General features: G+C 70.7%; 90 protein-coding genes, 1 pseudogene and 2 riboswitches (1 of these 93 running past the window's edge). Of the genes and pseudogenes, 50 read left to right on the forward strand and 41 right to left on the reverse strand.

Going from position 1 to position 98129, the window contains the following annotated elements; genetic code table 11:
• Both ABTX24_RS05550 and ABTX24_RS05555 read right to left on the reverse strand, forming a co-directional pair.
• Positions 1-74, reverse strand: partial view of an NADP-dependent oxidoreductase gene (locus ABTX24_RS05550; RefSeq protein ID WP_350837982.1) — the beginning only. 919 nt of this gene lie to the left of the window's left edge; the window shows 74 of its 993 coding nt (coding positions 1-74); it begins with the start codon at positions 72-74; its stop codon lies beyond the left edge, outside the window.
• Positions 71-679 carry a TetR/AcrR family transcriptional regulator gene (locus tag ABTX24_RS05555; protein WP_350837984.1) on the reverse strand — a complete coding sequence of 203 codons (609 nt, stop codon included), beginning with the start codon at positions 677-679 and terminating at the stop codon, positions 71-73. The genes ABTX24_RS05550 and ABTX24_RS05555 overlap by 4 nt, the downstream gene beginning before the upstream one ends.
• A gap of 89 nt (positions 680-768) precedes the next feature.
• Here ABTX24_RS05555 and ABTX24_RS05560 point away from each other — a divergent pair, with 89 nt between their 5' ends.
• The 10 genes from ABTX24_RS05560 to ABTX24_RS05605 all read left to right on the forward strand — a co-directional run bounded on the left by ABTX24_RS05560 (position 769) and on the right by ABTX24_RS05605 (position 11868).
• Complete coding sequence (locus ABTX24_RS05560) at positions 769-2016, forward strand: NADH:flavin oxidoreductase/NADH oxidase family protein (protein WP_350837986.1); 1248 nt, start codon at positions 769-771, stop codon at positions 2014-2016.
• Positions 2013-2906, forward strand: coding sequence for an SDR family NAD(P)-dependent oxidoreductase (locus ABTX24_RS05565; protein WP_160027906.1), 894 nt, complete (start codon positions 2013-2015; stop codon positions 2904-2906). The genes ABTX24_RS05560 and ABTX24_RS05565 overlap by 4 nt, the downstream gene beginning before the upstream one ends.
• Positions 2903-3760: an alpha/beta fold hydrolase gene (locus ABTX24_RS05570; protein WP_160027908.1), complete on the forward strand. Its 858-nt coding sequence runs from the start codon at positions 2903-2905 to the stop codon at positions 3758-3760. The genes ABTX24_RS05565 and ABTX24_RS05570 overlap by 4 nt, the downstream gene beginning before the upstream one ends.
• A 7-nt stretch (positions 3761-3767) precedes the next feature.
• Entirely contained in the window at positions 3768-4511 is a 744-nt protein-coding gene (locus ABTX24_RS05575) for a hypothetical protein (protein ID WP_350837990.1), read from the forward strand.
• Positions 4512-4683: 172 nt separating this feature from the next.
• Positions 4684-6309 (forward strand): AMP-binding protein, encoded by a 1626-nt coding sequence (locus ABTX24_RS05580; RefSeq protein WP_201451254.1) that lies wholly within the window; start codon positions 4684-4686, stop codon positions 6307-6309.
• The gene (locus tag ABTX24_RS05585; protein WP_160027910.1) at positions 6306-7103 is read left to right on the forward strand and encodes an enoyl-CoA hydratase/isomerase family protein; all 798 of its coding nucleotides are present in this window, start codon (positions 6306-6308) and stop codon (positions 7101-7103) included. Before ABTX24_RS05580 ends, ABTX24_RS05585 begins: the two co-directional genes overlap by 4 nt.
• Positions 7096-7857, forward strand: coding sequence for an SDR family oxidoreductase (locus ABTX24_RS05590; protein ID WP_350837992.1), 762 nt, complete (start codon positions 7096-7098; stop codon positions 7855-7857). The genes ABTX24_RS05585 and ABTX24_RS05590 overlap by 8 nt, the downstream gene beginning before the upstream one ends.
• Before the next feature lie 11 nt (positions 7858-7868).
• Positions 7869-9080, forward strand: a complete 1212-nt coding sequence (locus ABTX24_RS05595) for an acetyl-CoA C-acetyltransferase (RefSeq protein WP_350837994.1) — start codon at positions 7869-7871, stop codon at positions 9078-9080.
• A gap of 30 nt (positions 9081-9110) precedes the next feature.
• On the forward strand, positions 9111-10118 hold the full coding sequence (locus tag ABTX24_RS05600; protein WP_350837996.1) for an NADPH:quinone oxidoreductase family protein: 1008 nt from the start codon (positions 9111-9113) through the stop codon (positions 10116-10118).
• A 19-nt stretch (positions 10119-10137) separates the two neighbouring features.
• The gene (locus ABTX24_RS05605; RefSeq protein WP_350837998.1) at positions 10138-11868 is read left to right on the forward strand and encodes a CocE/NonD family hydrolase; all 1731 of its coding nucleotides are present in this window, start codon (positions 10138-10140) and stop codon (positions 11866-11868) included.
• Positions 11869-11908: 40 nt separating this feature from the next.
• On the opposite strand, the gene ABTX24_RS05610 is transcribed toward ABTX24_RS05605, so the two are convergent.
• The gene (locus tag ABTX24_RS05610) at positions 11909-12535 is read right to left on the reverse strand and encodes a TetR/AcrR family transcriptional regulator (protein WP_350838000.1); all 627 of its coding nucleotides are present in this window, start codon (positions 12533-12535) and stop codon (positions 11909-11911) included.
• A 120-nt stretch (positions 12536-12655) separates the two neighbouring features.
• On the opposite strand from ABTX24_RS05610, the gene ABTX24_RS05615 reads away from it, so the two are divergent.
• From ABTX24_RS05615 to ABTX24_RS05625, 3 genes are read left to right on the forward strand one after another with little or no spacing between them, the layout of a single operon-like run.
• Complete coding sequence (locus tag ABTX24_RS05615) at positions 12656-13471, forward strand: oxidoreductase (RefSeq protein WP_350838002.1); 816 nt, start codon at positions 12656-12658, stop codon at positions 13469-13471.
• A gap of 4 nt (positions 13472-13475) precedes the next feature.
• On the forward strand, positions 13476-14066 hold the full coding sequence (locus tag ABTX24_RS05620; protein ID WP_350838004.1) for a TetR/AcrR family transcriptional regulator: 591 nt from the start codon (positions 13476-13478) through the stop codon (positions 14064-14066).
• The gene (locus ABTX24_RS05625; protein ID WP_350838006.1) at positions 14063-14968 is read left to right on the forward strand and encodes an alpha/beta hydrolase; all 906 of its coding nucleotides are present in this window, start codon (positions 14063-14065) and stop codon (positions 14966-14968) included. Before ABTX24_RS05620 ends, ABTX24_RS05625 begins: the two co-directional genes overlap by 4 nt.
• 7 nt (positions 14969-14975) lie before the next feature.
• On the opposite strand, the gene ABTX24_RS05630 is transcribed toward ABTX24_RS05625, so the two are convergent.
• The gene (locus ABTX24_RS05630) at positions 14976-15647 is read right to left on the reverse strand and encodes a TetR/AcrR family transcriptional regulator (RefSeq protein WP_350838008.1); all 672 of its coding nucleotides are present in this window, start codon (positions 15645-15647) and stop codon (positions 14976-14978) included.
• 23 nt (positions 15648-15670) lie between these two features.
• Entirely contained in the window at positions 15671-17269 is a 1599-nt protein-coding gene (locus tag ABTX24_RS05635; protein WP_350838010.1) for a GMC oxidoreductase, read from the reverse strand.
• A gap of 99 nt (positions 17270-17368) precedes the next feature.
• Here ABTX24_RS05635 and ABTX24_RS05640 point away from each other — a divergent pair, with 99 nt between their 5' ends.
• Genes ABTX24_RS05640 through ABTX24_RS05655 form a run of 4 tightly spaced genes read left to right on the forward strand, consistent with a single transcriptional unit; the run spans position 17369 to position 22072 of the window.
• Complete coding sequence (locus tag ABTX24_RS05640; RefSeq protein ID WP_350838012.1) at positions 17369-18343, forward strand: enoyl-CoA hydratase/isomerase family protein; 975 nt, start codon at positions 17369-17371, stop codon at positions 18341-18343.
• On the forward strand, positions 18340-19236 hold the full coding sequence (locus ABTX24_RS05645; RefSeq protein ID WP_350838014.1) for an alpha/beta hydrolase: 897 nt from the start codon (positions 18340-18342) through the stop codon (positions 19234-19236). Before ABTX24_RS05640 ends, ABTX24_RS05645 begins: the two co-directional genes overlap by 4 nt.
• Positions 19237-19239: 3 nt before the next feature.
• Positions 19240-20721: a class I adenylate-forming enzyme family protein gene (locus tag ABTX24_RS05650; protein WP_350838016.1), complete on the forward strand. Its 1482-nt coding sequence runs from the start codon at positions 19240-19242 to the stop codon at positions 20719-20721.
• Positions 20722-20779: 58 nt separating this feature from the next.
• Positions 20780-22072: a hemolysin family protein gene (locus ABTX24_RS05655; RefSeq protein ID WP_350838018.1), complete on the forward strand. Its 1293-nt coding sequence runs from the start codon at positions 20780-20782 to the stop codon at positions 22070-22072.
• On the opposite strand, the gene ABTX24_RS05660 is transcribed toward ABTX24_RS05655, so the two are convergent.
• Together ABTX24_RS05660 and kdgD (ABTX24_RS05665) are read right to left on the reverse strand one after the other, a co-directional pair.
• Positions 22023-22997, reverse strand: coding sequence for a 2-hydroxyacid dehydrogenase (locus ABTX24_RS05660; RefSeq protein ID WP_350838020.1), 975 nt, complete (start codon positions 22995-22997; stop codon positions 22023-22025). The genes ABTX24_RS05655 and ABTX24_RS05660 overlap by 50 nt on opposite strands.
• A gap of 26 nt (positions 22998-23023) precedes the next feature.
• Positions 23024-23938 carry a 5-dehydro-4-deoxyglucarate dehydratase gene (gene kdgD / locus ABTX24_RS05665; protein WP_350838022.1) on the reverse strand — a complete coding sequence of 305 codons (915 nt, stop codon included), beginning with the start codon at positions 23936-23938 and terminating at the stop codon, positions 23024-23026.
• 212 nt (positions 23939-24150) lie between these two features.
• Here kdgD (ABTX24_RS05665) and ABTX24_RS05670 point away from each other — a divergent pair, with 212 nt between their 5' ends.
• From ABTX24_RS05670 to ABTX24_RS05695, 6 genes are read left to right on the forward strand one after another with little or no spacing between them, the layout of a single operon-like run.
• A complete protein-coding gene (locus ABTX24_RS05670) occupies positions 24151-25704 on the forward strand; it encodes an ABC transporter substrate-binding protein (protein ID WP_160027950.1) in 1554 nt (517 codons plus the stop codon).
• 31 nt (positions 25705-25735) lie between these two features.
• Positions 25736-26665 carry an ABC transporter permease gene (locus ABTX24_RS05675; protein WP_350838024.1) on the forward strand — a complete coding sequence of 310 codons (930 nt, stop codon included), beginning with the start codon at positions 25736-25738 and terminating at the stop codon, positions 26663-26665.
• Between the two features lie 13 nt (positions 26666-26678).
• Positions 26679-27605: an ABC transporter permease gene (locus ABTX24_RS05680; RefSeq protein WP_350838026.1), complete on the forward strand. Its 927-nt coding sequence runs from the start codon at positions 26679-26681 to the stop codon at positions 27603-27605.
• Positions 27606-27649: 44 nt separating this feature from the next.
• Positions 27650-28609: an ABC transporter ATP-binding protein gene (locus ABTX24_RS05685; protein WP_350838110.1), complete on the forward strand. Its 960-nt coding sequence runs from the start codon at positions 27650-27652 to the stop codon at positions 28607-28609.
• Entirely contained in the window at positions 28606-29619 is a 1014-nt protein-coding gene (locus tag ABTX24_RS05690; protein WP_350838028.1) for an ABC transporter ATP-binding protein, read from the forward strand. Before ABTX24_RS05685 ends, ABTX24_RS05690 begins: the two co-directional genes overlap by 4 nt.
• Positions 29619-30344, forward strand: coding sequence for a sulfite exporter TauE/SafE family protein (locus tag ABTX24_RS05695; RefSeq protein WP_350713053.1), 726 nt, complete (start codon positions 29619-29621; stop codon positions 30342-30344). The genes ABTX24_RS05690 and ABTX24_RS05695 overlap by 1 nt, the downstream gene beginning before the upstream one ends.
• On the opposite strand, the gene ABTX24_RS05700 is transcribed toward ABTX24_RS05695, so the two are convergent.
• The 4 genes from ABTX24_RS05700 to ABTX24_RS05715 all read right to left on the reverse strand — a co-directional run bounded on the left by ABTX24_RS05700 (position 30341) and on the right by ABTX24_RS05715 (position 35151).
• Positions 30341-31348 (reverse strand): 2-hydroxyacid dehydrogenase, encoded by a 1008-nt coding sequence (locus tag ABTX24_RS05700; RefSeq protein ID WP_350838030.1) that lies wholly within the window; start codon positions 31346-31348, stop codon positions 30341-30343. The two genes, ABTX24_RS05695 and ABTX24_RS05700, sit on opposite strands and share 4 nt — an antisense overlap.
• Before the next feature lie 201 nt (positions 31349-31549).
• On the reverse strand, positions 31550-32362 hold the full coding sequence (locus tag ABTX24_RS05705) for an IclR family transcriptional regulator (RefSeq protein WP_160027960.1): 813 nt from the start codon (positions 32360-32362) through the stop codon (positions 31550-31552).
• 21 nt (positions 32363-32383) lie between these two features.
• A complete protein-coding gene (locus ABTX24_RS05710; RefSeq protein ID WP_160027962.1) occupies positions 32384-33322 on the reverse strand; it encodes an alpha/beta fold hydrolase in 939 nt (312 codons plus the stop codon).
• A 113-nt stretch (positions 33323-33435) separates the two neighbouring features.
• On the reverse strand, positions 33436-35151 hold the full coding sequence (locus ABTX24_RS05715) for an MSCRAMM family protein (RefSeq protein WP_350838033.1): 1716 nt from the start codon (positions 35149-35151) through the stop codon (positions 33436-33438).
• Positions 35152-35516: 365 nt separating this feature from the next.
• On the opposite strand from ABTX24_RS05715, the gene ABTX24_RS05720 reads away from it, so the two are divergent.
• The gene (locus tag ABTX24_RS05720) at positions 35517-35903 is read left to right on the forward strand and encodes a hypothetical protein (protein ID WP_160027966.1); all 387 of its coding nucleotides are present in this window, start codon (positions 35517-35519) and stop codon (positions 35901-35903) included.
• A gap of 21 nt (positions 35904-35924) precedes the next feature.
• On the opposite strand, the gene ABTX24_RS05725 is transcribed toward ABTX24_RS05720, so the two are convergent.
• The 11 genes from ABTX24_RS05725 to ABTX24_RS05775 all read right to left on the reverse strand — a co-directional run bounded on the left by ABTX24_RS05725 (position 35925) and on the right by ABTX24_RS05775 (position 47093).
• The gene (locus tag ABTX24_RS05725; RefSeq protein ID WP_350838035.1) at positions 35925-37250 is read right to left on the reverse strand and encodes an MFS transporter; all 1326 of its coding nucleotides are present in this window, start codon (positions 37248-37250) and stop codon (positions 35925-35927) included.
• Between the two features lie 197 nt (positions 37251-37447).
• Positions 37448-37900, reverse strand: coding sequence for a MaoC family dehydratase (locus ABTX24_RS05730; protein WP_160027968.1), 453 nt, complete (start codon positions 37898-37900; stop codon positions 37448-37450).
• The gene (locus ABTX24_RS05735) at positions 37900-39123 is read right to left on the reverse strand and encodes an acetyl-CoA C-acetyltransferase (RefSeq protein WP_350838037.1); all 1224 of its coding nucleotides are present in this window, start codon (positions 39121-39123) and stop codon (positions 37900-37902) included. Before ABTX24_RS05735 ends, ABTX24_RS05730 begins: the two co-directional genes overlap by 1 nt.
• Positions 39120-40019 (reverse strand): HTD2 family dehydratase, encoded by a 900-nt coding sequence (locus ABTX24_RS05740; RefSeq protein ID WP_350838039.1) that lies wholly within the window; start codon positions 40017-40019, stop codon positions 39120-39122. The genes ABTX24_RS05735 and ABTX24_RS05740 overlap by 4 nt, the downstream gene beginning before the upstream one ends.
• Positions 40016-40753: a 3-oxoacyl-ACP reductase FabG gene (gene fabG, locus ABTX24_RS05745; protein ID WP_350838041.1), complete on the reverse strand. Its 738-nt coding sequence runs from the start codon at positions 40751-40753 to the stop codon at positions 40016-40018. Before fabG ends, ABTX24_RS05740 begins: the two co-directional genes overlap by 4 nt.
• Before the next feature lies 1 nt (position 40754).
• Positions 40755-41915 carry an acyl-CoA dehydrogenase family protein gene (locus ABTX24_RS05750; protein ID WP_350838043.1) on the reverse strand — a complete coding sequence of 387 codons (1161 nt, stop codon included), beginning with the start codon at positions 41913-41915 and terminating at the stop codon, positions 40755-40757.
• Positions 41912-42745 (reverse strand): HpcH/HpaI aldolase/citrate lyase family protein, encoded by an 834-nt coding sequence (locus tag ABTX24_RS05755; RefSeq protein ID WP_350838045.1) that lies wholly within the window; start codon positions 42743-42745, stop codon positions 41912-41914. The genes ABTX24_RS05750 and ABTX24_RS05755 overlap by 4 nt, the downstream gene beginning before the upstream one ends.
• A complete protein-coding gene (locus ABTX24_RS05760) occupies positions 42742-44004 on the reverse strand; it encodes a CoA transferase (protein WP_350838047.1) in 1263 nt (420 codons plus the stop codon). The genes ABTX24_RS05755 and ABTX24_RS05760 overlap by 4 nt, the downstream gene beginning before the upstream one ends.
• Entirely contained in the window at positions 43991-45370 is a 1380-nt protein-coding gene (locus ABTX24_RS05765) for an MFS transporter (RefSeq protein ID WP_350838048.1), read from the reverse strand. The genes ABTX24_RS05760 and ABTX24_RS05765 overlap by 14 nt, the downstream gene beginning before the upstream one ends.
• Positions 45367-46152, reverse strand: coding sequence for a CoA-transferase subunit beta (locus ABTX24_RS05770; protein WP_350838050.1), 786 nt, complete (start codon positions 46150-46152; stop codon positions 45367-45369). The genes ABTX24_RS05765 and ABTX24_RS05770 overlap by 4 nt, the downstream gene beginning before the upstream one ends.
• Positions 46149-47093 (reverse strand): CoA transferase subunit A, encoded by a 945-nt coding sequence (locus tag ABTX24_RS05775; protein WP_350838052.1) that lies wholly within the window; start codon positions 47091-47093, stop codon positions 46149-46151. The genes ABTX24_RS05770 and ABTX24_RS05775 overlap by 4 nt, the downstream gene beginning before the upstream one ends.
• Positions 47094-47256: 163 nt before the next feature.
• Here ABTX24_RS05775 and ABTX24_RS05780 point away from each other — a divergent pair, with 163 nt between their 5' ends.
• Positions 47257-48171 (forward strand): acyl-CoA thioesterase, encoded by a 915-nt coding sequence (locus ABTX24_RS05780; protein ID WP_350838054.1) that lies wholly within the window; start codon positions 47257-47259, stop codon positions 48169-48171.
• Here ABTX24_RS05780 and ABTX24_RS05785 read toward each other — a convergent pair.
• Complete coding sequence (locus ABTX24_RS05785; protein WP_350838056.1) at positions 48143-49054, reverse strand: LysR family transcriptional regulator; 912 nt, start codon at positions 49052-49054, stop codon at positions 48143-48145. The two genes, ABTX24_RS05780 and ABTX24_RS05785, sit on opposite strands and share 29 nt — an antisense overlap.
• Before the next feature lie 84 nt (positions 49055-49138).
• Between ABTX24_RS05785 and ABTX24_RS05790 the strand changes: the two genes are divergently transcribed.
• From ABTX24_RS05790 to ABTX24_RS05805, 4 genes are read left to right on the forward strand one after another with little or no spacing between them, the layout of a single operon-like run.
• Positions 49139-50359 carry a CaiB/BaiF CoA transferase family protein gene (locus tag ABTX24_RS05790; protein WP_350838057.1) on the forward strand — a complete coding sequence of 407 codons (1221 nt, stop codon included), beginning with the start codon at positions 49139-49141 and terminating at the stop codon, positions 50357-50359.
• A 35-nt stretch (positions 50360-50394) separates the two neighbouring features.
• Positions 50395-51543, forward strand: coding sequence for an acyl-CoA dehydrogenase family protein (locus tag ABTX24_RS05795; protein ID WP_350838059.1), 1149 nt, complete (start codon positions 50395-50397; stop codon positions 51541-51543).
• Entirely contained in the window at positions 51540-52319 is a 780-nt protein-coding gene (locus ABTX24_RS05800) for an enoyl-CoA hydratase/isomerase family protein (protein WP_160027994.1), read from the forward strand. The genes ABTX24_RS05795 and ABTX24_RS05800 overlap by 4 nt, the downstream gene beginning before the upstream one ends.
• A gap of 53 nt (positions 52320-52372) precedes the next feature.
• A complete protein-coding gene (locus tag ABTX24_RS05805) occupies positions 52373-53692 on the forward strand; it encodes a TIGR01777 family oxidoreductase (RefSeq protein WP_160027996.1) in 1320 nt (439 codons plus the stop codon).
• Positions 53693-53695: 3 nt separating this feature from the next.
• Here ABTX24_RS05805 and ABTX24_RS05810 read toward each other — a convergent pair whose 3' ends face one another.
• Both ABTX24_RS05810 and ABTX24_RS05815 read right to left on the reverse strand, forming a co-directional pair.
• On the reverse strand, positions 53696-54820 hold the full coding sequence (locus ABTX24_RS05810; RefSeq protein WP_160027998.1) for a glycosyltransferase: 1125 nt from the start codon (positions 54818-54820) through the stop codon (positions 53696-53698).
• A gap of 70 nt (positions 54821-54890) precedes the next feature.
• A complete protein-coding gene (locus ABTX24_RS05815; RefSeq protein ID WP_160028000.1) occupies positions 54891-55835 on the reverse strand; it encodes an SDR family oxidoreductase in 945 nt (314 codons plus the stop codon).
• A gap of 132 nt (positions 55836-55967) precedes the next feature.
• Here ABTX24_RS05815 and ABTX24_RS05820 point away from each other — a divergent pair, with 132 nt between their 5' ends.
• The 5 genes from ABTX24_RS05820 to araA all read left to right on the forward strand — a co-directional run bounded on the left by ABTX24_RS05820 (position 55968) and on the right by araA (position 61761).
• Complete coding sequence (locus tag ABTX24_RS05820) at positions 55968-56603, forward strand: endonuclease (protein ID WP_350838062.1); 636 nt, start codon at positions 55968-55970, stop codon at positions 56601-56603.
• A gap of 42 nt (positions 56604-56645) precedes the next feature.
• Complete coding sequence (locus tag ABTX24_RS05825) at positions 56646-57677, forward strand: LacI family DNA-binding transcriptional regulator (protein ID WP_350838064.1); 1032 nt, start codon at positions 56646-56648, stop codon at positions 57675-57677.
• A gap of 199 nt (positions 57678-57876) precedes the next feature.
• Complete coding sequence (locus tag ABTX24_RS05830; RefSeq protein ID WP_350838066.1) at positions 57877-59502, forward strand: xylulokinase; 1626 nt, start codon at positions 57877-57879, stop codon at positions 59500-59502.
• On the forward strand, positions 59502-60191 hold the full coding sequence (locus ABTX24_RS05835; protein ID WP_160028008.1) for an L-ribulose-5-phosphate 4-epimerase: 690 nt from the start codon (positions 59502-59504) through the stop codon (positions 60189-60191). The genes ABTX24_RS05830 and ABTX24_RS05835 overlap by 1 nt, the downstream gene beginning before the upstream one ends.
• 43 nt (positions 60192-60234) lie before the next feature.
• Positions 60235-61761, forward strand: coding sequence for an L-arabinose isomerase (araA, locus tag ABTX24_RS05840; RefSeq protein ID WP_160028010.1), 1527 nt, complete (start codon positions 60235-60237; stop codon positions 61759-61761).
• Here the strand turns inward: araA and ABTX24_RS05845 are convergent.
• From ABTX24_RS05845 to ABTX24_RS05855, 3 genes are all read right to left on the reverse strand, one after another.
• Positions 61749-62729: an NAD-dependent epimerase/dehydratase family protein gene (locus tag ABTX24_RS05845; protein WP_350838068.1), complete on the reverse strand. Its 981-nt coding sequence runs from the start codon at positions 62727-62729 to the stop codon at positions 61749-61751. The genes araA and ABTX24_RS05845 overlap by 13 nt on opposite strands.
• A 74-nt stretch (positions 62730-62803) precedes the next feature.
• Positions 62804-64204 carry an FAD-binding oxidoreductase gene (locus tag ABTX24_RS05850; protein WP_350838070.1) on the reverse strand — a complete coding sequence of 467 codons (1401 nt, stop codon included), beginning with the start codon at positions 64202-64204 and terminating at the stop codon, positions 62804-62806.
• A 32-nt stretch (positions 64205-64236) separates the two neighbouring features.
• Entirely contained in the window at positions 64237-65484 is a 1248-nt protein-coding gene (locus ABTX24_RS05855; RefSeq protein WP_160028016.1) for an alpha-hydroxy acid oxidase, read from the reverse strand.
• Positions 65485-65560: 76 nt separating this feature from the next.
• Between ABTX24_RS05855 and ABTX24_RS05860 the strand changes: the two genes are divergently transcribed.
• Entirely contained in the window at positions 65561-66682 is a 1122-nt protein-coding gene (locus ABTX24_RS05860) for an L-talarate/galactarate dehydratase (protein ID WP_160028018.1), read from the forward strand.
• Entirely contained in the window at positions 66679-67362 is a 684-nt protein-coding gene (locus tag ABTX24_RS05865; RefSeq protein WP_350838071.1) for a FadR/GntR family transcriptional regulator, read from the forward strand. Before ABTX24_RS05860 ends, ABTX24_RS05865 begins: the two co-directional genes overlap by 4 nt.
• A gap of 102 nt (positions 67363-67464) precedes the next feature.
• Here the strand turns inward: ABTX24_RS05865 and ABTX24_RS05870 are convergent, their stop codons facing one another.
• From ABTX24_RS05870 to ABTX24_RS05915, 10 genes are all read right to left on the reverse strand, one after another.
• On the reverse strand, positions 67465-68289 hold the full coding sequence (locus ABTX24_RS05870) for an NAD-dependent epimerase/dehydratase family protein (RefSeq protein ID WP_350838073.1): 825 nt from the start codon (positions 68287-68289) through the stop codon (positions 67465-67467).
• Positions 68286-69338 (reverse strand): TRAP transporter substrate-binding protein, encoded by a 1053-nt coding sequence (locus ABTX24_RS05875; RefSeq protein ID WP_350838075.1) that lies wholly within the window; start codon positions 69336-69338, stop codon positions 68286-68288. The genes ABTX24_RS05870 and ABTX24_RS05875 overlap by 4 nt, the downstream gene beginning before the upstream one ends.
• 24 nt (positions 69339-69362) lie before the next feature.
• Positions 69363-70658 carry a TRAP transporter large permease gene (locus ABTX24_RS05880; RefSeq protein WP_160028024.1) on the reverse strand — a complete coding sequence of 432 codons (1296 nt, stop codon included), beginning with the start codon at positions 70656-70658 and terminating at the stop codon, positions 69363-69365.
• Between the two features lie 26 nt (positions 70659-70684).
• Positions 70685-71194: a TRAP transporter small permease gene (locus ABTX24_RS05885; RefSeq protein WP_350838077.1), complete on the reverse strand. Its 510-nt coding sequence runs from the start codon at positions 71192-71194 to the stop codon at positions 70685-70687.
• Position 71195: 1 nt separating this feature from the next.
• On the reverse strand, positions 71196-72386 hold the full coding sequence (locus ABTX24_RS05890; protein ID WP_350838079.1) for a hypothetical protein: 1191 nt from the start codon (positions 72384-72386) through the stop codon (positions 71196-71198).
• Between the two features lie 139 nt (positions 72387-72525).
• Positions 72526-73785 carry a glucarate dehydratase family protein gene (locus ABTX24_RS05895; protein ID WP_350838081.1) on the reverse strand — a complete coding sequence of 420 codons (1260 nt, stop codon included), beginning with the start codon at positions 73783-73785 and terminating at the stop codon, positions 72526-72528.
• Positions 73782-74177, reverse strand: a complete 396-nt coding sequence (locus ABTX24_RS05900; protein ID WP_160028030.1) for a universal stress protein — start codon at positions 74175-74177, stop codon at positions 73782-73784. Before ABTX24_RS05900 ends, ABTX24_RS05895 begins: the two co-directional genes overlap by 4 nt.
• A gap of 12 nt (positions 74178-74189) precedes the next feature.
• The gene (locus ABTX24_RS05905; protein WP_350838083.1) at positions 74190-75728 is read right to left on the reverse strand and encodes a tripartite tricarboxylate transporter permease; all 1539 of its coding nucleotides are present in this window, start codon (positions 75726-75728) and stop codon (positions 74190-74192) included.
• A 12-nt stretch (positions 75729-75740) separates the two neighbouring features.
• Positions 75741-76271: a tripartite tricarboxylate transporter TctB family protein gene (locus ABTX24_RS05910; RefSeq protein WP_350838085.1), complete on the reverse strand. Its 531-nt coding sequence runs from the start codon at positions 76269-76271 to the stop codon at positions 75741-75743.
• Between the two features lie 53 nt (positions 76272-76324).
• On the reverse strand, positions 76325-77320 hold the full coding sequence (locus ABTX24_RS05915) for a Bug family tripartite tricarboxylate transporter substrate binding protein (protein ID WP_350838087.1): 996 nt from the start codon (positions 77318-77320) through the stop codon (positions 76325-76327).
• A 154-nt stretch (positions 77321-77474) separates the two neighbouring features.
• Here ABTX24_RS05915 and ABTX24_RS05920 point away from each other — a divergent pair, with 154 nt between their 5' ends.
• Complete coding sequence (locus ABTX24_RS05920; RefSeq protein ID WP_160028038.1) at positions 77475-78386, forward strand: LysR substrate-binding domain-containing protein; 912 nt, start codon at positions 77475-77477, stop codon at positions 78384-78386.
• Positions 78387-78793: 407 nt separating this feature from the next.
• Here ABTX24_RS05920 and ABTX24_RS05925 read toward each other — a convergent pair whose 3' ends face one another.
• On the reverse strand, positions 78794-80065 hold the full coding sequence (locus ABTX24_RS05925) for an HNH endonuclease signature motif containing protein (protein ID WP_350838089.1): 1272 nt from the start codon (positions 80063-80065) through the stop codon (positions 78794-78796).
• A 509-nt stretch (positions 80066-80574) separates the two neighbouring features.
• Here ABTX24_RS05925 and kdgD (ABTX24_RS05930) point away from each other — a divergent pair.
• The 5 genes from kdgD (ABTX24_RS05930) to ABTX24_RS05950 are packed head-to-tail and all read left to right on the forward strand — an operon-like array spanning position 80575 to position 86034.
• Positions 80575-81489 (forward strand): 5-dehydro-4-deoxyglucarate dehydratase, encoded by a 915-nt coding sequence (gene kdgD, locus ABTX24_RS05930; protein WP_160028042.1) that lies wholly within the window; start codon positions 80575-80577, stop codon positions 81487-81489.
• 42 nt (positions 81490-81531) lie between these two features.
• The gene (locus ABTX24_RS05935; protein WP_350838091.1) at positions 81532-83025 is read left to right on the forward strand and encodes an aldehyde dehydrogenase (NADP(+)); all 1494 of its coding nucleotides are present in this window, start codon (positions 81532-81534) and stop codon (positions 83023-83025) included.
• Entirely contained in the window at positions 83022-84347 is a 1326-nt protein-coding gene (locus ABTX24_RS05940; RefSeq protein ID WP_350838093.1) for an enolase C-terminal domain-like protein, read from the forward strand. The genes ABTX24_RS05935 and ABTX24_RS05940 overlap by 4 nt, the downstream gene beginning before the upstream one ends.
• Before the next feature lie 7 nt (positions 84348-84354).
• Positions 84355-85149, forward strand: a complete 795-nt coding sequence (locus tag ABTX24_RS05945; protein ID WP_350838095.1) for a sulfite exporter TauE/SafE family protein — start codon at positions 84355-84357, stop codon at positions 85147-85149.
• A 60-nt stretch (positions 85150-85209) separates the two neighbouring features.
• Entirely contained in the window at positions 85210-86034 is an 825-nt protein-coding gene (locus tag ABTX24_RS05950) for an ion transporter (RefSeq protein WP_160028050.1), read from the forward strand.
• Here the strand turns inward: ABTX24_RS05950 and ABTX24_RS05955 are convergent.
• Positions 86020-87186 (reverse strand): ABC transporter substrate-binding protein, encoded by a 1167-nt coding sequence (locus ABTX24_RS05955; RefSeq protein ID WP_350838097.1) that lies wholly within the window; start codon positions 87184-87186, stop codon positions 86020-86022. The two genes, ABTX24_RS05950 and ABTX24_RS05955, sit on opposite strands and share 15 nt — an antisense overlap.
• Before the next feature lie 104 nt (positions 87187-87290).
• Positions 87291-87494: riboswitch (cobalamin riboswitch) on the forward strand.
• 56 nt (positions 87495-87550) lie between these two features.
• Here ABTX24_RS05955 and ABTX24_RS05960 point away from each other — a divergent pair.
• The 5 genes and pseudogenes from ABTX24_RS05960 to bluB all read left to right on the forward strand — a co-directional run.
• Positions 87551-87739, forward strand: a pseudogene (locus ABTX24_RS05960) (ferredoxin-like domain-containing protein); the annotation flags it as partial.
• Positions 87740-88429: 690 nt separating this feature from the next.
• Positions 88430-89038, forward strand: a complete 609-nt coding sequence (locus ABTX24_RS05965; protein ID WP_502890947.1) for a precorrin-8X methylmutase — start codon at positions 88430-88432, stop codon at positions 89036-89038.
• Positions 89035-90594, forward strand: coding sequence for a precorrin-3B C(17)-methyltransferase (gene cobJ / locus ABTX24_RS05970; protein ID WP_350838099.1), 1560 nt, complete (start codon positions 89035-89037; stop codon positions 90592-90594). The genes ABTX24_RS05965 and cobJ overlap by 4 nt, the downstream gene beginning before the upstream one ends.
• Positions 90591-91376, forward strand: coding sequence for a precorrin-4 C(11)-methyltransferase (gene cobM, locus ABTX24_RS05975; RefSeq protein WP_350838101.1), 786 nt, complete (start codon positions 90591-90593; stop codon positions 91374-91376). Before cobJ ends, cobM begins: the two co-directional genes overlap by 4 nt.
• The gene (bluB, locus tag ABTX24_RS05980) at positions 91376-92002 is read left to right on the forward strand and encodes a 5,6-dimethylbenzimidazole synthase (protein ID WP_350712985.1); all 627 of its coding nucleotides are present in this window, start codon (positions 91376-91378) and stop codon (positions 92000-92002) included. Before cobM ends, bluB begins: the two co-directional genes overlap by 1 nt.
• 499 nt (positions 92003-92501) lie before the next feature.
• Here the strand turns inward: bluB and cbiE are convergent, their stop codons facing one another.
• A complete protein-coding gene (cbiE, locus tag ABTX24_RS05985) occupies positions 92502-93722 on the reverse strand; it encodes a precorrin-6y C5,15-methyltransferase (decarboxylating) subunit CbiE (protein ID WP_350838102.1) in 1221 nt (406 codons plus the stop codon).
• Between the two features lie 16 nt (positions 93723-93738).
• Positions 93739-93879: riboswitch (cobalamin riboswitch) on the forward strand.
• Between the two features lie 25 nt (positions 93880-93904).
• Here cbiE and ABTX24_RS05990 point away from each other — a divergent pair.
• The 3 genes from ABTX24_RS05990 to ABTX24_RS06000 form a co-directional block, all read left to right on the forward strand.
• Positions 93905-96010 carry a magnesium chelatase subunit D family protein gene (locus ABTX24_RS05990; protein ID WP_350838104.1) on the forward strand — a complete coding sequence of 702 codons (2106 nt, stop codon included), beginning with the start codon at positions 93905-93907 and terminating at the stop codon, positions 96008-96010.
• Positions 96010-96624, forward strand: coding sequence for a cob(I)yrinic acid a,c-diamide adenosyltransferase (gene cobO, locus ABTX24_RS05995; protein ID WP_160028064.1), 615 nt, complete (start codon positions 96010-96012; stop codon positions 96622-96624). Before ABTX24_RS05990 ends, cobO begins: the two co-directional genes overlap by 1 nt.
• Positions 96618-98129: cobyrinic acid a,c-diamide synthase CobB (locus ABTX24_RS06000; protein WP_350838106.1), on the forward strand; the 1512-nt coding region annotated here is incomplete at its 3' end. The genes cobO and ABTX24_RS06000, both read left to right, overlap by 7 nt.

Here is a 98129-nt window from a genome sequence, read left to right on the forward strand (position 1 = left end):
CCGACCGTCGGCGGCGGGACGTCGGCCGCCTCGAGCCCGTCCGGACCGTAGCGGGTGACGACGAAGGCCTTCATGGTGACTCCTGGGTGGGTGTTCCTGCGGGACGAGCTCCCGCAATGGTCATGGCTTGGGTGTAGGCCGCGGCGAGGATGCGGTCGGACAGCTCGGTGTCGGTGACGGCACGAGCCAGCTGCAGCGCACCGACCAGGAGCGTGAACATGCCGATCGCACGCTCGTCGGTCTGCTGGCCGCCGCCCTCTTCGAGGTGGCGCGAGATCGCCTCGATCATCGAGCGGGCGCCCTCGGTGTAGGCGTCTCGGGTCGTCGCGTCGCAGCGACCGATCTCGTCCAGGAGGGCAGCCGACGGGCAGCCCTCGGCGGGATCGTCGCGGTGTGCGGCAGAGAGATACTCGCGGAGGAAGGCCTCGACGGACGCGAGGCCGGTGGGAAGCGCGTCGACGACGGCGACCTGGTCGGCGAGCTGCTGGGTCACGACCGAGGCGACCAGGTCTTCCTTCGAGGTGAAGTGACCGTAGAAGGCTCCGTTGGTCAGTCCGGCGTCGGCAACCAGCGTCGCGATGCCCGAGCCGTCGATGCCGTCGCTCTTGAAGCGGCGTCCGGCGGTCTCGATCATCCGGCGCCGCGTCGCTTCCTTGTGCTCCGGGCTGTATCTCGCCATGAGGTGAATCTCCTTCCAGGGGTTGTCACTACCTTAGCATTATGATCATACTATTACGAACGTACTGCAATCCTCGAACTGGAGCATCCATGGCCTCGCTTGCTGATCCGCTCGACCTTCCGTCCGGCGTACGCCTGCCCAACCGCATCGCCAAGGCGGCGTTGAGCGAAGCGCTGGGCGATGCGGACAACTCGCCCGACGAGCGCATCGTCACCCTCTACCGCCGGTGGGCGCAGGGCGGCTACGGCCTGCTGGTCACCGGCAACATCATGGTCGACCGCCGGCACCTGGGGGAGCCGGGCAACATCGTGATCGAGGACGACCGCGCCCTGCCGCAGCTGACCGCGTGGACCAAGGCCGCGCACGACGGCGGCGCCGCGATCTTCGCCCAGGTCAACCATCCGGGCCGTCAGTCCAACCTGATGGACCTCGGTCACCAGCCGGTGGCGCCGAGCCCCGTGCCGCTCGCGCTTCCCGGCGCGGCCGTTCCCCGTGAGCTCACCGGTGCGGAGATCGAGGAGATCATCGAACGCTTCGCCGTCGCGGCCAAGGTCTGTGAGGAAGCCGGCTTCGACGGCGTACAGATCCACGCGGCGCACGGCTACCTCACCACCCAGTTCCTCTCGCCGCTGACCAACCTGCGCGAGGACGAGTGGGGCGGCGACCCCGAGCGACGCATGCGCTTCCTGATCGAGGTCGTCCGCCGCGTACGTGCCCGGGTGGGTCCCGGGTTCGCAGTGTCGGTCAAGCTCAACTCCGCCGACTTCCAGCGTGGCGGGTTCACCGAGGACGACTCGCGCGCCGTCGTCGAGGCGCTCGCGCTCGAGGACGTGGACCTGATCGAGGTCAGCGGCGGCAACTACGAGTCACCGGCGATGTCCGGGACGGCCGCTTCCTCGACCCGGGCGCGTGAGGCGTACTTCCTCGACTACGCCCGGTCCGTCCGCGAGGCGGCCGGGGACGTACCGCTCGCGGTGACCGGCGGTTTCCGTTCCCGCTCCGGGATGCAGGACGCGCTCACCGCCGGGGACTGCGACCTCGTCGGCATCGGCCGCCCGACGGTGACGACCACCGACTCCGCCGATGCGATCCTCCGGGGACGCGCAGCGGAGCTGAACACCCACGAGATCGGCGCCGGCATGCGAGGTCTGCTCGGCCGGTTCGCGGATCTGAAGGCCCTCGACGGAGTCCTCAATCTCGCCTGGAACACCGACCAGATGCACCGGCTGGCCCGCGGGCAGGAGCCGGATCTCGACCGTGGTGTGCTGCGCACCGCCGTAGCCATGGTGCGCCGCAACGGCCGGGTGTCGTTCGCGTCGCGCCGGGGCCTGAAATGAGCCGCCTCACGTACGACCTCGCCGACAAGGTCGTCCTGATCACCGGTGGCAACGGCGGGATCGGCGCCGCCACCGTCCGCACCCTGCTCGACCGGGGAGCCCGGGTGGCGGTGGCCGACATCGATCCGACGACGCCCGTGCGAGCCGGCGCGCTGCATGCGACCGACTCGTTCGGCTGCGTCGCCGACGTCCGCGACCCTGCCTCGCTCGAGGCGGCGGTCAGCCAGACCGTCGACCGATTCGGCCGGGTCGACGTCGTGATCGCCAACGCCGGGCTCTTCGCGAAGGCGGCCACGCTGCGCAACACGCCCACCGCGGACCTCGAGGCCACCCTCGCCGTCAACGTGACGGGTGTCGTGAACACGGTCTCGGCCGCGTTGCCCCAGGTGATCGCTCGGCGGGGCCAGGTCGTCCTGATCAGCTCCGTGTTCGCCTTCCTCAACGGCATGGGCGCCATCCCGTACGCCATGAGCAAGGCGGCCGTCGAGCAGCTCGGACGCGGCTTGCGCGTCGAGCTCGCCGACCACGGTGTCTCGGTCCTGACGGCGTACTTCTCGCTGGTGCAGACCGACATGATCGCCCGCGGCGTCGACGAGGACCCGGTGGTCATGGACCTGCTCGGCGCGCTCCCCAAGGCGATGCTGAAGCGGATCACCCCGGCCCAGGCCGCGGCCGGTATCGCCGATGGGCTCGAGGCGCGCGCGGCCCGTGTCATGCGGCCGAACCTGTGGCGTCCGGTCTCCGCCTGGCGCGGCTTCCTGGGGCCCACGCTCGACTCCCGCTTCGCCCGCGACCGCCGCATCCTCGACGTCCTCGCCCGTCTCGACGCCCGACTCTCCACACCTCCCGTCGCCGTCCCGGCGGCACCTTCACGAAGGAACAAGCGATGACCACCACCTGGAAGACCACACCCAACAAGACGATCGACGTCGGCGGCACCTCGTTCGCCTACCGCGAGCTCGGCAAGCCCGGCGGCGTACCGGTGGTGTTCCTGCATCACTTCACCGCCGTCCTCGACGACTGGGACCCGCGCGTCCTCGACGGCGTCGCCTCCCAGCACCATGTGATCGCCTTCGACAACCGCGGCGTCGGCGCGACCGGCGGCCGGGTGCCGAACGACATCGAGGAGATGGGTGCCGACGCCATCGCCTTCATCCGTGCGCTCGGCCACGAGGAGGTCGACCTGATCGGCTTCTCGCTCGGCGGTGCCGTCGCCCAGATGGTCGCCCTCCAGGCGCCCGACCTCGTACGTCGCATGGTGGTCGCCGGCAGCGGCCCCCGCGGTGGCGGCGGCATCTGGAAGATGCCGTTCATCGTCGGCGGCGCCTACACCAAGGCGTTCCTGTCCCGGAAGGACCCGCGTCACTTCCTCTTCTTCCCGCGCACCGCCGAGGGCAAGAGGGCGGCCAACGCCTACTTCGACCGGCTCGCGGAGCGTACGTCGGGTCGGGACAAGCCGATCTCCGCGCAGGCGGGCCTGGCCCAGCTGCGCGCGATCACCAGCGCCGGCATGCATCCCGCCGACGACCTGGAGCAGATCAAGATCCCGGTCTTCGTCGCCAACGGTGACAAGGACCTGATGGTCGCCAGCGAGCACTCCAAGGACATGGCGGCCCGGCTGCCCGACTCCCGACTGCGGATCTACCCGGCCTCCGGCCACGGCGGGGTGTTCCAGTACCACCACGAGTTCGTCCCCGAGGTCTTGGACTTCCTCGGCTCGAAGACCGAGTCCGCGGCGTCCTGAGGCAGCGATGAGCCGACCGGACTTCCTGACCGTCGATGCCTTCCTACGGCCGCCCAGCGGGCGGATCAGATGGCGGCGCGACCTCAGGCGCACGATCGACGCCGGCGTCGCCGGCCTGCGTGGGGTCACGGTGAACTACGCCAACAACGGCACGCACTCCCTCGCGCCGAACCTCCTGCCGGGCGGCTGTGCGCTCGTCGCCGCGTGGGAGTCGGCGGAGGCGGCCGAGGCCGCCTTCGCCGGCCCGCTGCGCTGCGCCATCGATGGCCCTGGACGGTTCAGCCTCGACAGCGAGATCGTGCGGGTGAGGATCGACTCCGAGTCCGAGCGTGATCACTGGCACGGCTGGAAGCCCACCGCCGAAGGGGCGGAGCCGCTCGTCGACAACGAGCCCATGGTCGCGGTCGTCCACGGCATCCTCCGGCACGGCCGGCTCGTCGAGTTCATGCGCAACAACCTGCACGCGGCGAGCCGCGCCGCCCACCACCCCGGGCACCGCGGCAGCATCGACATCTCGGCGCAGCTGCCGTACGAGCACACCTCGATCAGCCTCTGGAAGACCTACGCCCTGGCCCGCGACTTCGCCTACAAGAAGGGCGGACATGCCAGCGCCATGAGCCATGCGCTGAAGCAGAAGACCCATCGCGTCGGTGTCTTCCTGCAGGCCCGCCCGCTGGCCTGCACCGGGGTGCTGGGCATCGACAAGCCGCCCTACCCGCAGCTTCCTGAAGCACGGCGCCCGGAAGCCTAGCCACACTCCGGCCGTGGGGTACGCAGACTCGTTGCTGCGTACCCCTTGTGCATTTGCGATGCTGTGACTACTGTCACGGTACAAACGTTTCCTGATTTGTACCCAGGTCGAGCCGCACGCCTCCGGGCGGGGCGCGGGCGAGACGAGGGCGTCGCCGTTCCAAGGAGTAGTCGTGAGCCAGAATCTTGATGGCCGGGTCGGAGAGATTCTCCGCGCATTCGCGTCACCGACCGCCAGTGCGCCAGAGCTGATGTGCGACCGCCATCCGCGCGATGCGGTCGCGTTCAGGTTCATCGATGCAGGGCTGGACGAGGTGTCGTTGACCTATGGCGAGCTGGCCGACCGGTCGCGACGGATCGCTTCGGTGCTGAGCGAGCACGGGGTGCGCGCTGGTGACCGGGTGGCGACGCTGATGGGCAAGGACGTCGATCTTCCCGCGGTGATGTTGGGCATCTGGCGCCTGGGTGCGGTCTACATGCCGCTGTTCACGGCCTTCGCCGCATCAGCGGTCGCCGACCGCCTGGACCAGGGCGGCGTACGCGTGGTGGTCACCGACGGCGACCAGTTCGGCAAGCTGCCCGAGGGCCGGGTCAGGCTGATGGCCGGGCTCGACGCCGGTGCCGAGCCTCCTGCGGGTGGCGTCAACCTGGCGGCAGCGGTGGCGGCCGCGCCGCTGTGGGAGGAGCCGGCGCCGACTGGGCCTGAGGTGGAGCTGACGCACATGTTCACCTCGGGCACGACGGGCAAGCCCAAGACGGTCATCCACCCGCTCGCGTACGTGGCGGGTTGGCAGGCCTATCTCGAGATCGGTCTCGGGGTCGAGGAGGGCGCGGTCTACTGGAACGCCGCTGATCCGGGCTGGGCCTATGGCCTGTACGCCGGGGTGGTCGCGCCGATGTGCGTGGGTGTTCCGAACATCGTGAGCACGGCGAAGTTCGATGCCGAGACCACCTGGCGGATCCTGGAGACGTACGAGGTGACCGATCTGGCGGCGGCGCCCACGATCTTCCGGGGTCTGCGCGGTGCGAAGACGCGGGCGGAGCTTCCGGCGCTGAGGCGGCTCTCCAGCGCCGGTGAGCCGCTGACCCCGGATGTCTTCGCCTGGGCTCAGCAGCAGTGGGGGCTGGAGATCCACGACCACTTCGGGCAGACCGAGCTGGGCATGCCCGCCGGCTTCGCCCACCACCCCCAGGCCGCTACGCGGGTCGAGCCGGCGGCGATGGGCCGCAGCTTCCCCGGGTGGTCCCTGACCGCGCTCAGGCTGGACGAGGACGTACCTGCCGAGCCCGGCGAGGTCGGGCGGCTGGCGGTGCGGATCGCGGAGAGTCCGTTCTTCACCTTCACCGGGTACGGCCAGGATCGTGGTCACCGCGGTGACCGGTTCAGCGCCGATGGTGAGTTCTACCTCAGCGGTGACCTGATCACGATCGATGACAGTGGTCTGATCCACTTCTCCTCCCGCGACGACGACGTGATCCTGATGGCCGGCTACCGGATCGGCCCGTTCGACGTCGAGAGCGCGCTGGGCACGCACCCGGCCGTGACCGAGTGCGCGGTCGTGGCCGCGCCGGACGAGATGCGGGGCGAGGTCATCAAGGCGTACGTCGTGCTCACCTCGGGGTTCGAGGGCACCGACGCTCTGGTGAAGGAGCTCCAGGACTGGGTGAAGAAGGAGTACGCCGCCCACGCCTACCCCCGCCAGATCGAGTTCGTGGCGGACCTGCCCAAGACGCCGAGCGGCAAGGTGCAGCGCGCGGTGCTGCGCAAGCGGCTTGCCGAGGTCGGGGGCGCCCGGTGACCGACGTCCTTCTGACGAGTCGGACCGGAGATGTCGAGACCTGGACGCTGAACCGGCCCGAGTCCCGCAATGCTCTGGACCCGTCGCTGGTGAGTGCGCTGTCTCGCCAGCTCTCCCGGGCAGAGGACGACGGGGTCCGGGTCGTGATCCTCACCGGTGCGGGGGAGGGTTTCTGTGCCGGAGCCGACCTGGCGTACCTGCTCGAATGTGCCCAGAGCGGAGAGTCGCCTCGGCCGCACCTGCGCGAGATCTGCGACCTCACGCTCGCGATGGAGGCCAGCCCGATCGTCTTCATCGCCGCCCTGCACGGGTTCGCGGTCGCGGGTGGTCTCGAGATCGCGCTGGCGTGCGACCTGGTCATCGCCGCCGCCGGCACCCGGATCGGCGATGGGCACGTGAAGAACAACCTGATCGCCGGGGGAGGAGCCAGCGTGAGGATGCCCCCGAAGCTCGGCGCCGGCACCGCCGCGTGGCTGGCGCTGACGGGCGAGCTCATGCCCGCAGAGGACCTCGCGCGCAGGACGGGGTGGCTGCACGAGGTCGTCGCCCCCGACGCACTGCTCGACACCGCCCACACCATGGCCACCGTCCTGACGAGCCGCCCGGCCGGTGCCCAGCACCGCTACAAGCGACTCATCGTCAACGACCCCACCGCGACCGCGGCCGCACTGACGCAGGAGCTCGACATGTTCGAAGAACACTGGAACGGCTCCGACGTGGCCACCGACCTCATCCGTTTCCTCGGCCGCTCCACACCGCGGTCGACCTCCAAGAAGGAGCGAACCGTTGCCTGAGCGGTTCACAGACCAGACCGTCCTCGTCACCGGCGGAGCCCAGGGGCTCGGCCTGGCGATGGTCCACCGATTCGCCGCCGAAGGCGCCCGGGTCCATCTCGCCGACGTCAACGCGGACGCCGTCCAGGAGGCAGCCGGAAAGGTCGCCGCGGACGCGCCGCTCCCACCGGTGCCGCACGTCGTCGACGTCACCGACCCCGCGGCCGTCACGGCCTGGATCGACGGCGTCGCCGAGACCGACGGGCGCGTCGACGTCTTGGTCAACAACGCCGGGATCATCCGCGACAACCGCGTCGAGAAGATCTCCGTCGAGGACTGGCACGCGGTCATCGACGTCAGCCTGACCGGCTCCTTCCTCTGCATCCAAGCGGCCATGCCGCACATGAAGAGCCGCAACTATGGCCGGATCATCTCGTTCTCCTCGATGAGCTGGCGGGGCAACTTCGGCCAGGCCAACTACGTCGCGGCCAAGGCCGGCATCGTCGGCCTCACCCGCACCATCGCCCTCGAGGGCGCCCGGCACGGGATCACCGCCAACGCGATCGCGCCCGGTCTGATCCAGACCCCGATGCTCGCCTCGATGAACGGCCCCGCACGCGAGCTGCTGATCGGCAAGGTCCCGGTCAAGCACCCCGGCGTTCCCGAAGACATCGCCGCAGCCGCTGCCTTCCTGGGATCGCCGGAGGCCCGCTACATCACCGGCGTCGTGCTCGACGTCGATGGCGGCATCGGGATCGGATCCTCGATCCGATGAACACTCCCCGAATGTCAACAGGGCCGACCGTCATCGTCGCGGGCGCCCGTACGCCGATCGGGAAGCTCCTCGGTGGCCTGCGATCCCTCACGGCCACCGACCTCGGGGGCATCGCCATCAAGGGCGCCCTGGAGAAGGCAGGCGTCTCGCCGGAACAGGTCGACTACCTGATCATGGGCCACGTCCTCCAAGCCGGCGCCGGCCAGAACCCGGCACGGAGCGCCGGGCTCGAGGCCGGGATCCCGGGCAACGTCCCCTCGATCACCATCAACAAGGTCTGCCTCTCCGGTCTCAACGCCATCGCGACCGCCGACCAGATGATCCGCGCCGGTGAGGCCGAGATCATCGTCGCCGGTGGCATGGAGTCGATGACCAACGCTCCGCGGCTGCTGCCGGGAAGCCGAGAAGGCGCCAAGTACGGCGACATGACCCTCGTCGACCACATGGCCTACGACGGGCTCTACGACCAGACCACCGCGCAGGCGATGGGCGCCCTGACCGAGGCCGTCAACGCCGATCGCGACCTGGCCGTCACCCGAGAAGAGCAGGACGCCTTCGCAGCTCGCTCCCACCAGCGTGCCGCCACGGCACGGAAGAACGGCCTCTTCGACGACGAGATCGTCCCGGTCACCATCGCGCAGCGCAAGGGCGACCCGATCGTCGTGACCGCCGACGAGGGCGTACGCGACGACACCACGACCCAGACGCTCGCTAAGCTTCGCCCGTCCTTCTCAAACACCGGGACCATCACCGCCGGATCCGCCTCGCCGATCTCCGACGGTGCCGCCGCCGTCGTGGTGATGGCCAAGTCCAAGGCCGAGGAGCTCGGCCTGGACTGGCTCGCCGAGATCGGTGCCCACGGCATGGTCGCCGGCCCCGACTCCACGCTCCAGCTGCAACCGGCCAACGCGACCGCCAAGGCCCTGGAGAAGGACGGCCTCACGGTGGAAGACCTCGACCTGGTCGAGTTCAACGAGGCCTTTGCCGCCGTCGGCATCGAGTCCATGCGCGCCCTCGACCTGCCGGAGGAGAAGGTCAACGTCAACGGCGGCGCGATCGCGATCGGCCACCCACTCGGCTGCTCCGGCACCCGCATCGTGCTCCACCTCGCCCTCGAGCTCCGACGCCGCGGCGGCGGCCTCGGAGCGGCCGCACTGTGCGGCGGCGGTGGCCAAGGAGACGCGCTGATCCTGCGGGTGCCTCGAAGGTCCTCGGGCGAATGAACCCCACATCCCGATCCCGAGGAGGCTCCCGTGCGAGCAGCAGTCATCACCGCCTTCAACGGCCCTGATGGCGTCGTGATCCGTGACCAGCCCGAACCGGAACCGGTGGCCGGGCGGGTGCGGATCGACGTCCACTCCGCCGGCGTGGTCTTCCCCGACGTACTGCAGACCCGCGGCGGATACCAGCTGCGTCCGGAGCTGCCGTTCACGCCGGGTTGGGAGGTCGCCGGCGTGGTCCGCGAGGACTCTGGCGGGTTCCGCGCCGGCGACCGGGTCGCCGCGATGCCGGTCATCGGAGGCTTCGCCGAGACCGTCGCGGTGAGCTCGGAGATGGTCTTCCCTCTGCCCGACGAAGTCACGTTCGACAAGGGAGCGGCACTGCCACTCAACTACCTGACCGGCCACTTCGCACTCAGGCGCCGTGCCCGCCTCCTCGCCGGCGAGACCGTCCTGGTGCAAGGAGCCGCCGGTGGCGTGGGTACGGCAGCGTGCCAGCTGGCCGCTGCGTACGGCGCCCGGGTCATCGCGGTGGTCTCGACACCGGAGAAGGGTGAGATCGCGCGTGCCGCCGGCGCCCACGACGTCGTTCCGGTAGCGGGGTTTCGTGATCAGGTCTCCCGGCTCACCGACGGCCGCGGCGTCGATGTCGTCGTCGATCCCGTCGGCGGAGACCGCTTCACCGACTCGCTGCGCACGCTCGCGCCCGAGGGTCGTCTGATCGTGATCGGCTTCACCGGTCGCGAGATCCCGACCGTCAAGGTCAACCGGCTCCTGCTCACCAACACCACCGTCATGGGCGCGGCCTCCGAGGAGTTCTGGCATCTCGACCCGGGATACGCGGCCCAGCAGTGGAACGAGCTGATGCCACTGATCCGGTCCGGCGCCATCGACCCACCGATCGGCGAGATCTTCGGCCTCGAGGAGACCGCCTCCGCGCTCCGCGCCTTGGACGAACGCCGAGCGATCGGCCGACTGATCGTGCGCGTACGAGAACCCAGCCCATCCCTACCCCTCGGGCCACATCAAGTAGTTCGATGAAGTCTCAAAGGAGAATCCGATGAAGCATGTCTACGAGCGCAACGTCCCGATGAAGACCCGGGATGGAGTGATCCTGTACGCCGATGTCTGGCGACCGATGGAGGGGCAGGCGCCCACCCTGCTGATGCGTACGCCCTACAACAAGGAACACACCCTCATGGGCGGCGGGCTCAACAGCCCGATCCCATCCGTGGTTGCCTTCCTGAACGCCGGCTATGCGGTGGTCTGGCAGGACGCCCGAGGCACTTACACCTCCGAGGGGTCCTTCACCCCGAAGGTCAACGAGATCGAGGACGGCCAGGACGCCGCCGCCTGGATCCTCGAGCAGGGCTGGAGCGACGGGACCATCGGAATGTACGGCGCCTCCTACATGGGCATGACCCAATGGGCACTCGCCACCACCGACACCCCGGGCCTGGGGGCAATCGCGCCCACGGCGGCATCGCTGAACTGGTACAAGGGCCTGTGGTACTCGCAGGGCGGAGCTTTGTCGTTGAGCCTGGTGACGTGGTGGAACTCCATGATGTACGCCGCCGAAGAACAGCGGTCTCTGCAGAGCGGCGAAACCTCCGACCCCTCGAAGCTGATGCGCCTCGGGGCGGCCCTGATCGACCCGCTGTCCGTCAACGACGCCACGCCGGTCGCCGACCTGCCCGTGCATGGCAAGGGCCGCTGGTTCGACGACTGGCTCGCTCACCCCGACCACGACGAGTACTGGGCAGCACAAGACTGGTCAGGGTCGGCCGGCTCGGTGACTGTCCCGTCGCTCAACATCGCCGGGTGGTACGACCTCTACGTCGCCGAGAGCGTGGCCGACTACGTGCGCGTCCGCACCGAGGGTGGCTCGCCACGAGCACGCGAGGAGTCCCGGCTGCTGGTCGGTCCCTGGGACCACGGCGGTATGACTGGACAGTACCCCGACCGCTACTTCGGTCTCATGGCTGCCGCTGAGCTCACAGAGCCCCACGTCGCCTTCTTCGACGAGACACTGAGGGGGCGCGGTCCCGAAACCCCAGCACCCCGAGTACGTCTGTTCGTCATGGGCATCGACCAGTGGCGCGACGAGGAGGACTTCCCGCTGCCCGACACCCAGTACGTCGACTATCACCTGCGCAGCGACGGCTCGGCCAACACGAGCAACGGCGACGGCACTCTCACCCGAGAGGTGCCGAGCGCGGAGGGGAGCGACGGGTTCCGATACGACCCGCGGGACCCGGTCTCGACTGCGGGTGGCGCGTTGCTGCCGTCGCTGCCGGGGTTGGTCGGTCCGGTCGACCAGAGCGCAGTCGACGGTCGCGACGACGTCCTGTGCTACACCGGCCCGGTCCTGACCGAGCCGGTCGAGGTCACCGGCTTCGTCGAGCTCAAGGTGTTCGTCTCCTCGTCGGCCGTGGACACGGACATCACCGCCAAGCTCGTCGACGTCTTCCCCGACGGCCGCGCGATCAACCTGTGCGACGGCATCCTGCGGTTGCGCTACCGCAACAGCCTCTCCGAGCCGGAGCTCATGGTGCCCGGGGAGGTCTACGAGGTGACCGTGCCGATGTCGGTGACCTCCAACGTGTTCCTGCCCGGTCACCGGATCCGTCTGGACATCTCCAGCAGCAACTTCCCCCACTACGACCGCAACTCCAACACCGGTGGAGTGATCTCCTCCCAGGCTCTGGAGGACATGGTGGTCGCGGACAACACCGTTCACCACGGTGGCGCACGGCCCAGCCGCCTAGTGCTGCCGATCATCGAGCGCTGAGCACGGTCCTGTGCGCCTGCCCGCGGGCAGGAGCACAGGGCTACTCCGACTGGTACTGGAGGCCGTCCAGCAGGATGTCGCCGATCTCGGCGAACGCCTGGCCGGCGCTCAGACCGGTACGCCGCAGCAGGCGCCCCGAGCGGACTCCGTCGATCGCGAGCACCACGAGCTCGGAGGCCAGGGCCGCGTCGACGCCGCGGAACTGGCCGGCGCGTACGCCGTCGTCGATCATCTCGTGCACTCGGCGTGCGGCGGCCGCGGAGTTCAAGGCATAGATGTCCGCCGCCGCGCGGTAGGTGACCATGTCGTCGTAGAAGGCGGCCGAGTGCCGCCCCATCTCCCGGCCGACGCCGTGGAGGTAGACCTTGATCTTGCGGCGGTGGTCGCTCTCGGCCGCGGTCTCCTCCTCGATCCGCTCCGTCGCGGACTCGAAGAACCGCTTGACCACCAGCGAGACGAGGTCGTTCTTGGAGCCGCCGACGCCGTACAGCGTCGACTTCGAGCAGCGCAGCCGCGTGGCCAGCTCGTCCATGCTGAGCTTGGCGAAGCCCTCCTCGAGCAGGATCGCCTCGATCTGAGCCAGGAGATCAGAGCGACGCTGCTCGTCGACCTTGCGCCGCCCAGCAGGACGCTCGAGGGCCTCAGGGGGCAGATAGTCGTGGCTCACACCGCCATTGTGCCGTCAGCCGCGCGCCCAGTCGGGCACAGGCCCAGATGTTTGGGAATACGATCGTCATCCCACGTGCTATTGTCGTATGAACGTAATCCCAAACGTCAGGAACCCATGATGACAACAACTCCGCAGGTCGCGCTCGTGACGGGCGCATCCTCAGGCATCGGCAAGGCCACCGCGATCGCGCTGGTCGCGGCGGGCTTCCAGGTGATCGGCACCAGCCGCAACACCGCGCGACTCACCGCGCCCACGGGGGTGACGTACCTCGACCTCGACGTGACCAGCGATGACTCGGTCGCCTCGGCGGTCGAGCAGGTCATCGACCGGTTCGGGCGTATCGACGTCCTCGTCAACAACGCCGGAGTCGGGTCGACGGGTGCGGGCGAGGAGTTCTCGATCGGCCAGACGCAGGACATCTTCGACATCAACGTCTACGGCGTCATGCGGATGACCAAGGCGGTCCTGCCGCACATGCGCGCTCAGCGCACCGGGCGCATCATCAACATCTCCTCGCTCAGCGGCTTCGTCCCCAGCCCGTTCATGACCGTCTACGTGGCGACCAAGCACGCGGTCGAGGGCTACTCCCAGTCGCTGGACCACGAGGTGCGCGAGTACGGCGTCCGGGTCCTGCTCGTCGAGCCCGGCCCGATCAACACCCCGTTCGCAGGCCACAGCGTCGAGGCGGACACCCCCATGCCGCTCTACGCGGCGGGACGGCGCAACTACGACGAGCTGATCACGAAGAACCTCAGCAGCGGCGACGACCCCGCGGTCGTCGCCAAGGTGATCGTCGGGGCGGCCACCGACCGCAACCCGAAGCTGCGGCGTACGGCCGGCTCGACCGCCCGGACCATCAACGCGGTGCACCGCATCGCCCCGGCGCGCAGCTTCGACCGCGTCATCCGCAAGTTCAACCGGATGCCGAGCTGAGACGATGGTGCGCTACACGGAAGAACACAAGCAGGAGACCCGGCAGCGGATCATCGCGACCGCCGGTCGACGGCTCAAGCGTGACGGCATCGACGGCTCCGGGGTCGCGACGCTGATGAAGGACGCGGGCCTGACCAACGGCGCGTTCTACCGCCACTTCGAGTCCAAGGACAGCCTCGTCACGGAGGCGATCACCGACCAGCTGCACACGCTGCACGCCAACATCGTCGAGCAGGCGGAGCCGGGCAAGGCCGGCCTGGAGCAGATCGTGCGCTGGTACCTGTCGGCCGAGCATCGGGACAACCCGGTCGACGGCTGCCCCAACGCCGCCCTCCTCGACGAGATCGCGCGCAGTGAGGAGGCGACCAGGCAGGCGTACACAGAAGGCGTGCTGGTCGTCATCGACGGCCTCGCGGCGCGGATGGCACCCGACGACCCGCCCTCGGCCCGCGTGAAGGCGCTCAGTCTCCTCGGCCTGATGGCCGGGACGCTCCAGCTCTCTCGTGCGCTGGCCGACCGGCAGCTCGCCGACGACCTCCTCGAGCAGGGCCTCCGCAATGCGTTGTCCCTGGTGGACGCCGAGGTCGGCCGATGACCCGCGAGCAGACCTTCCATCCGCAGCTGCGGGTCGCGCGGTTCCTTCCGCGCACGATCATCACGGCTCGTACGCTTCCGACGCTCCGTCGCCTCACCAAGCTCTCCGCGCGTACCCGGCGGCCCGACGCGCAGGTCGTCGCCGTGGACGACAACGTGTCCGTGCACGTCTTCCGGCCGGCAACGGCTCGGCCTCGGATGCCGGCGCTGCTGTGGATCCATGGCGGCGGAATGGTGCTCGGCGACGCGGGGCAGGACCGCGCGTTCTGCCGCCGGGTCGCCGACGAGCTGGACGTCGTGGTCGTCTCGGTCGAATACCGGCTCGCTCCCGAGCACCCGTTCCCGACCCCGCTGGAGGACTGCTACACCGCGCTGCAGTGGCTCGCGAGCCAGCCCGACGTCGACCCGACACGCATCGCCGTCGGCGGGCAGAGCGCCGGCGGCGGCCTGGCCGCCGCACTGACGCTGTTGGCGCAGGAACGCGGCGACATCTGTCCGGTCCTGCAGCTGATGTCCTACCCGATGCTGGATGACAGGACGACGACCCGCACCGACATCGACCCGCGCCGCCTACGCATCTGGAGCCCGGCCAGCAACCGGTTCGGCTGGAGTGCCTACCTCGGCGCACCGGGCGGCGAGGTCTCCCCGCTGGCAGCGCCGTCCCGCTACGAGGACCTCTCCGGGCTGCCGCCCGCATGGATCGGCGTCGGCACCAACGACCTCTTCCATGACGAGGACGTCGCCTACTCCCGGCGCCTGCAGGAGGCCGGAGTCGACTGCACCCTTCACGTGGTCCCGGGTGCGTACCACAACTTCGACTCCATCGAAGCCAAGCCTCCCGTCTCCCGAGCCTTCGTCAAGGCCCAGATCGCGGCACTGGACGAAGCGCTCAACGGAGTCTGAAGGAGGGTCAGAGGCATGGGTGCCAGGCTCGCCGGAGCGCCGTCTCGTGCGAGGCGAGGGCCGCGGCGGGGTCGGCGCCGAGACCGACACAGAACGTGACGCCCATCGGGACCAGCACCTCTCGAACCGGGTCGGCGAACTCGACGAAGTGGTTGGCCAGGTCGAGGGTGATGTAGCCGTGGACGTAGCTCCACATGGCTCCGGCGGCGGCCCTCGGGTTGTCGATGGTGAGGTCGCCGGTGGTGCTCAACCGGGTGGTCGCCTCGACAACATGCGCGTAGGCGGCGTTGAACGCGGGGGAGTGGCCGGCTCGCCGCTCGCCCTTGGGGGTGGGTCGGTAGGTCGCCCGGGTGGAGAGGCCGAACATGGCGTCGTACAGGTGTGGGTTCGCCTGTGCGTAGGACAGCGTGGTCAGTGCCATCGTGAACAGGTCGGCGATGGGGTCCTCGCCGGCACCGATCTGAGCGAACGCCTCGCCCAGCTGGTCGAAGCCGTGGTCCACCACGGCACCGAGCAGCTCAGGTACGCCGCCGAAGTAGTTGTAGACGACCATGCTCGACATGCCGGCCTTCGCGGCGACCGTCCTGGCCTTGATGGCCGAGGGGCCCTCCTCGGCGAGCATCGTGACGGCGGCGGCGATGAGTCGCTCCGGGATCCCGTTGGAGGGGCCGTCCGTCACCGTGGGATTCCTCGACATGGCTGTCATCGTCCCAAACCGGCGGCTGGGATGTGTGACATGGCGTGCTCTGCCAGCGCCGTGATCGTCAGCGCCGGGTTCACACCGGGGTTGGCCGGAAGGGCGGCGGCGTCGCAGACGACCATGTTCCGGTAGCCGAACACCTGCAGGTCGGCGTCGACGACTCCGGTCGCCGGGCTCGTGCCGACCACGGCGCCGCCGAGCACGTGGGCGGTCATCGGCCGGTTGCCGAACACCTCGAAGACGCTGCTCTGCGCGACGCCTCCGGTGCGTTGGGCCAGCCACGTCGCGACTCGGTGCCCTGCCTCGATGTACGTCGGCGCGGGCCGTCCGGCGTCGCGCCCGGTGGTGAGCCGGTATCCCCGCCCCAACAGTCGCCTCCTCGCGACGAACCGGATCGCGTTGTCCCGCGGCTGCATGACCAACATCATCAAGGTCCGTGCCGACCAGCCCGATCGCATCGTCGAGAGCCAGCGCCGTGGGTGGCGCACCACGGTGCGGAGCCAGGCCGACAGGCGACGTACGCCCCGGCCCTCGCCCACCAGGAGTGTGAACATCAGGCGCATGAAGTCGCCTCGCGGCCCGTAGGTGAGGAACTCGATCTGGGTGTCGCCGTCGAGGACCACCCGGCTGCTCGCGGTGACGTCGCGCCAGGTGCCGATGTCCTCGGGGAGCAGGACGGAGAGCACGGCCTCGCTGTTCGTACGCGCGAGGTGGCCCAGGCGATCGCTGAGCGCGGGAAGTGCTCCGCGGTGCTTGCAGTCCGCGAGGAGGGCGTTGGTGCCCACCGCGCCGGCGGCGAACACGACCCCGCGCGTAGTGATGCTCGTGCGGCGGCCGCCCCGGCCTCCGGAACCGCGGATGGTGATCCGATAGCCGTCGCTCCCATCGGCCGCGCCGAGCGGAGTCACGTCGACCACCTCGCGCTCCGCGAACACCTGGGCACCGTGCTTCTCGGCGAACCAGAGGTAGTTCTTGGTGAGCCGGTTGGCGGCGCCGGTGCGGCACCCGGTCATGCACTGCCCGCATCGGGTGCAGCCGGTGCGGTCCGGGCCCTCGCCGCCGAAGTAGGGATCCGGAACCGTGACGCCCGGCTCGCCGAAGAAGACCCCGACCGGCGCCGCGGAGAAGCTGCCGCCGAACCGCTCGGCGACCTCGCGGGTCAGGTCGCTCGTCACCGACTCCCACGGCGTCGTGCGTGCCCCGAGCATCCGCTCCGCGGTGGCGTAGTGAGGCTCGAGGACCTCCTCCCAGCGGGCCGGTCCCGGCCACTGGGGGTCGGCGAAGAAGTCCTCGTGCGGGCGGAACAGGACGCCGCCGTACACGAGGCTGCCGCCACCGACCCCGGTCTGGGTGGAGCTGAACACGTGGCGGAAGAGCACGTTGCGCATGATCCCGCGCAGCCCGACCGCCGGTGCCCAGACGAAGCGGCGGCGATCGGATGCCGATGCGGGCAGCTCGTCGTCGGCGTACGCGCGGCCGCGCTCGAGGACGGCGACCCGGTGACCCTTCTCGGCCAGTCGCAGGGCGGCGACGCTCCCGCCGAAGCCCGACCCGACGACGACCCAGTCATGGTCCAGCGGGGGATGGGTGGTGCTGTTCACGGCGGCTCCTCGGGGTTGTGGCATCAGAATAACTTCGTTATCGTCGTGAGGACAAGGGTCGCACGAACACCCTCACCGCACTGGCAACGGAGACCGGTCATGACAGAAGAAGTACGAGGCAACCTCGAGATCGAGGACCGTGGCGCGGTGCTGGTCGCGCGCGTCGACGGCGGCCCGCTGGGACTGTTCGGCAACGACATCGCCGAGCAGCTCGACGCGCTCGTCGACCGCGCGGACGGCGATCCGGCGATCCAAGCGGTCGTGTTCACCGGCACCCACCCGGACCGCTTCGTCTCGCACGCCGAGGTGCGCTGGCTGCAGGAGGGCGGGGCCACCGTCCCGTCGGTCGGCGTCCGGGGCGCCTCCGCCCTCGCCCACACGGCGCGCGGTGTGAACCGGGCCGGCGGGCTGAAGGCAGCGCTCGGCAAGACGCCGCTGTGGCCGGCGGTCCAGCTGGAGCGGGTGCACCAGACGTTCCTGAAGATGAACCGCAGCGGCGTCGTCTTCGTCGCGGCCCTGAACGGGTCGGCGCTCGGTCTCGGAGCGGAGTTCAGCTGGGCCAACGACCTGCGGGTCATGGCCGAGGGGGACTACGTCCTCGGTCAGCCGGAGGTCCTGCTCGGGATCATGCCCGGCGGAGGCGGCAGCCAGCGGCTCCCGCGCCTGGTGGGCAACCACAAGGCGCTGCTGGCGATCCTGTCTGGTGAGCCGTTCACCCCGGGCCGGGCCCTGGAGATCGGCGCGGTGGATGAGGTGGTGGCGCCCGATCGGCTGCTCGACCGAGCGATCGAGCTGGCCGAGCACCTGGGGTCGCGGCCGAAGGCGTCGCGGGCGGCGATCAAGCGATCGGTCTACTTCGGCGGCTCGGCGAGCCTGGAGGAGGGGCTGCACATCGAGCGCGCCGAGTTCCTCGCCACCGCCCTCTCCGACATCGGCCAGGAGCTGATGCTCGACTACATGGCCAACACAGAGGCCGCCGGTGAGCTGCCGCTGTACCAGCCCGGAGTCTTCGAGGAAGTGCTCCGAGCCGGTACGACGCGTGGTGCGGGCGCCGCGAAGGAGAGTGCCCGATGACCACCACAGTCAGCCGCCACGACGTCAGCTTCGAATCGGCCGGGGACACCTGTGCGGCCTGGCTCTTCCTCCCCGACGGCGTCACCAACCCTCCGGTCGTGATCCTCGGGCACGGTCTGGGCGCCACCCGGGAGATGCGCCTGGACGCGTTCGCCGAGCGATTCGCCCAGGCCGGGATCGCGGCACTGGCCTTCACCTATCGCCACTTCGGTGACTCCACCGGCCAGCCCCGGCAGCTGCTGTCGATCAAGCGCCAGCTGGCCGACTGGGACGCCGCCATCGCGCACGTCACAGGGCGCTCCGACGTGGACGGCACGCGCGTCGCGGTCTGGGGGAGCTCGTTCGGCGGCGGTCATGCCATCGTCGTCGCCTCGCGCCATCCGGAGCTGCGAGCGGCGGTGTCCCAGTGCCCGTTCACCGACGGTCTCGCGTCGGCTCGGGCTCTAGGCCCGGTCGGCACGATGCGGCTGCTGCCCACCGTCGCTCGCGACCTCGTCGCCGCGACCCTGCGTCGAGACCCGGTGCTCATCACGCTCGCCGGAGCGCCGGGGGAGAAGGCGCTGATGACCGCCCCGGACGCACTGCCGGGCTACCTCGCTCTCGTCCCGGATGGAGCCGGCTTCGTCAACGAGGTGACCGCTCGCGTCGCCCCCACCATCACCCGGCACCGTCCGGGCAAGGTCGCCAAGGACGTACGGATGCCGATCCTCTTCTGCATCTGCGACCACGACTCCGTCACGCCGCCCGAGGAGACGCTCGCCTACGCGCGCACGGCGCCTCGCGGCGAGATCAAGCGGTACGACGCCGGCCACTTCGACATCTACCTCGGCGACGCGTTCGAGACCGTCGTCGCCGACCAGACCGAGTTCCTCACCCGTCACCTGAAGGCCTGATCCATGACGTTCTCCACCATCATCGACCGGCGCGCCACCGACAACCCGGCCGGTCCGGCCATCGCCGACTCGTCCCAGCGGCTCAGCAACGCCGAGCTCCTCGACCTGGTCCGTGCCGGCGCGGCACATCTCGCCGAGCTCGGCATCGGCGCCGGGGACGTCGTCGCGCTCAAGCTCACCAACCGCGTCGAGTTCGTCGTACTGCTCTTCGCAGCGTGGCGGCTGGGAGCGACCATCACACCGGTCAACCCGGCCCTGACCGACGCCGAGGTCGCCCGGCAGCTCGACGACTCGGGCGCGAGGCTGCACGTCGTCGAAGACGGCGCCCACCCGGTCGGTGACGTACCCGCCCTCTCGGTCTCCGACCTGCGTCGGGAGCCGATACAGGAGGAGTCCGTGCCGCCGGTCGTGGACAGTGCGCTCCTGGCCCTGCTCATCTACACCTCGGGCACCACCGGCGTACCCAAGGGGGTGATGCTCGACCACGCCAACCTGGATGCCATGACGGCGATGGGGCGCGATGCGCTCGAGGTCGGTCCCGAGGACCGCTGCCTACTCATCCTGCCGCTCTTCCACGTCAACGGCATCGTCGTCAGCATCCTCACCCCGCTCCTCGTCGGTGCCAGCGTCGTCATCGCCGACCGGTTCAGCCCGCACCCGTTCTTCGACACCGTCGAGAAGGAGCGCCCGACGTTCTTCTCCGCGGTGCCCACGATCTACAGCATGCTCGCCGCGCTGCCCGATGACGTACGGCCCGACACCAGCTCGGTCAGGTTCGCGGTCTGCGGTGCCGCCCCGGCATCGGCTGACCTGCTCGCCCGGTTCGAGGACCGCTTCGGCTTCCCGCTCATCGAGGGCTACGGACTCTCCGAAGCCACCTGTGGCTCGACCATCAACCCGGTCGGCGGCCCGCGCAAGGCAGGAACCGTCGGGCTGCCGTTCCCCGGCCAGGAGCTGCGTATCCTCGGCGCTGACGGCAAGCCGGTGCCGCCGGGCGAGACCGGCGAGGTCAGCGTCCGCGGAGCCAACGTCATGCGCGGATACCTGGGCCGTCCGGACGACACCGACGCGGTGATCAGCGACGGCTGGCTCTCCACCGGCGACCTCGGCCGCGTCGACGAGGACGGCTACCTCACCATCGTCGGCCGGTCCAAGGAGATGATCATCCGAGGTGGCGAGAACATCTACCCGAAGGAGATCGAGGACGTCCTCGCCGGCGACCCGACCGTCCTCGAGGTCGCGGTGATCGGTCTGCCCGACGAGAAGTGGGGCGAGGTCGTCGTCGCCTTCGTCCAGGCCCGCCCGGGCGCGACGGTCGACGTCACGGCCCTGATGGCGAGGTGCCGGGAGCAGCTCAGCGGCTACAAGCGACCCACCGCGATCCATGTGCTGGACGCTCTGCCGAAGAACACGGTGGGCAAGCTCGACAAGCGGGCACTTCGAAACCATCGCAGGAGAGACGCGCCTGTAGATTCATCGGTGTGAAGAGGCCTCGAAGTTCCTACCGCTCACCTGGATTCCGATCGGATGGTGAGCGGGCCTGATGGACAGCCAGACATTCCTCAGCCTCGGGCTGGTGCTGGTGTTCGTACTGGTCGGCGGCGTGTTCGCCGCGACCGAGCTGGCGCTGGTGTCGCTGCGGGAGAGCCAGCTGACCGCGCTCGAGCGCAAGGGCCCACGTGGCGCACGGGTGGCCGAGGTGGCCCGCGACCCCAACCGCTTCCTGGCCGCAGTGCAGATCGGCGTCACCGTCGCGGGCTTCCTCTCCGCGGCCTACGGCGGGTCGGCGATCGCTCCCGACGTCGCGCCCTACCTTGAGCGTCTCGGCCTGACCGAGGCACTGGCCGAGACCACGGCGCTGATCGTGCTGACCCTGTTCATCGCCTACCTCTCCCTGGTGCTGGGCGAGCTGGTGCCCAAGCGGCTGGCGCTGCAGAAGGCCGCCGGCATCTCGCTGGCCGTCGCGCCCGTGCTGGACAGGTTCGCCACCGTGATGCGGCCGGTGATCTGGCTGCTCTCGGTCTCCACCGATGCCGTCGTACGGCTGCTCGGCGGTGACCCCAAGGCCTCGGCCGAGCAGGTCTCGGAGGAGGAGCTGCGCGAGATGGTCTCCACCAACACGGACCTCGAGGAGGAGGAGCGCCGGATCCTCCGTGACGTCTTCGCCACCACCGAGACGACGCTGAGGGAGGTGATGCGTCCGCGCGGCGACGTCACCTTCATGCCTGCCTCGATGCCGCTTCCCGCGGCTGCCGAGACCGTGCGTGACCTGCCCTACTCCCGCTATCCGGTGACCGGGGAGGGTTTCGACGACATCCTCGGGTTCCTGCACGTACGCGACCTGCTCGGTGTCGTCGCCACCGACCAGCGCACGATCCGCGACGTCGCTCGTCCGGTGCTCTCGCTGCCCGGGAGCAAGCGGGTGATCCCGTCGGTTGCCACGATGCGCGAGGGCGGCACCCACCTGGCGATGGTGGTCGACGAGTACGGCGGCACCGACGGCATCGTGACCCTCGAGGACCTCGTCGAGGAGATGATCGGCGACATCCGCGACGAGTACGACCACGGCGAGGCCCGCATCCGAGACCACGGTGACCTATCCCGGATCGACGGCGCGATGACGATCGAGGACTTCGCCGACACCACCGGCATCGAGCTCGAGGACGGCGCCTACGAGACCGTCGCGGGCTACCTCATCGCTCGGCTGGGGCACATCCCGCAGGTCGGGGAGGTGCTGGCGCTCCGGGACGGCACCCTGGAGGTGACCGCCCGGAACGGCAACCGCATCACCGAGATCGCGCTGCGCCCCGAGACGTCACCTCCGGAACCGGAGTGAGGACGGTGCCGTCGGCGAGCCAGCGGTCGAGGTTGTCGAGGGTCAGCTGCTCCATGGCGGCACGCGTCTCGACGGTGCCGCTCGCCAGGTGCGGGAGGAGCACCACGTTGTCGAGGTCCATCAGCTCCGCGGGGACCGTGGGCTCCTCGGTGTAGACGTCGAGGCCGGCGCCGGCGATGCCACCGTCGAGGAGCAGCTCGACCAGCGCGTCCTGGTCGACCACGGAGCCACGCGCGATGTTGATCAGGTAGCCCTCGGGCCCGAGCGCCTCGAGCACCTTGCGGTCGACGAGGTGCTGCGTACCGCTGCCGCCGGAGGTGGCGAGGACCAGGATGTCGACGTCGGCGGCGAGCTGCGCGGGGGAGGCGGCGTAGGTGTAGGGCGAGCCGGGGACCTCGCTGCGGGAGTGGTAGGAGATCGGGCAGCCGAAGGCCTCGAAGCGGGTCGCGATGGCCTGGCCGATCCGGCCCAGACCCAGGATCCCGACCCGCTTGCCCGAGACATTGCGGGTCAGCGGGAAGTTGCCGGCCTGCGGCCAGTCGCCGCGGCGTACGAACCGGTCGGCCGCGCTGAGCTGGCGCAGGGTGTCGATGGCGAGGCCGATCGCGGTGTCGGCCACGCAGTCGGTCAGCACGTCGGGGGTGTTGGAGACCAGCACGCCACGTGCAGCCGCGGTCTCGACGTCGGTGGTGTCGTAGCCGACCCCGAAGTTGATCACGGCGCCGAGTGCGGGCAGCTGGGCCATCAGCTCGGCCGGTACGCCGGTACGCCCGGTGGTCACCACGGCGCCGATCGAGGGCCCGTGCTCGGCGAGGAAGGCGGCGCGGCTGTCGTCGTCGGGCAGCACCAGGGCGTCGTAGCGGTCGGTGAGGGTCTCGGCCAGCGACGGCTTGAGCGGTCCTACCTGGAGGATGCGGCGGGTCACGGTTGCTCCTGTCGGTCGAGTGGCTGTCAGATGACGGTCTTGACGAGTGCGGTCAGCTCCGCCAGCTCGTGCTCGGTGAGGTCGGTCAGCGGGGGACGTACGGGACCGGCCGGACGGCCGGCGGCGGTGAGACCGGCCTTGACGATCGAGACGCCATAGCCGGCTCCGCGGTCGCGGATCGCGATATAGGGGACCACGAAGTCGCGGAGCCGGGCGAGCACGTCGTCGCGATCGCGGTTGCGTACGGCCGTGTAGAACTCGACCGCCCACTGCGGCGCGAAGTTGAAGATCGCCGAGGAGTAGGTGCTGACGCCGAGCTCCAGATAGGGCAGGGCGTACGTCTCGGCAGTGGGCAGGCCTCCGACGTAGAGCAGGCGGTCGCCGAGGCGCGCGTTGAGCGTGGCGAGCAGGTCGATGTCGCAGACGCCGTCCTTGAAGCCGATGAGGTTCGGGAACTCCTCGGCGAGACGGACGACGGTGTCGGCGTCGTAGCGGGCGTTGGCGCGGTGGTAGACGATCACGCCGAGCGAGGTCGCCGAGCAGACGCGGGCGACGTGTTCGTACAGGCCACGACCCGGCAGCTCGGTGAGGTAGGGCGGCAGCAGCAGGATGCCGTCGGCGCCGTCCGCCTCGGCCCGCTGCGCCATCGCGACGGCCTGGGAGGTGCCGTAGCCGGCCGCGCCCATCACCGGGGTGCCGTCTCCGACCTCCTCGACGGTTGCTCGCAGGACCCGGGACACCTCGTCGTGGGTCAGTGAGAAGAACTCACCGGTGCCGCCGGCGGCGAAGAGGCCGGCGACCTCGAAGCCGTCGAGGTGCTGCAGATGGGCGCGGTAGCCGTCCTCGTCGAAGGCGTAGTCGGCGGTCGCGTGCGTCACCGGGAACGACAGCAGGCCGGCGCCGAGGGCGTCACGGAGCTCGGTGGGGGAGTAGCGGCCCATGGGGTCTCCTCAAGGGGTTCGACGACGTCGGAGATCCCGAGGCTAGGTAGCGGAAGCGATACGCGTCCAACATCGTGACGGCATCGTTCGATGCCCTATGGGCATTGCCTGACGTGCTTGACGTCACACAAAACTCGCTCGTACGGTTCATCCACGAATGACAACGACGTCCACATATGTAGATGTCGCCGATCGACTGGAGGAACAGTCGCATGAACTTTCGTCCCTCGCTGCGGTCCCGTTTCGGACTTGCAAGCGCCTCGCTCATGGCTGTCTCGCTCACCCTCTCGGCGTGTGGCGTCGCCAACTCCGACAGTGCCGGCGCGGCCGGAGACACGGTCCGGATCGTGCTCCCGCAGGAGCCGCCGACCCTCGAACCCTGCGATGCCAACCTGACCTCGACGGGCGTCGTGGTGCGCTCCAACATCACCGAGCCGCTGGTCGAGCGCGACCCTGCCTCCGGTGAGCTGCAGCCGCTGCTCGCCACCGAGTGGGAGCAGACCGAGCCGACCACATGGACCTTCACCCTCCGCGAGGGCGTGAAGTTCTCCGACGGCTCCGCGTTCGACGCCGAGGCCGCCGCGCACTCCATCGACCGCGCGGTCAACGGCACCTTCGGCTGCAACGTCGAGGGGTACGTCTTCGGTGACGACGACCTCCAGGTCAAGGCCGCCGACGCCACCCACCTCGAGGTGACCACCGCCGAAGCCGACCCGATCCTGCCGCTGCGCCTCTCCTTCATCGAGGTCGTGCCCGCATCGACCAGCGACACCGCCAAGGTGCGCGAGCCGATCGGCACCGGTCCCTACAAGATCGAGGACTGGCAGAACGGCACCAAGCTGACCCTCGCGGTCAACGACACCTACTGGGGCGACGCCCCCGCCTTCAAGAAGGCGGAGTACCAGTGGCGTGAGGAGGGCAGCGTACGCGCCGCCATGATCACCAACAACGAGGCCGACATCGCCACCGGGCTCGCGCCCGAGGACCTCTCCGGGGACGCCGCGGTCCGCTACCCGAACAACGAGACGACCGCGCTGCGGTCGACCGGGACGTACGCTCCGCTCGACGACATCCGGGTGCGCCAGGCGATCAACTACGCGATCGACCGCGAGTCGATCGTCGACAGCCTCTTCGAGGGCTACGCGGACGTCGCTTCCCAGCTGGTGCCCGAGGGCGTCGTGGGCCACAACCCGGATCTGGAGGCGTGGCCCTACGACCCGGAGAAGGCCAAGTCCCTCATCGCCGAGGCGAAGGCCGACGGAGTGCCGACCGACACCAAGATCCGGCTGATCTCTCGCAACGGCCTCTTCCCCAAGGTCGGCGAGACCGTCGAGGTCGTCCAGAAGGCGCTCGAGGACATCGGTCTCAACGTCTCGATCGAGATGATGGACACTGCCGCGTCGGTCGAGTACCAGTCCCGTCCGTTCCCGAAGAACACCGGGCCGTACATCATCCTCGTCCAGCACGGCAACCAGGCCGGTGACGCCCAGTTCTCCGTCGACCAGTACATGCTCAGCGACGGCGCCCAGTCGACGTTCGGCACCCCGGAGTTCGACGCCCAGATCGAGGCCGCCGACAAGGCCGAGGGCGATGACCGCCAGGCCGCTTTCGCCGGCATCTTCGCCGACGAGCCGGAGAAGGTCTCGCAGTTCGCCTACATCGCGCACATGACCGGGATCATCGGCGAGTCGGAGAACGTCGAGTACGAGCCCAACTCGGCGACCGGCGACGAGATGCGCGTGACCGAGATGAAGCCGGCCAAGTGATCCCGGCCGCGACTCACCCAGGAGGTCATCCATGGTGACGTTCCTCCGCAAGCGAGCCCTCACCTCGCTGCTGCCGCTCGTCGTGGTGCTGCTCGGGGTGTTCTTCCTCGCCCGCCTCACCGGCGACCCGGCCAGCCTGTACCTGCCGGAGAACGCCACCGAGGCCCAGAAGGAGACCTTCCGCGCGGTCAACGGCCTCGATCTGCCGGTCTGGCAGCAGCTGATCGACTACCTCCAAGGCATCCTCCGCCTCGACTTCGGCACGTCGCTGAGCACGGGTGAGTCCGCGGCCGCGATGGCGTTGCGGGCCTTCCCTGCGACGCTTCAGCTGGCGATCACCACGATGCTCATCGCGGTCGTCCTCGCCGTCGTGATCGGCTCGTGGGCTGCGTACCGTCCGAACTCGCTGGCGGACCGGTTCGCGTCGTTCCTGTCGATGACGGCCGCGAGCGTGCCCGACTTCTGGCTCGCCATCATGGGGGTCTGGGTCTTCGCGGTGATGCTCGGGGTGCTGCCGACCTCGGGTGTCGACGCCGGGTTGCTCTCCTGGGTCCTGCCGATCGCGACCCTGCTGCTGCGCCCCGTCGGCGTGCTCACCCAGGTGGTGCGCGGTGCGATGGTGGCGGCCCTGTCCGCGCCGTACGTCCGGCTGGCGCGCAGCAAGGGTGCCGACAGCCGTCGGGTCGTCGCGCACCACGCCCTGCGAAACGCCGCCGCCCCGGCGCTGACCGTGGCCGGCGACCTGGCCGTCGGGCTGGTCAACGGTGCCGTGGTCGTCGAGTCGATCTTCGGGTGGCCCGGCATCGGCAAGCTGATGATCGACTCGATCACCGGCCGCGACTTCGCCATCCTGCAGGCGGCCGTGCTGCTCACCGCGGTGACGATCTTCCTGCTCAACATCGCCATCGACATCTGCTACGCCCTGCTCGACGCCCGTGTGCGCGACAAGGCGATGGTGTGAGAGAGGAGAACTGATGAGCACCAGCTACTGGCGGATGCTGCTGCGCGACAAGGTCGCGACCGTGGCCGCCGTGATCCTCTGCTTCATCCTGCTCGTGGCCGTCTTCGGGCCGGTCCTGCTCGGCAGCGAGGCCAACGCCCAGGACCTGACCCGAGGCAACAAGGCGCCGCTCGAGCTCGACGGCTGGCTCTACGTACTGGGCACCGACTCGCTCGGGCGCAGCGTCCTGGCCCGGATCGTCGTCGCGACCCGGACGACCCTCGGGGTCGCCATCCCGGCGGTGCTGATCTCGCTGGTCGTGGGCTCGGTGATCGGCATGTGGGCCGGCTACCACCGCGGCTGGCGCGAGACCCTCGTGATGCGGGTCGCCGATGTGATCCTGAGCTTCCCGTCGCTGCTGATGGCGGTCGTCGTCCTGTACGTCTACTCGCCCAGCCCGCGCAACATCGTCATCGTGCTGGCGATCACCCGCATCCCGATCTATCTGCGCACCGCGCGGGCCGAGTCGGCCGAGCTGCAGAGCCGGGTCTTCGTCGACGCGGCCCGTACGTTCGGGGCGGGGAGCTTCAGCATCATCCGCCGTCACGTCTTCCCGATCGTGCTGCCGACGCTGCTGACGGTTGCCACGCTCGACTTCTGCTACGTCATGCTCGCCGAGTCGTCGCTGAGCTTCCTCGGCATCGGTATCCAGGCACCCGACGTCAGCTGGGGTCTGATGGTCGCCCAGGGGCAGAACTATCTGCAGACCGCATGGTGGCTCTCCTTCTTCCCCGGCCTGGCCATCGTGATCGCGACGGTGTCCGCCGCGGTGCTCGCCGCCTGGGTGCGGCTGGCCACCGATCCCGCTCAGCGGTGGCGGCTCACCGTCCCGCGGCGGCAGCGTCGCCGCGCGACCGTCGCCCCGACCGTCACTCAGGCCGTTACGGAGGACGCCCAGTGAACAGCACCCTGACCGAGAAGGCCGTCGCCCTCGACGTCGACGGCATGAGCGTCGACATCCGTACGCCCCGTGGTGTCGTCCGAGCCGTCGACAAGGTGACCTTCCAGGCACGCCGGGGCGAGACCCTCGCGCTGCTCGGGGAGTCGGGCTGCGGCAAGTCGATGACCGCCACCGCGGTCGTCGGCCTGCTGGAGCCGGTCGCCGACGTGACCGAGGGTGCCGTCCGCATCACCGGTGGCGGTGGCACCACCGACCTGCGGACGGCCTCGGCGCGGCGCCGGCGCGACATCGCCGGCAAGGAGCTGGCGATCGTCTTCCAGGACGCCCTCACCGCGCTCAACCCCGTCTACACCGTGGGCACCCAGCTGGCCGAGCCGTTCCGGATCCACCGTGGCCTGTCCAAGAAGGCAGCCCGCAAGGAGGCCATCGAGCTGATGCGCCGGGTCGGCATCCCCGAGCCGGAGACCCGGGTCGACTCCTACCCGCACCAGTTCTCCGGCGGCATGCGCCAGCGGCTGCTGATCGCGATCGGCGTGGCGCTGTCGCCGGCGGTGCTGCTCGCCGACGAGCCGACCACCGCGCTCGACGTCACGGTCCAGGCCCAGATCATGAGCCTGCTCAAGGACCTGCGAGAGGAGCGGGACATGGCGGTCGTGCTGATCACCCACGACCTCGCCCTGGTCTTCGAGCAGGCGGACCGGGTCGTGGTGATGTACGCCGGCAACGTGGTCGAGCAGGGCCTGGTCGAGGAGGTCTTCGGTGCTCCGAAGCACCCTTACACCGCGGGTCTGCTGGAGTCTGTGCCCGTGCACGCCGAGCGTGGTGCGGAGCTCAAGTCGATCGGCGGCTCGCCGCCGGAGCTGGCCGCGATCCCGGCCGGCTGCGTCTACCAGGACCGCTGCCCGATCGCCCGAGACCGCTGCCGCGAGGAGCGGCCCGCGGCCCGCGAGGTCGCCCCCGGCCACCTGTCCGCCTGCCACTTCCCCGACGAGGTGAACCGATGACTGACGCACCCCTCCTCGAGGTCCGCGACCTCACCAAGATCTTCCCGGTACGCCACGCCGGAAAGCGCAAGGAGCTGCGAGCGCTCGACGGTGTCACCCTCGACCTGCACCGGGGCGAGACCCTCGGCCTGGTGGGTGAGTCCGGCTGCGGCAAGTCCACGCTGGCCCGCACGCTGCTCATGCTGGAGACACCCGACGGTGGCTCCGTACGCTTCGACGGGGTCGACCCGACCACGACCAAGGGCGCCGACCTGCTGGCGTTCCGCCGCCGGGTGCAGATGGTGTTCCAGGACCCGTTCGCCTCGCTCAACGCCAGGATGTCGGCGGGCGACATCGTGAGCGAGCCATGGCGTACCCACACCGGTCTGCACAAGACCTCGCGTGAGCGGGCGGCTCGGGTGCGCGAGCTGCTGGACCTCGTCGGGCTGCGACCCGGCGACGCCGGGAAGTATCCGCAGGAGTTCTCCGGCGGCCAGCGGCAGCGTCTCGGCATCGCCCGCGCGCTCGCGCTCAACCCCGACGTGATCGTCTGCGACGAGCCGGTCTCCGCGCTCGACCTGTCGGTGCAGGCACAGGTGCTGAACCTGCTCAACGACCTGCAGCAGGAGCTCGGCGTGGCGTACCTGTTCATCTCGCACGACCTCTCGGTGGTGCGGCACGTCGCCGACCGGGTCGTGGTGATGTACCTCGGCCGGATCGTCGAGCAGGGCGAGACCGAGTCGACCTTCGAGCGGCCTCAGCATCCCTACACCGGGGCGCTCCTGTCGGCGGCGCCCTCGCTCGACCACGAGCGTCGGCGCGAGCAGATCATCCTGTCCGGCGAGATCCCCTCGCCGCTCAACCCGCCGTCCGGCTGCCGGTTCCGGACCCGCTGCTGGAAGGCGACCGACGAGTGCGCCACCGCGCTCCCGCCGCTCGCCATCGACCCGGTCGACGGCGGTCACACCGCGGAGTGCTTCCACCCGTTGGGGGCTGAGGAGCAGGAGCTGGCCGCGGCACAGGCGGGCTGATGGGGCTCTCGCTCGGGTCCTTCGCGCTCGTCGCCGTCGCGGTCGTCCTGGCCTCGGCCCTGCAGGCGTCCATCGGCTTCGGCATGGGGATGCTCGCCGCGCCCGTCGTCGCGCTGGTCGACCCGGCGCTGCTGCCCGGCACGCTGGTGATGCTCGCGTTCGTGGTGACGATCATGGTCGTCGTCTCCGAGCGGCAGCACATCGATCTGGGTGGCACCGGCTGGGCGCTGTTCGGCCGGGTGCCCGGGACGATCGCGGGCGCGCTGCTGGTCGCGGCGCTGCCCGAGCGGGGTCTCGCCCTGATGCTGGCCGCTGTGGTGCTGACCGGGGTAGCGCTCAACTCGCTGGGCTGGCAGCCGCGGCCGGTGCGCCGCAATCTCGTGGCCGCGGGGGCGGCCTCGGGACTGCTCGGCACTGCCACCTCGATCGGCGGTCCGCCGATGGCGCTGGTGTGGCAGCAGAAGGAGGGCGCCGGGCTTCGCAGCTCGATGAGCACGTTCTTCCTCGTCGGCTCGGCCCTGTCGTTCCTCGCCCTGGCCGCCACCGGGTCCGTCGACCAGCGCACCCTGCTGGTCACCGCCGCTCTCGTGCCCGCCCCGTTCCTGGGGTGGGGCCTGTCGCTGCTGCTCAACCGGGTGATGTCGCCGGTGCGGCTGCGGCGTACGGCGATCGCGGTGTCGATCTTCGGCGCCGTCATGCTGGTGGCCGACCAGCTCCTCGGCTAGCTCCTCGCCACCGGGTTGCGCAGCGGCCGGCCCTCGGCGAGCGCGTCGATGTTGTCGGTGATGTCCTGCGCGCGGCCGGCGAACACCTCGGCGGTGTGCCCCGACTGGTGCGGGGTCAGCACGACGTTCGGCAGCTTCGCGAAGTCGAGGTGCGAGGGCGGGGGAGCGTCGGGGTCGCGGGGGTTGCGCCACCACACGTCGATGCCGGCCCCGGCGATCGTGCCGGCGGTGAGCGCGTCGTGGAGCGCCTGCTCGTCGACCACGGCGCCGCGGGCGACGTTGACCAGCACGGCGCTGGGCCGCATCGCGGCGACGGCGTCGGCGTCGATGAGCCCGCGGGTCGCGTCGCTCAGCGGCACGGTCACGACGACCACGTCGGAGGCGGCCAGCAGCTCGTGCAGGGCCGAGTCGGGCCCGACCCAGTCCAGCTCGACGCCCGGCGGCAGCGGGGCGTCGGGGTTGCGGCGTACGGCCCGGACCTTCATCCCCATCGCCGACCCGAGCCGGGCGACGCTGGAGCCGATCTCGCCGAAGCCGACGATGCCCAGGGTGCGGCCGGCCAGCACACCGCCGAAGGGGTAGTCGTCGGAGACGATCGCGTTGCTCCACACGCCGCGGCGCATGTCGGCCTCGGACCGCAGGACGCCGCGCAGCAGCATCATCGACACCATCACCACGTGCTCGGCGATGGAGCGGCCGTGGTGGTAGGTGTTGGCCAGACGTACGTCACCTGGCAGCGCGTCGAGCGGGATCCTGTCCACGCCGGCACCGGTCACGTGCACCAGCCGGAGCCGGGGCATCGCGGCCAGCAGTTCAGCCGTCGTCGAGGAGCAGACCAGCACCTCGGCCGTCGCGGCGGCCTCGGCGAGCCGAGGGTCGTCACCCCACGCGAACGTCCACGTGTGCGGCGAGGTGCCCTTCCGGGTCAGTACGTCGGTGAACCGGGCCATGATCGGCTCGGTCACCAGCACGTTCAGTGGCGTGGTGGGAGAGGTGGAGGGCACGTCTGCGATTGTGTCATGCGTCTACATCTGTGGACAAGAGTCTCGTATGTGTGGACAGCGATGCCGGGAGGCGGTGCAGGAGTACCCGGTTAACCGGGTATTCCTGCACTTCTCGGGCATTGCAACGCCAGAGAAGTGCAGGAATTGCCAGAGAAGTCCAAGCTGGCGCCGGCCGCGGACGCTCTCGGGATTGGTCGCGGCTCAGGCCCACGTGAGGGAGTTGCGGATCGGGCCGACGACGCGGACGATCCGGTCCGCTGCCTGGCGCAGCGCGGCGATGACCTCGGCCTCCCGCTCGGGGGTGAGCCGGGCGATCGGGATGGAGGCGCTGATCGCGTCGGTGACCGGCTCGTCGTAGTGCAGGGCGACGGCGATGCAGCGCAGGCCGAGGGTGTTCTCCTCGTTGTCGATCGCGTAGCCGCGCCGGCGGGTCGCCTCGAGCTCGGCGGCCAGTGCGCCCCGGTCGGTGAACGTGTGCGGCGTGAGCGGTGCGAGCTCGGCCGGCAGATGGTCGGCGACCTCGTCCTCGGGCTGCGCGGCCAGGACCGCTTTGCCCAGCGACGTGGAGTAGGCCGGGAGCCTGCGGCCGACGCGGCTGTAGGGGCGGAGGTACTGCGACGACTCGCGGGTGGCGAGGTAGACCACGTCGGTGCCGTCGAGACGCCCGAAGTGGAAGGTCTCGTCGAGCTGCTCGCGGAGCTCGACGAGGAACGGGGTCACCTGGGGCAGGTAGGGGTCGGTGTCGAGGTAGCTGGTGCCGGCCAGCAGGGCCCGGATGCCGATGCCGTAGAGCGTGCCGGTCGCATCGCTGCGTACCCAGCCGTGCTTGGCGAGCGTACGGAGCAGGGCGTGCAGGCTGCTGCGGGGAACCCCGAGCGCCTCGCTCAGCTCGCGCAGCCGCACCGGGCGGTTCTGGCGCGCGGCGAGGAACTCGAGGATCTCCACCGTGCGGGCGGCGGACTTCACCTCGCGAACCCCTCCGGTGGCGGCATCGGGCGCGGCAGCGTCGTTCATGTCCGCAGGGTAATGCGCGGGTCAGATGCCCGTCCACGTATGAAGATCGTCTTCGGGTTCGGGGCCGTTGCGCAGCCGCGTCTGCCATCCGTGCTGATCCCAGATCGCCGGCTTGGTGCTCCGGATGAACTGTTCGACGGCCATCACGAAGCGCCCCGGGTCGGAGCGGAACGGGAAGTGGCCGGCGCCCTCGAACACCTCGAGCATGGCCTGCGGCATCGCCGCCTGCGCCTGCTCGGCGTGGCGGTAGGGGATGACGCCGTCGCGGTCGCCCCAGATCATCAGCAGCGGAATGTTCGAGGCCAGGTAGGAGCGATCGAGCATCGTGACGACCTGGCCGCGCCAGTCGACCACGGCGCGCAGGGTCCGGGCGAACGCCTGACGGGACTGGTTGTCCGGGAACGCGTCGACGATCCTGGTCAGATCCGGCGCATCGACGCCGAGATCGTGATCGAAGCGACGTAGCAGGCCGAGGGAGGCGGACAGCCCGATCCGCGAGATCGGCAGCCGCAGCAGCTTGAGCAGCTCTGGCGCCATCGGCAGGGTCGCGAGTCGCAGCCAGGTCGAGACACCGCGTCCGGAGCCGCCGTTGGAGACCAGCACGATCCGCTCGACGAGCTGCGGGTACTGGTAGGCCAGCTGCATCGCCACACCGCCGCCGAGCGAATGGCCGACGAGGGTGACCCGCTCCACGTCCAGCACGGAGAGCAGGTCGCGCATGCCGTTGGCGAACCCACCGATCGAGTAGTCGGCGCGGGGCTTGTCGGAGTCGCCGTGACCGAGCAGGTCGGGCGCGATGACCAGATGGTTCTGGGCGAACATCGGCAGGACGTCCTCCCACGTCCGCGAGCTGTCACCGATCCCGTGGATGAGCATGATCGCGGAGCCGTCACCGCCGATGCGGAACGCGCGCCTGTATCCGTGGATCACCCGAGACTGTTGCTCGATCACCCGCGTCATGATTGCACGCTAGTCGCCATGGGTTTCGGTGATGTTGCCGCTGCGCCGGCGGGGTGCCCGACGGGGCCGCCCGGTGAACCGGGCGGCCCCGCGGTCGGGGTGGATGTGGGGGATCAGGGATCGATCACGATGGTGCAGGTGACCGTCCGGGGTGACGGGTCGATCGCGATGCCCTCATGGGTGATCGTGTCGTCCCAACCGGTGGCGGTGCCGGTGTCCGGCGCGACGCCGGTGTTCTCGCAGGTCATCGACGTCAGGCTGGTCTCGCCCGAACCGCCGTCACGGAAGTTGACCTGGATGTCGGCGAGCGGCGCGTTGGTGAACGTCGCGACCGCCGCACCTGTCGGCTGGTTGTCGGTGCAGTTCGTCCCGCTGACGACGGTGACGGTCTGTGCGCCGCCGGGGGCGTCGGCGTAGCCGGGAGGCGGCGACGTCTCGGTCACGTCGTAGTCCCCGAGGGAGAGGCCCGATACGCAGACCTCGCCGACATCGGGATCCTGGTCGCCGGTGCCGTTGTCGGTGACGCTGGTGCCGTCGTAGGAGAAGACCGCTCCGGGGTTGGTGACCGCTCCGCCCTTCGTGCTGTTCTTCAGGATCTTCAGCGCTCCGAGCTGGAGCTCGTTGGTGTAGGTGCAGTCGAGTACGTCGGTGTCCTCGTTGATCGCGAAGGTCACCGTCGCGCCGGTGATGCTCGGCGTGACTCCGGTGCTGGCATCGCAGTTCACGCTGACGAAGCTCCAGTCGGACGGGATCACGTCCTCGACGACCGTGTAGCCGGAGCCGAAGAGCACGGTCTTGCCGTAGTCCTTCACCCCGTCATCTCGAAGCGTGAACGTGTTCGCGGAGGTGGGGTCGGTGCTGAACGCCTTGGTGTAGCCGAAGTCGGTGGCGTTGGGGTCCTCGTCCGGGAGCGTCTGCTTGCGGATGATCACCTGGCCACAGTTCTGCAGGTTGATGCCGACGGGTGCCACGAAGTCCTTCAGCTGCGAGGTGAAGGAGTCCGAGGAGCGGCTCTTCAGCATCGCGCTGCCGAACGATGTGCACTTGTTGGGCTGGAACAGGAGCCGCAGGTCGAGCTGAGCCTCACCGAAGGTCCGCGCCTGCTTCGAGCCGGAGGCGATCAGCCCATCGGAGTCCGCGGCCGGGATGGTCGAGGAGTTGATGGTGCCGGCCGCGCACGGAGCGCCACCACAGATGGCGGACGGGACGTCCAGGTCGGTGGTGGGACCCCAGGCCGTGCCGGTCCATCGGCGTGCGGAGATGTCCGCGCGGGAGCCGCCCTGATCGATGGCGTACTCGATGAGCAGGTCGCCGGCGGTGCGGACGACGTTGGGCCCGGAGGCGCACTTGGTGCTGGACTGGTTGAACTCGAAGTCCATCAGCGTGGTGCCGCTCGGGTCGCTCACCCGGCTCCAGGCGAGGTTCAGGAAGCCGGGGTGCGTTCCGGTGCCGGCTTCCCGGTAGACGTGGAAGCTCAGCAGGTCGCTCTTGTTCGGCGGGATCGAGTCGGTCACCTCACCGGGACAGGAGGTGTCCTCCTTGACACCTCCGGCGTAGGAGTTGTCGCCGGTGCCGTTGACCTTGTCGGTGGCCCGGGTCTCGGTGACGTTGGCCCAGTCGAGCGAGGGGGCCGGGTCGTCGACCTTGAGGTTGGCGTCGACGTCGATCTCGAAGTTGCTGCCGGCGAGGCTGGCCTCGGGATGAGACGCAGCGGCACCGGAGGCGACGAGCGTCGTGGCGACGAGGGCGGTGGCGCTCAGCGCCGCCAACCTCTTGAAGAGCCTCGGCTTGGTGGCGCGAGGCATGAGCGGGCTCGGTGTCGAGCGCATGGCGTGTCCCCTTTCAGAGACCTCGCGGTCGCTGTCAACGTGGGAGGGCGGGGCCCGCTTCCCAGATGCGGGGCTCCGTCGGCGCGCGCGGCTGCGGCCTGGACGGATGGTGTCTTCCGCGGGGGAGGGGCATCGGCTGGGGGTTCGATGCTCATTCCTCGTTACTCGATCGTTATCCCGCTCGGGGTACTTGCGCATGCCGAAGATCGGGTATCCGGGTGCTCGGGCTCCCGGAGGGATCTGGTCCTCTCCCATGGCCCTTACCTGCCCGTTACCGAACCTCAACGGCTCGGTCATCCCGGCCTCGGACTATGGATACCGAGGACCTTCCCCCACCTGTTCCCGACCATGTGAAGGAGCCGGAGATGGCAGCTGAGGCGACACGTCCCGCGGGACACGTCGACGTCCCGAACAGATTCCACCGCGAGAGCCGCATGGCCCGGTTCATCCGGTGGGCCGACGACTACACGCTGTGGGCGTTCAACCCGCCCGACGCGCTGGCGACGGGTGGATCGCCGACCCGCCGGGCCATCGCCGATCTGCCGGACGACCCGGCCGCGACGCTCCGTGACCTCGAGAACCAGCGCTGCCAGGTCGACCGGCATCTCGCGGATCTGAACGACGAGAGCGCGCGGGCCGTACGGCTGTTGCGGCGGCGCGGCTGGTCGTTCGGCCGGATCGCGGCGGAGACCGGGATCAGCAACCAGCGCGTCGCCCAGCTCGCACGTAGCTCGCTGGGCGCCGCCAGGTGACGATCCGGTAGTGACCGTGTCTCAGCGTCCCGCGGTCACCGTCGTGGCATCGTCGGTGGTCTCGCTCTCGGCGGCGCCCCGGCCGAGCAGCGCACGGGAGCACACCAGCGAGATCACGGTGGTCACGACCCCGAAGGCGACAGGTACGACGATGCTGCCGGATGTGTCGAGCAGCCACTGCAGGATCATCGGCGTGGTCCCGCACAGCGCACCGGAGAGGCCGTACGTCACCGAGATGCCGGTGTAGCGGACCCGGGCCGGGAAGGCCTGGGCGAGCATGCCCGCCATGACCGCGTAGAACATCACGTCGGGGATCGTGGCCATCACCGCGCCGATCATCGCGAGCGTCCAGTTCCCGGTGCTCATCAGCACGAACATCAGCGCGAGCGCGGGAATCTCGAGGGCGAGCAGGACGGTGACCAGGGTGCGCGGGTTCCAGCGGGTGGCGAGCACCGCGCCGAACGGCTGCACGAAGAACTGCACGACGCTGGCGATCAGGATGATGGTGAGGAAGGAGTCCTTCTCGAAGCCGAGGTACGTGGTGGCCCAGGAGAGCGCGAAGGTGTCGCGGGCGTAGACGACCACGAAGACGCACAGGATGCCGAAGACGCCGAGGGTCAGCTCACGGGAGTTGCTGCGGAACAGCTCGATCACCGGGACCCGGACGACCTCGTTGCGCTCCTGGAGGTCCTTCATCGCCGGGGACTCCTCGAGGCTGAGCCTGATCACGAGCCCGACCACGACCAGCGCGGCCGACGCCAGGAACGGCAGTCGCCAGGCCCATTCGAGAAGGGCGTCGTCGGGGAGCAGGCCGGTGACGGCGAGGAAGCTGAGCGTGGCCAGGATCCGGCCGGCGGGGGAGCCCTGCTGGGCGAAGGCGCCGAACAGGAAGCCACGGTCGGGACGGGTGTGCTCGGTCGCGATCAGCACCGCGCCGCCCCACTCGCCGCCCACCGCGAGGCCCTGCAGCAGCCGGAGCACGATCAGCAGCACCGGCGCGGCGGCGCCGATGGCCGCGTGCGTCGGCAGCAGGCCGACGCCGACCGTGGTGACACCCATCAGCAGCAACGTCAGGATCAAGGAGCGCTTGCGGCCGATCCGGTCACCGAGGTGGCCGAAGACCACGCCGCCGAGCGGCCGGGTCAGGAAGCCCACGGCGAACGTCGCGAAGGAGAGCAGGGTCGCGACCGCGGGCTCGGCGTTGCTGAAGAACAGTGGCCCGAAGACCAGAGCGGACGCGGTGCCGTAGATGTAGAAGTCGTACCACTCGATGGTGGTGCCGACGAAGGCGGCGATGCCCGCCTTGCGGGCCATCCGTTCGTCGGGGACGCGCGTTGACTGGGTCATGGGGACTGCTCCTCCGGGGGTTGTGTGTCGTCACGCACCGGAATGCTGTGTGACCGCGTTCACACTAGAAACCCGCGCCATTGCACGTCCAACACCAAATCTAGATGGCATTGATATCACTCGTGAGCCCAATGACGCTCCGGGCATGCCAAGGCCGCCGATCTCCCGGCGGGAAGATCGGCGGCACTCGTGAGGCGTCAGGGCAGGACCAGCGTGATGCTCTCCGCGACGCAGACCGGTCGCTCGGTGCCCTCGGCCTCGACGGTCCAGGCGACCAGCACCTGGGTCCCGGCCGGGACCGGCCGGACCTCCTTGATCCGCGGCGTGGCCCGGATCTTCGTGCCGACCTTGACGGGGGCGGGGAACCGCACCTTCTCGAGGCCGTAGTTGAGCCGAGCGGAGCCGGTATCGATCGTGTAGAGCTCGGCGGCGAAGGCCGGCAGCATCGACAGCGTGAGGTAGCCGTGCGCGATGGTGCCGCCGAAGGACGAGGTGGTGGCCCGCTCGACGTCGACGTGGATCCACTGCTGGTCGCCGCTGAGCTCCGCGAACCGGTCCACGCGTTCCTGGGTGATCTGCACCCAGTCCGTGGTGCCGAGCTCTTCGCCGACCGCTGTCTCGATCGCCGCGATCGAGGTGAACGTACGCATCAGACCACCCGCTCGAAGACGGCGGCGAGGCCCTGGCCGCCGCCGATGCACATGGTCTCGAGGCCATAGCGGGCCTCGCGGTGGTGCAGCTCGCGGGCGAGCGTGCCGAGCATCCGTACACCGGTTGCGCCGACCGGGTGGCCCAGCGAAATGCCGGAGCCGTGGACGTTGGTGCGCTCGAGGTCCTCGTCGGTGAACTTCCACTCGCGCATCACCGCCAGCGCCTGGGCGGCGAAGGCCTCGTTGAGCTCGATCACGTCGATGTCGGCCAGGGTCAGACCGGCCTTGGCGAGGGCCGCCTCCGTGGCGGGGACGGGGCCGATGCCCATCACGTCAGGACGTACGCCGGCGGCGGCCCAGGACACGAGCCGGACCAGCGGTCGCAGGCCGAGGCTCTCGGCGAGCTCGGCGGTCGTGACCAGACACATGGCGGCGGCGTCGTTCTGGCCGCTGGCGTTGCCGGCGGTGACGGTCGCCTCGGGGTCGGAGGAGCCGAGGATCGGCCGCAGCTTCGCGAGCGACTCCATCGTGGTGTCGGCGCGGGGGTGCTCGTCGGTGTCGACGACGACGTCGCCCTTCCGCGAGGGCACGGTGACCGGCACGATCTCCTCGGCGAAGACGCCGCTCTGCTGGGCGGCGACCGCGCGCTGGTGGGAGCTGGCGGCGAGCCGGTCCTGCTCCTCGCGGCCGATGGCGTACTCCCGGCGCAGGTTCTCGGCGGTCTCGAGCATGCCGCCGGGCACCGGGTGGAACCGGCCGCCCGGGGTCTGGCGGCCACGGGTGAGGCCGTCGTGGATCTGCACGCCGGTGCGCGCCCCGCCCCAGCGCATGTCGAGGGAGTAGAAGGCGACGTTGCTCATCGACTCCGCGCCGCCTGCGACCACGATCCCGCTGGTTCCGGAGGCCACCTGCATCACCGCGTTGGCGACGGCCTGCAGCCCGGAGCCGCAGCGTCGGTCGACCTGCTGACCGCCGACCGTGACCGGGAGCCCGGCGTCGAGCCCGACCACGCGGCCGATCGCCGGTGCCTCGGCGTTGGGGTAGCAGTGGCCGAGGATGACGTCGTCGATCCGCTCCGGGTCGATGCCGGTGCGGGTGAGCAGGCCCTGCAGCGCGGTGACACCGAGGTCGACCGGGCTCAGGTCCTTGAAGACGCCGCCGTAGCGGCCGATCGGGGTGCGGACGGGGTCGCAGATGACCACGTCGCGGGCGGTGTCACTCATGGTTGGTGCCTTTCAGGGGTGAGGGTGGCCAGCTCTGCGGTCAGGCCGGCCAGCGCGGTGCCGTCGGGGCGCCGCAGCGCGACCTCGACAGAGTCGGGCGGGGTGTCGGGAGCGGGGCGGTCGACCAGGACCTGGGCAGGGTCGCCGCAGAAGAGGGGAGCGGTGTTGCGGTGCGTCAGGCGGCGTACGGCGCGGTCGGGGTGGGCCAGCCGAAGGGCCTCGGCGAGCACCAGGGTCGACAGCGGGCCGTGCACGACCAGCCCGGGATAGCCCTCGATCCGGGTGGCGTAGGGCCAGTCGTAGTGGATCCGGTGCGGGTTGGCCGTCGCCGCGCTGAACCGCATGAGCAGGGTCGGGTCGGTGACGAACCGCCAGCCGTCGTCCTCGGCCACCAGCGGCGGGCCGGCCGGCGCGATCGCCGAGGCTGGTTCGGGATCCGGGAACGACGTGGGCGTCGGCGCTGCGTCGCGGTAGATCAGGTCCTGCCGCTCCTCGAGGAGGAGGTCGTCGCGCTCGGCGTCGACCAGGTGGGTGAGCACCTTGACGATCGCCAACCGGCCGCTGCGGCCGTCCTTCTCCTCGACGGAGACGACCTCGGACTCACGGACGGCCTCGGTGCCGACGCGGAGGTCGCCGTGGAACGTCACCTCGCCGCCGGCGAACATCCGCCGGGGCAGGTCGATCGGCGGCAGGAAGTCACCGCGGCGCGGATGGCCGTCGACTCCGATCACCGACGACGCCGGCCACCGCGGGAGCGCGACCCAGTGCCACAGCGGCGGGAGTACGTCCCCGGCGGCCGGCACCCGAGCACCGCTGTCGAGGAGCGCGCCGAGGGCGGCGACCGGACCCGCGTCCAGGGTCTCGGTCGACCTCACCCGGTGCGGCCGCCAGCTCACATGTACCTTCCGCCGGTCACCTCGGCGACCGTGCCGGTCATGTAGGAGGAGAGCGAGGAGGCGTAGAAGAGCGCTACGTTCGCGATCTCGGCCGGCTCACCGGCGCGACCCATCGGGATCTCGGCCATCTTCTCGTCCCAGATCCGCTGCGGCATCGCCTCGGTCATCGCCGAGCGGATCAGCCCCGGCTGGATCGCGTTGACGCGGACCCCGTGGTGGGCCATCTCCTTGGCCGCGGCCTTGGTCAACCCGACGATGCCGGCCTTCGCGGCCGAGTAGTTGGTCTGCCCGACCATGCCGACCTTGCCGGAGATCGAGGAGATGTTCACGATCGCGCCGGACTTCTGCTCGCGCATCCGGGCGGCGGCGAGCCGGGTGCCGTGCCAGCAGCCCTTGAGGTGCACCGCGATGACCTGGTCGAACTGGTCCTCGGTCATCTTCCGCATCGTCGCGTCGCGGGTGATGCCGGCGTTGTTGACGACGATGTCGAGCGAGCCGTACGTCGAGACCGCGGTCTCCAGCGCGCGCTCGACGTCCTCGCCGTTCACCACGTCGCAGGCCACGCCGGTGGCGACGTCCGGGCCCAGCTCCTTGGCTGCAGCCTCGGCCGCGGCGCCGTCGAGATCGGCGATCACCACCCGTGCCCCCTCCGCCACGAAGCGCTCCGCCACCGCGCGTCCGATGCCCTGCGCCCCGCCGGTGATCACCGCGGTCTTGTTGTCGAGAAGTGCCATGTCAGTTGGTTCCCTTCCGGTTGCGCGCCACCAGCTGGGCGGCGATCACGTTGCGCTGGATCTCGTTGGTGCCCTCGCCGACGATCATCAGCGGGGCGTCGCGGAAGTAGCGCTCCACGTCGTACTCCTTGGAGTAGCCGTAGCCGCCGTGCACCCGCACCGCGTCGAGGGCGACCTGCATGGCCGCCTCCGAGGCGAAGAGCTTGGCCATCCCGGCCTCCATGTCGGCGCGGTCGCCGGCGTCGAGGCGCTCGGCCGCGTCGAGGGTCATCAGCCGGGCGGCTCGCATCTTGGTGCCCATCTCGGCGAGCAGGTTGCCGACCGACTGGTGCTTCCAGATGGGCTTGCCGAAGCTCTCCCGGGTCTGGGCGTAGGAGAGCGCGTCGTCGAGCGCGGCCTGGCCTACCCCGACGGCGCGGGCGGCGACCTGGATCCGGCCGACCTCGAGGCCGCGCATCATGTGTCCCCAGCCGAGGTGGGGTGTGCCGCCGAGCACCGCGGTCGCCGGCACCCGCATCCTGTCGAAGGTGAGCTCGCAGGCCTCGACCCCGCGGTAGCCGAGCTTGGGGATCTTGCCCGAGACGGTGAGCCCGTCGCCGGGCTCGACCAGCACCACGCTCATGCCCCGGTGTGCTGGCGAGGCGGAGCGGTCGGTGACGCAGAGCAGCCCGATCAGGCCGGCGTGCTGGGCGTTGGAGATCCAGGTCTTCGAGCCGGTGATGACCAGCTCGTCGCCGTCGGTGTCGGCGAAGGTACGCATCCCCTGCAGGTCGCTGCCGCCGGACGGCTCCGTGAGCGCCATCGTGGCGCGCAGGCTGCCGTCGGCCATCCTCGGCAGGTGGTCCTGCTGTTGCTGTGGAGTGCCGAAGTGGCGGACCAGGTAGCTGATCACCGAGTGTCCGCCGATCGCGCCGGCCAGGCTCATCCAGCCGCGGGCGAGCTCCTCGGTGACCCGTGCGGAACAGGCCGTGCTCACGTCGACGCCGCCGTGCTCGGCCGGCACCAGGAGGCCGAAGAAGCCGAGCTTCTTCATCTCCTCGATGAGCTCCTCGGGGTAGATGTCGTCCGCCTCGAACTCGCGGACCCGGGGGCGTACGCGCTCGTCGACGAAGTCGGCGACGAGCCGGACCATGTCCTGCTCGTCGGGGGTCAGGCTGCTCATCTGGCTGCTCCTGGGGTGGGTCGGTTGAGGGAGACGATGCGGCGGGCGCGGGCGACGACGGGGGCGTCGACCATCCGGCCGTCGACGAGGGCGACGCCGTCCTCGGTCGCGGCGGCCAGGACGCGCTCGGCCCAGGCGACCTCGTCGGGGCTGGGTGCCAGGGCCGCGGCGGTGGGGGCCACCTGGCCGGGGTGGATGCAGAGCTTGCCGGCGAACCCGAGGGCCGCGGCCGTGGTGACGTCGGCGGTCAGCCGCTCGTGATCGTGTACGTCGCCGGTGACGCCATCGATCGGCCCGGCCAGGCCGCCGACGGCCGAGGCGAGCACCAGGGCGCCCCGCGCGGGCGCGAGGGCGGGTGCGTGGTCGGGATCGACGCCGAGCTCGGCGGCCAGGTCGTAGCTGCCGAAGGCCAGACGTACGACTCCGGGGGAGCGGGCCAGGTCGATGGCTCGCGCGACGCCGAGCGCGGTCTCGACCAGCGCCACGACGGCGGAGCCCTCGGGGAGCGCGGCCAGGACGGCCGCCACGGTCTCGGGGCTGTCGGCCTTCGGCAGCACCACGGTTGTCGGACTGTCGAGGGCTGCCAGCGCGGCGATGTCGGCGTCGTGCCAGGCGGAACCGGCGGCGTTGACCCGGACGGCGACGGTGACCTCGGCCCGGGGGAGCCAGTCGATGACGTGGTCGCGGGCCGCGTCCTTGGACGCCGGGGCGACCGCGTCCTCGAGGTCGAGGACGACCACATCGGGGCCGGCGGCAGCGGCCTTGGCGAACCGCTCCGGACGGTCCCCGGGGACGAACAGCCAGGTGCGCGCGGTCTCTGCGGAGCTCATCGGGCCACCACTTCCCGGGTGCCGATGACGCCGCGGCTGACGAGGTCGTCGAGCCGTTCGGTGGCCAGGCCGAGGGCGTCGGCGAGCACCTCGCCGGTGTCCTGCCCGACGGTGGGCGCGGGAAGGGGCGCGCTCCGGTGTCCGTCGATGGTGACCGGAGCGCCCGGGGCGAGCAGCTCGCCGACGCCGGGCTGGGTGATCGCCGAGAACAGCGGGTGCTCGCGCAGCAGCCGAGCGTCGTCGGCGGCGAGGTCGCGGAAGCTGCGGTACGGCGACCACAGGATCCGGGTCGTCGACAGCGCCCTCGTCACGTACGCCGTGTCGTGCTGTTCGAACCAAGCGGCGATCAGTCCGCCGAGCACGGTGCGGTGCCGGAACCGCGCGCCCTCGTCGGAGAAGTCGGCATCGAGTGCGCGGGCCAGCGCGGCCACCGCCTCGGCGAGGCCGGTGATGCCCAGCAGGTCCGACCACTGCCGCGGGGTGAGGGCCACCAGCATGAAGCGGTCGCCGTCCGCGGTGGTGAAGTCGCGGCCGAAGGTGCCGTAGACGTGGTTGCCGATCGAGCCCCGTTCGCCTGCCGGCCGCAGCTGCGCCTCGGCGAGATAGCCGAGGTTTCCGGCAGCCGCGAGGGCGACGTCCTCCAGCGCGACCCGCACCTCGGCGCCCTCGCCGGTGACCGCGCGCCGGCGCTCGGCGGCGAGCAGACCGGTCGCGAGGTGGAGCCCCGCCGCGAGATCCCACGCCGGCACCACGCCGTTCACCGGCGCCGCATGCTCCTCCGGGCCGGTCACCAGCGGGAAGCCGGTGCCGGCCTGCACGGTGTAGTCGACAGCCGTCCCGCCGTCGTGGCGCCCGGTGAGGAGCACGTGGATGACGTCGTCGCGGCGGGCGCGCAGCGCGGCGTACCCGAGCTCCGACCAGCGCTCGGTGTTGGTGACCACGATGCCGCCCGACGGGCCGCCCGAGACGACCAGGTCCGCGACCAGCGCCCGCCCCTCCGGGTGGGTGCAGTCGACGGCGATGGCCTTCTTGCCGGGGTTGAGCCCGTTCCAGTAGAGGCTGGCACCGTCGTCGCTGAGCGGCCAGCGGGTCCGGTCCGGTGCACCTTCGAGCGGCTCGACGCGGATCACCTCCGCGCCGAGCTGCGCCAGGGTGGTGCCGCACAGCGGCGTGGCGACGAAGCTGGACACCTCGACCACCCGCAGGCCGGCGAGCGGAGCCGTCGGAGCAGGGTCGGGAACGGGGTCAGCGATGGTCATGGAACACCCTTTCTGCGGAGGGCTCGGAGGACGGGGTCGTGGGACCGGCCATCGCCCAGGTCAGGGCGACAGCGGCGACCGGGACGCCGTAGACGAGGGAGAGGTTTCCGGTCGGGTAGGCGATCGCGACCCAGGAGTAGCCGACGGCGAGGCCGGTGAAGCGGAGCATGTTGTGGAGCCCGAGCGCGACACCGTCGGCGGCGGCCGGCGAGGTCATCAGACCGAGCGCGGAGGTCGCCTGGACGACGCCGATGGCCGCGCCGGTCAGCGCGAGAGCGGCCACGGTGAGCGCGACGACCGTGTCGTGCCCGGAGGCGGTCGCAGCCAGGGGCAGGGCGAGCAGGCCGAGCGCGAGGAGCACCAGCCCGCCGCGCAGCGTGCGCCGGGCGGTGAACCGCTCGGTGACCCGGGAGGAGAGCGGCGCCGCGAGCGTCATCGCCAGAGCCAGCGCGAGCATGGTGATGCCGATGTGTCCCGGGCCCAGGCCGAGGTCGCGGCCCAGGTGCAGGGGAGTGGCGACGATCGCCACGCCGAGGCAGCCCATCACGGTGCCGGCGGCCATCGTGCTCGCGACGAACCTCCGCTCGGTGAGGAGGCCGGGCGGGACGAAGGGTCCGGCGCTGGTGCGCCCGAGCTGGGTGTGCACGGCCAGAGCGAGCACACCCACGGCTGCCATCCCCGCGGCCACCGCGATCTCGCCGTGCTGCCCGAGCCAGCTGATGGCGCCGACGAGCGCGCCGATCCCGACCAGGAGGGTGGCCATCCCGCTGACGTGGAGCGGAGCGTACGACGCGGGCACGTCGGGCACGACGGTCAGGCACAGCACCAGCAGCACGGCGCTGAGCGAGGCGTGGGTGAGGAACACCCAGCGCCAGCCGAGGGTGTCGGCGACCAGCCCGCCGAGGGGCGGCCCGAGCGCCTGGCCGACGCCGATCGCGGCCGCCCAGGCGGCCATCACCCGGGCCCGGTTGCCGGCCCAGTGCCGGCCGAGCACCTGCTGGATCGCGGGCGGTACCGCCGAGCAGGCGACGCCCTGCAGAGCGCGCATCACGACCAGGAACCCGAGCCCCTGGCTGAACGCCGCGCCCGCCTGTGCGGCCACCATCAGCAGCAGCGACCCGGCGAGCACCCGCCGGGAGCCGAACCGCTGGCACATCCAGCCCGAGACCGGGGCGAAGACGACCATCGCCAGGGTGAAGGCGCTGACCGCGAAGACGATCCCTCGCGGCGAGGCCCCGATCGCGTGGGCGATCACGTTGATCGGCGCGCTGATGATGGTGCTCGACAGGGTGCCGAGCGTGGAGCACGCGAGCAGGGCGAGGTACGCCGACCGGCGCGGTTCGTACGTGAGGGTGGACGCGCTCATCGGAGGTAGAGCCGCACCGTGTCGATCTCGTCGCGGAGCAGCCGGACCTCCTCGACGGTCGGCCGTGCGGTCTCGCGTACGTCATCGGCGACGGCGATGTCCCACCCGGTGGCGGCGCGGACGTCGTCGATGGTGAGGCCGGGGTGGACCTCGCTGATCTCGAGCTCGCCGAGCTTGTCGGGTCGGCGCAGCACGGCCATCGGGGTGATCACGGTCGAGACTCCGTGGCCGCGAGGCACCATCCGGGGGTCCTCCTCGTAGGCGCGCACCGGGCTCGGCGAGGTGCAGAAGTCGAGCTGCGCCGGAAGGGCGCCGGGGTCGTGGCGGCGCAGCACGACGATGCACTCGCCGGCGTTCGGCATGATCTCCGCGGCGCCTCCGGCACCCGGGAGCCGGACGGTGGGCTTGTCCCAGTCGCCGATGAAGCTGGTGTTGAGGCTGCCCCAGCGGTCGACCTGGGCGGCACCGAGGAAGCCGACGTCGACATGGCCGCGCTGCAGCACGTAGCCGAAGAGCGCGGGCATGCTCAGCACCGCCGCGGCGCCGGAGACCAGCACCGAGTCGGCGATGCCCTCCGCCAGGCCCTCCGGCTGCGCGCCACAGACACCGGACTCGTAGACCAGCTCGACGTCGGGGTTCACGGTGCGGCGGGCCAGGTCGACGGCGAGGGTCGGCAGCCCGACGCCCGCGAAGACCCGGTGCTTGCCGACGAGCTGGCGGGCGGCGACCGCGGCGAGGAACTCGGTGCTGGCCGGAGCCACGTCCGAGAGCGGCGCACTCATGAGACCTCCTGGGCGGCCACCCGGCGGCGGCCGAAGTCGACGGGCTGCGCGGGGCGAGGAGCGACGCCGAGCCCGCCCCAGCGCTCTGCTCCGAGCTTGGCGAGATAGGCCTCCCGGTCGGGAACGCCGTGCACCCACTCCTCGAGCCAGCGGAGCACGGCCTCACGGTCGCGGCTGATCGGCGTCCACTCCCGGTAGAAGGCGTTGTCGCGGTCGTAGTGGCCCTGGGTGTAGGAGGGATGGGCGCCGCCGGGGCACTCCGCCACGGCGGTGACCGCATGGGACGGCAGCACGGTGCGGTTCGGATCGGAGCGGACCACGTCCTCGGAGACGATCTCCTCGACGGTCACGATCACGGTCTCGGCCGCGTACGCCGCCTCCTGCTGGGCCCCGACGATGCCCCACATCTGCACGTTGCCGGAGCGGTCGGCGCGCTGGGCGTGGACGATCGTCACGTCCGGGCGCAGCGGCGGCACGACGTAGATGTCGGGTCCGCCGTAGGGATCGGAGACCTTGCGGATCAGCGGGTTCAGCTTCGGGAGGTCGCTGCCGGCGTACGAGCGGAGCGGGAAGAACGGCAGCCCGGCGGCACCGGCCTGGTAGCGGCAGACCATGCCGTAGTGGCTGTACTCCTCGACCTCGAGCGGCTTCGGGTCGGCGTTCTCGACCCGCCGCCGGACCTCGTGCAGGGAGCCCGCCGAGCCGCTGGCGAAGAACGAGGCCACGAGCTTGGAGACGCAGCCGGCGGCGATCATCTGGTCGGCCAGCAGATCGGGGGTCATCCGGCAGAACGTCAGGTCCCGACGGCCCTGGCGGATGATCTCGTGGCCGGCGGCGAACGGGATCAGGTGGCCGAAGCCCTCGAGTGCGACCGTCATGCCGTCCCGTACGTGGGCGGCCACCGCCGAGCTGAGATCGGTGACCTTGTCGGGCGCGGCCATGGGTGCTCCTCGAGGGCGGACGGGGGTGGGTCAGTGGTCCCAGCCTGCCGCCAGCCGCATGCCGAACTCCAATACTTCTTCCGCCGCTCACTGTTGACGGATGCGTATGAATAGTTCGAGACAGATATCGAAAGTGATGACAAACGACGGCACAATGAGCCGGGTGGAACCTGCCTCTCCTGCTGCTGACACCCGTGCTGCCGTGACCCTCGACGAGCTGCTCGAGCTGCTCGACATGACCTGCGCCGACGACCCGTCGGCCCGGGTCAGCCACTGGGTGGGGAAGCCGCAGGAGCACCCCGCCGACCGCATTTTCGGCGGCCTCCTCCTCGCCCAGGCGCTGGTCGCGGCCGGCCGCGTCGTCCAGGCCGACCAGCGGGTCGTCAGCCTGCAGGCCGACTTCGTCGGCGGGGTGCCCACGGACCGGCCGTTGCACTGGGAGGTCAGCGTCGTCTCCGACGCGCCGTCGCTGGCGACCCGGCGCAGCCGGCTGCTCGACGAGGCGGGGGAGGAGCTCTTCGGCGCGGTGACCCGATGGGCGACCGTACGTGCCGACCTGCCGTCCTACAGTGCCGCCCGGCCGTGGCCGGCTCCCGACCCGGAGACGCTACCGGATCTGGCCGACCGGTTCGGCTCGGACGAGCGGATCCCGCCGTGGTGGCGACTGGAGCGTCCGGTCCATTTCCGGCACGCGGTGGCACCGCCGTATGTCGCTGCCGCCGAGCCCGGCGACCGGCAGACCACCTTCCTCCGGTCGACCGGTCCGCTGCCGGACGACCCGGTCGTGCAGGCCGCGATGGTCGCCTATGTCACCGACATGAGCGTGCTCGAGCCGTCGTTCCTGGCGCTCGGATCAGCACGACACGTACCCGGCGCCAGGATCCTCAGCCTGACGCACGCGCTGACCTTCCATGCCGCGTCAGACCTGACCGACTGGCACCAGTTCGACTGCCGGGTGGCGTCGATCGCGCATGGACGAGCCCATGGCGTCGGTGACCTGTTCGACGCCGCCGGGCGTCACGTGGCGACTGCATCGCAGGTGGGGCTGGTCAAGACTCCGGCGGCAGTTCGGGAGTAGGCAGCGCCTCCTCCGAGGCACGCAGCACCGCGTGCAGCGCGGGGCTCCGGTCCTCCTGCCGCCAGGCGAGCTGCTGGAACGTGGGGCGCTCGCACTCGGTGATCCGGACCACCTCGATGCCGGTCTGCACGACGTTGGCGATCGCGGTGTCGAGCGTGAACGTGATGCCGACACCGGCCGCCACCAGTGCGACCGCGGTCCAGCTGTCTGGTGCGGTCTGCACGATGTTCGGCACGAAACCGGTCTGGGACGCCGTCTCGATGAAGGCGTCGCGCACGCTGGAGCCCGGGTCGGCGGGCAGCGCCACGAACGGCTCGTCCCGGCACTCGGCCATGCTGACCTCGCCGCGGCCGGCGAGCCGGTGACCGGCGGGAACGGCGAGGACGTAGTGCTCGACCGCGATCACGCGGTGCGCCAGACCCTGCGGCTCGATCCGCCACCGGGCGATGGCCAGGTCGAGCTCGCCGTCCTGCAGGGAGCGCAGCGCCTCGTAGTTGTACGTCGTGCTCTGCAGCATCAGCTCGATCCCGGGATGCTGCTCGCGGACGATGCGGCCGAGCTGGCCCACGAGTACGTGGGAGGAAGGGCCGGCGAACCCGATCCGGACCCGGCCGGTCTCGCCGCGACCGGCCGAGCGAACGGCTCGGCGCGCGGTGCGCAGACCCTCGAGCACCTCCTGGGCGGGCCGGACCAGCGCCTCACCGGCCGACGTCAGCCGCACGCTCCGGGTGGTGCGGTCGAACAGCTGGGCGCCGAGGTCGCGCTCGAGCTGCTTGATGGTGCGGCTCAGCGGCGGCTGGGCGATGTGCAGCCGCTCCGCCGCCCGGCCGAAGTGGAGCTCCTCGGCGACGGCCAGGAAGGCCTCGAGATGGTGCAGGTCCATAGGGACAACTCTTGCATCAGTGGGAACAATCCTCCAATGATTAGGTATTGGACGAGCATAAGAAGTCGCGGGATGCTTTTCTGCATGACCACCGACCTGCTGCCGCTGGAGGGCATCACCGTGGTCGCCCTCGAGCAGGCCGTCGCGGCCCCGCTCGCCACCCGTCACCTCGCGGACCTCGGCGCCCGCGTGATCAAGCTCGAGCGGGTGGGCGAGGGTGACTTCGCCCGCAACTACGACCACGCGGTGCACGGCCTCGCCTCGCACTTCGTCTGGCTCAACCGGGGCAAGGAGTCGGTGGCGCTCGACCTCAAGTCGCCCGACGGTGCCGAGCTCGCGCGCCGGCTGGTCGCCCGCGCCGACGTGTTCCTGCAGAACGCCGCGCCCGGAGCGGCCGAGCGGCTCGGGCTCGGCGCCGACGAGCTGGCCGAACGGCACCCGCGGCTCGTCGTGGCGGGCATCTCCGGCTACGGCACCGGCGGCCCGCTGCGCGACCGCAAGGCGTACGACATGCTGATCCAGGCCGAGTCCGGGCTGATCTCCGTCACCGGCACCCCGGAGACGGCGACCAAGACCGGCGTCCCCAGCTCCGACATCGCCGCCGGCCTCTACACGAGCCAGGCGATCGTCGCGGCCCTGTTCCGCCGAGAGCGCACCGGCATGGGCGGCATCGTCGACGTGTCGATGTTCGACGCGACCGTCGAGTGGCTCGGGCACCCGATGTACATGCAGATGTACGGCGGCCGCCAGGTGCCGCGGATGGGGCTCAGCCACGCCTCGATCGCACCGTACGACGCCTACCCGACAGCCGACGGGGAGATCCTGATCGGCGTCCAGAACGACCGTGGCTGGCGCGCGCTGGTCACCGACGTCTTCGACCGGCCCGATCTCGCCGACCACCCCCGGCTGGCCACCAACCCGCTGCGGGTCGCCCACCGCGAGGAGTGCGACGCGGTCGTGGCCGAGCACACCCGCCGCTTCGCCACCGCCGACCTCGACGCCCGGCTCGCCGCCGCCGGCGTCCCGGCTGCCCAGATCAACGACATGTCCGGCCTGGTCGAGCACCCGCAGCTCGCCGGTCGCGACCGGTGGCGCGAGGTCGCCACTCCAGCCGGGCCGGTCCGCGGCGTACTGCCGCCGATGACGTTCCGCGACGTCGAGCTGCCGATGGGCGCGATCCCCGAGCTCGGTGCCCACACCGATGCCGTGCTCGCCGAGCTCGGTCTCGATGCCGGCGCGATCGACCGGCTGGCCGCCGGCGGCGTGGTCGGCCGGCCCACCGACGTACCCGTTCCCACGCCTTGATCCCCTCGACCCGTCCGCACGAAGGAGCAGCACCCATGGAGCCCGACGAGTTCACGTCGATCCTCGACGCCGTCCGCGCGTTCGTCCGCAAGGAGGTCGTCACGGCCGAGGACGAGATCGAGGAGACCGACCAGATCCCCGACCGGCTCCGGCAGCAGGCCGCGGCCATGGGGCTGTTCGGCTATGCCATCCCGGAGGGGTACGGCGGTCTCGGGTTCACCATGTCGGAGGAGGTCCGGCTGGCGATGGAGCTCGGCTGGACCACGCCGTCGTTCCGCTCGATGTTCGGCACCAACAACGGCATCGCCGGCCAGGTGCTGGTCAACTGCGGCACCGAGCGGCAGAAGCAGCAGTACCTGCCCGGGCTGGCCAGCGGTGAGCTGGTGGCCTCGTTCGCGCTCACCGAGCCGGAGGCCGGCTCCGACCCGAGCGGCCTGCGCACGCGCGCGGTCCGTGAGGGCGACGCGTACGTCATCAACGGGCAGAAGCGCTTCATCACCAACGCGATCTGGGCCGACCTGCTGATGGTGTTCGCCCGCACCGGAGACCTCGACGAGGGCGCGAAGAACATCTCGGTGTTCGTGGTGCCGACCGACACCCCGGGCGTCACCATCGGTCCGAAGGATCACAAGATGGGCCAGCGCGGCGCGGTGACGTCGGAGATCTTCCTCGACGGCGTCCGGGTGCCCGCGGAGAACCTGGTCGGCGAGGTCGAGGGCGAGGGCTTCTCCGCGGCGATGCGATCGCTGGCCAAGGGCCGGCTGCACATCGCCGCCCTGACGGTGGGTCTGGCGGACCGGCTGATCGAGGAGAGCCTGCGCCATGCCACGACCAACAGCCAGGGTGGCCAGAAGCTGGCCGAGTTCCAGCTGATCCAGGCGATGCTCGCCGAGAGCCGGACCGAGGCGTACGCCGGTCGCGCGATGGTGCTCGAGGCCGCCCGCAGCTGGGACGACGGCAGCGACCGGCGTACGGCGCCGTCGCTGTGCAAGCTGTTCTGCACCGAGGCGGTTGACCGGATCGCCGACCGCGCGGTCCAGATCCACGGTGGCCTCGGCTACATGCGCGAGGTGCCGGTCGAGCGGTTCTACCGCGACGCGCGGCTGTTCCGGCTCTACGAGGGCACCAGCGAGATCCAGAAGCTGATCATCGCCAAACAGATGGTGAAGGAGTTCCACGGGTGAGCGATCCTCAGCGCGCCGGGGCGGTCCGCGTCGAGGACCGCGGCCACGTCCGGATCCTCACCCTCGACCGCCCCGAGCGCCGTAACGCGCTCGACCTCGCTGACCGGCTGGATCTGCTCACCGCGCTCCGGGCCGCCGACCACGAGGCGCGCGCCGTCGTCCTGACCGGCGCGGGCTCGGTGTTCTCCGCGGGTGGCGACATCCGGTCGATGTCGCAGGACCGCGACGTTGCCCGGCAGCGGCTCGACGTCGTCAACGCCGTCGTACGTCAGCTGGTCACCGGCGACCGGCCGGTCATCGCCGCGGTCGAGGGTGGCGCGTACGGGCTCGGCCTCGCGCTGGCAGCCGCCTGCGACCTGGTGGTCGCCGGCCGCTCGGCCACCTTCTCGACGTCCTTCGGGAAGATCGGGCTCGGCCCCGACACCGGGCTCGCCTACACGCTCCCGCGGCGCGTCGGGCAGGGGAGAGCGCGCGAGCTTCTCCTGACCGTACGCACCTTCGACGCGGTCGAGGCCGAGCGGATCGGAGCGGTCGAGGCCGTCGTCGACGACGGCACCGCCCTCGACCATGCGGTCGAGCTGGCCTCGCGGCTGTCCGAGCTCTCGGGGCCCATGGTCGCCGGCACCCGGCGCATCCTCACCCAGCCCGACCAGAGCCTCGACGGCGTACTCGCGGCCGAGGCCGACCTCCAGGTCGAGCTGCTCACCGGCCGGCAGTTCGCCGAGGGCAGGGCCGCATTCATCGAACGCCGGAGGCCGGACTTCATCAGCGCGTGAGGCCGGACGGCGTGCCGGTTGTACGTCCGGCCGATCCGCGCGAGGCTGCTGGCATGACGTCCCCGCTGGTCCGGGTCCACACGCTGACGACGCGCGTCGAGGCGCCGGTCGAGGAGGTCTTCGGATGGCATCGGCGCCCGGGAGCGATCCGCCGGCTGACGCCGCCGTGGACGCCGGGGGACGTGCGGGTCGAGGCGACCGACCTCGCCGACGGGACCGCGGTGATCTCGCTCGGCCGCGGGGTGGACTGGGTGGCCCGTCACGATCCTGAGGCCTACGACCCTCCGCACCTGTTCACCGAGCGGCTCGCCTCGCTGCGGCCGCTGACATGGACCCACAGGCACGAGTTCGTCGCCGACGGCGACGGCACCCTGGTCACCGACCGGGTGGAGACGAACGTGCTCGGGCGGATGGTGGACCGGATGCTCGGCTACCGTCACGACCAGCTGGTCGCCGACCTCGCCGCCCACCGCAGGGCGTACGCAGCGGGCAGGTCGCTCACCATCGCGGTCACCGGCTGGAGCGGGACCGTCGGGCGCGCCCTGGTCCCGTTCCTCACCACCGGCGGCCACCGGGTGATCCGGCTGGTTCGGCACCCGCCGGCAGGGGAGGGAGAGCGCCACTGGGATCCGTCGGCGCCCGGCTCGGACGTGCTCGACGGGGTGGACGCGGTCGTCCATCTGGCCGGTGCGTCCATCGCGGGCCGCTTCACCGCGGCGCACAAGGCGGCCATCCGCGACTCCCGGATCGAGCCGACCCGACGGCTCGCCGAGGCAGCGGCACGAAGTGGCGTACGCACCTTCGTCAGCGCCTCCGCGATCGGGTTCTACGGCGCCGACCGAGGCGACGAGGTCCTCACCGAGACCTCGGACCGGGGTAAGGGCTTCCTCGCCGACGTGGTCGCCGACTGGGAGGCGGCGAGCCGGGTGGGCGGGCTACGGGTGGTCCAGGTCCGGACCGGGATCGTGCAGACGCCCGCAGGGGGAGCGCTGAGGCTTCAGCGACCGCTGTTCGCGGCCGGTCTGGGTGGCCGGCTCGGGAGCGGTGAGCAGTGGGTGAGTTGGGTCGGCATCGACGACCTGGTCGACGTCTACCACCGCGCGGTCCTCGACGAGACGCTCGTCGGCCCGGTCAACGCGGTCGCCCCCGAGCCGGTCACCGGCCGGGTCTACGCCCAGACCCTCGCGCACGTGCTCCACCGGCCCGCGCTCCTGCCCACGCCGGTCCTCGGCCCCCGGCTCCTGCTCGGCAGGGAGGGCGCCGACGAGATGGCGCTGGCGAGCCAGCGGGTCGAGCCGGCCGCTCTCGGGAGCGAGCACCAGTTCCGTCACCCGACGCTGGAGGCGGCGCTACGTCACGTACTCGGTCGTTGAGGGTCAGGCCATGCCGCTCAGCAGCAGTTCCGCGGCCGCGGCCGCCCCGTCGCCCCGGGCGTCAGCGGCCATCGCGGTCGCCCGCGCTCGGACCTCCGGCGCCAACGCCGGGCCGAGAGCGGCGGTGAGGGACTCGAACGTCGGTGCGGCGCCGCCGTGGGCGACCCCGATGCCGAGCGCGGCCACCCGCCCGGCCCAGTAGGTCTGATCGCCGGCCTGCGGCACCACCAGTTGCGGCGCGCCGGCCCGGTATGCCGTCGTCGTGGTGCCCGCGCCGCCGTGGTGGACGATGGCGGCGACCCGGCCGAAGAGCCGCTGGTGGTTGACCTCGCCGACGACGAAGCAGTCGTCACGGCCGTCGATGACGTCCAGCCCAGCCCATCCGCGCCCGATGACCACGCGACGGCCGTGCGCGCGGATGGCCTCGATCGCGACCCGCACGTTCTCCTCGCCGACTGTGCGCATGCTGCCGAAACCGACGTACACCGGCTCCTGCCCCGCGTCGAGGAAGCCCAGCAGGTCGGCCGGGAGCGGACGGTCGTCATCGAGCATCCAGGCGCCGGTCTGCACGACGTCGAGTCTGGAGGTCCCGTGCCATGGACCCAGGGTGGGATCGGCCGCGAGTAGGGGACGAGTGGTGAACATGAACTCGGTGACATCGCTGACCGGCGGCAGCCCGATCGAGTCACGGTGGGCGTCGACCGGCTCCTTGAACAGGTCGTTGAAGCCGCGCCCGTCCAGGCCGTCGACGACGTCCGGGCAGAAGAGGGCGTAGTGATAGGGGATGCCCCGCGCCTCGGCGATCGAGGGTGCGACGAACTGCGACATCGCGGTCGCAACGACCGCGTCGCAGCCCGCAGCGGCCCCGGCCACGGTGTCGTACTGCGCCGTGATGAAGTCGGTCACTCGCTGGTGACGCTCCTCGGACGTCGGCGGCCGCTCCCAGGACCGCCACGGCTTGAGGAACGGCACGTACGGCACGCTCTCCCGCGCCAGCAGGTCGACGAACTCCTCGTCCGGCGGCGCGCACATCCGCACTTCTGCGCCCCTCCGCTGTAGCTGCACCGCGAGCGCCACCATCGGCTCGACGTCTCCTCGCGACCCGTAGGTCGACAACAGCACACGCATCCATGGCTCCGTTCCAAGGGCATCGGGCCAGGCCCGAGAGACGACGGCAGCATAGGCTCCTGCGCCCGGGTCAGGAGGTCGGGAGCGCGGTCCGGGTGAGGCTCTCGGAGATCTCCCACAGACGGGTGGCGTCCTCGGCGCTGAGCAGCGGCCGGTAGAGCGCCTGCTCGGCGGGGGCGCCACCGAGGTGCCCAGGGCCGCTGGGGCCGTACAGCCGGCCGCCGGTCGCCTCGGGGGAGGTGGCGGCCAGCAGCGCGGGAAGGGCGGCGGTCTCGGGTGTGCCGAGGAGGATTCCTCGGGCCGAGAGCCAGCGGATCATGCGCACGGAGAGGGTGTCCGTCGTGCGGCCGATCTCGGGGCGAGCGGCCAGCAGGTTGGTCGGTGCGACGCCGGGGTGGGAGAGGTTGCTGGTGATGCCCCAGCCGTTGGCCCGGCTGCGCCGGTCCAGCTCGAGCCCGAAGAGGCCGACGGCGATCTTGGACTGGCTGTAGGCCTTCATGTCCTCGTAGCTCTGCTCCGAGTTGGGGTCCTCCCAGTTGACCGCGCCGCGCCTCGCCGCCACGCTGACCTGGGACGTCACCCGGGCCCGCCCGGCTCGCAGCAGCGGCAGGATCCCAGCGACGAGGGCGAAGTGGCCGAGATGGTTGGTGCCGAACTGGAGCTCGAACCCGTCGGCGGTGGTCTGCTGCTCCGGCGGTGTCATCACGCCGGCGTTGTTGATCATCACGTGGAACGGCTGGTCCTCGCCCAGCAGCGTCTCGGAGAGCGCCGCCACCGATGACAGCGAGGACAGGTCGAGGTCGCGCAGCGAGATCTGGGCCTCCGGGACGTGTCCGCGGATCGTGGCCAGCGCCTTCTCGCCCTTGCTGGCGTTGCGTACGGGCATCACGACCTCGGCCCCGGCTGCCGCCAGCCGGGTGGCCATCACCAGGCCCATGCCGTCGCTGGCCCCGGTGACCAGGGCTCGCTTGCCGGACAGGTCGGGGATCGTGATGTCGATGGATCGACGTGGCATCGGTCTGCTCCTGGAGAGAGGATCTGGGGTCGGACCCATCCTCGGTCGGCCACCAGGTTCTATCCAGGGTCTGCCGATCCCAGCCTGGAACGTCAGCGCATGTGCCCGGCTCGCGCCGGGTACGTCGACAGGGTGAGCAAACGGGACCGCGACCTGGTGCGGCGTCTGCTGGACGCCGGCGGCACGACATACGCCGAGGAGGCCGGCATCCGGCTCCGGGACAAGCCGTCGCCGCTCTATCGCCTCCTGGTCCTGGCGATGCTCTCCTCGACCCGGATCTCGACCGACATCGCGGTCGCTGCGGCGCGCGAGCTGTCGGCCGCAGGATGGCGTACGCCGCACCGGCTGCTCGACTCGACCTGGCAGCAGCGGGTGGATGCCCTCGGCCGCGCCCACTACCGCCGCTACGACGAGAGCACCGCGACCAAGCTCGAAGAGCAGGCGCAGTGGCTGCTGGAGACCTGTCGTGGCGACCTGCGCCGGCTCCGCCCGACCTCGCGCGACGGCGCCGACGCCCTGATCGACGCACTCACCGAGTCGCCCCGTATCGGCCCGGTGGGTGCCCGGATCTTCTGCCGTGAGGTGCAGGACGTGTGGCCCGAGCTGTCGCCCTTCCTCGACGGCCCGCTCCTCGACCAGGCCCGTGACCTCGGCCTGCCCGACGACCCGGACGAGCTCGCGTCGCTGGTCCCCGACGGACGCTGTGCCCCGCTCGCGGCGGCCCTCACCCGAGCACGTCACGGACTTCCCGATCTCGAGGAGACCTGAGGCAGTCCCACCGCCCGCGGTGATCCCGCCTAGGATCACCGCATGGTCAACGGGGAGTCGAAGAACGCGCCGAGCATGGCAGATGTCGCGGCCCGGGCAGGGGTCTCGCACCAGACCGTGTCCCGGGTCGTCAACGGCTCCGACGCCGTACGTGGCGACACCCGCGACCGGGTGCTGGCGGCGATCGAGGAGCTGGGCTACCGGCGCAACAAGTCGGCACGCGCTCTGGTCACGCGGAAGTCGGGACGCCTGGGCCTGCTCTACACCCAGCCGCACCTCTACGGGCCGGGCACGCTGGCCGCCTCGGTGCACCAGGCCGGTCAGAAGGCCGGCTACGACGTCATCCTGAGCCCCGTGCCGCACCTGGAGGCGACCTCGGCGGAGCGGGCGATCGAGGCGCTCCTCGACGACGCGGTCGAGGCCGTGCTCCTCGGCGTCTCGCACCAGTCGTTCGAGGATCTGGTCGCTCAGCTCACGGAGACGGTCGAGGTCGTGATGATCCACAGCGACCCGCCGGCGGGGGTGCGCTCGGTGGGTATCGACCAGCACGCCGGAGCCGTGCTGGCCACGCAGTATCTGCTCGACATCGGCCACCGCAACATCGCCCACGTGGCCGGTCCGGTCGGCTGGATCGACGCCCGGCAGCGCCGGGAGGGATGGATGGCCGCGCTCCGGGACAGTGACGTGCAACCCGGGCCCGAGATCTTCGGCGACTGGTCGAGCAAGAGCGGCTACGAGGCCGGGGCCGAGATCGCCCGGGACCCGTCGGTCACCGCGGTCTTCGCCGCCAACGACTCGATGGCGCTCGGCGTGATCCGGGCGCTGCACGAGGCCGGCCTCCGGGTCCCGCAGGACGTGAGCGTCGTCGGCTTCGACGACGTCCCGGACGCCGCGTACCTCTGGCCGCCGCTGACCACCGTCCGGCAGGACTTCGCCTCCCTGGGCGAGCTCGCCGTCGAGGTCGCCACCAAGGCCATCGCCGACGGCACCGTCGAGGTGCCGCCGCTGCTGCAGCCCGAGCTGGTCGTACGCTCCTCGGCCGCCCCGCTGTCCCCTCGCCGAGACGTCGGCTAGGTCGGCCGAGACGTCAGCTAGGTCGGCCGAGTTGGCACGCCGTTGCCCACTCGGCCGACGGCAGTGACGTTTCGGCCGACCGGAGTGACGCTTCGGCAAGAGCTCTACGGGGAACCCAGCGGTAACCTGCCTGTCATATGTTAGCGTTCACATCGCCTCGAAACCCCACCCCGAGCCGACGGGCAGAAACGGAGCCGTGATGACGCAGCGAGCAGGCCACCTGCCTGACCTCAAAGAGACCTCGCTCGGCATCGAGCTGGGCTCCACCACCATCAAGGCGTGCCTGATCGGGCCCGATCACGCGACTGTCGCCACCGGGTCCCATCTGTGGGAGAACGAGCTCGTCGACGGCCTGTGGACCTACTCGCTCGAGGCGGTCTGGGCGGGCGTACAGGGCGCGGTCGCCGCCCTCGGTGACGAGGTCGAGCGCCGCTACGGCACCCGCCCGACCACGTTCGGGTCGATCGGCGTCTCGGCGATGATGCACGGCTACCTCGCCTTCGACGATGCCGGCGAGCTGCTGGTGCCGTTCCGTACGTGGCGCAACACCAACACCGCAGTCGCCGCCGCCGAGCTGTCGGAAATCTTCGGCACCAACATCCCGTTGCGCTGGTCGGTCGCCCACCTCTACCAGGCGATCCTCGACGACGAGCCCCACCTGCCCGAGATCGCCTCGCTCACCACGCTCGCTGGATACGTCCACCGGGCGCTGACCGGCGAGCACGTGCTCGGTGTCGGCGACGCCTCCGGCGTCTTCCCGATCGACCCGGCCACCGGGACCTACGACCAGCGGATGCTCGAGCAGCTCGGTCACCTCGCCGCCGCCAAGCGCCCCGGTCTGCGGGTCGAGGGGCTGCTCCCGCAGGTCCTCCCGGCAGGCGCTGCCGCCGGCCGGCTCACCCCCGACGGCGCCGCGCTGATCGACCCGACCGGCACGCTCCAGCCCGGGATCCCGCTGTGTCCGCCGGAGGGCGACGCCGGCACCGGGATGGTCGCCACCAACTCCGTCGCCAAGCGCACCGGCAATGTCAGCGCCGGCACCTCGATCTTCGCGATGGTCGTCCTCGAGGCGCCGCTGGCCACCGTCCACCACGCCATCGACATCGTCACCACTCCGGCCGGCGACCCGGTCGCGATGGTGCACTGCAACAACGGCGCCAGCGAGCTCGACGCCTGGGCCGGGGTCTTTGGTGAGTTCGCCGCCGCGCTCGGTCACCCCTGCGAGCCCGACGCCGTCTTCGGCGCCCTGCTCACCGCCGCGCTCAAGGGCTCGCCCGACGGCGGTGGCCTGCTGGCCTACAACTACCTGGCCGGTGAGCCGATCACCGGCCTCGACGAGGGGCGTCCGCTGTTCGTACGCACCCCCGGCAGCCGTCTCGACCTCGCCGGGTTCGCCCGCGCCCAGGTCTACGGCGTCTTCGGCACCCTCGCCCTCGGCATGCGCGTACTCGCCGACCAGGGTGTACAGATCGACGCGATGTTCGCCCACGGCGGCCTGTTCCGCACCGCGGGCGTCGCGCAGCGGTTGCTCGCCGCCGCCATCGGCGCCCCGGTCGCGGTCGGCCGCACCGCCGGTGAGGGTGGTGCCTGGGGGATCGCCGTCCTGGCGGCGTACGCCCGGGCCGCCGAGGCCGAGGGCGACCTCAGCCTGAGCACCTATCTCGCCGAGCGCGTCTTCGGCGACATCGACCTCGAGGTCGTCGAGCCGGACGCCGCCGACCTCGCCGGGTTCCGGACCTACCTCGAACGCTACGAGGCCGGCCTGGACATCGAGCGCGCCGCCGTGGTCTCGCTCGCCCCCAACGCAGCAGAAGGAGACCAGTGATGACGGGCGTACCCGCCGCTCTTCGCGCCGCCGTCGACGCCGCCAAGGAGCGCGTCGCGGCGCTGCACGCCGAGCTGCCCCGCTGGGAGCTGGTCGTGTGGACCGCCGGCAACGTCTCCGAGCGCGTACCGAACCCCGACGGCGAGGACCTGCTGGTCATCAAGCCCTCCGGGGTCGCCTACGAGGACATCACCGCCGAGGCGATGGTCGTGTGCGACCTGGCGGGCAACCTCGTCGAGGGCGAGCGGTCGCCGTCCTCGGACACGGCCGCCCATGCGTACGTCTATGCCAACATGCCCGAGGTAGGTGGAGTGGTCCACACCCACTCCACCTACGCCACCGCCTGGGCCGCCCGCGGGGAGGAGATCCCCTGCGTGCTCACGATGATGGCCGACGAGTTCGGCGGACCGGTCCCGGTCGGCCCGTTCGCGATCATCGGCGACGACTCGATCGGGCGCGGCATCGTGGAGACGCTGCGCGAGTCGCGCAGCCCCGCGGTGCTGATGCGGAACCACGGTCCCTTCACCATCGGCAAGGACGGCCGCTCCGCGGTCAAGGCCGCAGTGATGTGCGAGGAGGTCGCCCGCACGGTGCACATCGCGCGCCAGCTCGGCCAGCCGCTGCCGATCGACCAGGGCCACATCGACTCGCTCTACGACCGCTACCAGAACGTCTACGGCCAGCACTGAGCTGCCCGCCCCCCCCCGAATCTCAGCACTGGAAGGACCCCACATGAGCAAGCCCGCAGCGTTGAAACCCTATGGCGACCGCGAGGTCTGGTTCTTCACCGGCAGCCAGGACCTCTACGGCGAGGAGACCCTCCGCCAGGTGGCCGAGCAGTCCCAGGAGGTCGCTCGCGCCCTTGACGCCTCCGGCGACGTACCGGCGAAGGTCGTGTGGAAGCCCGTCCTGAAGGACTCCGCGGCGATCCGCCGCGCGATGCTCGAGGCCAACTCCGACGACAACGTCCTCGGCGTCATCACCTGGATGCACACCTTCAGCCCGGCCAAGATGTGGATCGCCGGACTGGACGCCCTCCAGAAGCCGCTGCTCCACCTGCACACCCAGGCCAACGTCGAGCTCCCCTGGTCGGAGATCGACATGGACTTCATGAACCTCAACCAGGCCGCGCACGGCGACCGTGAGTACGCCTACATCGCCACCCGCCTCGGCGTCGCCCGCACCACCGTCGTCGGTCACGTCTCCAACCCGGCGGTCACCCGCCGCGTCGGCACCTGGGTCCGCGGCGCCGCGGGCTGGGACGCCACCCACGGGCTCAACCTGGTCCGCTTCGGCGACAACATGCGCAACGTCGCGGTCACCGAGGGCGACAAGACCGAGGCCGAGCTGCGCTTCGGCGTCTCGGTCAACACCTGGGGCGTCAACGACCTGGTGGCGGCCGTCGAGGCGGTGTCGGAGGAGACCGTGGACGCGCTGGTCGCCGAGTACGAGGCCCTCTACGACGTCGTCCCCGAGCTCCGCAAGGGCGGCGAGCGCCACGACTCGCTGCGCTACGCCGCGCGCCAGGAGATCGCCATGGAGGCGTTCCTGGTGGAGCGTGACGCGAAGGCGTTCACCACCAACTTCGAGGATCTCGGCGGTCTGCGCCAGCTCCCCGGCATCGCTGTGCAGCGGCTGATGAGCAAGGGCTACGGCTTCGGCGCCGAGGGCGACTGGAAGACCGCCGTGCTCGTGCGTGCCGCCAAGGTGATGGGGGAGGGGCTGCCCGGTGGCGCCTCCCTGATGGAGGACTACACCTACGACCTCACCCCGGGCGCGGAGGTCATCCTCGGTGCCCACATGCTCGAGGTCTGCCCCTCGCTGACCACCTCCACCCCGCGCGTCGAGATCCACCCGCTCGGGATCGGCGACCGCGAGGACCCGGTCCGGATGGTCTTCGATGCCGACACCACCGAGGGCGCCGTGGTCGTCTCCCTGGCCGACATGCGTGACCGGTTCCGGCTGACCGCCAACGTCGTCGACGTCGTCCCCCCGACCGAGGCGCTGCCCAACCTGCCCGTCGCGCGCGCCGTCTGGACCCCGCGTCCCGACTTCGCGACCTCGGCCGAGGCCTGGCTGACCGCCGGCGGCGCCCACCACACGGTGATGTCGACGGCCGCCGGGATCGAGGCCTTCGAGGTGTTCGCCAACATCGCCCGCACCGAGCTGCTGGTCATCGACGAGTCCACCACCCGCCGCGGCTTCGCCGACCAGGTGCGCTGGAACCAGGTGTTCTACCGGGTCGCTCAGGGGCTCTGACGCCAGGCGTCGAGGAGCTCGGCCTCGCGGGTTGGCGAGATGCCGGTGACGTACGCATCGGGGGAGGCCTGCAGCCAGGCGAGGGTGTCCCGGGCGGTCTCGGCGATCGGGCGGGTGGTGAGACCGGTCGCCATGGCCGAGGTGGTGTCGTGGGCGAGCATCCCGTCGTACTCAGGCCGGGGGAGCCACAGCGGGATCGAGCCGGGGCCCGACCAGGGGTCGACCTCGTTGGCCTGCAGGAAGTCCTGGGGGAGCCAGGTCCAGGTCGGGATGGCGCCGACGCCGCTCGCGGTCTCGGTCAGCAAGGTGCTGATCGGCATCGACGGGCCGGTGGCGTCGAAGGTGCCCTCCACCCGGGCGGTGGCGCAGTGGAGGATCCAGTCCGCCAGGTCGCGTACGTCGATGACCTGGGTGCTGTCGTCGGGCGAGCCGGGAGCGAGGATCTCGCCGCCGGCCTTCAGGCGCTGTGGCCAGTAGGAGAACCGCCCGCTGGGGTCCCCAGGGCCCACGATCAGGCCGGGGCGGATGACGGTGGCCGAGGCTGCACCCGCGCGGACGAACTCCTCGCAGGCGACCTTCATCGAGCCGTACGCATCGGGGTCGTCGTCCTCGACGTCGTCCGTCGTCGGAGCGAGGACGGGGAGCGAGTCCGGAGTGCCGCCGGGGGTGCTGTGGTCGGCGTACACGCTGATGGTCGAGACGAAGACCCAGTGGGCCTCGCTGAAGGCGGCGACGGCAGAGCGAACCCACGATGGGGTCCGGGCCACGTCGACGACCGCGTCGAACTTCGCAGTCGTCAGGGCGGAGGGAGGTGTCTCGGTGCGGTCCCACGGAACCAGCTCCGCGCCCTCCGGGACGGTTCCCGACCGGCCGCGCGCTGCGCAGACCACCTCGTGACCGCTGCGTACTGCCGACTCCGCCACTGCGCGGGAGAGGAAGACCGTGCCGCCGAGCACCAGGATTCGCATGCGGACACGCAATCACCCGCGAGCGCCACGCGGCAAGCGGTTCTGCTTCAGGCAGATCCTGGAGACCGGAAGACTCACAGCACCTTGCGAGGGTTCATGACCCCGTCGGGGTCGATCGCCTGCTTGACGGCGCGCATGAGGTCGACCTCGACCCCCGTCTTGTACGCAGCGGCAGCATCCCGCTTGAGCGTCCCGATCCCGTGCTCGGCGGAGATGCTGCCGCCGAGCGCGGCGACGGCGTCGTAGACGATCCGGGTCAGTGCGCTCGCCCGAGCGCGGAGCGCCGCATCGTCGCCGACGGGGGCGGAGATGTTGTAGTGCAGGTTGCCGTCCCCGATGTGTCCGTACGTCACCAGCCGCAGCCCCGGCAGCGCCTCCAGCAACAGAGGCCCGACCTCGGCGACGAACCGGGACAGCGCCGTGATCGGCAGGGTGACGTCGTGCTTGAGGGTCGCCCCCTCGCTCTTCTGCGCCTCCGAGACGCCTTCGCGCAGCGCCCACAGCGACGCGCGCTGAGCGGGGCTGCCGGCGACCACGGCGTCGAGGAGCAGCCCCTCCTCGGCAGCCGCCGCGAGAGCCGACTCGAGCCGCTCGTCGACGTCGACGGAGGTGCCGGCGAGCTCGACGAGGCCGTACCACTCGTGCCGGTCCGAGAACGGGTCGCGGACCCCCGGCAGGTGGGCGAGGACCAGGTCGACGGCCTGGCGTCCGAGCAGCTCCCAGGTGGTCAGCTGCCCGCCGCCGTGCTCGCGCAGCAGGGGAAGCAGCTCGGTCGCAGCCGAGACCGACTCCAGCGCCACGAACGCCGTCGCCCGGCGCGGCGTCGCCGGCAGCAGCCGCAGTACCGCCGCGGTGACGACGCCGAGCGTGCCCTCGGAGCCGATGAACAGCTGCTTGAGGTCGTAGCCGGTGTTGTCCTTGCGCAGAGGCCGCAGGCCGTCCCAGACCCGGCCGTCGGGGAGCACGACCTCGAGGCCGAGCACCAGCTCGCGCATCATCCCGTAGCGCAGCACCGCGGTGCCGCCGGCGTTGGTCGCGACCGTGCCGCCGATGGTGCATGAGCCCTCCGAGCCGAGGGAGAGCGGGAAGAGTCGCCCGGCCTTTCTGGCGGCCTCTTGGACGGTCGCCAGCGCGGTGCCGGCCTCGACGGTGAGGGTGTCGGCGACGGGGTCGATCTCCCGGATGCGACGCATCCGGCCGAGCGAGAGCACCACCTGGTCGCCGCCGGAGTCCGGTACGCCGCCGCCGACGAGGCCGGTGTTGCCGCCCTGCGGGACGACCCCGACGCCGGCCTCCGCGCACAGCCGGACCGCGGTGGCGACCTCGGCGGTCGAGGCCGGTCGCACCACCGCGAGGGCGGCGCCGGTGAAGCTGCCGGTCCAGTCGGTGACGTACGCCGCCATGTCGGCCGGATCGGTCAGCACGGAGCTCTCGCCGAGGGCGGTGCGCAGGTCATGGACGAGATCGGTGGTCACGGTTCTCCTTCGGTCGGTGGGGGCGGCTGCAGTCATGAGGACCGCAGCCGGACGTGCTCGGGGCCGATCGAGGCGATGTCGGGGGTGCCGAGCAGGCACATCGCCCGCCGCAGCTCCTCGACCAGCAGCGTCAAGGTGTCGTCGACGCCCTGACGCCCGGCGACCATCAGGCCGTAGAGGTAGGGCCGGCCGATCACCACGCCGCGGGCGCCGAGGCCGAGCGCCGCCGCGATGTCGCCGCCGGAGCGGACGCCGGAGTCGACGTACACCTCGGTCCGGTCGCCGACCGCATCGACCACGGCCGGCAGCAGCTCCAGCGGCACCGGGGCGCGGTCGAGCTGACGGCCGCCGTGGTTGGAGAGCACCAGCGCGTCGGCCCCGGCCTCGACACAGGCGACTGCGTCGGCGACCGAGAGCACGCCCTTGACCACCACCGGGCCGTCCCAGTGCTCCTTGAGCCAGCCGATGTCGGAGGGCCGGATCGCCTGCTCGCGCAGCTCGTTGGACATGCCCCAGCGGCCGTAGTGCGACCCCTCGGGGAATGTCGCGAACCGCAGCGGCTCGGTGGTCAGGATGTTGGCGACCCAACCGGGATGGCGGGTCATGTCCGCGAACGTACGCAGGCTCAGCTGCGGCGGGATCGCGAACCCGTTGAGCTTGTCCTTGCGCTTCATCCCCGTCACGGTCGTGTCGATGGTCAGCATCAGCGCCTCGTAGCCCTGTTCGGCAGCTTCGGCAAGATGCTCGAGCGTCACCGCCCGGTCCTTCATCAGATAGACCTGGAACCAGTTGCGTCCCTGCGGGGCCGCGTGCGCGACGTCGGTGATCGAGGTCGTCGCGTACGTCGAGAGCGTGTAGGGCAGTCCGGCAGCGGCCGCCGCCGCTGCGACCGCCCGCTCACCGGTGTGGTGGCTGAGCCGGGTGTAGCCGGTCGGGGCCAGCACGATGGGTGCCGCCGCGGGCCGCCCGAGGATCGAGGTACGCACCTCTGGATCGCCCACCTGGCCGAAGGCCGTGGGCCGCAGCTCCACACGGTCGAAGGCCGCCCGGTTCCGACGCATCGCGTGCTCGCCGTCCGAGCCGCCGTAGACGTAGTCCCAGACCGCCGTCGGCACCCGCCGGCGCGCGGCCCGCTCCAGATCGTCGACGCTGAGGCAGCGGGCCAGCCTGCGGTCGGACGCCCGCCACCGGAACGGCCGCGGTCGCAGGAAGGGCGCGAGATCGCGCCATCGGGGCACCTGCCGGACGAACTGCCGGACAACCTGAGAATCGGCGGCCACGCTCTGGACTCCTCACCACTCATCGGATAAGTTCTGAACTTGTCATACAACTTAGCCCATCGAGGAGCATCCCGCCATGGCCGCCGACCGCATCACGTCACTGACCCTCTCCCACGTCGTCCTCCCGCTCGAGAACCCGGTCAGTGACGCCAAGGTGCTCACCGGGCGGCAGAAGCCGCTCACCGAGACCGTGCTGCTCTTCGTCGAGGTGACCACCGAGCAGGGCTTCGAGGGAATGGGCTTCAGCTACTCCAAGCGCGCCGGTGGCCCGGCGCAGTACGCCCACCTCAAGGAGATCGCCCAGGTCGCCATCGGCCAGGACCCCTCCGACATCGCCAAGATCTACGAGTCGCTGATGTGGGCCGGCGCCTCGGTCGGCCGCAGTGGCGTCGCGACGCAGGCCGTGGCCGCCCTCGACGTGGCGCTCTACGACCTCAAGGCGCGCCGTGCCGGCCTGCCCCTGGCCAAGCTGCTCGGCGCCCACCGCGACTCCTGCCGCGTCTACAACACCTCCGGCGGCTTCCTCCAGGCGAGCGTCGAGGAGATCAAGGAGAAGGCCACCGCCTCGCTCGAGGCAGGCATCGGCGGCATCAAGATCAAGGTCGGCCAGCCCGACTGGGCCGAGGACCTGCGCCGCGTCGCCGCACTGCGCGAGCACCTCGGCGACACGCCGTTCATGGTCGACGCCAACCAGCAGTGGGACCGTGCCCGCGCCCGCCGGATGTGCCGTGAGCTCGAGCAGTTCGACCTGATCTGGATCGAGGAGCCGCTCGACGCCTGGGACGCGGTCGGCCACGCCGACCTGTCGCGTACGTTCGACACCCCGATCGCGACCGGCGAGATGCTGACCTCGGTGCCCGAGCACATGGCGCTCATCGACGCCGGCTACCGCGGCATCGTGCAGCCCGACGCGCCGCGCATCGGCGGGATCACCCCGTTCCTGAAGTTCGCCACCCTTGCCGCCCACGCCGGTCTGGCGCTCGCGCCGCACTACGCGATGGAGATCCACCTGCACCTGGCCGCGGCCTACCCGACCGAGCCGTGGGTCGAGCACTTCGAGTGGCTCAACCCGCTCTTCGAGGAGCGCATCGACATCCACGACGGCCAGATGTGGGTGCCGGACCGTCCGGGTCTCGGCTTCACGCTCAGCGACCAGATGCGCAAGCTCACCGTCGAGAGCGCTAAGTTCTCGGCATGACGATCAGTGCCGGGCTCGCCGACCGCGTCGTCTCCGGGATCAAGGACCAGATCCTCGCCGGAGACCTCGCTCCTGGGGCGAAGCTGCCCTCGGAGTCCGACCTGGTCGCGACCTACGGGGTGTCCCGGACGGTGGCGCGCGAGGCGGTCACCCGCCTGCGTGCCGAAGGCCTGGTCGAGACCTTCCAGGGGCGCGGCTCGTACGTCCTGGCGGTGCCGGAGCCCTCGCCGTTCGCGCTGGAGTCCTCCGCGATCCGCACCCAGCACGACGTGCTCGACATGGTCGACTTCCGGCTCGGCGTGGAGTGTGAGGCGGCGGCCCTGGCCGCCGCCCACCTCGACGAGCAGGGCTCGCGCGCCATCGAGGAGGCGCTCGCCGCGCTGGCCAATGCGCATCCCGACGGAGCGGTGGAGGCCGACTTCGCCTTCCACCGCGCTGTCGCGGCCGCGACCGGCAACCGCTTCTATCTCGACCTGATGGACTCGTTGGGCCCGATGATGATCATGCTGCCCCGCACCCGGCTCGGCGACGCGTACTCGCCCAGCGACGCGCTCCACGTCGAGCGGGTGCAGCGCGAGCACGACAACATCGCATCCGCGATCCTCGCCGGTGACGCCGACACCGCCCGTGCCGCGATGCGGGTGCATCTGGGCAGCACCCGCCGCCGTCTTCGGCAGTGATCACATCCGGAGCCACTGCACGCGCCCACGCAGACTCCTGACCCGCTGAAAAGGAGAACGGGTGGCCCGGCGACAGCCGGACCACCCGTTCCCCATGGGGGCCTATTTCTTCTGGTGCTCGCCCAGCGGGGTGAAGCAGAACTTCCCTCCGGCCAGGCGCTCCTCGGGGCCCTGCGGGCCGTCGTCGATCGCGTCGCCGAGCAGCTCGGCGGCGTAGACCTCGGAGTCGTCCTGCGGGTGGTAGCCGATCGCCTCGCCGGCCTCCAGCGACCACCAGCGCCGGGTGTTGCGGGAGATGCCCCACACCACCCGGAAGCCGGGCTCGGGAGTGGCCAGGCACGCCTCGAGGAGCCGGGCACCGTCGTCGGGCGACATCCACGTCCACAGTGAGCGGCGGTCCCACGGCTTCTCGAAGCACGAGCCGATCCGCAACGCGGTCACGTCGATGCCGTACCGGTCGTGGAAGAGGCTGCCGAGCGCCTCCATCGCGACCTTGCTGACCCCGTAGTAGGTGTCCGGTCGCGGAAAGGCGTCGGCGGCCAGCCCCTCGGCGGGTGCGTCATCGAGGTCGTAGAAGCCGGCCGCGTGGTTGCTCGAGGCGAGCACCACACGTGCCACCCCGGTGTCCCGGGCGGCTTCCAGGACCACCCGGGTGCCGTCGATGTTGGCCGAGAGGATGTCGTCCCACGGGGCCTCGACGCTGATGCCGCCGAGATGGATGATCGCCTCCACGCCCTCGGAGGCGGCACGCATTGCCACCTCGTCGGTCACCGACGCCTCGATGATCTCGACGGCCTCGCCCTCGGCGGGATCCTCGGGACGTACGACGTCGAGGAGGCGAAGCACCCGGCCCTCGCGGGCCAGGCGGGTGCGCATCAGCCTCCCGACGCCGCCATTGGCTCCCGTGATCAGAACCGTCTGCGTCATGCGGTCCGCAGCTCCTCGACGGCGGCGATGTACTCGCCCAGGTCGGCGCCGTGCTTGTCGATGACGGACTTGGTGGCCTCGCGCCACGGGGCGAGGTCGCTGATCTCGTTGATCGTGACGCCCTCCCCGCGCAGCTTCTCCAGGTCGGCCTCGACCTGGGCGTCCCACTTCTCACGCTGGAACGGGGCGGCCTCGTCGGCGGCCTTCTGGAGCGCCTCCTGGTCCTGGGAGTCGAGCCCGTCCCAGGTGTCCTTGTTGATGAGGAGCACCTCGGCGACGCGCATGTGCCGGTCGAGGGTGTAGTTCTTCGCGACCTCGTAGTGGGACGCGGAGAAGTAGGACGGCTCGTTGTTCTCGGCACCGTCGAGCAGCCCGCTCTGCAGCGAGCTGTAGACCTCGCCGTAGTCCATCGGGGTCGGGGAGCCGCCGAGAGCCTTGATGAAGTCGATCTGCACCTGCGACTCCTGGACCCGGATCTTGAGTCCCTTGACGTCCGCCGGCGCCTTGATCGGCTTCTTCGAGGTGTAGAAGCTGCGGGCGCCCGGGTCGAAGTAGCCCAGACCCTTGAATCCGGCACCGTCGGCCTCGCCGAGCAGCTTCTTGCCGCTCTCGCTCTCCAGGAAGCGCCACAGGTGGTCGGCGTCGTCGAAGAGGTACGGAAGGCTGAACAGCCCCATCGCGGGCACGAACTCGCCCATCGGGGCCGAGCTGATCCGGGTCATCTCGATCGAGCCCATCTGCACCTGCTCGATCGCGTCGGACTCCTCGCCGAGCTGGGCGTTGGGGTAGACCTGGATCTTGATCCGGCCGTCGCTGTACTTCTCGGCCAGCTCGGCGAACTTCTTGTCGCCCAGCGTGGTCGGGTAGTCGTCGGGGTGGGTCTCGGCCAGCTTGAAGGTCTTCGAGCCGCCGCCACCTCCGCCGCTGCCGGCGAGTGACCCGCCGCCACAGGCACTGAGGGCGAGGCCGCCGGCGACGGCCGCGGCGCCGAAGGCGCCTGCCTTGAACAGGGAGCGCCGGGCGACCGGCGTGGGGGATGAGGTGTTCACGGGTGTTTCCTTTCCAGAGGGGAGTTACTGGCCGAGCGCATCGGGGAGGGCGAGCGAGAAGAACGGGACGTACGTGATCAGCAGCAGGACGATGAGCATCGGGATGAGGAAGAGGCCGACCATCTTGATGACCTTCTCGATGGACGTACGTCCGATGGCACAGCCGACGAAGAGGACGTTGCCGACCGGCGGGGTGATCAGGCCGATGGCCAGGTTGAAGACGAGCATGATCCCGAACTGCACCGGGTCCATGCCGAGCCCCGTGGCGACCGGCAGCAGGATCGGCGTCATGATCACGATCAGCGGGGCCATGTCCATGATCGCGCCGAGCACGAGCAGCAGCAGGTTGATCAGCAGCAGGACCACGACGATGTTGTCGGAGATGCCGAGGAGGGCGTCGGTGGCCAGCGCCGGCACCTGCAGGAACGCCAGGAAGTAGCCGAAGGCACCCGCAGCCGCGATGATGAACAGCACCACGCCGAGCGTGCGCAGGGCGCTCTGCAGGATCGGGATCATCGCCTTGAGCGGCAGGTCGCGGTAGACGAAGAAGGTCAGGATGAAGGCGTACAGGCAGGCGATCGCCGCCGACTCGGTCGCGGTGAAGATGCCGCTGAGGATGCCGCCGAGGATGATCACCGGCATCAGCAGGCTGAGCAGGCCCTCGGCGACGATCTTCGGTACGTCCTTGAGGGGGACGAGCTCCTCCTTCGGGTAGCCGCGCTTGACCGCCACGATGTAGGCCATCACCATCAGCGACGCACCGAGCAGCAGACCGGGGATGACGCCTGCGGTGAACAGGGCGCCGATGGAGACGCCGCCGGCGGCCATCGAGTAGATGATCAGGTTGTGGCTCGGCGGGATCATGACCGCCTGGGTGGCACCGGAGACGGTCACGGCGACCGCGTAGTCGGTGTCGTAGCCTCGCTTCTTCATCATCGGGATGGTCACCGACCCGATCGCGGAGACGTCCGCGACCGAGGAGCCGGACAGGGCGCCGAAGAAGGTGCTGGCGCCGATGTTGACCATCCCGAGGCCGCCACGGACCCAGCCGACGAGCAGCCCGGCCAGGGCGATCAGGCGGCGGGAGATACCGCCCGTGCCCATGATCTCGCCACCGAGGATGAAGAACGGGATGGCCAGCAGGGCGAAGGTGTCGAGACCGGCGACCATCCGCTGGCCGACGGTGGTCAGCGGAAGACCGATGTAGAGGGCCTCGAAGATGGCGGCCAGGGCGAGAGCGAGGGCGACCGGGACGCGGAGCAGGACGAGGACGGCGAAGCCACCCAGCAGGATGGCGATGGCAAGGGGATCGATGGGCATGGGGGAGTCCTTCGATTTTCGGCGGCTCAGCCGAGCTCGGCTGCATCGTCAGGCTCGGCGTACCGCTGGGTACTGATGCCGAAGGCCTGGAGGACGGTGTAGAGGAGGATCATGGCGCCGGCGACCGGCATCATCAGGTAGAGGACGCTGCGGGGGAGCCCGGTGCCGGCCAGGGTCGCCGTCTGGGCGTCGATGACGAACTGGCTTCCCTGGACGACCAGGAAGAGCCCGAAGGCGAGCAGCAGCACCTGGACGAACCGGTCGATCACCGCCTGGAGCGTCGCCGGGAACTTGTCCACCAGGAAGGTGACCGCGATGTGGGCGCCCTCGCGGAAGCCGATCGCGGCGCCGAGGAAGCCGATCCAGACCAGCAGGATGCGGGCCGTCTCCTCGCTCCAGCTGGGCGAGTTGCTCAGCAGCTCACGGCTGAACACCTGCCACAGCACGATGAGCAGCGTGGCGACCAGGCACAGGATGCAGAAGGCCTCGAAGACCGTGTCGACCGCGCGCCAGGCGCGCTTGAAGGTTGTGCTCATCTCATTCCGTCCTCGTTGCGGCAGTGGTGGGGACCCGGGTCGCCTCGGCGAGCAGGTGCTGCCTGTCCGCACCCGCCAGACCGAGGTGGTAGAGGTGGATCTGGTCGATCCCGGCATCGACCAGCGCCCGCACATGGCCACCGAAGGCGTCTTCGGTGGTGGGCGGGAGAACGGTGACGTACGCAGCGGCCGCTGCCTTTCCGGAGACCGCCTCGACGAGCCGGCGCCCGGTCTCCACCGAGGCCTCGGTGGTCGGCCAGCAGAAGGAGACGACCAGGTCGACGTCGTCGGCCGTGGTCAGGGTCAGACCCGGGCTCGCTCCGGTGGCCCAGGGGTCGGGCTGGGCGTGCAGGGCGATCTCGACGACGTCGGGAGCGGCCTCGCGGACGGCTGCGATCACCCGGTGGCGGAGCTGGTCGGCCGCGGCGTGCCGGGAGGCGAGGATTATGTCCAGGGTCGTCGCGTCGACCGTCGCGCCGGCGGCGTCGGCACCGGTCGCGGCGCGCAGTGCCGCCACCGTGGTCTCGGCGTCGAGCCCGCGGGCGGCCCAGTCCTCGCGGCAGGCCGCGCAGCAGCAGATCGAGAGCAGCTGCTGGGTGGCGGCGTCGTAGGCCCCGTCGGTCTTCTCGTGGTGTCCGCCGTGGCCGAAGCCGAGCTGGCCGCAGGCCTCCAGGATGGCCGTGCTGGCCGGGGTGTCGCGTACGGCCTCGGCGGCGAGGGTCTCCGCGTAGCGGCGGACGTCCTCGTGGCGGGAGCACAGGGCGTAGGGGTAGGGCTCGCCCCAGCAGTTGACCACCGCGAGGTCCGGGTTGGCCTCACCGAGGAGGGTCGAGTGGGTCAGCACGATCCAGGCGGCGACCTCGATGCCGGCCGCGGCGAGGATGGCGGCGGCCTCGCCGAACGGGTCCTCGGTCGCGACCCAGGTCGCCGCGGGCGGCACCAGTCGGGCGCCCTCCCACGCCTCGGCGCGCACCGGACGGTAGAGCGCGGCGGTGCGCGCCTCGACGAACCGGTGCTCGGGGTGTAGCGGGGTCGCGGCGCGGGCGGTGTGGTAGGCCGCGGCGAGGGCGACCTTCGTGATGCCGAGATCCCGGGCGCGATCGGCGAAGGCTGGATCGCCGATCACGTCCCAGGGGTAGGCATATCCGACGACCGGGACGGTGCCGGTCCTTCCCGAGTCGATCTCAGTCACCGATGTCTACTCCTGCCAGCCAGGGTTGTGGGGCGGAGCCGAGTGTGGCCCCGGTCACAGGAGACTGTCAGGATGTGCGATTCGTGTCCAAGCCACTTATCGCATCAGGCGATACCGTCGAGGTATCGCTGGAAAGGGATTACCAGCGCGATGTGTTCGGTGTGAAGTCCGGCTCGAACGAACGCATGTAGACCGTGTCCTCCCGACGACGCACCCCGCAGGTGAGGTACTGCTCGTGCAGCACGCCGAGCAGGTCACGATCGAGCTCCACGCCCAGGCCCGGACCCGTCGGCACCGCGATGGAGCCGTCGTCGAAGTCGAGCACCCCGGGGCGTACGACGTCCTGGGTCTTCCACGGGTAGTGGGTGTCGCAGGCGTAGGTCAGGTTGGGGGTCGCGGCGGCCAGGTGGACCATCGCGGCCAGGGAGACGCCGAGGTGGGAGTTGCTGTGCATCGACAGGCCCATCCCGAAGGTGTCGGTGATGCCGCCCAGCAGCGCCGACTGGCGCAGCCCGCCCCACAGATGATGGTCGGAGAGCACGATCTGGACCGCGTCGGCCGCGATCGCGGGCTTGAGGTGCTCGAAGGCGATCACGCACATGTTGGTGGCCAGAGGTACGTCGGTGCGGGCCGAGACCTGCGCCATCCCCTCGATCCCGGGGGTAGGGTCCTCGAGATACTCCACGACACCGGCCAGCCGCTCGGCGACCTTGACCGAGGTCTCCGGCGTCCAGGCGCCGTTGGGGTCCAGCCGCAGCGGCAGCTCGGGGAAGGCCTCGCGCAGCGCCTCGATCGCGGCGCACTCCTCGTCGGGGTGGAAGACCCCACCTTTCAGCTTGAGCGAGCCGAAGCCCCAGCCCTCGACCAGCCGCTTCGCCTGCGCGACGATCTGCTCGGGGTTGAGCGCCTCGCCCCACTCGTCATCGGGCTGACCGGGGTGGCCGGCCCACTTGTAGAACATGTAGCCGCTGAACGGCACCTTGTCGCGCACCGCGCCGCCGAGCAGGTCGCTCACCGGACGGCCCGCCTCGCGGGCGACCAGGTCGAGACAGGCGACCTCGAACGGGGAGTAGACGGTGTCGACGGCGGAGGAGACGTCGAGCATGCCGCCGAAGGAGGCACCCGCCCCGCCGGTCTCCTTGCCGAGTACGTCGACGACGAGCCGTCGTAGGCCGTGGGTGTCGTAGGGGTCCCGTCCTGGCAGGACGGCGGCGACGGCGTCGAGCCGGGCGAGATGGGTCTCATCGGCGTACGTCTCGCCGAGGCCGACCAGGCCGGTGTCGGTGTGCAGCTCGACGATCGCGCGCAGCGCCCACGGCTGGTGGACGCCGACGACGTTGAGCAGCGGCGGGTCGGCGAACGCGACCGGGGTGACGACGACCTTCGAGATGCGGCTCATGCGGTCGGCTTCACGGCGAGGACGGGCACGCCGGCGTCGAGCAGGATGCGCTGGGCGTCGCTGCCCAGCAGCGCCTTGCCGACCGGTGAGCGGCGGCGCAGCCCGATCACGATCAGCCGGGCGCCGGTCGAGGCGACCAGGCCGTCGAAGGTCTCCACGACGTCGGCGCCGTGCGTGGTGTGGTCGACGCGGGCGCTCACCCCGGCCTCGGCGGCGCGCGCGACGAGCTTCGCGGCCGCGGCCTCGTCGACGAGGTCGGCGTCCACGGTGGCGCCGCGGCGCGGGCTGTTCACGATGACGACGTCGTCGCCGCGGGCTGCCGCCTCGGCCAGGCCGGCCTCGAGAGCCGCCTCACCTACCGGTGTGGGTACGTAGCCGATCAGGATGGTCATGGTGTGCCTCTCTCAGCGGGTCGGGGTGTCGGCGTCGTCGCGCTCGGCCGGGGCCGCGGTGGCGGTGGCGGCCTTGCGCCGGGTCAGGATCGCCTTGGCGGCGGGCCACAAGGCGACCAGGAGGAAGGCGGCCAGGATGGTGCCCGAGATCGGGCGGGTGAAGAACCCGGTCGGGTCACCGTCGAAGATCAGCAAGGAGCGGCGTACGCCGTCCTCCACGATCGAGCCCAGGACGAAGGCGAGCACCAACGGGCCGGGCTCGAAGCCGACCTTCTTCATTAGGTAGCCGATCAGACCGAAGACGATCATCACGAAGATGTCGAAGGTGGAGTTGTTGATCGTGTAGACGCCCAGGATCGTGATCAGCGCGGTGATCGGGGCCAGGATCGCCGGCCGCACCCGCAGGATGCGGACGAAGATGCCGACCAGCGGGATGCTCAGGACGAGCAGGATCAGGTTGCCGATGTACATCGAGTTGATGACGCCCCAGAACAGGTCGGGGCGCTCCTCGACCAGCTGCGGACCGGGCGAGATGCCGAGGATGAGCAGTGCGCCGAAGAGCATCGCCATCGACGCGTTGGCCGGGATACCGAGAGTCAGCAGCGGGATGAACGAGGAGGTCGCGGCCGCGTTGTTGGCGGTCTCGGGGGCGGCGACGCCCTCGATGGCACCGCGCCCGAAGCGCTCGGGGTGCTTCGAGATCCGCTTCTCCGTGGCGTACGCGGCCAGGGAGGACATCACCGCGCCGCCACCGGGCAGCACGCCCAGCACGAAGCCGATCACCGAGCCGCGGCCGATCGCGCCGGAGGACTGCTTGAGGTCCTTGCGGGAGGGCCAGATGTTGGCCACGGCGGCGGGTACGTGGGGCTTCCCGTGCCGCTCCTCGAGGTTGTAGAGGATCTCACCGACGCCGAACAGACCCATCGCGACGACCACGAAGTCGATGCCCTCGGTGAGCTGCAGGCTGCCGAAGGTGAAGCGCTCGGCGCCGCTGAAGCTGTCGCGGCCGATGGTGGCCAGCAGGAGGCCGAACGCGGCCGCGATCATGGCCTTGAGCTTGTTGCCGTTGCCGATGGTGGCGACCAGCAGGACGCCGAGCAGGGCCAGGGCGGCGTACTCCGGGTCGCCGAAGTTGAGCGCCCAGCCGGCGATCAGCGGCGCCACCAGGGTCAGGCCGAGGATGGAGACGGTCGCGCCGACGAAGGAGCCGATCGCGGCGATGCCGAGGGCGGTGCCGGCCTTGCCCTGCTTGGCGAGGGCGAAGCCGTCGAAGACGGTGACGACCGATGAGGCCTCACCTGGCAGCCGGAGCAGCACCGAGGTGATCGTGCCGCCGTACTGGGCTCCGTAGTAGATGCCCGCCAGCATGATGATCGCGGAGACCGGGTCGATGCTGTAGGTGATCGGCAGCAGGATGGCGATCGTGGCCGCCGGCCCGAGGCCGGGGAGTACGCCGATCAGCATGCCGATGAGCACGCCGATCAGGCAGTAGAGCAGGTTCTGCGGTTCGGTGACGAGCCCGAAGCCGTCGAGGAATGCGTTGACGTCCACTGGGGGCTCCGCTCAGAACAGGTGGGGCAGCGGGATGCGCAGCCCGTAGAGGAACAGGAAGTAGAACGCGGCGACCGTGGCGACCGAGGTGATGATCGTGCTGCGCCAGGACTCGCCGCCGAGGAACCTCAGCCAGACGACGCACAGCAGCAGCGAGGGGATCTCGAAGCCGATCACGGGCATCAGCAGGGCCAGCACGATGAAGGTGACCAGGCCGACCGCGGGGAGGATGCTGGAGCGGGTGAACTTCTCGCTGTCGATCAGTCGCCGGCCGACGACGAGCAGCGCCGCGGCCATCAGCGTGATGGCGATGCTGACCACGAACGGCCACAGGCCGGGCCCGGGCTGGCGCAGCGATCCCAGGCCGTAGCCGTAGGAGAGGACCGCGCCCCCGATGCCGACGACGAGAGCGACGAGCGCACCCACCACCTGGTAGACCGGTCCGCCGGCCGGAGGGCGTTCCTCCTCCAGCTCATGGGCCACCTCGGCCTGGATCTCGGCCAGGATGTCCTGGTCAGGAGATGGGGTGCGTTCGTCGCTCATCGTCATGCCTTCGTGGGTTCGTACGTGCTGGGTGCTGCGCCGCCGGGAGAGGCTCAGCCCTCGCCGAGGTTGAGACCGTACTGCTCGACCAGGTCGGCGTACCGCTTCTTGTCCTCCTCGAGCTGGGTCACCACCTCGTCACCCGAGATCTCCATCGGGGTGAGGCTGTTCTGCTTGTTGAAGGCCTGGTACTCCTCGGTCTTGAACGTGGCCTGCATCGCCTCGGCGAGGGTGTCCTTGACGTTGTCCGGGGTGCCCTTGGGGACGGTCATGAAGCGGTACTGCGCGACCTCGACGTCGAGGCCCTGCTCCTGGGCGGTCGGGACGTCGGGCAGGTAGTCGACCCGCTCGGGACCGAAGACGCTCAGCGGGGTCAGCTTGCCGGACTCGATGTTCTCGATCGCCTCGCCGACCTGGATGCAGGCGGTGTCGACCTGGCCGCCGAGCACGGCGGTGAGGGCGGGCGCGCCGCCGTCGAACGGCACGGCCTCGGCCTCGACGTCGCTGGTGCCGAACGTCAGGCCGCAGGAGAGCTGTGAGCCGGTGCCGACACCGGTGGTGCCGTAGGTGAGCTTCTTCTTGGCCGCCTTGATGTCGTCGAGCGACTTGAAGCCGCTCTTCGGGCCGGCGACCATGACGTAGTCGTCGCGGGAGACGCCCTGGACGACGTCGAAGTCGTCGATGCTGGTGGCCTCCTCCTCGCTGACCGCGAGCGGCGTGATGGCGAACAGGGAGGCGTTCTGGATCGCGATGGTCTGACCGTCGGGCTCGGCCTTGGCGACCTTGTTGGCGGCGAGAGCACCGTTGGCGCCCTCCATGTTGATCACCGGGAAGGAGGCGCCGAGCTCGTCGGAGAGGCCCTTGGAGACCGCCCGGCTGATCAGGTCGCTGGAACCGCCGGCCGAGGCACCGACGTACATCTCGACGTTGCCGGCGGGGTAGTCCTCGCCGTCACCGCTGCCTCCGGTGGTGTTCGAGACACCGCAGGCCGAGAGAGCCAGGGCCGCGACGCCTGCGGTCGCGGCAAGAAGGTGGGAAGTGGTACGCATCGTTGCTCCTAAATCCTGGTGGCCGGGCTGGTGATGGCACGTGGCATGGCCCGACGTCGTGTGACCACCGACACTAAGAGTCTTAGCGATACCGGTCCAAGCCCGATTCGGCATAGAGTGTTCCACCTGGTGCATCGTGGTCTACTCTGGCCAGATGATCACGCTCGACCAGGTGCGCTCTTTCGTGGCGGTCGCCGAGGAGCTCCACTTCGGCCGGGCCGCCGAGCGGCTGCGGATGACGCAGCCGCCGCTGTCTCGACAGATCCAGAAGCTGGAGAAGGCCGTCGGCGCGCAGCTGCTCGAGCGGGACAACCGCCGGGTCGCTCTCACCGGTGCCGGAGCCGCCTTCCTCGACGAGGCCTACCGGATGCTCAACCTGGTCGAGAGCGCGGGTGACCTGGCCCGCCGGGTGGACGCGGGCGCCGCCGGCGTGGTCCGGCTCGGCTTCACCGCGGTCTCCGCGATCTCGATCCTGGGACCCCTGCTGCGCCGCCTCACCGTCGAGCTCCCCGATGTCGAGGTACGGCTCTCCGAGCGGGTCACCCTGGCCCAGGTCGACGGCATCCGCCACGGCGAGCTCGACATCGGCCTGGCCCGCCCGCCCTTCGACACCGAGCTGCTCTCCTCGAGAGTCATCTCCCGCGAGCCGCTGATGGCCGTACTCCCGCAGGGCCACCCCCTGGCCGAGCTCGACCGACCGCTGACGCCCCAGGACTTCGAGGGCCAACCCGTCATCGGCTACCACCCCCAGCAGTCGCGCTACTTCCACGAGCTCTCCGTACGCTTCCTGGCCAACGCCCACCCGCGCATCGAGCAGCGCGTGCATCAGGTACTCACCGCAATGCTCCTGGTCTCCGCCGAGCGTGGCGTCGGCTTCGTCCCGGTCTCGGCCAGCTCGCTGCACGTGGAAGGCGTCGTCTTCCGCCCCATCGAGCACGGCGGCGGCGACACCCGCCTCGACAAGGATCCCGAGCGCCCCGTCGAGCTCCATGCGATCTGGGCGCGGGGGTCTGTCAGTCCGGTCGTACGCCGGGTTCTCGATGCGATCATCGAGATGAATCGCTGAGGGACTGGCCGCCGACCCGTTACGGATGGTGTTCTCGCCAGATCCCGGAGTCAAGGACGGCCTTCGGCCGCCGGCTTCGCCGGTCGCCTGCGGCGATCCTTGACACCGGGCTCCGTCGAGAATTTTGGCTGGCTATCGGGTCGGCGGCGGGGTGTGGCGCGGATTCCTTGGGTTGCGTCCGGGCTTGGGATCTGGGGCCGGTGACTCCTGGCAGCGGATGGTCTCCTCGTGCTTTTACAAGACGATGACACCTTGTGAACGCTTCACGAGGTGTCGCCGCGAAGGGGACGGCGACGGAGGTCCGATCGGAACCAGCAGGGCGTGCGCGCTGATCCTGGGTAGGGATGCCCCCGGCACGGATCGGATCGGGAGGAACCGGCCGGCGATGCCGGCCAGCCCAGCCTCGATCAGCCGGTCAGTGCGCGCCTGGTGAACCGGATCCGCCCATCCGGAAGACGCTCATAGGCATAGTCGGGATCGTGGATCCGGCGATGATCACTCGCACACAACAAGACCATGTTCGCCAGATCGGTTCGGCCGCCTTCGGCCCACGGTTTCAGGTGATGCGCTTCGGTCCAGGCTGCTGGGGCGTCGCAGTCTTCGGCCTGGCAGCACTTGTCGCGTAGCCGGAGTGCCTTGTGTTGGACCGGGTACGCCAACCTCGCGGTGCGGCCGAAGTCGAGGATCTCGGAGTCGGTGCCCAACACCACCGGGACCAGGTCGGCGTTGCAGGCCATCCGGCGGGCCTCGGCGGCGGTGATCTGCTCGCCGTCGAAGCCGAGGGAGGCGGTGCCGAGGTCGTTGCGGAGGTCCTCGAGGCTCATGGTGATGAACACCGTGGTGCCGTGCCCGCCGTGCCTGGGGAGCTGGTCGACGTCGTAGGTCTCGACCACCCGGGCGAAGGCCTGGCCGAGCAGCCGGTCGTAGGGGGCTTTGCGGCCCTTGTCCTCGGCCGAGAGCTTCCTGGGCTGGGCCAGGGAGTCCAACAACGTGCGGAGCCGCATCCCGACCGCGCGGGAAACGCGGGCGTGGAGGTCGATGGTGCCGTCGCCGTTGTCACGCGAGGAGAAGAACGTACGCCGCTGGGCGTGCTCCTCCTCCCGCTGGAGTGCTTTGGCCTCAGCCTGCTCGAACCGCTCCGGGTCGATCTCGGCCAGGATCCGGCGGCCGACGATCTTCAACTCGTTCGCCGTCAGCCGGGTGGCATAGTCCACGAGCAGCTTCTCGGCCAGGACCAGGTCCTCGGCGCTGGCGGCGGGGTCGGCCTCGATGGCATCGAGGGCCTGGGTGATCACCCTTGCCTTGTCCTGGGACACCACTCCTTCAGCGAGGCCATCAGCGACGAGGTCGTACTTGGTCACCGCGGCCGCGAGTTTGATCTGGGAGCGGGCCACGCCCTTGTCGACGAGGAGTTCGGTGCGCAGCCATCCGGAGGCGTCTTTCGCGCCAGTCTCCTCGGCGATGTCACCAGACGTCGCGAGCACCCGCAGTTTCAACGCGGCCTGCTGGGCTTGGAGCTTCTCCAGCCGCTCGAGGAGGTCTTTCTTCTGGTCCGTGCGCCAGTAGGCGGGGTCGGTCGTCAACAGGTCTTGGAGGGCGGTCTCGATGGCGGCCAGGGCAGCGTCGATCGCGTCGCCGGGGTTGGTGCCCCAGTGGTCGATCGAGCGGCCGAGACTCATCGCCGTTCCTCTCCTCGGAGGTGTGCTGTGATGTGTCTGATTCTACGCTCCCCACTCCCATCTGGCCACCTATTTTCCCTGGTCAAGCACTGTTTTCGCGGTGAGCGAACGACTTCGTTTCTGTGGATGGTAAGTGGCCCGAAGGGCCACCCTTCCGCCCCATCGACCTCACCTGTCCCAAGCAAGATTCCGCTGCGCCACACCCGGGCCGCCGCCCCGATAGCCAGCCAAATCTTTCTCGACGGGCGCCGGTGTCAAGGACCGCGAAGCGGCCGGCGAAGCCGGCGGCCGCAGGCCGTCCTTGACTCCGGGGTTCGGCGAGAAGACCCTCAAAGCAAGGGTCGGCGGCCCTCCAGCCCCGTAGAACCCGCCTGCCACAAGCAGACCCCGCAATGCCCCCAAAGCATCACGAGATTCAAATTCGGGCTTGGACAAGCATCATCGAACGTTCATAACGTGATGGTCACCACCTTCCCCACAGCACACCCAACACCTGAAGGACGTGACTCGTGACCGAGTACAGCCCGACCGACCTGGCCGCCCAGCTCAAGAGCGGGCTTCTCTCGTTCCCGGTCACCCACTTCAACGAGGACCTCCAGGTCGACGAAGAGGGCTACCGCAAGCACCTGAGCTGGCTGGCGGAGTACCCGGTGGCCGGGCTCTTCGCGGCCGGCGGCACGGGTGAGGGCTTCTCGCTGAACGCGGAGGAGACCGACCAGGTCGTACGTGCCGCGGTCGACGAGGTCGCTGGGGCCGTGCCGGTGCTGGCGCCGGCGACGGGCAGCACGGCCAACGCGGTCGCGCAGGCGAAGGCGGCGGAGGCCGCGGGCGCCGACGGGATCCTGCTGATGCCGCCGTACCTCACCGAGGCCGGGCAGGCGGGGCTCGTCGAGCATGCCAGCCGCGTGTGCGAGGCGACCGGGCTCGGCGTGATCGTCTACAGCCGCGCCAACGCGGTGCTGCGGGACGAGGCCGTCGACCAGCTCGCCGAGCGCAACCCGACGCTGATCGGCTTCAAGGACGGCGTCGGCAACATCGAGCAGATGACTCGTACCTACGCCCGGGTCGGCGACCGGCTCATCTACATCGGCGGCCTGCCGACGGCGGAGACGTTCGCGCTGCCGCTGCTCCAGCTCGGCGTGAGCACGTACTCCTCGGCGCTGTTCAACTTCGCGCCGAAGTGGGCGGTGGAGTTCTACGACGCCGTACGTGCCCAGGATCGTGACGAGGTCTACCGTCGTCTCAACGAGTTCGTGATCCCCTACCTCGACATCCGCGACCGCACGGCCGGCTACGCCGTGTCGATCGTCAAGGGTGGCCTGACCGCGATCGGCCGGCCCGCCGGCCCGGTCCGCCCGCCACTGACCGACCTGCGCGAGGACGAGATCGACGAGCTGCGCGAACTGATCGCCCGGATCGCCTGACGCCGATCCGCCCCTGAGAGACCGACCCGATAGGAAGGGAACATGAGCTACCGCTCGATCATCGCCGGAGCAGACTCCGAGCAGCCCGACGTCACCGCCGCCACCAGCGCCGCGGCCGAGGCCTTCGCCGGCTATCGCGCCACATCCCCTGAGGCCCGGGCGGACTTCCTCGAAGCCGTCGCCGCCGAGATCGAGGCGGCCCGCGCCGAGATCGTCGAGGCCGCCGTCGCCGAGTCGCACCTGCCCGAGGGCCGGATCAGCGGCGAGGTCGGCCGCACCACCGGCCAGCTGAAGATGTTCGCCGGCGTCGTGCGGCGCGGTGACCACCTGGGCGTACGCATCGACCCGGCCATCCCTGACCGGACCCCGCTCCCGCGGTCCGACATCCGGCAGCGCCAGATCGCCCTGGGCCCGGTGGCGGTCTTCGGCGCCAGCAACTTCCCGCTCGCCTTCTCCACCGCCGGCGGCGACACCGCCTCGGCGCTGGCCGCGGGCTGCCCCGTGGTGGTCAAGGGCCACCCTGCCCACCCCCTCACGGGCTACCTGGTCGCGCAGGCCATCACCCGCGCGGTCGAGAAGGCCGGGCTGCACGCCGGCACCTTCTCCTTCCTCCTCGACACCGACTTCAAGGGCGGCATCGAGCTCGGCCAGGCCCTGGTCGTCGACCCGAGGATCAAGGCCGTCGGCTTCACCGGCTCCCGCGGCGGCGGGCTGGCGATCGTCGCGGCCGCGGCGGCCCGCCCCGAGCCGATCCCGGTCTACGCCGAGATGTCCTCGATCAACCCCGTCGTCGTCCTCCCCGGAGCGCTCGATGGTGACGTCGACGCGCTCGCCACGGCGTACGTCGGCTCGCTGACCCTCGGCTCCGGCCAGTTCTGCACCAACCCCGGCCTGCTCTTCCTCCCGAAGAGCGAGGCGGGCGACGCCTTCCTCGCCGCCGCCGGCCGGGCCACGGCCGAAGCCGTCGGCGGGACCATGCTGACCTCCGGCATCGCCGCCGCCTACGAGAAGGGCACGGCCGCCCTCCGCGCCACCGACGGCGTCACCGTCGTCGGCGAGGGCACCGCCGGGGAGACCGACGCCCCCGCGCCCCAGCTCGTCGAGGCCGCCCGTCTCGACGGCGTGACCGACGAGGTCTTCGGCGCCTCCGGCGTCGTGGTCCGCTACGACACCGTCGAGGAGCTGCTGCCCAGCCTGGACTCCCTCGAGGGCCAGCTCACCGCGACCGTCCACGCCACCGACGCCGACAACGAGGCCGCGGCCCAGGTCGTCGAGGCCCTCGAGCTCAAGGCCGGACGGATCCTCTTCAACGGCTGGCCGACGGGCGTCGAGGTCGGCCACGCGATGGTTCACGGCGGCCCGTTCCCGGCCACCTCCGACTCCCGCACCACCTCGGTCGGCAGCCTCGCGATCGAGCGCTTCCAGCGCCCCGTCGCCTACCAGGACGTACCTGCCGCGATCCTCCCGGAGGCCGTACGCGACGACAACCCGTGGCACCTCGCCCGCCGGATCGACGGCGAGCTGCAGCTGCCATGACCACCACGACCATCGCCAAGATCGAGGTCGTCCCCGTCGCGGGCCACGACTCGATGCTGCTCAACCTCAGCGGCGCGCACGCGCCGTTCTTCACCCGCAACATCGCGATCCTCACCGACTCCGAGGGTCGCGAGGGTGTCGGCGAGGTGCCGGGCGGCGAGCCGATCCGGCGCACCATCGAAGAGGCCGCCGAGCTGCTCGTCGGCCAGCCCGTCACCCGCTACCGCAGCCTGCTGCGGCAGGTCGCGGAGCGGTTCGCCGACCGCGACGCCGGCGGCCGCGGAGCGCAGACCTTCGACCTGCGTACGACCGTCCACGCCGTCACCGCGCTGGAGTCCGCGCTCCTCGATCTCGCAGGTCAGGCGCAGGGTGTGCCGGTTGCCGAGCTGCTCGGCGACGGGCAGCAGCGCGACTCGGTGCCGATGCTCGGCTACCTCTTCTACGTCGGTGACCCCGACAGGACCGACCTGCCGTATCTCCGCGAGAAGGACGGCGCCGACGACTGGGAGCGCGTGCGGCGAGAGGTCGCGCTGACCCCCGAGGCGGTCGTACGTCTTGCCGAGGCCGCCCAGGCCCGCTACGGCTTCGCCGACTTCAAGCTCAAGGGCGGTGTCCTCGCCGGTGAGGAGGAGGTCGCCGCTGTGACCGCGCTCCACGAGCGCTTCCCCGACGCCCGGATCACCCTCGACCCCAACGGCGGCTGGCTGCTCGCCGACGCGGTCCGGCTGCTCACGGGCAAGGACGACGTGCTCGCGTACGCCGAGGACCCCTGCGGCGCCGAGGGCGGCTACTCGGGCCGCGAGATCATGGCCGAGTTCAAGCGCGCCACCGGGCTGCGTACGGCGACCAACATGATCGCCACCGACTGGCGCCAGATGTCCCACGCGATCCGCACCAACGCTGTCGACATCCCGCTGGCCGACCCGCACTTCTGGACCATGTCCGGCTCCGTCCGCGTCGCCCAGATGTGCCACGACTTCGGGCTGACCTGGGGATCCCACTCCAACAACCACTTCGACGTCTCGCTGGCGATGTTCACCCACGTCGGCGCCGCTGCACCGGGGGAGATCACCGCGCTGGACACCCACTGGATCTGGCAGGACGGCCAGGGTCTGACCGAGTCGCCGCTGGAGATCCGGGACGGTGCTGTCGCGGTACCGACTGCACCGGGTCTCGGGATCCGGCTCGACCGCGACCGGGTCGCGGCCGCGCACGAGCTCTACCTCGAGCACGGGCTCGGCGTACGCGACGACGGCGTTGCCATGCAGTACCTGGTGCCGGGGTGGACCTTCGACCCCAAGCGCCCGTGCCTGGTCCGTTGACAGCCCGGTGAGCGCCGAGCTCGCCTGGCTCCTGCTCGCCGGCATCGGTGCGGGACTGACCGGCTCGGTGGCCGGTCTGGCCTCGCTGGTCAGCTACCCTTCCCTGCTGGCCGCGGGGCTGCCGCCGGTCGTCGCCAACGTCACCAACACGGTGGCCATGTTCGGCGTCACCGGCGGCACCGTCGCGGGTTCGCGGCGCGAGCTGCGCGGCCAGGGCAGAAGGATCGCCTGGCTGGCCCTGGCCTCCTTCCTCGGCGGCGCGGTCGGCGCGGCCCTGCTGCTCACCACGCCTGCCGAGGCGTTCGAGACCGTGGTGCCCTGGCTCGTCGGTGGGGGAGCGGTGCTCCTGCTGCTCCGCGACCGGATCCGGTCCTGTGCGGCCGCCCGTGCCGCCGCGCGGCCGCCGCGGCAGGACCCGTCGTCAGGCGTCGAGGGGCGACGTACGCTCGCCCGCGGCTTCGGCTGGGGTGTCATCGTGTTCGTGCTCGGCATCTACGGCGGCTACTTCGGCGCCGGGGTCGGGATCATCGCGCTGGCCGTCCTGGTGCTCGAGCGCACCGAGGCCCTGGCGATCACGAACGCGGTCAAGAACGTCGCCACCGGCGTCGCCAACGGCACCGCCGCGATCGCGTACGTCTTCTTCGCTCCCGTGGACTGGCCCGCCGCGATCGCCCTCGGAGCGGGTGCCGTGATCGGCGGATTCCTGGGGCCGGCGATCGTCCGGGTCGCCCCCGAGCGCCCGCTGCGCTGGCTGGTCGGTCTGGCCGGTCTCGGGCTCGCGCTGCACCTGGCGACAAGCTGAGACCCGGCTCGGCCCGATAGGCTCCGGCCGCGGTCACGGTCACAGGAGGACATCGCGAGCATGGGTTCGAGCAACATCTCGGTGCGCGCCCGGGTGCGTGCGCTGGTCGAAGACGACCTCTTCCAGAAGACGATCATCGGGGTGATCATCCTCAACGCGGTGGTCCTCGGCGTGGAGACGATGGTCCCCGAACACCTCGCCCACGAGCTGGCGTTCCTCGACAGCGTGCTCCTCGGAGTCTTCGTCGTCGAGCTGGTGCTGCGGCTGGTGGCGTACGGCCCGAAGTTCTTCCGCGACCCGTGGAACATCTTCGACACCGTGATCGTCGCGATCGCGCTGGTGCCGGCGACCGGGCCGATGTCGGTATTGCGGGCACTGCGGATCCTGCGCGTGCTGCGCCTGGTCAACTCGGTCCCGTCCATGCGTCGCGTCGTCGACGGGCTGATCGCGGCGATGCCCGGGATGGGCTCGGTCGCGGCCCTGCTGGTGCTGATGATGTACGTCGCGGTGGTCATCTCGACCAACCTCTACGGCGAGATCGCGCCGGAGTACTTCGGCGACCTCGGCACCAGCGCATTCACGCTGTTCCAGACCATGACCGGGGAGGCCTGGCCCGACATCGCCCGCGAGGTGATGGCCGAGGACCCCTCCGCCTGGATCTTCTTCGTCGTCTTCATCCTGGTGATGACCTTCGCCGTCCTCAACCTCTTCCTCGCCGTGGTCGTCTCCGGCATGGAGAGCGTCGAGACGCTCGCCGAGCACGAGGAGGAGTCCGACGCCGAGATGATGGCCATCCTCACCTCGTTGCGGGAGGACCTCACCGCCGTACGCGAGGAGCTGGCCGCCACCCGGGCCGAGCTGAAGTCGGACTCAGCTGCCCGCTGAGGCGATCTCCTGCACCACCATGTTGCGGGGACCGTCCGCGGTGCCCTTGACCACCCGCAGGAAGTAGGGCTGGTCGGGGTTGTGGTTGGGGTCGAAGGTCCAGTTCCCGCGCGGGCTGACGATGGTGCCGACCGAGCCGAGGGAGTCGGCGATCTCGTTGCGGTTGACGTCGTCGGAGAGATCGAGCGCCTTGTCGAGCGCGGCCGCGGCGTCGTAGGCCTGCACCGAGTAGACCGTCGGGGTGGCGTCGTACGCCTCGCGGTAGTCCTTCACGAAGGCGTCGTTCATCAGCGAGTCCATCGTGTCGCTGTAGTGGAGCGCGGTCCGTACCCCTGACGCGGCGCTGCCCAGCGCGGACAGCACGTCGCCCTCGGTGAGGTAGCCCGGGCCGTAGAGCCGGGTGCTCTTGGCCAGCCCGGACTCGCGGTACTGCTGCACGAACGCCTCCGCCTCCTTGCCGGCATAGGCGGCGAAGATCGCGTCCGCGCCCGAGTTCTTCGCCTTGTCGAAGAGCCCCGACCACTCCTCGGTCACGCCCGCCGGCGTGTAGCTCTGACCGGCCACGCTGCTGCCGGACGCCTCCAGGGCGATCATGAAGCTGTCGGAGAACTCGTGACCGGCCGCGTCGTCGGACCCGATGACGTACGCCGTGCCCCCGTCGGTCTCCTTGGCGACCGCCGTCCCGAGCGCACCGCCCAGGTCCGAGTTGGTCGAGGACGTACGCCACAGGTAGTCGGAGCCATCGGCGAACTCGTCGGCGCCGGCGCCGGTCACGATCAGCGGCGTCTCGCTGTTGTTCGCGACGTCCTTGGCCGCGAGCGCCGTCTCCGAGCTCGCCAGGCCGACGACCGCCTGGACCTCGTCGTCCTGGATCAGCCTGGTCACCGCGGCGACGCCGGTCTCGGCGCGGTCGCCCTCGTCGGCCTCGATCACGTCGACCAGCCGGCCGCCGAGCTCCCCGCCGTGCTGGTCGAGGTAGAGGTCGAAGCCCCGGCTCATGTCGGTGCCGATCGACTTGTGGACGCCCGAGGTCGGTACGACCAGACCGATCGAGACCTTCGACTCCGAGGTCGTGGCGCAGGCCGTCAGGCCGAGCGCGAGCGCCGGGATGGGCGCCAGAACGAACAACTGCCGGTGAGCCGAGCCTGTCACGGGAGACTCCATCTATGGGGGTGGCCTCGGAAGATTTCGAGTAGCCGAACATTGGCACAAACCCCGGCCGGGCGGCGAGCAATTCGGCGCCGTGTCCCCAAGTCGGTAGTCTCGCCCTGCCAGTCGTACTCCATGCCTGATGGGGTCAGGGAACCCGGTGAAAGTCCGGGACTGACGCGCAGCGGTGAGGATGACGGGCGGGGCACGCCCTCCTTCCGGGGAGAGCAGCCACTGGAGCCTGGCTCCGGGAAGGCGCTCCGTTCCGATCGATTCCGAGTCCGAAGACCTGCTGGCTCTGGCGGCGCCCGCCGCCAGGTCACCACGTGCCCCGCGCAAGGGCACATGACGCAGAGCAGGTGTCCTGATGTCGCGAGTCCGAACCGACCGGTGCCCCGGAGTCGGTCGTCCGTGGGCGGCCGAGGACGGCCTGCTGGTGCGGCTGCGCCTGATCGGCGGGTCCGTCTCGTCCGCCGCGCTGCTCTCGCTGATCTCCGTGGCGGAGACCTATGGCGACGGGCGGATCTACCTCACCGGTCGCGCCAACCTGCAGGTGCGCGGCCTGCCGAGCGTCGACGGCGGGCTGCCGGGCGAGGTGCTCACCGCGCTGAAGGCGACCGGACTGGTGCCGGCGCAGACCCACGAGCTCGTACGCAACGTGATGGTCTCCCCGCAGACCGGTCTCGCCGGTGGCCGGGCCGACCTGCGCGGCGTCGCCGCGTCCCTGGACCGGCTGCTGTGCGCCTCGCCGCGGCTGGCCGCGCTGCCGGGCCGGTTCCTCTTCGTGCTCGACGACGGCCGCGGCGACCTGGTCTCGCGGGAGTGCGACCTGGGCGTGGTGGCGCTGTCTGCCACGGAGGGACAGTTGCGCGTCGGCGGCTCCTGGGGGCCGGTCGTGCCGCTCGCCGAGGCCGCTTCCCGGCTGGTCGCGCTCGCCTCACGTTTCCTGGACGTACGCGGCGAGGGGCCGTCGGCGCCCTGGCACGTCTCCGAGCTCGACGCACCGATGGTCGAGCCGGTCGCGGCCGACGACCGGGTCCCGGCCGCGACCGAGGAGCTCGGCTACGGGCCGGTGCCCGGTGGCGATCACGTCGCCGCCCCGGACGGCGCCCTGGACCGGGCCGCGGTCTCGGCGCTGGCGGAGCGGGTGCCGGCGGTCGTGGTGACGCCGTGGCGTGGCGTACTCGTGCCTACGCCGCAGGTGCGGCCGCCCCGGCGCTACGACTACATCGACCAGGGGCCGGCGATCTACGTCGACTCCTTCGCGACCATCCGGCGCGAGGCCGACCTCTCTGCGGTGCCGGCCGACGCCGAGCGGCTCGCGGTGCGGATGATCCACGGCAGCGGGCAGGTCGACCTCGCCTCCGACCTGGTCATCCACCCCGGACTCGTGAAGGCCGCGCGGGGTGCGCTGGAGGCAGGAGCGCCGATCCTGTGCGACGCGACGATGGTCGCCACCGGGGTCACCCGCAGCCGGCTTCCGCGCGACAACGAGGTGCTCTGCATGCTCGGTGACGACCGGGTCCCGGCGCTTGCGCGCGAGTGGGGAACGACCCGCACCGCCGCGGCGCTGTCCCTGTGGGAGCCGTACCTCGAGGGCGCGGTGGTCGCCATCGGCAACGCCCCGACGGCGCTCTTCCACCTGCTCGAGATGATCCTCGACGGCGGTCCGCGGCCGGCCGCGATCGTCGGCTGCCCGGTCGGCTTCATCGGCGCGGCCGAGTCGAAGGAGGCGCTCGCCTCGTTCGCCGACGACCACGGGATCGACATCCCCTACGTCACCGTCCGGGGCCGCCGCGGCGGCTCCGCGATGACCTCCTCCGCCCTCAACGCACTCGCCCAGGAGCAGGAATGAGCACGGACGTACGCGGGCGGTTCACCGTCGTCGGGATCGGTCCGGGCGATCCCGAGCTGATCACCCTCAAGGCCGCCCGGCTGATCGGCGCGGCCCCTGTGATCGCCTACCACGCCGGGGTGCGCAAGCAGTCGCACGCTCGGCGGATCGCGTCGTCCCTGATCCCCGCCGACGCGGTGGAGGAGGAGCTGCGCTACCCGGTCACCACCGGGACCACCTCGCACCCGGGCGGCTATGTCGGTGCCATGGCCGAGTTCTACGAGTCCTGCGCAGTCCGGCTCTCCGCCCATCTCGACGCCGGCCGCGACGTGGTCCTGCTCGCCGAGGGCGACCCGCTCTTCTACGGCTCCTCGATGTACCTCCACGACCGGTTCAAGGAGGTCTACGAGACCTCCGTCGTGCCGGGCGTCCCCGCCTTCGCGGCCGCCACCGCCGCGGTCTCGACTCCGCTGGTGCGCCAGACCGACGTGCTCACGGTCCTCCCGGGGACCTTGCCCGAGCCCGAGCTCGCCCGTCGGCTCGCCGACACCGAGGCGGCGATCATCATGAAGCTCGGCCGGACCTTCCCTGCGGTCCGTTCCGCGCTCGCCGCCGCTGGGCGGCTCGACGGTGCCTGGTACGTCGAGCGTGCCTCGCAGCCCGAGGAGCGCTGGCTGCCGGTGGCCGATGTCGACCCGTCCTCCGTGCCGTACTTCTCGCTCATCGTGGTGCCCGGGGACACGGCTCCCGGACCTGCCGCGGCGCGGCTGCGGCAAGAGCTCCCCGCGGTCGAGTCCGTCGAGGTGACGCGCGGGGGCGTCTCGACGGGCTCGGCCTTCGGGGACACCGGGGAGGTCCTGGTCGTCGGACTCGGTCCGGGGCCGGACGGGTGGCTGACGCCGGAGGTGAGCTCGGCATTGGCCGAGGTCGGCCATGTCGTCGGCTATGCGCCGTACGTCAACCGGGTGCCGCAACGCGAAGGGCTGCGGCGGCACGCGTCGGGCAACACCGTCGAGGTCGACCGAGCCCGGCACGCCCTGGACCTGGCGCTCGCCGGGGAGCGGGTCGCCGTCGTGTCCGGCGGTGACGCGGGTGTCTTCGGGATGGCGTCAGCCGTCTTCGAGGCGGCCGAGGACCCGGCCTACGCCGGCGTACGCGTCCGGGTGCTGCCCGGGGTCAGCGCCGTCCAGGCGGTGGCCGCGCGGGCGGGCGCCCCGGTCGGGGCCGACTTCGCGGTGATGTCCCTCTCCGACCGGCTCAAGCCGTGGTCCGTCGTGGAGGACCGCCTGCGCGCGGTCGCGGCCGCCGACCTCGTGCTGGCCATCTACAACCCGGCCTCGCGCTCGCGCACCGAGCAGATCGGCCGGGCTCGCGACGTACTCCTGGAGCAGCGCAAGCCGGACACCGTGGTCGTCGTCGGACGCGACGTCGGGCGGGCCGAGGAGTCGCTGACGGTGACCACGCTCGGTGACCTCGACCCATCAACCATCGACATGAAGTGCCTGGTCATCGTGGGGGCGAGCTCGACCCGGGCGACTGCGGCCGGGCAGGTCTGGACGCCGAGGTACGTGCAGTGACGGCCCGTCGGACCGTCCACTTCGTCGGCGCCGGCCCCGGCGCGGCCGACCTGCTGACCGTACGCGCGACCAGGCTGCTCGAGGCCGCCGATGTCGTGCTCTACCCCGGCACCTACCTGGACCCCGACGTGCTGGCGCACTGCAGCCCCGCGGCCGAGCTGGTCGACACCCAGAAGCTCGATCTGGACCAGATCGTCGGCGAGATCGTCGCCGCGCACCGGGACGGCAAGCAGGTCGTACGCCTCGTCTCCGGCGACCCGTCGGTCTACTCGGCGGTCGCCGAGCAGACCCGGCGGCTCGATGCCGCCCAAGTGCCCTGGGACGTCACGCCGGGCGTGCCCGCCTACGCCGCGGCGGCCGCGCTCGTGGGCCGGGAGCTGACCGTGCCGCTGGTGGCGCAGTCGGTCGTCCTCACCCGGACGCAGGCCCGGTCGACGGCCATGCCGGAGGGGGAGTCTCTTGCCGCGTACGCCGCCACTGGCGCCACGCTCGTGCTCCACCTGGCGATCCGTCGCACCCGTGAGCTGATGGCCGAGCTGCTGCCCTACTACGGCCCGGAGTGTCCGGTGGTGGTCGTCTACCGTGCCAGCCAGCCCGAGGAGCTGGTGCTTCGCGGGACGGTGTCGACCATCTCCGACGCGGTCGAGGACGCCGGTCTGACGCAGGCTGCCGTCATCCTCGCCGGGCCGGCGCTGGCCCGCGACGGAGGCGAGTCGTTCCTCTACGACGCGGCTCGGGAGCGGGTCTCGACAAGCTCGACCACCAGGGCGAGAGGTGCCTGATGGAGCTCTACGACGCGATCAACCGCCGTCGGGACACGCGTGCAGAGTTCACCGGTGAGCCGGTCGACCCTGCCGTGCTCGAGCGGGTCTTGTCGGCAGCCCACGCCGCGCCGAGCGTCGGGATGACGCAGCCGTGGGACTTCGTGCTGGTGCGCTCGCCGGAGACGCTGGCGGCCTTCCGCGAGCACGTCGCCACCGAGCGGGACGTGTTCGCGTCCTCGCTCTCCGGGGAGCGGGCCGAGACGTTCTCCCGGATCAAGATCGAGGGCATCTGCGAGTCCGGGCTCGGGGTGGTCGTCGGCTACGACCCGACTCGCGGTGGGTCGCAGGTCCTCGGGCGGCATGCCATCGCCGACGCGGGGCTCTACTCGACCGTCCTCGCGATCCAGAACCTCTGGCTCGCTGCCACCGCCGAGGGCCTCGGTGTCGGCTGGGTCAGCTTCTATCGCGAGGAATTCCTGCGGTCGTTGGTCGGGCTTCCGTCGCACGTGCGTCCGGTGGCTTGGCTCTGCGTCGGACACGTCGAAGGTCTCCCGGGAGTTCCCGACCTCGAGCGGTTTGGGTGGAGGCATCGGTCGGAGCTGTCGTCCGTGGTTCATGAGGAGAGGTATCTCTCGGGGCGCTGAGGTTTTTCGTGGTTGGTGTTTGCCGCCGACCCTTGTTTGGAGGGTGTTCTCGGTGCCGTCCGGAGTAAAGGACGGCCTTCGGCCGCCGGCTTCGCCGGTCGCCTTCGGCGATCCTTGACACCGGCCGTCGCCGAGAATTTTGGCTGGCTATCGGGTCGGCGGCAGGGGTGTGGCGCGGAGTCTTGAGTTGGGCACGGGCTTGGGAATCCTGGTTTGACCTGCCCCCGGGTAGTCGGGGTGGGTTGGTGGGTGGAAGGAATTTTTCTTCCACGCGGCGACCGCCACTCGGTGGAGGGCCGGGAGGCGAACGAAAATTCGTTCGGCGCGGGGGCCTGACCAGTGGAACGGTTGAGTGAGGGAAGGAATTTTCCTTCCCTGGGTTGGTCGGGAGTGTGGGGCGAACGAATTTTCGTTCGCTCGATTCCGTCCCATGCCGGGGCGACCCGGTGAAAGAGATTTTTCTTTCCCCCGACGTGGCCTCGGGCCTCACTTATCGGATCTACACGCCGGCCAAGGAGGAGCTGCTGGTCGCGTCGACGAAGGACCACTGCGTGACCCTCCGTGCGGGAGTCCAGCCGGTGAAGGTGCCGATGGGGGCGGAGGTCTCGACGGCGATGCGGGTGAGCTCGCCGCCGTGCTGCTGGTAGGCGGTGGCCAGCAGCTGCTCGGTCTCCAGCGTCACGCCGTGGACGACGAGGCGGCCTCCGGGGCGGAGGGCGGCCAGGCAGGTGTCGAGCACTCCGGGGCGAGTCGAGCCGCCGCCGATGAAGATCGCGTCGGGGGCCGGGAGATCGTGCAGCGCGTCGGGGGCGCGGCCTTGGACGACGGCGAGGCCGGGTACGCCGAGACGGGTCGCGTTGCGGGCGATCCGGGCCGCCCGCTCGGGCGAGGCCTCGACCGCGGTCGTGGTGCAGGAGGGGTGGGCCCGCATCCACTCGATCCCGACCGAGCCGGCACCGGCGCCGACGTCCCACAGGTGCGCCCCGGGGGTGGGGGCCAGGCGTGCCAGAGCAGAGGCGCGCAGGTCGCGCTTGGTGAGCTGACCGTCGTTCTCGAAGACGTCGTCGGGCAGGCCCGCGGCCCAGCCGAGGAGGGTGGTGCCGACGCACTCGATCGCCACGATGTTGAGCCGTGGCGACTCGCCCGCCCAGGTCGAGGCGGTCCCGGTCCGTGCGCTCTCGGTCTCCGCTCCCAGGTCGCCCAGAACGGTCATCATGGACCCGCCGAAACCGGCCGTGACCAGGAGGTTCGCGATCGAGGCTGGGGTCGATCCGTCCGAGGAGAGTGCGAGGATCCGGCGACCGGGGGCGAGCTCGCGGGCGACCAGCGACACGTCGCGGCCGACGAGGCTGACGACCGCGCACGACTCCGCGGGCCAGCCCATCCGGGCGCGGGCGAGGGCGACGGAGGAGACGGCCGGTTCGATGCGTACGTTCTCCGGGCCGAGAAGCGAGATCAGGGTCGTTCCGATGCCGGAGACCAGCGGGTCGCCCGAGGCCAGGGTCACGACGGGGGCGTCGTCCGGCAGGGACTCGAGGAGAGCCGGGAGGCCCTCGCGCAGCGGCGACGGCCAGGGCTCGCGGCGCTGGCCGGGGACGTCGGGGACGAGGTCGAGATGACGCTTGCCGCCGAGGAGGACGGCGGACTGCAGGACCAGCTGCTGGTGACGTACGGGAATCTCGTCCCAACCTCCGGCACCGATGCCCACCACGACGATCATGAGGCCAGACGCTACAGTGACCGCACAGGCGCGAGGTGCCCCGACTGGGGAGAATCTGGGAAGCCGGTGAGATTCCGGCACAGGCCCGCTGCGGTGAATCGAGCCCCATCACGGGGACTCGACAAGTCCGAAGACCGGCCCCGCGTCCATCCAATCAACGCGATAGGGAGCGGGAGCCTCTCATGCCGGTGCACTACCCATTTTCTGCCGTCCTCGGCTGCCAGGCGGACGACCTCGACGACATGGGCCTCGCGCTCGTGCTCACCACCATCTCCCCGGAGATCGGCGGGGTCCTGGTCCGTGGCGAGAAGGGGACCGCGAAGTCGACGGCCGTACGCGGTCTGGCGGCCGTGCTGCCCTCGATCTCGGTCTACGCCGGGGATCGGTTCTCGATCGACCCGGCCGACCCCTCCGCGGAGTCGCCGGACGGGCCCTTCGGGTCCGCCGCCGTCGTGGAGAGCCGGCCGGTGCGGCTGGTCGAGCTCCCGGTCGGCGCCACCGAGGACCGCGTCGTCGGCTCGCTCCACCTCGAGAGCGCGCTCTCGCGCGGCGCGGTCGAGTTCGAGCCGGGACTGCTGGCGCGGGCACACCGCGGCCTGCTCTACGTCGACGAGGTCAACCTGCTCCACGACCACCTGGTCGACCTGCTGCTGGACGCGGCGGCGATGGGCCGGGTCTCGGTCGAGCGCGACGGCGTCTCGGTCGAGCACGCCGCCCGGTTCGTGCTGATCGGCACCATGAACCCCGAGGAGGGCGAGCTGCGCCCGCAGCTCCTGGACCGCTTCGGGCTCACCGTCGAGGTCGCCGCGCCCCGGGATCCGGCGCTGCGCGCCGAGGTCGTACGCCGCCGGATGGCCTTCGACCTGGATGCTCCCGCGTTCGTCGAGCGCTATGTGGCCGCCGAGCGTGACCTGACCGCACGCGTCTCCACCGCCCGCGCCCTCGTCGGGAAGGTCCGGCTCACCGCGCCCGGGCTGCTCAAGATCGCCGAGGTCTGCGCTGCGTTCGAGGTCGACGGGCTGCGCGCCGACATCGTCACCGCGCGCACCGCGGTCGCGCACGCCGCCTGGGCCGGGCGCTCCGAGGTCACCCGCGAAGACATCCGCCGGGCCGCGCTGCTGGCCCTCCCGCACCGCCGCCGTCGCAACCCCTTCGACGCTCCCGGGCTCGACGAGGACCTGCTCGACCGCATCCTCGGCGACGAGGAGCTGCCGCCCGAGCCGCCGGAGGGCGGGCCGGACGGCGGGCCGGACGAGGGTGGCGCGCACGACGACTCTGTTGGTCCCACTGAGCCAGATTCCGCTGGGCCTCCGCCTGGCAGCTCCGACGACTCGACCGACGCGGAGCCCCCGACCACCGATCAGCAGTCCCCGCCGGTCGAGCCCGCGAGCGACGACTCTTCGATGGTTGAGCCCGCGAGCGCAGCGAGCGGTGTCGAAACCAACACGGTCACCGCCGCAGGCGCCGCCTACCGCCCCCGCCTGCTGACCGTCTCCGGCCTGGGCACCGGCCGCTCCGGCGGCCGGAGCAAGGCGATCGGCAGCAGCGGCCGCCGGATCGGCGCGGACACCAGCACCCGCGGCTCGCTCCACCTCGTCGAGACGCTCAAGGCGGCCGCAGGCAAGCAGAGCGCCCGGGACCGTACCTCGGCGAAGGTCGAGCTCCGGATCGAGGACCTCCGCACCGCGGTTCGCGAGGGCCGCGAGGCCAACCTGGTGCTCTTCTGCGTGGACGCCTCCGGGTCGATGGCCGCACGCAAGCGGATGGCGCAGGTCAAGGCCGCCGTCCTCTCGTTGCTGCTCGACGCCTACCGGCGCCGCGACAAGGTCGGGATGATCACCTTCCGGGGCGAGGGCGCCGAGCTGGTGCTGCCGCCGACCGGGTCGGTCGACCTCGCCGCGGCCCGCCTCGACGAGGTGCCCGCCGGAGGACGTACGCCGCTGGCCGAAGGCCTCCTCGAGGCCGCCCGTGTGCTCCAGCGCGAGCACCTGCGTGACCCCGATCTGCGGCCGCTGCTGGTGGTCGTCACCGACGGTCGCGCCAACTCCAAGACCCACGGCAAGGACGCCGTCCGGCGCTCGCAGCAGGCGGCTGCGTACGTCGCCGGACTCGGTGTCACCACGGTCGTCATCGACTCCGAGAGCGGGCCGATGCGGCTCGGGCTGGCCCGCCAGCTGGCCGAGCACCTGGGCGCCGAGCACGTGCCGGTCGCCGAGGTGAGCGCCGAGGCGCTGACCTCCGCCGTCCACGGGTTCACCGGATCCACCATGGGAAGGGGCGCTGCCTGATGCCGAAGGGACAGCCGCTGAACGTACCCGACGACGGGCTCACCACCCGCCAGCGTCGCAACCGGCCCCTGGTGATGGTCCACACCGGCCCCGGCAAGGGGAAGTCGACCGCCGCCTTCGGGCTCGCGCTGCGCGGCTGGAACCAGGGCTGGCGGATCGGCGTCTTCCAGTTCGTGAAGTCGGCCAAGTGGCGTATCGGCGAGCAGACCGTGCTCGAGCGCCTCGGGAAGCTGCACGAGGAGACCGGCGAGGGCGGGCCGGTCGACTGGCACAAGATGGGCTCCGGCTGGTCCTGGAGCCGCAAGCAGGGTGACGCCGAGGACCACGCCGCAGCTGCCGCCGAGGGCTGGGCCGAGATCAAGCGGTGCCTGGCCGCGGAGACGTACGACCTGCTTGTCCTCGACGAGTTCACCTACCCGATCAAGTGGGGCTGGGTCGACGCCGCCGAGGTCGCCTCCGTCCTCGCCGAGCGACCGGGGCGCCAGCACGTGGTGATCACCGGCCGCGACGCCGACCCCGCCGTGCTCGAGGTCGCCGACCTGGTCACCGAGATGACCAAGATCAAGCACCCGATGGACGCCGGCCAGAAGGGCCAGCGGGGCATCGAATGGTGACCCTGCCCCGGCTGGTGGTCGCTGCTCCCTCGACCGGCTCGGGGAAGACGACGATCGCTACCGGGCTGATGGCGGCGCTGCGTGCCTCCGGGAGCGTCGTGAGCGGTCACAAGGTGGGCCCGGACTACATCGATCCGGGCTACCACGCGCTCGCCACCGGACGCCCGGGGCGCAACCTCGACCCTCACCTGGTGGGGGAGTCGCGGGTCGTGCCGCTGCTGCTCCACGGCGCCGCCGGCGCGGACGTCGCGGTCATCGAGGGTGTCATGGGCCTCTACGACGGCCGCCTCGGCACCGACGGCTTCGCCTCCACCGCCCACGTCGCGGCGCTGACCTCCTCGCCGGTCGTGCTGGTCCTTGACGTCGCCCGGATGTCCCGCTCCGCTGCCGCGATCGCCGCCGGGATGGCAGCCTTCGACCCGTCGGTACGCATCGGGGGAGTCGTGCTCAACCGCTGCTCCCCGGGACGCAACGCCGAGGAGATCCGGCGAGCGCTGGAGCAGGTCGGGCTGCCGGTGCTCGGCATGCTCCCGCGCGACGAGACGCTCGCGTCCCCGTCGCGCCACCTCGGCCTCGTCCCGGTCGCGGAGCGCGACGAGTCGGTCGCGCTGATCGAGCGGCTGGGGGAGCAGGTCGCCGCCCACCTCGACCTCGCGGCCCTGCTCGACGTCGCCCGCTCGGCCCCCGACATCGACGATGTCGCCTGGGATCCGGCCCGGGCTCTGGAATCCGAGGCCGTGCCTGACCGGGAGCGCCCGGTCGTCGCGGTCGCAGGTGGTCGCGCGTTCACGTTCCGCTACCCCGAGACCGAGGAGCTCCTGGAGGCGGCGGGTTGCGACGTACGCGCCTTCGACCCGCTCACCGATCCCGCGCTCCCCGAGGGCACCAGGGGGATCTACCTCGGCGGCGGTTTCCCGGAGATGTACGCCGCCGACCTCGCCGCCAACACGAGCCTGCTCCGCGACCTCCGGGCGGCCGTCGAGGCCGGGGTGCCGACCGTCGCCGAGTGCGCCGGTCTCCTCTACCTGGCCGAGTCTCTCGACGGCGTACCGATGGCCGGCGCCATCCCCGCCCACGCCGCCATGAGCGAGCGGCTGACCCTGCGCTACCCCGTCGCCACCGCCGCCTCCGACTCCCTGCTCACCCGCGCCGGCGAGCAGGTCACCGGCCACGAGTTCCACCGCACCACGACGGCCCCGGCCGCCGGGGCCCGGGCCGCGTGGACCGTCGACGGTGCCGAGATGGGCGTCAGCAGCGACACCCTGCACGCCTCGTACCTCCACGTTCACTGGGCCGGCCATCCGCACCTGGCGCGCCGCTTCGCCGACGCCGCCCACGCCTTCGCCCCCGTCGGTCGAGCCGACGTCGCCTCCGTCGGTCGAGCCGACGTCGTGAGGGACGAACGACGTCGTGTCGAGACCAACACAGTCCTCTCGAGCGCGACGGCGGACCGTGTTGGTCTCGACACGCCTCCGCCTAGCGGCTCCGGCGGCTCGACCAGCGGG

Origin of the sequence: Nocardioides sp. NPDC127514 (genome assembly GCF_040302125.1) — a bacterium.
Classification (GTDB): Bacteria; Actinomycetota; Actinomycetes; order Propionibacteriales; family Nocardioidaceae; genus Nocardioides.

What these genes read in the sequence shown, in the direction of transcription:
- ABTX24_RS05925 (WP_350838089.1), bottom strand. Translation starts at nt 80,065, where the DNA reads ATGAGTCTCGGCCGCTCGATCGACCACTGGGGCACCAACCCCGGCGAC.
- ABTX24_RS05650 (WP_350838016.1), top strand. Translation starts at nt 19,240, where the DNA reads ATGACGTTCTCCACCATCATCGACCGGCGCGCCACCGACAACCCGGCC.
- ABTX24_RS05865 (WP_350838071.1), top strand. Translation starts at nt 66,679, where the DNA reads ATGACGATCAGTGCCGGGCTCGCCGACCGCGTCGTCTCCGGGATCAAG.
- ABTX24_RS05950 (WP_160028050.1), top strand. Translation starts at nt 85,210, where the DNA reads ATGGGTTCGAGCAACATCTCGGTGCGCGCCCGGGTGCGTGCGCTGGTC.
- ABTX24_RS05695 (WP_350713053.1), top strand. Translation starts at nt 29,619, where the DNA reads ATGGGGCTCTCGCTCGGGTCCTTCGCGCTCGTCGCCGTCGCGGTCGTC.
- ABTX24_RS05795 (WP_350838059.1), top strand. Translation starts at nt 50,395, where the DNA reads ATGGAGCCCGACGAGTTCACGTCGATCCTCGACGCCGTCCGCGCGTTC.
- cbiE (WP_350838102.1), bottom strand. Translation starts at nt 93,722, where the DNA reads ATGATCGTCGTGGTGGGCATCGGTGCCGGAGGTTGGGACGAGATTCCC.
- ABTX24_RS05575 (WP_350837990.1), top strand. Translation starts at nt 3,768, where the DNA reads ATGAGCCGACCGGACTTCCTGACCGTCGATGCCTTCCTACGGCCGCCC.
- ABTX24_RS05565 (WP_160027906.1), top strand. Translation starts at nt 2,013, where the DNA reads ATGAGCCGCCTCACGTACGACCTCGCCGACAAGGTCGTCCTGATCACC.
- ABTX24_RS05750 (WP_350838043.1), bottom strand. Translation starts at nt 41,915, where the DNA reads ATGAGCAGCCTGACCCCCGACGAGCAGGACATGGTCCGGCTCGTCGCC.
- ABTX24_RS05615 (WP_350838002.1), top strand. Translation starts at nt 12,656, where the DNA reads ATGACAACAACTCCGCAGGTCGCGCTCGTGACGGGCGCATCCTCAGGC.
- ABTX24_RS05790 (WP_350838057.1), top strand. Translation starts at nt 49,139, where the DNA reads ATGACCACCGACCTGCTGCCGCTGGAGGGCATCACCGTGGTCGCCCTC.
- kdgD (WP_350838022.1), bottom strand. Translation starts at nt 23,938, where the DNA reads ATGGGCCGCTACTCCCCCACCGAGCTCCGTGACGCCCTCGGCGCCGGC.
- ABTX24_RS05910 (WP_350838085.1), bottom strand. Translation starts at nt 76,271, where the DNA reads ATGAGCGACGAACGCACCCCATCTCCTGACCAGGACATCCTGGCCGAG.
- ABTX24_RS05720 (WP_160027966.1), top strand. Translation starts at nt 35,517, where the DNA reads ATGGCAGCTGAGGCGACACGTCCCGCGGGACACGTCGACGTCCCGAAC.
- ABTX24_RS05560 (WP_350837986.1), top strand. Translation starts at nt 769, where the DNA reads ATGGCCTCGCTTGCTGATCCGCTCGACCTTCCGTCCGGCGTACGCCTG.
- araA (WP_160028010.1), top strand. Translation starts at nt 60,235, where the DNA reads ATGAGCAAGCCCGCAGCGTTGAAACCCTATGGCGACCGCGAGGTCTGG.
- ABTX24_RS05625 (WP_350838006.1), top strand. Translation starts at nt 14,063, where the DNA reads ATGACCCGCGAGCAGACCTTCCATCCGCAGCTGCGGGTCGCGCGGTTC.
- ABTX24_RS05830 (WP_350838066.1), top strand. Translation starts at nt 57,877, where the DNA reads ATGACGCAGCGAGCAGGCCACCTGCCTGACCTCAAAGAGACCTCGCTC.
- ABTX24_RS05825 (WP_350838064.1), top strand. Translation starts at nt 56,646, where the DNA reads ATGGTCAACGGGGAGTCGAAGAACGCGCCGAGCATGGCAGATGTCGCG.
- ABTX24_RS05810 (WP_160027998.1), bottom strand. Translation starts at nt 54,820, where the DNA reads ATGCGTGTGCTGTTGTCGACCTACGGGTCGCGAGGAGACGTCGAGCCG.
- ABTX24_RS05885 (WP_350838077.1), bottom strand. Translation starts at nt 71,194, where the DNA reads ATGAGCACAACCTTCAAGCGCGCCTGGCGCGCGGTCGACACGGTCTTC.
- ABTX24_RS05715 (WP_350838033.1), bottom strand. Translation starts at nt 35,151, where the DNA reads ATGCGCTCGACACCGAGCCCGCTCATGCCTCGCGCCACCAAGCCGAGG.
- ABTX24_RS05860 (WP_160028018.1), top strand. Translation starts at nt 65,561, where the DNA reads ATGGCCGCCGACCGCATCACGTCACTGACCCTCTCCCACGTCGTCCTC.
- ABTX24_RS05555 (WP_350837984.1), bottom strand. Translation starts at nt 679, where the DNA reads ATGGCGAGATACAGCCCGGAGCACAAGGAAGCGACGCGGCGCCGGATG.
- ABTX24_RS05990 (WP_350838104.1), top strand. Translation starts at nt 93,905, where the DNA reads ATGCCGGTGCACTACCCATTTTCTGCCGTCCTCGGCTGCCAGGCGGAC.
- ABTX24_RS05785 (WP_350838056.1), bottom strand. Translation starts at nt 49,054, where the DNA reads ATGGACCTGCACCATCTCGAGGCCTTCCTGGCCGTCGCCGAGGAGCTC.
- ABTX24_RS05620 (WP_350838004.1), top strand. Translation starts at nt 13,476, where the DNA reads ATGGTGCGCTACACGGAAGAACACAAGCAGGAGACCCGGCAGCGGATC.
- ABTX24_RS05920 (WP_160028038.1), top strand. Translation starts at nt 77,475, where the DNA reads ATGATCACGCTCGACCAGGTGCGCTCTTTCGTGGCGGTCGCCGAGGAG.
- ABTX24_RS05685 (WP_350838110.1), top strand. Translation starts at nt 27,650, where the DNA reads ATGAGCGTCGACATCCGTACGCCCCGTGGTGTCGTCCGAGCCGTCGAC.
- ABTX24_RS05670 (WP_160027950.1), top strand. Translation starts at nt 24,151, where the DNA reads ATGAACTTTCGTCCCTCGCTGCGGTCCCGTTTCGGACTTGCAAGCGCC.
- ABTX24_RS05760 (WP_350838047.1), bottom strand. Translation starts at nt 44,004, where the DNA reads ATGACCATCGCTGACCCCGTTCCCGACCCTGCTCCGACGGCTCCGCTC.
- ABTX24_RS05645 (WP_350838014.1), top strand. Translation starts at nt 18,340, where the DNA reads ATGACCACCACAGTCAGCCGCCACGACGTCAGCTTCGAATCGGCCGGG.
- ABTX24_RS05705 (WP_160027960.1), bottom strand. Translation starts at nt 32,362, where the DNA reads ATGAACGACGCTGCCGCGCCCGATGCCGCCACCGGAGGGGTTCGCGAG.
- ABTX24_RS05900 (WP_160028030.1), bottom strand. Translation starts at nt 74,177, where the DNA reads ATGACCATCCTGATCGGCTACGTACCCACACCGGTAGGTGAGGCGGCT.
- ABTX24_RS05755 (WP_350838045.1), bottom strand. Translation starts at nt 42,745, where the DNA reads ATGAGCTCCGCAGAGACCGCGCGCACCTGGCTGTTCGTCCCCGGGGAC.
- ABTX24_RS05935 (WP_350838091.1), top strand. Translation starts at nt 81,532, where the DNA reads ATGAGCTACCGCTCGATCATCGCCGGAGCAGACTCCGAGCAGCCCGAC.
- ABTX24_RS05880 (WP_160028024.1), bottom strand. Translation starts at nt 70,658, where the DNA reads ATGCCCATCGATCCCCTTGCCATCGCCATCCTGCTGGGTGGCTTCGCC.
- ABTX24_RS05735 (WP_350838037.1), bottom strand. Translation starts at nt 39,123, where the DNA reads ATGAGTGACACCGCCCGCGACGTGGTCATCTGCGACCCCGTCCGCACC.
- cobO (WP_160028064.1), top strand. Translation starts at nt 96,010, where the DNA reads ATGCCGAAGGGACAGCCGCTGAACGTACCCGACGACGGGCTCACCACC.
- ABTX24_RS05765 (WP_350838048.1), bottom strand. Translation starts at nt 45,370, where the DNA reads ATGAGCGCGTCCACCCTCACGTACGAACCGCGCCGGTCGGCGTACCTC.
- cobJ (WP_350838099.1), top strand. Translation starts at nt 89,035, where the DNA reads ATGAGCACGGACGTACGCGGGCGGTTCACCGTCGTCGGGATCGGTCCG.
- ABTX24_RS05655 (WP_350838018.1), top strand. Translation starts at nt 20,780, where the DNA reads ATGGACAGCCAGACATTCCTCAGCCTCGGGCTGGTGCTGGTGTTCGTA.
- ABTX24_RS05770 (WP_350838050.1), bottom strand. Translation starts at nt 46,152, where the DNA reads ATGAGTGCGCCGCTCTCGGACGTGGCTCCGGCCAGCACCGAGTTCCTC.
- ABTX24_RS05835 (WP_160028008.1), top strand. Translation starts at nt 59,502, where the DNA reads ATGACGGGCGTACCCGCCGCTCTTCGCGCCGCCGTCGACGCCGCCAAG.
- ABTX24_RS05710 (WP_160027962.1), bottom strand. Translation starts at nt 33,322, where the DNA reads ATGACGCGGGTGATCGAGCAACAGTCTCGGGTGATCCACGGATACAGG.
- ABTX24_RS05675 (WP_350838024.1), top strand. Translation starts at nt 25,736, where the DNA reads ATGGTGACGTTCCTCCGCAAGCGAGCCCTCACCTCGCTGCTGCCGCTC.
- ABTX24_RS05805 (WP_160027996.1), top strand. Translation starts at nt 52,373, where the DNA reads ATGACGTCCCCGCTGGTCCGGGTCCACACGCTGACGACGCGCGTCGAG.
- bluB (WP_350712985.1), top strand. Translation starts at nt 91,376, where the DNA reads ATGGAGCTCTACGACGCGATCAACCGCCGTCGGGACACGCGTGCAGAG.
- ABTX24_RS05815 (WP_160028000.1), bottom strand. Translation starts at nt 55,835, where the DNA reads ATGCCACGTCGATCCATCGACATCACGATCCCCGACCTGTCCGGCAAG.
- ABTX24_RS05725 (WP_350838035.1), bottom strand. Translation starts at nt 37,250, where the DNA reads ATGACCCAGTCAACGCGCGTCCCCGACGAACGGATGGCCCGCAAGGCG.
- ABTX24_RS05680 (WP_350838026.1), top strand. Translation starts at nt 26,679, where the DNA reads ATGAGCACCAGCTACTGGCGGATGCTGCTGCGCGACAAGGTCGCGACC.
- ABTX24_RS05690 (WP_350838028.1), top strand. Translation starts at nt 28,606, where the DNA reads ATGACTGACGCACCCCTCCTCGAGGTCCGCGACCTCACCAAGATCTTC.
- ABTX24_RS05870 (WP_350838073.1), bottom strand. Translation starts at nt 68,289, where the DNA reads ATGACGCAGACGGTTCTGATCACGGGAGCCAATGGCGGCGTCGGGAGG.
- ABTX24_RS05595 (WP_350837994.1), top strand. Translation starts at nt 7,869, where the DNA reads ATGTCAACAGGGCCGACCGTCATCGTCGCGGGCGCCCGTACGCCGATC.
- ABTX24_RS05845 (WP_350838068.1), bottom strand. Translation starts at nt 62,729, where the DNA reads ATGCGAATCCTGGTGCTCGGCGGCACGGTCTTCCTCTCCCGCGCAGTG.
- ABTX24_RS05915 (WP_350838087.1), bottom strand. Translation starts at nt 77,320, where the DNA reads ATGCGTACCACTTCCCACCTTCTTGCCGCGACCGCAGGCGTCGCGGCC.
- ABTX24_RS05940 (WP_350838093.1), top strand. Translation starts at nt 83,022, where the DNA reads ATGACCACCACGACCATCGCCAAGATCGAGGTCGTCCCCGTCGCGGGC.
- ABTX24_RS05605 (WP_350837998.1), top strand. Translation starts at nt 10,138, where the DNA reads ATGAAGCATGTCTACGAGCGCAACGTCCCGATGAAGACCCGGGATGGA.
- ABTX24_RS05640 (WP_350838012.1), top strand. Translation starts at nt 17,369, where the DNA reads ATGACAGAAGAAGTACGAGGCAACCTCGAGATCGAGGACCGTGGCGCG.
- fabG (WP_350838041.1), bottom strand. Translation starts at nt 40,753, where the DNA reads ATGGCACTTCTCGACAACAAGACCGCGGTGATCACCGGCGGGGCGCAG.
- ABTX24_RS05775 (WP_350838052.1), bottom strand. Translation starts at nt 47,093, where the DNA reads ATGGCCGCGCCCGACAAGGTCACCGATCTCAGCTCGGCGGTGGCCGCC.
- ABTX24_RS05895 (WP_350838081.1), bottom strand. Translation starts at nt 73,785, where the DNA reads ATGAGCCGCATCTCGAAGGTCGTCGTCACCCCGGTCGCGTTCGCCGAC.
- ABTX24_RS05570 (WP_160027908.1), top strand. Translation starts at nt 2,903, where the DNA reads ATGACCACCACCTGGAAGACCACACCCAACAAGACGATCGACGTCGGC.
- ABTX24_RS05730 (WP_160027968.1), bottom strand. Translation starts at nt 37,900, where the DNA reads ATGCGTACGTTCACCTCGATCGCGGCGATCGAGACAGCGGTCGGCGAA.